The organism is Georgenia sp. G2120, from assembly GCF_055326485.1.
The window spans coordinates 1-112,751 of record NZ_JBUZNL010000009.1; the positions used below are offsets into that span (position 1 = coordinate 1).

Annotated in this window: 110 protein-coding genes, 1 other RNA gene and 2 pseudogenes (1 of these 113 running past the window's edge); 36 read left to right on the forward strand and 77 right to left on the reverse strand. The window is 71.3% G+C overall.

The annotated features are described in order from the left end of the window. Positions 1-25 precede the first annotated feature (25 nt). From ACZLMO_RS10760 to ACZLMO_RS10780, 5 genes are all read right to left on the reverse strand, one after another. The gene (locus ACZLMO_RS10760) at positions 26-1,093 is read right to left on the reverse strand and encodes an IS110 family RNA-guided transposase (RefSeq protein ID WP_463653755.1); all 1,068 of its coding nucleotides are present in this window, start codon (positions 1,091-1,093) and stop codon (positions 26-28) included. A 492-nt stretch (positions 1,094-1,585) separates the two neighbouring features. Beyond that, a complete protein-coding gene (locus ACZLMO_RS10765; RefSeq protein WP_425715525.1) occupies positions 1,586-1,792 on the reverse strand; it encodes a hypothetical protein in 207 nt (68 codons plus the stop codon). A 228-nt stretch (positions 1,793-2,020) separates the two neighbouring features. Further along, positions 2,021-3,859, reverse strand: a complete 1,839-nt coding sequence (locus ACZLMO_RS10770; protein WP_463653756.1) for a DEAD/DEAH box helicase — start codon at positions 3,857-3,859, stop codon at positions 2,021-2,023. Beyond that, a complete protein-coding gene (locus tag ACZLMO_RS10775; RefSeq protein WP_425715523.1) occupies positions 3,856-4,188 on the reverse strand; it encodes a DUF3039 domain-containing protein in 333 nt (110 codons plus the stop codon). Before ACZLMO_RS10775 ends, ACZLMO_RS10770 begins: the two co-directional genes overlap by 4 nt. Positions 4,189-4,421: 233 nt before the next feature. Then, on the reverse strand, positions 4,422-4,706 hold the full coding sequence (locus tag ACZLMO_RS10780) for an HU family DNA-binding protein (protein WP_425715522.1): 285 nt from the start codon (positions 4,704-4,706) through the stop codon (positions 4,422-4,424). Between the two features lie 319 nt (positions 4,707-5,025). Here ACZLMO_RS10780 and ACZLMO_RS10785 point away from each other — a divergent pair, with 319 nt between their 5' ends. Next, positions 5,026-5,454, forward strand: coding sequence for a VOC family protein (locus ACZLMO_RS10785; protein ID WP_425715521.1), 429 nt, complete (start codon positions 5,026-5,028; stop codon positions 5,452-5,454). Positions 5,455-5,529: 75 nt separating this feature from the next. Here the strand turns inward: ACZLMO_RS10785 and ACZLMO_RS10790 are convergent, their stop codons facing one another. The 5 genes from ACZLMO_RS10790 to ACZLMO_RS10810 all read right to left on the reverse strand — a co-directional run bounded on the left by ACZLMO_RS10790 (position 5,530) and on the right by ACZLMO_RS10810 (position 11,289). Then, on the reverse strand, positions 5,530-6,696 hold the full coding sequence (locus tag ACZLMO_RS10790; protein ID WP_463653757.1) for a mandelate racemase/muconate lactonizing enzyme family protein: 1,167 nt from the start codon (positions 6,694-6,696) through the stop codon (positions 5,530-5,532). A 221-nt stretch (positions 6,697-6,917) separates the two neighbouring features. Beyond that, on the reverse strand, positions 6,918-7,388 hold the full coding sequence (locus ACZLMO_RS10795; protein WP_425715519.1) for a tripartite tricarboxylate transporter TctB family protein: 471 nt from the start codon (positions 7,386-7,388) through the stop codon (positions 6,918-6,920). 1 nt (position 7,389) lies between these two features. Next, the gene (locus tag ACZLMO_RS10800; RefSeq protein ID WP_463653758.1) at positions 7,390-9,063 is read right to left on the reverse strand and encodes a tripartite tricarboxylate transporter permease; all 1,674 of its coding nucleotides are present in this window, start codon (positions 9,061-9,063) and stop codon (positions 7,390-7,392) included. Positions 9,064-9,098: 35 nt separating this feature from the next. Then, a complete protein-coding gene (locus ACZLMO_RS10805; RefSeq protein ID WP_425715517.1) occupies positions 9,099-10,064 on the reverse strand; it encodes a tripartite tricarboxylate transporter substrate binding protein in 966 nt (321 codons plus the stop codon). A gap of 106 nt (positions 10,065-10,170) precedes the next feature. Then, positions 10,171-11,289: a tartrate dehydrogenase gene (locus tag ACZLMO_RS10810; protein ID WP_425715516.1), complete on the reverse strand. Its 1,119-nt coding sequence runs from the start codon at positions 11,287-11,289 to the stop codon at positions 10,171-10,173. Between the two features lie 201 nt (positions 11,290-11,490). Between ACZLMO_RS10810 and ACZLMO_RS10815 the strand changes: the two genes are divergently transcribed. Further along, on the forward strand, positions 11,491-12,375 hold the full coding sequence (locus ACZLMO_RS10815; RefSeq protein WP_425715515.1) for a LysR family transcriptional regulator: 885 nt from the start codon (positions 11,491-11,493) through the stop codon (positions 12,373-12,375). Between the two features lie 107 nt (positions 12,376-12,482). Here the strand turns inward: ACZLMO_RS10815 and ACZLMO_RS10820 are convergent, their stop codons facing one another. From ACZLMO_RS10820 to ACZLMO_RS10840, 5 genes are read right to left on the reverse strand one after another with little or no spacing between them, the layout of a single operon-like run. Further along, positions 12,483-13,928, reverse strand: a complete 1,446-nt coding sequence (locus tag ACZLMO_RS10820; protein ID WP_463653759.1) for a TRAP transporter large permease — start codon at positions 13,926-13,928, stop codon at positions 12,483-12,485. After that, positions 13,925-14,632 (reverse strand): TRAP transporter small permease subunit, encoded by a 708-nt coding sequence (locus tag ACZLMO_RS10825; protein ID WP_463653760.1) that lies wholly within the window; start codon positions 14,630-14,632, stop codon positions 13,925-13,927. The genes ACZLMO_RS10820 and ACZLMO_RS10825 overlap by 4 nt, the downstream gene beginning before the upstream one ends. Next, positions 14,629-15,735 (reverse strand): C4-dicarboxylate TRAP transporter substrate-binding protein, encoded by a 1,107-nt coding sequence (locus ACZLMO_RS10830; protein ID WP_463653761.1) that lies wholly within the window; start codon positions 15,733-15,735, stop codon positions 14,629-14,631. Before ACZLMO_RS10830 ends, ACZLMO_RS10825 begins: the two co-directional genes overlap by 4 nt. Then, entirely contained in the window at positions 15,732-16,535 is an 804-nt protein-coding gene (locus ACZLMO_RS10835; protein ID WP_463653762.1) for a carbon-nitrogen hydrolase family protein, read from the reverse strand. The genes ACZLMO_RS10830 and ACZLMO_RS10835 overlap by 4 nt, the downstream gene beginning before the upstream one ends. 1 nt (position 16,536) lies before the next feature. Beyond that, on the reverse strand, positions 16,537-17,295 hold the full coding sequence (locus ACZLMO_RS10840; RefSeq protein WP_463653763.1) for an HpcH/HpaI aldolase family protein: 759 nt from the start codon (positions 17,293-17,295) through the stop codon (positions 16,537-16,539). Between the two features lie 107 nt (positions 17,296-17,402). Here ACZLMO_RS10840 and ACZLMO_RS10845 point away from each other — a divergent pair, with 107 nt between their 5' ends. Further along, complete coding sequence (locus ACZLMO_RS10845; protein ID WP_463653764.1) at positions 17,403-18,077, forward strand: GntR family transcriptional regulator; 675 nt, start codon at positions 17,403-17,405, stop codon at positions 18,075-18,077. Positions 18,078-18,107: 30 nt separating this feature from the next. Here ACZLMO_RS10845 and ACZLMO_RS10850 read toward each other — a convergent pair whose 3' ends face one another. The 10 genes from ACZLMO_RS10850 to ACZLMO_RS10895 form a co-directional block, all read right to left on the reverse strand. Further along, complete coding sequence (locus tag ACZLMO_RS10850) at positions 18,108-18,476, reverse strand: type II toxin-antitoxin system death-on-curing family toxin (RefSeq protein WP_463653765.1); 369 nt, start codon at positions 18,474-18,476, stop codon at positions 18,108-18,110. Beyond that, complete coding sequence (locus ACZLMO_RS10855; RefSeq protein WP_463653766.1) at positions 18,473-18,676, reverse strand: CopG family transcriptional regulator; 204 nt, start codon at positions 18,674-18,676, stop codon at positions 18,473-18,475. Before ACZLMO_RS10855 ends, ACZLMO_RS10850 begins: the two co-directional genes overlap by 4 nt. A gap of 162 nt (positions 18,677-18,838) precedes the next feature. After that, positions 18,839-19,207, reverse strand: a transfer-messenger RNA (tmRNA) gene (gene ssrA, locus ACZLMO_RS10860). Between the two features lie 199 nt (positions 19,208-19,406). Then, complete coding sequence (smpB, locus tag ACZLMO_RS10865; RefSeq protein ID WP_463653767.1) at positions 19,407-19,925, reverse strand: SsrA-binding protein SmpB; 519 nt, start codon at positions 19,923-19,925, stop codon at positions 19,407-19,409. A gap of 191 nt (positions 19,926-20,116) precedes the next feature. Further along, complete coding sequence (locus ACZLMO_RS10870; RefSeq protein WP_463653768.1) at positions 20,117-21,613, reverse strand: peptidoglycan DD-metalloendopeptidase family protein; 1,497 nt, start codon at positions 21,611-21,613, stop codon at positions 20,117-20,119. A gap of 7 nt (positions 21,614-21,620) precedes the next feature. Beyond that, positions 21,621-22,535, reverse strand: coding sequence for a permease-like cell division protein FtsX (gene ftsX / locus ACZLMO_RS10875; protein WP_425715504.1), 915 nt, complete (start codon positions 22,533-22,535; stop codon positions 21,621-21,623). Then, entirely contained in the window at positions 22,532-23,275 is a 744-nt protein-coding gene (gene ftsE, locus ACZLMO_RS10880) for a cell division ATP-binding protein FtsE (RefSeq protein ID WP_425715503.1), read from the reverse strand. The genes ftsX and ftsE overlap by 4 nt, the downstream gene beginning before the upstream one ends. Before the next feature lie 149 nt (positions 23,276-23,424). After that, on the reverse strand, positions 23,425-24,531 hold the full coding sequence (gene prfB, locus ACZLMO_RS10885) for a peptide chain release factor 2 (RefSeq protein WP_463653769.1): 1,107 nt from the start codon (positions 24,529-24,531) through the stop codon (positions 23,425-23,427). 14 nt (positions 24,532-24,545) lie between these two features. Beyond that, positions 24,546-26,303 carry a septum formation family protein gene (locus ACZLMO_RS10890; RefSeq protein WP_463653770.1) on the reverse strand — a complete coding sequence of 586 codons (1,758 nt, stop codon included), beginning with the start codon at positions 26,301-26,303 and terminating at the stop codon, positions 24,546-24,548. Between the two features lie 118 nt (positions 26,304-26,421). Continuing rightward, on the reverse strand, positions 26,422-27,288 hold the full coding sequence (locus ACZLMO_RS10895; protein WP_463653771.1) for a septum formation family protein: 867 nt from the start codon (positions 27,286-27,288) through the stop codon (positions 26,422-26,424). A 113-nt stretch (positions 27,289-27,401) separates the two neighbouring features. On the opposite strand from ACZLMO_RS10895, the gene ACZLMO_RS10900 reads away from it, so the two are divergent. Then, entirely contained in the window at positions 27,402-27,797 is a 396-nt protein-coding gene (locus tag ACZLMO_RS10900) for a Fur family transcriptional regulator (protein WP_463653772.1), read from the forward strand. A 72-nt stretch (positions 27,798-27,869) separates the two neighbouring features. On the opposite strand, the gene ACZLMO_RS10905 is transcribed toward ACZLMO_RS10900, so the two are convergent. Both ACZLMO_RS10905 and aztD read right to left on the reverse strand, forming a co-directional pair. After that, positions 27,870-28,772, reverse strand: coding sequence for a metal ABC transporter substrate-binding protein (locus ACZLMO_RS10905; protein WP_463653773.1), 903 nt, complete (start codon positions 28,770-28,772; stop codon positions 27,870-27,872). Positions 28,773-28,834: 62 nt separating this feature from the next. Beyond that, on the reverse strand, positions 28,835-30,340 hold the full coding sequence (aztD, locus tag ACZLMO_RS10910) for a zinc metallochaperone AztD (RefSeq protein ID WP_463653774.1): 1,506 nt from the start codon (positions 30,338-30,340) through the stop codon (positions 28,835-28,837). A 225-nt stretch (positions 30,341-30,565) separates the two neighbouring features. Here aztD and ACZLMO_RS10915 point away from each other — a divergent pair, with 225 nt between their 5' ends. Together ACZLMO_RS10915 and ACZLMO_RS10920 are read left to right on the forward strand one after the other, a co-directional pair. Further along, positions 30,566-31,489, forward strand: coding sequence for a GTP pyrophosphokinase (locus tag ACZLMO_RS10915; protein WP_463653775.1), 924 nt, complete (start codon positions 30,566-30,568; stop codon positions 31,487-31,489). 17 nt (positions 31,490-31,506) lie between these two features. Next, entirely contained in the window at positions 31,507-32,064 is a 558-nt protein-coding gene (locus ACZLMO_RS10920) for a hypothetical protein (RefSeq protein WP_463653776.1), read from the forward strand. Here ACZLMO_RS10920 and ACZLMO_RS10925 read toward each other — a convergent pair. The 8 genes and pseudogenes from ACZLMO_RS10925 to ACZLMO_RS10960 all read right to left on the reverse strand — a co-directional run. Continuing rightward, positions 32,033-32,734: an NUDIX hydrolase gene (locus tag ACZLMO_RS10925; protein WP_463653777.1), complete on the reverse strand. Its 702-nt coding sequence runs from the start codon at positions 32,732-32,734 to the stop codon at positions 32,033-32,035. The two genes, ACZLMO_RS10920 and ACZLMO_RS10925, sit on opposite strands and share 32 nt — an antisense overlap. A gap of 83 nt (positions 32,735-32,817) precedes the next feature. Continuing rightward, the gene (locus ACZLMO_RS10930; RefSeq protein ID WP_463653778.1) at positions 32,818-33,345 is read right to left on the reverse strand and encodes a pilus assembly protein TadG-related protein; all 528 of its coding nucleotides are present in this window, start codon (positions 33,343-33,345) and stop codon (positions 32,818-32,820) included. Beyond that, complete coding sequence (locus ACZLMO_RS10935; RefSeq protein WP_463653779.1) at positions 33,342-33,797, reverse strand: pilus assembly protein; 456 nt, start codon at positions 33,795-33,797, stop codon at positions 33,342-33,344. The genes ACZLMO_RS10930 and ACZLMO_RS10935 overlap by 4 nt, the downstream gene beginning before the upstream one ends. Beyond that, positions 33,794-34,261 carry a TadE/TadG family type IV pilus assembly protein gene (locus ACZLMO_RS10940; RefSeq protein ID WP_463653818.1) on the reverse strand — a complete coding sequence of 156 codons (468 nt, stop codon included), beginning with the start codon at positions 34,259-34,261 and terminating at the stop codon, positions 33,794-33,796. Before ACZLMO_RS10940 ends, ACZLMO_RS10935 begins: the two co-directional genes overlap by 4 nt. Beyond that, on the reverse strand, positions 34,186-34,386 hold the full coding sequence (locus tag ACZLMO_RS10945) for a hypothetical protein (protein ID WP_425715490.1): 201 nt from the start codon (positions 34,384-34,386) through the stop codon (positions 34,186-34,188). The genes ACZLMO_RS10940 and ACZLMO_RS10945 overlap by 76 nt, the downstream gene beginning before the upstream one ends. 54 nt (positions 34,387-34,440) lie before the next feature. Then, complete coding sequence (locus ACZLMO_RS10950) at positions 34,441-35,373, reverse strand: type II secretion system F family protein (RefSeq protein ID WP_425715489.1); 933 nt, start codon at positions 35,371-35,373, stop codon at positions 34,441-34,443. Then, positions 35,370-36,227, reverse strand: a complete 858-nt coding sequence (locus ACZLMO_RS10955; protein ID WP_463653780.1) for a type II secretion system F family protein — start codon at positions 36,225-36,227, stop codon at positions 35,370-35,372. The genes ACZLMO_RS10950 and ACZLMO_RS10955 overlap by 4 nt, the downstream gene beginning before the upstream one ends. A 229-nt stretch (positions 36,228-36,456) precedes the next feature. Next, a pseudogene (locus tag ACZLMO_RS10960) lies at positions 36,457-37,071 on the reverse strand (ATPase, T2SS/T4P/T4SS family); the annotation flags it as partial. A 36-nt stretch (positions 37,072-37,107) separates the two neighbouring features. Between ACZLMO_RS10960 and ACZLMO_RS10965 the strand changes: the two are divergent. After that, positions 37,108-38,610 carry a recombinase family protein gene (locus ACZLMO_RS10965; protein ID WP_463653781.1) on the forward strand — a complete coding sequence of 501 codons (1,503 nt, stop codon included), beginning with the start codon at positions 37,108-37,110 and terminating at the stop codon, positions 38,608-38,610. A 32-nt stretch (positions 38,611-38,642) separates the two neighbouring features. On the opposite strand, the gene ACZLMO_RS10970 is transcribed toward ACZLMO_RS10965, so the two are convergent. The 5 genes from ACZLMO_RS10970 to ACZLMO_RS10990 form a co-directional block, all read right to left on the reverse strand. Continuing rightward, a complete protein-coding gene (locus ACZLMO_RS10970; RefSeq protein ID WP_157544355.1) occupies positions 38,643-38,843 on the reverse strand; it encodes a hypothetical protein in 201 nt (66 codons plus the stop codon). Next, on the reverse strand, positions 38,840-39,463 hold the full coding sequence (locus ACZLMO_RS10975) for a hypothetical protein (RefSeq protein ID WP_197426459.1): 624 nt from the start codon (positions 39,461-39,463) through the stop codon (positions 38,840-38,842). The genes ACZLMO_RS10970 and ACZLMO_RS10975 overlap by 4 nt, the downstream gene beginning before the upstream one ends. 7 nt (positions 39,464-39,470) lie before the next feature. Continuing rightward, positions 39,471-39,923, reverse strand: a complete 453-nt coding sequence (locus tag ACZLMO_RS10980; RefSeq protein ID WP_157544357.1) for a single-stranded DNA-binding protein — start codon at positions 39,921-39,923, stop codon at positions 39,471-39,473. Between the two features lie 72 nt (positions 39,924-39,995). Continuing rightward, a complete protein-coding gene (locus tag ACZLMO_RS10985; RefSeq protein ID WP_175985603.1) occupies positions 39,996-41,771 on the reverse strand; it encodes a type IV secretory system conjugative DNA transfer family protein in 1,776 nt (591 codons plus the stop codon). Then, on the reverse strand, positions 41,768-42,319 hold the full coding sequence (locus ACZLMO_RS10990) for a hypothetical protein (protein ID WP_231729488.1): 552 nt from the start codon (positions 42,317-42,319) through the stop codon (positions 41,768-41,770). The genes ACZLMO_RS10985 and ACZLMO_RS10990 overlap by 4 nt, the downstream gene beginning before the upstream one ends. A 700-nt stretch (positions 42,320-43,019) precedes the next feature. Between ACZLMO_RS10990 and ACZLMO_RS10995 the strand changes: the two genes are divergently transcribed. The 3 genes from ACZLMO_RS10995 to nhaA all read left to right on the forward strand — a co-directional run bounded on the left by ACZLMO_RS10995 (position 43,020) and on the right by nhaA (position 46,146). Beyond that, entirely contained in the window at positions 43,020-44,231 is a 1,212-nt protein-coding gene (locus ACZLMO_RS10995; protein ID WP_082758510.1) for a glycosyltransferase, read from the forward strand. A gap of 89 nt (positions 44,232-44,320) precedes the next feature. Next, positions 44,321-44,710, forward strand: a complete 390-nt coding sequence (locus ACZLMO_RS11000; protein WP_062764846.1) for a hypothetical protein — start codon at positions 44,321-44,323, stop codon at positions 44,708-44,710. Between the two features lie 107 nt (positions 44,711-44,817). Next, positions 44,818-46,146 (forward strand): Na+/H+ antiporter NhaA, encoded by a 1,329-nt coding sequence (gene nhaA / locus ACZLMO_RS11005; protein ID WP_463653782.1) that lies wholly within the window; start codon positions 44,818-44,820, stop codon positions 46,144-46,146. Positions 46,147-46,332: 186 nt separating this feature from the next. Here nhaA and ACZLMO_RS11010 read toward each other — a convergent pair whose 3' ends face one another. From ACZLMO_RS11010 to ACZLMO_RS11030, 5 genes are read right to left on the reverse strand one after another with little or no spacing between them, the layout of a single operon-like run. Beyond that, complete coding sequence (locus ACZLMO_RS11010) at positions 46,333-47,862, reverse strand: VirB4 family type IV secretion system protein (RefSeq protein WP_175985599.1); 1,530 nt, start codon at positions 47,860-47,862, stop codon at positions 46,333-46,335. Beyond that, positions 47,859-49,019: a hypothetical protein gene (locus ACZLMO_RS11015; protein WP_293784564.1), complete on the reverse strand. Its 1,161-nt coding sequence runs from the start codon at positions 49,017-49,019 to the stop codon at positions 47,859-47,861. The genes ACZLMO_RS11010 and ACZLMO_RS11015 overlap by 4 nt, the downstream gene beginning before the upstream one ends. Before the next feature lie 42 nt (positions 49,020-49,061). Further along, positions 49,062-50,522: an SCO6880 family protein gene (locus ACZLMO_RS11020; protein WP_062764857.1), complete on the reverse strand. Its 1,461-nt coding sequence runs from the start codon at positions 50,520-50,522 to the stop codon at positions 49,062-49,064. A 6-nt stretch (positions 50,523-50,528) separates the two neighbouring features. Then, on the reverse strand, positions 50,529-51,968 hold the full coding sequence (locus ACZLMO_RS11025; protein WP_463653783.1) for a TrbL/VirB6 family protein: 1,440 nt from the start codon (positions 51,966-51,968) through the stop codon (positions 50,529-50,531). A 40-nt stretch (positions 51,969-52,008) separates the two neighbouring features. After that, on the reverse strand, positions 52,009-52,278 hold the full coding sequence (locus ACZLMO_RS11030) for a DUF6112 family protein (RefSeq protein WP_062764860.1): 270 nt from the start codon (positions 52,276-52,278) through the stop codon (positions 52,009-52,011). Positions 52,279-52,386: 108 nt separating this feature from the next. Between ACZLMO_RS11030 and ACZLMO_RS11035 the strand changes: the two genes are divergently transcribed. Then, complete coding sequence (locus ACZLMO_RS11035; protein WP_082758355.1) at positions 52,387-53,001, forward strand: class I SAM-dependent methyltransferase; 615 nt, start codon at positions 52,387-52,389, stop codon at positions 52,999-53,001. Between the two features lie 15 nt (positions 53,002-53,016). On the opposite strand, the gene ACZLMO_RS11040 is transcribed toward ACZLMO_RS11035, so the two are convergent. From ACZLMO_RS11040 to ACZLMO_RS11125, 18 genes are all read right to left on the reverse strand, one after another. Further along, positions 53,017-53,283 carry a DUF6112 family protein gene (locus ACZLMO_RS11040; protein WP_062764863.1) on the reverse strand — a complete coding sequence of 89 codons (267 nt, stop codon included), beginning with the start codon at positions 53,281-53,283 and terminating at the stop codon, positions 53,017-53,019. Continuing rightward, entirely contained in the window at positions 53,283-54,392 is a 1,110-nt protein-coding gene (locus tag ACZLMO_RS11045) for a M23 family metallopeptidase (protein ID WP_463653784.1), read from the reverse strand. The genes ACZLMO_RS11040 and ACZLMO_RS11045 overlap by 1 nt, the downstream gene beginning before the upstream one ends. 71 nt (positions 54,393-54,463) lie before the next feature. After that, the gene (locus ACZLMO_RS11050; protein ID WP_175985598.1) at positions 54,464-55,165 is read right to left on the reverse strand and encodes a hypothetical protein; all 702 of its coding nucleotides are present in this window, start codon (positions 55,163-55,165) and stop codon (positions 54,464-54,466) included. Between the two features lie 98 nt (positions 55,166-55,263). Beyond that, entirely contained in the window at positions 55,264-56,343 is a 1,080-nt protein-coding gene (locus tag ACZLMO_RS11055) for a ParB/RepB/Spo0J family partition protein (RefSeq protein WP_062764872.1), read from the reverse strand. After that, positions 56,340-57,200, reverse strand: a complete 861-nt coding sequence (locus ACZLMO_RS11060; protein WP_062764876.1) for a hypothetical protein — start codon at positions 57,198-57,200, stop codon at positions 56,340-56,342. Before ACZLMO_RS11060 ends, ACZLMO_RS11055 begins: the two co-directional genes overlap by 4 nt. A gap of 84 nt (positions 57,201-57,284) precedes the next feature. Next, positions 57,285-57,746, reverse strand: a complete 462-nt coding sequence (locus ACZLMO_RS11065; RefSeq protein WP_062764879.1) for a hypothetical protein — start codon at positions 57,744-57,746, stop codon at positions 57,285-57,287. Beyond that, entirely contained in the window at positions 57,743-58,405 is a 663-nt protein-coding gene (locus tag ACZLMO_RS11070) for a DUF2637 domain-containing protein (RefSeq protein WP_062764883.1), read from the reverse strand. The genes ACZLMO_RS11065 and ACZLMO_RS11070 overlap by 4 nt, the downstream gene beginning before the upstream one ends. Then, entirely contained in the window at positions 58,405-59,337 is a 933-nt protein-coding gene (locus tag ACZLMO_RS11075; protein ID WP_062764886.1) for a bifunctional DNA primase/polymerase, read from the reverse strand. Before ACZLMO_RS11075 ends, ACZLMO_RS11070 begins: the two co-directional genes overlap by 1 nt. Continuing rightward, a complete protein-coding gene (locus tag ACZLMO_RS11080; RefSeq protein ID WP_062764889.1) occupies positions 59,337-60,425 on the reverse strand; it encodes an ArdC-like ssDNA-binding domain-containing protein in 1,089 nt (362 codons plus the stop codon). Before ACZLMO_RS11080 ends, ACZLMO_RS11075 begins: the two co-directional genes overlap by 1 nt. Positions 60,426-60,649: 224 nt before the next feature. Continuing rightward, positions 60,650-61,564 (reverse strand): helix-turn-helix transcriptional regulator, encoded by a 915-nt coding sequence (locus ACZLMO_RS11085; RefSeq protein ID WP_463653785.1) that lies wholly within the window; start codon positions 61,562-61,564, stop codon positions 60,650-60,652. A 188-nt stretch (positions 61,565-61,752) separates the two neighbouring features. After that, positions 61,753-62,148 (reverse strand): hypothetical protein, encoded by a 396-nt coding sequence (locus tag ACZLMO_RS11090; protein ID WP_062764895.1) that lies wholly within the window; start codon positions 62,146-62,148, stop codon positions 61,753-61,755. Between the two features lie 20 nt (positions 62,149-62,168). Further along, positions 62,169-62,861 (reverse strand): response regulator, encoded by a 693-nt coding sequence (locus ACZLMO_RS11095; RefSeq protein WP_062764898.1) that lies wholly within the window; start codon positions 62,859-62,861, stop codon positions 62,169-62,171. Continuing rightward, positions 62,858-65,353 (reverse strand): ATP-binding protein, encoded by a 2,496-nt coding sequence (locus tag ACZLMO_RS11100; RefSeq protein WP_062764902.1) that lies wholly within the window; start codon positions 65,351-65,353, stop codon positions 62,858-62,860. Before ACZLMO_RS11100 ends, ACZLMO_RS11095 begins: the two co-directional genes overlap by 4 nt. A 2-nt stretch (positions 65,354-65,355) precedes the next feature. Continuing rightward, positions 65,356-65,970, reverse strand: a complete 615-nt coding sequence (gene kdpC, locus ACZLMO_RS11105; RefSeq protein WP_062764905.1) for a potassium-transporting ATPase subunit KdpC — start codon at positions 65,968-65,970, stop codon at positions 65,356-65,358. A gap of 22 nt (positions 65,971-65,992) precedes the next feature. After that, positions 65,993-68,149 carry a potassium-transporting ATPase subunit KdpB gene (gene kdpB, locus ACZLMO_RS11110; protein ID WP_062764909.1) on the reverse strand — a complete coding sequence of 719 codons (2,157 nt, stop codon included), beginning with the start codon at positions 68,147-68,149 and terminating at the stop codon, positions 65,993-65,995. A gap of 3 nt (positions 68,150-68,152) precedes the next feature. Beyond that, positions 68,153-69,823 carry a potassium-transporting ATPase subunit KdpA gene (kdpA, locus tag ACZLMO_RS11115; RefSeq protein ID WP_062764912.1) on the reverse strand — a complete coding sequence of 557 codons (1,671 nt, stop codon included), beginning with the start codon at positions 69,821-69,823 and terminating at the stop codon, positions 68,153-68,155. Then, a complete protein-coding gene (locus ACZLMO_RS11120; protein WP_035731468.1) occupies positions 69,823-69,912 on the reverse strand; it encodes a potassium-transporting ATPase subunit F in 90 nt (29 codons plus the stop codon). The genes kdpA and ACZLMO_RS11120 overlap by 1 nt, the downstream gene beginning before the upstream one ends. Beyond that, positions 69,909-70,076: a hypothetical protein gene (locus ACZLMO_RS11125; protein ID WP_156198513.1), complete on the reverse strand. Its 168-nt coding sequence runs from the start codon at positions 70,074-70,076 to the stop codon at positions 69,909-69,911. The genes ACZLMO_RS11120 and ACZLMO_RS11125 overlap by 4 nt, the downstream gene beginning before the upstream one ends. A 219-nt stretch (positions 70,077-70,295) precedes the next feature. Here ACZLMO_RS11125 and ACZLMO_RS11130 point away from each other — a divergent pair, with 219 nt between their 5' ends. The 3 genes from ACZLMO_RS11130 to ACZLMO_RS11140 all read left to right on the forward strand — a co-directional run bounded on the left by ACZLMO_RS11130 (position 70,296) and on the right by ACZLMO_RS11140 (position 71,970). After that, the gene (locus tag ACZLMO_RS11130) at positions 70,296-70,862 is read left to right on the forward strand and encodes a hypothetical protein (protein ID WP_062764915.1); all 567 of its coding nucleotides are present in this window, start codon (positions 70,296-70,298) and stop codon (positions 70,860-70,862) included. Then, positions 70,859-71,407 carry a hypothetical protein gene (locus ACZLMO_RS11135; RefSeq protein ID WP_062764918.1) on the forward strand — a complete coding sequence of 183 codons (549 nt, stop codon included), beginning with the start codon at positions 70,859-70,861 and terminating at the stop codon, positions 71,405-71,407. The genes ACZLMO_RS11130 and ACZLMO_RS11135 overlap by 4 nt, the downstream gene beginning before the upstream one ends. Positions 71,408-71,583: 176 nt before the next feature. Beyond that, a complete protein-coding gene (locus tag ACZLMO_RS11140) occupies positions 71,584-71,970 on the forward strand; it encodes a hypothetical protein (RefSeq protein WP_175985594.1) in 387 nt (128 codons plus the stop codon). Positions 71,971-72,041: 71 nt separating this feature from the next. Here ACZLMO_RS11140 and ACZLMO_RS11145 read toward each other — a convergent pair whose 3' ends face one another. Then, positions 72,042-72,587: a DUF6611 family protein gene (locus ACZLMO_RS11145; protein ID WP_335339179.1), complete on the reverse strand. Its 546-nt coding sequence runs from the start codon at positions 72,585-72,587 to the stop codon at positions 72,042-72,044. Between the two features lie 264 nt (positions 72,588-72,851). Next, positions 72,852-74,036 carry a DNA cytosine methyltransferase gene (locus tag ACZLMO_RS11150; protein ID WP_250646060.1) on the reverse strand — a complete coding sequence of 395 codons (1,185 nt, stop codon included), beginning with the start codon at positions 74,034-74,036 and terminating at the stop codon, positions 72,852-72,854. Positions 74,037-74,217: 181 nt separating this feature from the next. Here ACZLMO_RS11150 and mobF point away from each other — a divergent pair, with 181 nt between their 5' ends. Both mobF and ACZLMO_RS11160 read left to right on the forward strand, forming a co-directional pair. Continuing rightward, entirely contained in the window at positions 74,218-77,775 is a 3,558-nt protein-coding gene (mobF, locus tag ACZLMO_RS11155) for a MobF family relaxase (RefSeq protein WP_463653786.1), read from the forward strand. Between the two features lie 178 nt (positions 77,776-77,953). Next, positions 77,954-78,325 carry a hypothetical protein gene (locus ACZLMO_RS11160; protein WP_062764936.1) on the forward strand — a complete coding sequence of 124 codons (372 nt, stop codon included), beginning with the start codon at positions 77,954-77,956 and terminating at the stop codon, positions 78,323-78,325. Between the two features lie 215 nt (positions 78,326-78,540). Here the strand turns inward: ACZLMO_RS11160 and ACZLMO_RS11165 are convergent, their stop codons facing one another. Next, positions 78,541-79,422 (reverse strand): hypothetical protein, encoded by an 882-nt coding sequence (locus ACZLMO_RS11165; RefSeq protein WP_157544363.1) that lies wholly within the window; start codon positions 79,420-79,422, stop codon positions 78,541-78,543. A gap of 208 nt (positions 79,423-79,630) precedes the next feature. Here ACZLMO_RS11165 and ACZLMO_RS11170 point away from each other — a divergent pair, with 208 nt between their 5' ends. Beyond that, positions 79,631-80,116 (forward strand): TIR domain-containing protein, encoded by a 486-nt coding sequence (locus ACZLMO_RS11170; RefSeq protein ID WP_062764939.1) that lies wholly within the window; start codon positions 79,631-79,633, stop codon positions 80,114-80,116. Further along, positions 80,113-80,598: an HIT family protein gene (locus ACZLMO_RS11175; RefSeq protein ID WP_082758361.1), complete on the forward strand. Its 486-nt coding sequence runs from the start codon at positions 80,113-80,115 to the stop codon at positions 80,596-80,598. The genes ACZLMO_RS11170 and ACZLMO_RS11175 overlap by 4 nt, the downstream gene beginning before the upstream one ends. Here ACZLMO_RS11175 and ACZLMO_RS11180 read toward each other — a convergent pair. Next, positions 80,549-80,977, reverse strand: coding sequence for a hypothetical protein (locus ACZLMO_RS11180; RefSeq protein ID WP_062764942.1), 429 nt, complete (start codon positions 80,975-80,977; stop codon positions 80,549-80,551). The two genes, ACZLMO_RS11175 and ACZLMO_RS11180, sit on opposite strands and share 50 nt — an antisense overlap. Before the next feature lie 189 nt (positions 80,978-81,166). Between ACZLMO_RS11180 and ACZLMO_RS11185 the strand changes: the two genes are divergently transcribed. After that, complete coding sequence (locus ACZLMO_RS11185; protein WP_157544365.1) at positions 81,167-83,977, forward strand: NACHT domain-containing protein; 2,811 nt, start codon at positions 81,167-81,169, stop codon at positions 83,975-83,977. 71 nt (positions 83,978-84,048) lie between these two features. Here the strand turns inward: ACZLMO_RS11185 and ACZLMO_RS11190 are convergent. Continuing rightward, positions 84,049-84,678: pseudogene (locus ACZLMO_RS11190) on the reverse strand (CpaF family protein); the annotation flags it as partial. A 164-nt stretch (positions 84,679-84,842) separates the two neighbouring features. Here ACZLMO_RS11190 and ACZLMO_RS11195 point away from each other — a divergent pair. Next, entirely contained in the window at positions 84,843-85,088 is a 246-nt protein-coding gene (locus ACZLMO_RS11195; RefSeq protein ID WP_425715486.1) for a ribbon-helix-helix domain-containing protein, read from the forward strand. Continuing rightward, positions 85,085-85,429 (forward strand): type II toxin-antitoxin system PemK/MazF family toxin, encoded by a 345-nt coding sequence (locus ACZLMO_RS11200; RefSeq protein WP_425715485.1) that lies wholly within the window; start codon positions 85,085-85,087, stop codon positions 85,427-85,429. The genes ACZLMO_RS11195 and ACZLMO_RS11200 overlap by 4 nt, the downstream gene beginning before the upstream one ends. On the opposite strand, the gene ACZLMO_RS11205 is transcribed toward ACZLMO_RS11200, so the two are convergent. Further along, positions 85,416-85,715, reverse strand: coding sequence for a VOC family protein (locus ACZLMO_RS11205; RefSeq protein WP_463653787.1), 300 nt, complete (start codon positions 85,713-85,715; stop codon positions 85,416-85,418). The genes ACZLMO_RS11200 and ACZLMO_RS11205 overlap by 14 nt on opposite strands. Positions 85,716-85,959: 244 nt before the next feature. Between ACZLMO_RS11205 and ACZLMO_RS11210 the strand changes: the two genes are divergently transcribed. The 9 genes from ACZLMO_RS11210 (at position 85,960) to ACZLMO_RS11250 (ending at position 93,386) form a co-directional block, all read left to right on the forward strand. Further along, positions 85,960-86,469 (forward strand): PH domain-containing protein, encoded by a 510-nt coding sequence (locus tag ACZLMO_RS11210; protein ID WP_463653788.1) that lies wholly within the window; start codon positions 85,960-85,962, stop codon positions 86,467-86,469. Continuing rightward, entirely contained in the window at positions 86,466-88,121 is a 1,656-nt protein-coding gene (locus tag ACZLMO_RS11215; RefSeq protein ID WP_463653789.1) for a PH domain-containing protein, read from the forward strand. The genes ACZLMO_RS11210 and ACZLMO_RS11215 overlap by 4 nt, the downstream gene beginning before the upstream one ends. Positions 88,122-88,125: 4 nt before the next feature. Then, complete coding sequence (locus ACZLMO_RS11220; RefSeq protein WP_463653790.1) at positions 88,126-88,731, forward strand: TetR/AcrR family transcriptional regulator; 606 nt, start codon at positions 88,126-88,128, stop codon at positions 88,729-88,731. Between the two features lie 38 nt (positions 88,732-88,769). Continuing rightward, entirely contained in the window at positions 88,770-89,360 is a 591-nt protein-coding gene (locus ACZLMO_RS11225) for a TetR/AcrR family transcriptional regulator (RefSeq protein WP_463653791.1), read from the forward strand. Then, entirely contained in the window at positions 89,357-90,454 is a 1,098-nt protein-coding gene (locus tag ACZLMO_RS11230) for an alpha/beta hydrolase (RefSeq protein ID WP_463653792.1), read from the forward strand. Before ACZLMO_RS11225 ends, ACZLMO_RS11230 begins: the two co-directional genes overlap by 4 nt. Further along, positions 90,451-90,843 carry a hypothetical protein gene (locus ACZLMO_RS11235; RefSeq protein ID WP_463653793.1) on the forward strand — a complete coding sequence of 131 codons (393 nt, stop codon included), beginning with the start codon at positions 90,451-90,453 and terminating at the stop codon, positions 90,841-90,843. The genes ACZLMO_RS11230 and ACZLMO_RS11235 overlap by 4 nt, the downstream gene beginning before the upstream one ends. An 88-nt stretch (positions 90,844-90,931) precedes the next feature. Next, positions 90,932-91,879: an aldo/keto reductase gene (locus tag ACZLMO_RS11240; RefSeq protein ID WP_463653794.1), complete on the forward strand. Its 948-nt coding sequence runs from the start codon at positions 90,932-90,934 to the stop codon at positions 91,877-91,879. A 179-nt stretch (positions 91,880-92,058) separates the two neighbouring features. Continuing rightward, on the forward strand, positions 92,059-92,721 hold the full coding sequence (locus ACZLMO_RS11245) for a hypothetical protein (protein ID WP_463653795.1): 663 nt from the start codon (positions 92,059-92,061) through the stop codon (positions 92,719-92,721). Positions 92,722-92,990: 269 nt separating this feature from the next. Further along, the gene (locus ACZLMO_RS11250; protein WP_463653796.1) at positions 92,991-93,386 is read left to right on the forward strand and encodes a hypothetical protein; all 396 of its coding nucleotides are present in this window, start codon (positions 92,991-92,993) and stop codon (positions 93,384-93,386) included. 82 nt (positions 93,387-93,468) lie between these two features. Here the strand turns inward: ACZLMO_RS11250 and ACZLMO_RS11255 are convergent, their stop codons facing one another. After that, positions 93,469-95,442: a heavy metal translocating P-type ATPase gene (locus ACZLMO_RS11255; RefSeq protein ID WP_463653797.1), complete on the reverse strand. Its 1,974-nt coding sequence runs from the start codon at positions 95,440-95,442 to the stop codon at positions 93,469-93,471. A 9-nt stretch (positions 95,443-95,451) separates the two neighbouring features. On the opposite strand from ACZLMO_RS11255, the gene ACZLMO_RS11260 reads away from it, so the two are divergent. Next, the gene (locus tag ACZLMO_RS11260; RefSeq protein ID WP_463653798.1) at positions 95,452-95,622 is read left to right on the forward strand and encodes a hypothetical protein; all 171 of its coding nucleotides are present in this window, start codon (positions 95,452-95,454) and stop codon (positions 95,620-95,622) included. Positions 95,623-95,680: 58 nt separating this feature from the next. Here the strand turns inward: ACZLMO_RS11260 and ACZLMO_RS11265 are convergent, their stop codons facing one another. Beyond that, entirely contained in the window at positions 95,681-96,274 is a 594-nt protein-coding gene (locus tag ACZLMO_RS11265; RefSeq protein WP_463653799.1) for a dihydrofolate reductase family protein, read from the reverse strand. Between the two features lie 161 nt (positions 96,275-96,435). Then, complete coding sequence (locus ACZLMO_RS11270; RefSeq protein WP_463653800.1) at positions 96,436-97,482, reverse strand: zinc-binding dehydrogenase; 1,047 nt, start codon at positions 97,480-97,482, stop codon at positions 96,436-96,438. A 64-nt stretch (positions 97,483-97,546) separates the two neighbouring features. On the opposite strand from ACZLMO_RS11270, the gene ACZLMO_RS11275 reads away from it, so the two are divergent. Both ACZLMO_RS11275 and ACZLMO_RS11280 read left to right on the forward strand, forming a co-directional pair. Then, on the forward strand, positions 97,547-98,143 hold the full coding sequence (locus ACZLMO_RS11275; RefSeq protein ID WP_463653801.1) for a TetR/AcrR family transcriptional regulator: 597 nt from the start codon (positions 97,547-97,549) through the stop codon (positions 98,141-98,143). Positions 98,144-98,195: 52 nt separating this feature from the next. Further along, entirely contained in the window at positions 98,196-99,596 is a 1,401-nt protein-coding gene (locus tag ACZLMO_RS11280) for a phosphotransferase (RefSeq protein ID WP_463653802.1), read from the forward strand. 3 nt (positions 99,597-99,599) lie between these two features. Here the strand turns inward: ACZLMO_RS11280 and ACZLMO_RS11285 are convergent, their stop codons facing one another. The 3 genes from ACZLMO_RS11285 to ACZLMO_RS11295 all read right to left on the reverse strand — a co-directional run bounded on the left by ACZLMO_RS11285 (position 99,600) and on the right by ACZLMO_RS11295 (position 107,841). Beyond that, positions 99,600-103,271 carry a UvrD-helicase domain-containing protein gene (locus ACZLMO_RS11285; RefSeq protein WP_463653803.1) on the reverse strand — a complete coding sequence of 1,224 codons (3,672 nt, stop codon included), beginning with the start codon at positions 103,269-103,271 and terminating at the stop codon, positions 99,600-99,602. After that, positions 103,268-106,741, reverse strand: a complete 3,474-nt coding sequence (locus ACZLMO_RS11290; protein WP_425715468.1) for a PD-(D/E)XK nuclease family protein — start codon at positions 106,739-106,741, stop codon at positions 103,268-103,270. The genes ACZLMO_RS11285 and ACZLMO_RS11290 overlap by 4 nt, the downstream gene beginning before the upstream one ends. Before the next feature lie 182 nt (positions 106,742-106,923). After that, entirely contained in the window at positions 106,924-107,841 is a 918-nt protein-coding gene (locus ACZLMO_RS11295) for a DUF3152 domain-containing protein (RefSeq protein WP_425715467.1), read from the reverse strand. A gap of 126 nt (positions 107,842-107,967) precedes the next feature. On the opposite strand from ACZLMO_RS11295, the gene ACZLMO_RS11300 reads away from it, so the two are divergent. After that, positions 107,968-108,192 carry a DUF3107 domain-containing protein gene (locus ACZLMO_RS11300; RefSeq protein WP_425715466.1) on the forward strand — a complete coding sequence of 75 codons (225 nt, stop codon included), beginning with the start codon at positions 107,968-107,970 and terminating at the stop codon, positions 108,190-108,192. A gap of 175 nt (positions 108,193-108,367) precedes the next feature. Continuing rightward, entirely contained in the window at positions 108,368-110,014 is a 1,647-nt protein-coding gene (locus tag ACZLMO_RS11305; protein ID WP_425715465.1) for a DEAD/DEAH box helicase, read from the forward strand. A gap of 85 nt (positions 110,015-110,099) precedes the next feature. Here the strand turns inward: ACZLMO_RS11305 and ACZLMO_RS11310 are convergent, their stop codons facing one another. Next, positions 110,100-110,726: a MarC family protein gene (locus ACZLMO_RS11310; RefSeq protein WP_425715464.1), complete on the reverse strand. Its 627-nt coding sequence runs from the start codon at positions 110,724-110,726 to the stop codon at positions 110,100-110,102. Continuing rightward, positions 110,723-111,589 carry a PHP domain-containing protein gene (locus tag ACZLMO_RS11315; protein WP_425715463.1) on the reverse strand — a complete coding sequence of 289 codons (867 nt, stop codon included), beginning with the start codon at positions 111,587-111,589 and terminating at the stop codon, positions 110,723-110,725. The genes ACZLMO_RS11310 and ACZLMO_RS11315 overlap by 4 nt, the downstream gene beginning before the upstream one ends. Before the next feature lie 132 nt (positions 111,590-111,721). Here ACZLMO_RS11315 and ACZLMO_RS11320 point away from each other — a divergent pair, with 132 nt between their 5' ends. Continuing rightward, on the forward strand, positions 111,722-112,751 hold the 5' portion of the coding sequence (locus ACZLMO_RS11320) for an aminopeptidase P family protein (RefSeq protein ID WP_425715462.1). Its footprint extends 533 nt past the window's final position; the window shows 1,030 of its 1,563 coding nt (coding positions 1-1,030); its start codon is at positions 111,722-111,724; its stop codon lies off the right edge, out of view.

Below are 112,751 nucleotides of genomic sequence, written 5' to 3' on the forward strand. Positions count from 1 at the left end.
TCGAGATTGATCCTTCTATGTTTCGTCAAGCGGCCATGGTGGGTTCGGGGGTGCTGTTGAGGGTGCGGAAGATGCGGCGGGCGAGGTAGCGCTTGAGGCAGCGGCGGATCTCGGCCTTGGTGCGGTGCTCGCCGGCGCGGCGTTCGACGTAGGCGCGGGTCTCGGGGTCGTGACTCATCCGGGTCACGACCGCGGTATGCAGGACCCTGTTCAGTTGCCGGTCGCCCCCGCGGTTGAGGCGGTGTCGCACGGTGTTGCCCGAGGAGGCCGGGATCGGACTGACCCCGGCCAGGGCCGCGAACGCGGCCTCGGAACGCAACCGGCCCGGGTGGGAGAACACGGTCAGTGACACGGCCGCGGTGATCGGCCCGACACCATGCATCTCGAGCAGCGGCGCGGCCAGGCTGGACTTGACCAGAACGGTGATGCGCTTCTTGTTCGTGGCGAGCTCGACGTCCAGGGCCAGGATCTGGGCGGCCAGGCGGACGGCCTCGCTGCGGGCGGTCGCGGTCGCGATGTCCTCATCGCGCTCGCGCCACCGGCTGATCATGGCGATCACCTTCTTGCCCGGGGCCCGGCGCGCATCGATACCCAGGTCGCTGACGCGCAGCAGCGCGGTCAGCGCGTTCGTGGCCGCGGTACGTTCGCTGTTCATCTGCTCGCGGGCGGTGAGCAGGACCCGCAGCGCGGCCCGTACCCCACTAGCGGCGCGGAGGTGACGCAGCCGGCTGACCTGAAGCGGGAGGACGGCGGCCGCGATGCGGTAGGCATCCAGGGCATCGGACTTACCCACGCCCCGGTTCCCGCGCGGGTTCATCCGCGCGGCCTCCACGACCTGATAGCCGGCGTCCTGGACAACGCCGGCCAGGGTCGCGCCGTAGGACGCGGCGCCCTCGATGACCCACAACGCGGCCATATCGGCCCCGGTGCGGCGAGCGGCCCAGGCGATCGCGCGGGCCATGCCCGCAGGCGTGGTCGGGAACTGGGCAGAATCGATCAGCTCGCCGCGGGCGGCCAGCACCGCCAACGAATGGGTCTGGGCGTGGGTGTCGACCCCGATGACGAACGGATGGGAGTGCGCGACGATAGCCATAGCGGCCTGGTGTCCTTCCTACCAATGAGTGGATGGTCTGGTCGCTGGTGGCCGGTGCCGTTCTGGGTAGGAGTCACCTCGGGACAACACTGTGACGAGTCACGCCACACCAGTGGCGGACAACCTTCTGATCAGGTCTCCGAGATGGGCCAGGACGGTGCCGGCCACCCCACCCATGGGCGGACAGATCAATCTCCAGACACCCCCAACAAGGGGTCTGCGGTTCGCCGAGTCACACCCACGAGCGGAACGACCAGCCACCACCCTGCCAGCCAGTCCCAGACCAGCCACCCCCACACTCACAGCGGTTGGTGCTCGTCGAGATTGCGGTTCGTCGTCGTCGAGATTGCGGTTGGGAGCCGCACGAACGGTCGAGAGTGCGGCTCAGCGCCGGCCCCATCGAGACTGCGGTTGGTGCACGTCGAGATTGCGGTTCGTCGAGGTTGACGGCGAGGTTGGTGATCGGCAGCCGCGACTCGCCGCCGGCCGGGATCAGCCGAAGTACGGCGTCGACGTCCCACGCAGGTCGGATGGGCGGCCCGGCTTCTGCCGCGTGCCGCCGGGGCGGACGATTCCCACGGCCAGTCCGACGACGACGAGGCCCACGCCGATCCATTGGAGCCAGCCGATCTCGTGCTCGACGACGCCGATCGTGATCGCGAGCGCGCCGAGCAGCATCGGGGTCAGCCACCAGCCCACGGGATCCTCCTGAGGTTCGACGTCGGGTCCAGGTTCTCACGCGAGCGGCCCCATGGGCCGGCGGCCGCCGGGACGAGCTCCCCACCGCAGCGTCCGCAGCGTCCGGGGTGACCGACGAACCGCAATCTCGATGAAGGCCTCACGGTTCTCACCCGCACTCTCGACCCGTCGTACAGCTCCCAACCGCAATCTCGACGACGACGAACCGCAATCTCGATGAAGCTTGGGTCAGCGGCCGCCGACGAACCACTTCCGCACGAGCGCGATCCGGGCCTCGATCTCCTCGGTGGACGCCGTAGCGATCTCGGGCCCGCCGCACGTCGAGCGCAGCTGGGTGTGGATGACGCCGTGCGGTGTTCCCGCCCGCCGCGACCACGCGGACACCAGGGAGGACAGCTCCTTGCGCGCACGGGCCCGCTTCTTGTGCTCGTCGACCCCGGCGTTCGCCGCCCGCTTGCGCGCGGCCGCCGCCTGGTCCTTCTGCGCCGCGGCCTGCTTGGCCTGCCGCTCGCGCAGCAGGGTCGTCACCTGCTCCGGCTCGAGCAGCCCGGGGATGCCGAGGTACTCCTGCTCCTCGGGCGAGCCGACGTCGGCCTCGGTCCCCCAGTGCCCGCCGTCGAACAGGACCCGGTCGAACGTGGCCTGCGAGCCCAGCGCGGCGAACCCGGGCAGGGCGAGCTCGTCGGAGGCCTTCTCCTCGCGGTTGGCCTCGGCCATGAGCTGGTCCTCGGGGACGACGAACTCGCCCTCGCGCACCGGCCGGTCGAGGGCGTGGTCGCGCTCGGCCTCGAGCTCGCCGGCCAGCTCGAGCAGCGGCCCGACCGAGGGGAGGAACAGCGACGCCGTCTCGCCGCGCCGCCTCGCGCGCACGAACCGCCCCACGGCCTGCGCGAAGTACAGGGGCGTCGCCGTCGTCGTCGCGTAGACGCCGACGGACAGCCGGGGCACGTCGACGCCCTCGGAGACCATGCGGACGGCGACCATCCAGCGCTGCTCGCCGCGCGCGAACTCCTCGATGCGGTCGGACGACCCGGCGTCGTCGGAGAGGACGACGACCGGCTCCTCGCCGCTGATCGCCGCGAGCACCCGCGCGTAGGCCCGGGCGGCCGCCTGGTCGGTGGCGATGACGAGCCCGCCGGCGTCGGGGACGGTGCGGCGCACCTCGGTGAGCCGGGCGTCGGCCGCGGTGAGGACGGAGGGCACCCACTCACCGTCGGGATCCAGGGCGGTGCGCAGCGCCTGCGCAGTCTGGTCCTTCGTCAGCGGCTCGCCGAGCGAGGCCGCGATCTCGTCCCCCGTGCGCGTACGCCACCGCATGAGCCCGGAGTAGGCGAGGAAGATGACGGGCCGGACCACGCCGTCGGCGAGCGCCTGACCGTAGTTGTAGCTGACGTCGGCGCGCGAGCGTCGGATGCCGTCGGCGTCCGCCACGTAGTCGACGAACGGGATCGCCGCCGTATCGGACCGGAACGGGGTACCGGTCAGCGCGAGGCGCCGGCGGGCGGGCTCGAAGGCCTCACGAACGGCGTCGCCCCAGGACAGGGCGTCGCCGCCGTGGTGGATCTCGTCGAGGATGACGAGCGTCGGCTCGGCCTCGGTGCGGGCGCGGTGCAGGACCGGGTTGGCGGCGACCTGGGCGTACGTCAGCGCGACCCCGTCGAAGTGCGCGGCGTGGCGGCCCTGGGCGTTCGCGAACGCGGGGTCGAGCGCGATCCCCACCCGCTCGGCGGCCGCGGCCCACTGGGACTTGAGGTGCTCGGTCGGGCAGACCACGCTCACGCGCCGCACCTGGCCGCTCGCGAGGAGCTCGGTGGCCACGCGCAGGGCGAAGGTCGTCTTGCCGGCCCCGGGGGTCGCGACGGCCAGGAAGTCCCGCGAGTCGCGCTCCCGGAAGCGATCGAGCGCCTCGGCCTGCCACGCGCGCAGCGGCGCCGCCGTGCCCCACGCGGCGCGCTGCGGGAACGCGGGCGAGAGCTGCTCGGCGGCCGCCGTCGACGGCGCCTGGGGCGCGGTCGGTCCGGCGTGCGAGGTGGTCGGCTCTGACCGGGAGTGGGGTCCGGCGGTCACTCCCCGCGGCCCCGGCCGAACGGCCAGCCGCGGCGTCCGCCACCATCACCCTCGCCCCCGCCGGAGAGACCCTCGTAGATCTCCTTGCAGGTGGGGCAGACGGGAAACTTCTTCGGGTCCCGGCCGGGCGTCCAGACCTTGCCGCACAGCGCGACGACGGGGCGGCCGGCCTCGACCTTGTCCTTGCGGACGTAGTGGGCGAACCGCTCGGCGTCGCCGGAGTCGAGCCGCTCCTCGTGCTCGGTCTCCGTGCGCTCGAGGACGTCCGTGGACGTCGCCGGGCCCGCCGGGGCGGAGTGCGGCTGGTTCTCGTCCGGGATCGAGGTCATGGCCGTCAGTCTAGGACGCCGGTCCGACGCCGGGCAGTCCCGATCGGGGTCGGGAACGCCACGGGGGTGTGTCGCCGTCGTACCCGGGTGTGCCTCCACGTCCATGCCCGACGACGAGCGCCGACCCTCGTCGCCGAGGGCCGTGACCGGGCGCGGTGCGGGGGTTGCCTGCCGGAACGACGACGGGCGCGGTGCGGCCGGAGCCGCACCGCGCCCGTCAGGGCTCCCGAAGGTCACTTCGAGGAGACGGCGTCCTTGAGCTTGGAGCCGGCCGAGACCTTGACGCCGTAGCCGGCGGGGATCTCGATGGCCTCGCCGGTGCGCGGGTTGCGACCCGTGCGGGCGGCGCGCTCGACGCGCTCGACCGAGAGCAGACCCGTGACCTTGACGGGGTCGCCGGCCTTGAGCGACTCGATGAGGACGTCCTGGAACGCGGCCAGGGCGGAGTCGGCCTGGGCCTTCGTCAGGGAGGCGCGCTCAGCGATGGCGGCCACGAGCTCGGTGCGGTTGACGGACATGTAATCCCTCTCGTCGTACGTGGTGAGCGCCCGGTGGGGCGCAGTGCGACGAGACTACGCACAGATGGGCCCCGATGCGTGGCGCGGCGGGCGGATTTTGGCGGTGTGGCGCCGTTCTGGGGGTGCGGGGCGTCACGCGGACCCCACGAGTCACATCCGTATCAGTGGCGCGGGGCGGCGGTGCCGGGGTTCCGCGGTGTCGGCGGCCCGCACTAGCGTGTGCGGCGTCGGGCGCCCGGTGCCCGGTGGGTGCCCGCGACGACGCGGGGACCGGACAACGAGTCGCCCGGCCGGGCGGCGTCGCACGGGAGGAACCCGTATGACCGTCACACTCGTCCCCTACCTCAACTTCCAGGGCACCGCCGCGGAGGCGATGGAGCACTACCGGTCCGTCCTCGGCGGCGAGCTCGAGGTCGACACCCACGCCTCGTTCGCCGAGTCCACCGGCGGCGAGGTCATGGTGCCGCCCGAGGACGCCGACCTCGTCATGCATGCCCAGCTGACCACGCCGTTCGGCTTCCAGGTCATGGCCGCGGACGTCCCCTCGGGGATGCCCCACCAGCCGGGCTCGAGCGTCCAGATCTCGCTCGTCGGCGACGCCGACGACAAGGAGGCCCTCACCGCCGCCTTCCACGGGCTGGCCGAGGGCGGACAGGCCACCCAGCCCCTCGAGGAGGCCCCCTGGGGCGCCTCGTTCGGCATGCTGACCGACCGCTACGGCATCGGCTGGATGTTCAACATCGGCTGACGCCCCTGCGACGCCCGACGGCGTCCGCCCGGCCCACCCGGACGGACGCCGTCGCGCTGCTCCTGCGCCGCCGGATCAGCCGGCGAGCTCCGCCATGAGCGCGTACAGGTCGGTCTTGCCCTCGAACCCGATGCCCGGCAGCTCGGGCAGGGTGACTACCCCATCCACCACGCTCGCACCGTCCGGGAACCCGCCGAACGGCTGGAACAGGTCGGGGTAGGACTCGTTGCCGCCGAGGCCGAGCCCGGCGGCGATGCTCAGCGACATCTGGTGGCCGCCGTGCGGGATGCAGCGGGTCGGCGACCAGTCGTGCTCGCGCAGCATGTCGAGGATGCGCAGGTACTCGACCAGCCCGTAGCTGAGGGCGCAGTCGAACTGCAGCCAGTCCCGGTCCCGGCGCATCCCGCCGTACCGGATGAGGTTGCGGGCGTCCTGGACGGAGAACAGGTTCTCCCCCGTGGCCATCGGCCCGGCGTAGGACTGGGAGAGCTGCGCCTGGAGCTCGAAGTCGAGCGGGTCGCCGGCCTCCTCGTACCAGAACAGGTCATAGCTGCTCAGCGCCTCCACGTACTCGAGCGCCGTCGGGAGGTCGAAGCGCCCGTTGGCGTCGACGGCGAGCGTGGCGCGGCCGTCGATGACCTCGTGGATGGCGTCGATGCGCCTGAGGTCGGTCGCGAGGTCGGCCCCGCCGATCTTCTTCTTCACCACCGTGTAGCCGCGGTCGAGGTAGCCGCGCATCTCGTCCTGCAGGGCCGCCAGGTCCTGCCCGGGGTAGTAGTAGCCGCCGGCGGCGTAGACGAAGACCTCCCGGTTCGGCCTCCCGTCGCCGTACCGGTCGGCGAGGAGCTGGTAGAGCGGGACCCCGGCGATCTTCGCGACCGCGTCCCACACGGCCATGTCGATGGTCCCGACGGCGACGGAGCGTTCCCCGTGCCCACCCGGCTTCTCGTTGCTCATCATCGCGTCCCATACGGCCGCCGGGTCGAGGTTGTCGCCCGTCTCGTCGAGCAGGGAGGCCGGGTCGGCCTCGAGGACGCGCGGGATGAACCGCTCACGCATCATCGAGCCCTGCCCGTAGCGGCCGTTGGAGTTGAACCCGAACCCGACGACGGGGCGGCCGTCCCGCACGACGTCGGTGACGACGGCGACGAGGCTGAGCGTCATCTTGCTGAAGTCGATGTACGCGTTGCGGATGGGCGAGCTGATGGGGAACGTGCGCTCGCGGATCTCGACGATTCTCAACGGGACTCCTCACAGGGATCGGGCGCCGGTCGGCGGCGCCCGGGTTCGGGCATGGGTGGGTCGTTCGGACGGTCAGGGCGCTGGTGCCGGCGGGCCGTGGGTGGGCCGGCCGCCCCCCGCCCGGGCACGACGACGGACACCCACGAGGGGTGCGTCGTCGTGCCCGGGGTCTCCGGCTCAGGGACGGTCGGCCGGACTCGGACCGGCCACCCGGGCCGGGCTCACAGGCCCAGCTCGGGCAGGCGGATGTAGAGGTACTCGCTGAACACGTAGTTGAACGCGAGGAGGAGGACCACCGCGACGGCGACGTCGAGCAGGACGCCCTTCCACGAGGGTCGCTCCTTGCGCATGAGCAGCGCGGTGAGGACGAAGAAGATGATCCCCCCGACCACGTACCCGAGGTAGGGCAGCGTGAGCACCCACGCGGCCAGCACGGCGACGGCGATCGCCAGCCGCATGATCGGCAGCCGCTCGAGGTCCTGGTCGTCGCCCCCGCTGATGTCGCGGCCGATCAGCCCGAGGATCACCAGCACGATCCCGAGCGCACCGAGAACGAGGATGACCGGGTCGGCGAACGTGCCGCCGTGCTCGGTCGTGTAGCTGCGCTGGGACCAGAACAACCCGGCGAGGGCGACGACGACGATCCCGACGAGGACGTTGACCTTCGTGGTGGCGGACAGTACGCGTGCCATGTCAGTCCTTCCCCTCGTGACCCTGCGGTCGGTCGGACCGTGAGGGTGGCGCGTCTGGTCGGGCGTCGCCGGTGTGCGCCGTCGTGCCCGCGTCCGACGTGGACACGGCGGTCGACCCGCCGACGGTGGCCGCGGCCCTGTCGGCCTCGTTGGCATCGATCATCTCGGCCTCGAGGTCGCCGCCCGTGCCCCGGCGGCGGCGCACGCCCTGGACGATCGGCCACAGGAGCGCGAGCACGGTCATCGCGATGAGGACGATGCAGATCGGTCGGGTGAAGAACGACATCCACGGGTGGGCGTCGCCCTGGGAGGTGAGCAGGCCCTGGACCAGCCCGGTCTCGGCGATCGTCCCGAGGATGAGGCCGAGGACGATCGGCGCGGAGCTGATGCCGACGAGCCCGAGGAAGTACGCGGCGACGCCGACCACGAGCATGATGACGACGTCGACGACCGACGAGCGCACGGCGAACGCACCGACGATCGTGAGCACCATGATTCCCGGCGCGAGGTAGCGCGCGGGCAGCGCGATGACGCCGCGCTGCAGGCCGCGACCCGCGATGAGGCCGACCGGCACCATCATGATCGCGGAGACCGCGAGGGCCACGATGAGCGTGCCGACGAGGTCGCCCGACGTCTCGAAGAGCTCCGCGCCGGGCCGCAGCCCGTGCAGGAGGAGCACGCCGAGGATGATCGCGTCGGGCGGCGTGCCGGGCACACCGATCGTCAGGGTGGGGATGAGCCCCGCGCCGACGGTGGCGTTGTTGGCGGACTCCGCCGCGACGACGCCCTCGACCTCGCCCTTGCCGTAGTTCTCCTTGACCTTCGACGCGCGCTTGGCCTCGCTGTAGGCCACGAGGTTGGCCACGCTGCCGCCGGCGCCGGGCAGGATGCCGACGACCGTGCCGATGACCGCGGAACGGATGGCGTTGAACGGCTTGCCGACGGTCTGACCGATCATCTGCCACACGCTGTCCCGCTCGCGAGGGGCCTGCTCCATCTCCGCCTCACGACCCTTGCGGGCGATGAGCTTGATGACCTCGGGGATGGTGAACAGACCGACCATCGCCGGCACCAGCGGGACACCACCCTGGAGCATGGGCTCGCCGAAGGTGAAGCGGACCTCGCCGCCGACCGGGGCGATCCCGATGGTGGCCAGCAGCAGGCCGATCGTGCCGCCGATGAGGCCCTTGAGGATCGAGCCGGTCGACATGCTGACGATGATCGTCAGACCGAAGATCGCCACCCAGAAGTACTCCTGCGGGCCGAACCGCAGCGAGAAGTCCGCGAGCGGTGGCGCGAGGAAGATGAGGGCGATGACACCGATGATGCCGCCGACGAGCGAACCCATCGTGGCGGCGACGATGGCCAGCTCGCTCTTGCCCTTCTTCGTCATCTTGTAGCCCTCGAAGGCGGTCGCCACGGAGGACGGCGTGCCGGGGGCGTTGACGAGGATGGCGGTGAAGGACCCGCCGTAGATGGCGCCCATGTAGAAGGCCCCGAGCAGGACCATCGCGCTGGTGGGTTCCATCGTGAAGGTGAAGGGGACGAGCAGGGCCAGGCCCATGGTGGCGCTCAGCCCCGGCATGGCGCCGATGGCCATGCCGCCCGCCGTGCCCACGAGCACGAGGAGCAGCATGGACGGCGCGAGGTTCGCCAGGAATCCCTGGCTCAGCATCTCGAGCATGGTGTCTCGCTATCGGTCGAGGACGGTCAGATCAGGCCGAGCCGCTCGAAGAGGTCGGTGTAGACCTCCCGACGCTCGTCGATGAGCTCCTGCGCCTCCTCCGGACCGATGTTCTCCAGCACGAAGCCCTGCTGCTCGAACTGCTCGACGAGCTCGGGGTCCTGATTGACCTCCTCGAAGGCGGTGACCAGCTGGTCGATGATCTCCTGGGGCGTCTCGGGCGGGACGGCGACGCCGCGGTAGGCGCCGTCGGCGAGCTCGACACCGCTCTCGATGAAGGTCGGGTACTCCTCCCACTGCGGGAGGCGCTCCTCGGTCGCGACGGCGAGGACCCGGACCTGGTCGCCGAGCTGGTCGATCATCGGCGTGTAGGTCATGAGCGCGTCGACGTGCCCGCCGAGCAGGGCCGGGGTCGCGGCGCCGGTGCCCGAGAACGGGGTGTAGGTCGTCTCGATGCCGGCCTCGTCGTTGAGCAGCAGCGTGGCCACGTGGTTGGCGCTGTAGTCGCCGGAGCCGCCGACGGACAGGGAGCCGGGGTTCTCCTCGGCCGCGGCGATGAAGTCCTCGATCGTCTCGTACTCGCTGTCGGCGCTGACCATGAGGACGTTCGGCGTGCTCTGGAAGAAGTAGACGTGCTCGAGGTCGTCGGTCTCGTACCCGGCGTCGTCGCGCATCATCGGCTGGAGGATGATGTGCGGGATGTTGTGGCCCATGACGGTGTAGCCGTCGGGCTCGGTGCGGGTGAGCTCGGACCAGGCGAGCGCGCCGCCGCCGCCGGGCTGGTTGGACACGGTGATGTCGACCCCGAGGGCCTCGGCGAGCGGCTCCTGCTGGAGCCGGGCGGTGATGTCGGACTCGCCGCCGGCGTCGAACGCCACGACGTAGTCGATGGGGCGGTCGGGGTAGTCGGCGGCGTCGTCGCCACCGCCGCAGGCGGCCAGGAGCAGGGCGGCCCCGGCGAGGGGGGCGGCAATCTTCGTCAGGCGGTTCATCTCTCGTCCTCCGTTGGATCGTGTGGTGGAACCGGGTCGTGCGGGTGCGAGGGCAGCAGCGGTGCCGCTCCCGCACCGGTTCGGCGGGCGGTGGGCGCCCGCCGGACTACTGGGAGACGACTGCCGCGTCGTCGGCGGGCCGGGAGCCGGCGGCGGCGCGCAGCTCGGCGATGAGCGCCGACGTGATGTCGGCGGTGCCGGAGGTGCCCCCGACGTCGGGCGTGAGGACGCCGGCACCGGTGACGGCGTCGACGGCGGCGCGCACCGCATCGGCGGCCGCGGTCTCGCCGAGGTGGTCGAGCATGAGGGCTCCGCTGAGCACGGCGCCGATCGGGTTGGCCACGCCCTTGCCCGCGATGTCCGGCGCCGAGCCGTGCACAGGCTCGAACATCGACGGGAACCGGCGCTCGGGGTTGAGGTTGGCGCTGCTGGCGAGGCCGAGGCTGCCGGCGAGCGCGCTGCCGAGGTCGGAGAGGATGTCGGCGTTGAGGTTGGAGGCGACGACGACGGACAGGTCCTCGGGCCGCAGCACGAACTTCGCGGCCATCGCGTCGACGAGGACGCTCTCGGTCTCGACGTCCGGGTAGTCGGCGGCGACCCGCCTGAAGACGTCGTCCCACAGGACCATGCCGTACTGCTGCGCGTTGGACTTGGTCACGCTCGTGACCTTCTTCCGGTCGCGCGTGCGGGCGAGGTCGAAGGCGAAGCGCATGATCCGCTCGCAGCCGGCCTCGGTGAACAGCGAGCTCTGGACGGCGACCTCGCCGGACTCCCGTCCGGAGAAGTTGCGGCCGCCCACGCCCGCGTACTCGCCCTCGCTGTTCTCACGGACGACGACCCAGTCGAGCGGGGTGGTGTCGGCCTTGCGCAGCGGGCTGGTGATGCCGGGGTGGAAGGTGACGGGGCGGACGTTGGCCCACTGGTCGAAGCCCTGGCAGATCGCGAGGCGCAGGCCCCACAGGCTGACGTGGTCGGGCACGCCCGGCCAGCCCACGGCGCCGAAGTAGATGGCGTCGTGCCCCTTGAGCTGCTCGAGACCGTCCTCGGCCATCATCACGCCGTGCTCGGCGTAGTAGTCCGAGCCCCAGGGGAACTCCGTCCACTCGAAGGTGGCATCGCCTCCGGCGACCGCGAGTGCCTCCTCGAGCACCTGGCGGCCGACCTCGACGACCTCGCGGCCCACGCCGTCGGCCGGGATGGTGGCAATCCTGTACGCGTTCGTCACGTCTCGCTCCTGTGCGGGTCTCGTGCGCGCCGCGTCGTCGCGGCGTCCTCCACCAGTAGAGCCGGACACCGGGTGTGACGTCCAAGACCAACATCGGATCGCTCCGATAGGTCACGCCTATCTGATGACGCGCCGACCCGCGCGGTGTTCGTCGTATCGTCCGCTTCGCCGATAGGTTTCGGCCACGGTAACGTGCAGCCGGTGGACGCCCGCCAGCTCGAGTACTTCCTCGCCGTCGTCGACGAGGGCGGTGTCCGCGCCGCGGCGGAGAAGCTCTACGTCGCCCAACCCTCCGTCTCCCAGTCCATCCGCACCCTCGAGCGCAGCCTGGGCACCGACCTGTTCTCGCGCGCGGGGCGGTCGTTGCGGCTGACGGCCGCGGGCGAGGCGCTCGTGGCACCGGCGCGCGAGGTCCTGCACTGGCTCGACCTGTCCCGCGCGAACGTCGAGGCCGTCTCCGGCCTCCGGCGCGGCCGGCTCGTCATCACGACGATGCCGTCCCAGGCCGTCGACCCCCTGCCCGGCGTGCTCGACGTGTTCTCCCGCCAGTATCCGCACGTCGAGGTCGTCATCCGCGCCGCCGGCACCCCGGCCGTCGTCAGCGCGCTCGTGCTGTCCGGCGCGGTCGAGGTCGGGATCGCCGCGACCACCACGCCGCTCTCCGCGGGCAGCCTCACGCTCGTCCCGGTGGCGCAGCAGGGGTTCATCGTCGTCGCGCCGCGGGACAGCCGGCTGCCCGCCGGACGCACGCTGAGCTACGCCGACCTCGAGGGGATCCGCCTCATCGCCGGCCAGGACGGGACGGGCATGCGCAAGGTGGCCGACGAGGTGGTGGCCGCCAACCGGTCGACGGCGATCGTCATCGAGTCCGAGCACCGCGAGGCGATCCTGCCGATGGTGCTCGCCGGGACGGGCACCGCGATCATGGCGGAAGGGTGGCGCTCGCTCGCCCGGCACGCGGGCCTCCAGGTCAACGACCTGCGGACCGACGTCGGACTCACCCTCGTGGCCATGCACCGCAGCACCGAGCTCAGCCCCGCCGCGTCGGCGTTCCTCGACGTCTTCCGGTCGGCCGGGAGCCTCTGAGCCACGTCCACGAGCACACCCGGACACACGCTCACGACGACGAGCCCCGGACCGCGAGGGGTCCGGGGCTCGTCGGGGGCGGGCCGCACGCTCGCGACCCACCGATGTCAGGCGTTACCCATGTCCGGCAGGAACGTGACGATGTCGGGCACGAGGATGAGGATCGCGACCACCACGATGTCCGCGACGATGAACGGCACGATCCCGCGGAAGACCCGGCCGAGGCCCGCCTCGGGCACCGAGCCCGAGTAGACGAACGCGTTCATGCCGACCGGCGGGGTGATGAGCGCCATCTCGGCCACCTTGACCACGAGGATGCCCAGCCAGATGCCGTCGAACCCGTACTCGGTGAGGATCGGGTGCAGCAGCGGGGCCGCGACGAGGATCATCGACACGCCGTCGAGGAACATCCCCAGCGGCAGGAGGATGAGCAGGCACAGCACGAGGACGAGGTAGGGCGGGAGCTCCGCCGAGACCACCGCGTCGACGAGCGCGCTGCTCGCCCCGGACAGGGCGAGGAAGTACGTGAACACCCCGGCCCCGGCCATGAGCAGGAACGTCATGGCCGTGAGCCCGACGGCCTCCGTCACCGACTCCTTGAGCACGACCATCCACCGCGGCGGCCGCGTCCGGATGAGCAGGATGATCAGCGCGGTCATCGCACCGAACGAGGCGGCCTCGGTGGGCGTGGCCACGCCGGCGTAGATCGTGCCGATGGAGACGAGGAAGATCACCGCGAGGTAGGCGACGCCGGCCCGGTCGGGCCTGTTCGTCGTCGTCGGGGCGTTCCCCTCACCCTCGGGAGCACGGTCGGAGGCCCCGACGCCGGACACGCCCGCGTCGTTCGCCCGCCCCTCGCCGGTCGCGTCGGCCGAGGTCCCGGCCGCACCGGCACCCACCGTCGCGGGCACCCGGGCCTCGATCGCCGCCGAGCGCCGCCGCTCGCGCACGACCAGCAGGACGATCGTCACGGCGTAGACGAGGATCGTCAGCAGGCCCGGGCCGATGCCGGCGAGCAGCAGCCGGCCGATGCTCTCCTCGGTGACCACGCCGTAGAGGACGAGGACGATCGACGGCGGGATGAGGACGCCGAGCGTGCCGCCCGCGCTGACCACACCCGCGGCGAGCTTGATGCCGTGGCCGGCCTTGACGATGGCATCGGTCGAGACGCGCGCCATCGTGGCGACGGTGGCCACGCTCGACCCCGTGACGGCGGCGAACATGCCCGAGCCCGCCAGGGAGGCGAGCGCCGTGCCGCCGGGGAACCGGCCGAGCATCCGGGACGCGCCGTCGAACCCGGCGGCCGCGAGGCGGCCGTGCACCGCGAACACGCCCATGAGCATGAACAGCGGGATGATCGTCAGCGAGTAGTCGGCCGAGGCCGAGAACGGCTGGCTGGCCACGGTGCTGACGGCGGCGTCGGTCGTGCGGAGCATGATGACGCCGACCATCCCGGCGAGCATGAGCGACAGGCCCACGTGGAACCGGATCGCCAGCAGTGCGAGGAAGACGACGAGCACGGTGGCCAGGGCGAACAGGTTCTCGGCGCTCATCGCGCACCCCCCTCGGTGTCGGTGGTCCCGCCCGGGGCGGTGTCGGTGGTCCCGCCCGGGGCGGTATCGGTCGTGCCGCCTGCGGCGGTGTCGGTCGTGCCGCCCGCGGCGGCACCGGTGCCGCCCGCGGCGGCACCGGTGCTGCCCGCCGGCGTGACGAGCAGGCGCTCGTCCGCGGCCTGGTCGGCCCAGGACGGCGCGAGGTCCTCGCCCCGCCGCAGCACCCGGACGTCGTGGACGGTCGACCAGATCGCCGTGACGAAGAAGAGCAGGTAGGAGACGACCAGGGCGAGCTTCGCGGGCCAGGTGGGCAGCCGCAGGATGTCGTTCGTCGTCTCGCCCCGGTCGTAGGCACTGATGAGCTGCTCGGTCAGGCCCCAGACGAGGACCGCGCCGAGGAGCACGAGGAGCACGCAGCGCACGATCGCGAACGCGACGCGTACGCCCTGCGGGAGACGCGCCTCGACGAGGTCGACGTCGACGTGCCGGCCGTCGACCTGCGCCGCGGCAAGACCGAGGAACGCGACGCCCACGAGCAGCATCGTCGAGATGTCGACCGTGCCGACGATCGAGCGGTCGAACAGCGACCGTCCGGCGACGTCGGCGACCGTGAGAACGGCGAGGACGAGCAGGAGGACGCCGGCGAGGATGCTGAGCGCACCGGCGAGGCCCGTGAGGGCGCGGGGCAGGCGGGGCGCGGTCATGACGCCTCCGCCATGCACTGCTGCAGCGGGTCGACGTAGCTGGACGACTCGGTCTCCTCCGCGATGATGCTGCGGTATCTCTCGAGAACGGAGGCCGCGTCGTAGCCGCGCTCGGAGTAGCGGGCCACCCAGTCGTCGTCGGCGCCGGCGAGCTCGCGCCACTCCGCCACGTCCTCGTCGGACAGGGAGCTGAACTCGGTGTCGTTCGCGACAAGATCCGCGCACGCCTCGTCGCCGAGCACCCCCATCTCCTCCAGACCGTTGTCGACGGCGTTGCCCGACGCGGCGAGGAGAGCGTCCTGGTACTCGGCGGGCATGGAGTCGAAGAGCTCCTCGTTGACGACGACGATCGACGACGCGTAGGCCCCGATCCCCGGGTCGAGGATGTGCGGGGTGACGTCGGACAGGCCGAAGGTGGGCAGGCTCGCGAGCGCGAGCGAGGTGTAGCCGCCGATGACGCCGCGCTCCAACGACTCGTAGACGTCGGTGGCGGTCATCGCGACCGGGTTCGCTCCGGCCGCGAGCATGACCTCGGCGGTGAGCCCGCCGGCCCGGATGCTGCGGTCGGCGAGGTCGTCGAGCGAGTCCACCGGCTCGGTGGCACCGACGACGGCGCTGGCGAGCGGCAGCGGGAAGAGCTGCCGGACTCCCTGGCGGTCGAAGTCCTCCCGGTAGGTCGGGTCCTCCTCGAACATCCGCGCGAGGGCGCGCATGTGGGCCTCCGGGTTCTCCGTCTCGAAGGGCAGCTCGGAGACCGTGTACATCGACAGGTCGGACGCGGCGTAGAGCGACCCGACCTGGGCGATGTCGGCCCGTCCGTCGAGGGTGGCCTGCACCGACTCGTCGGCGCCGACCAGGCTCTCCGAGTAGTGGAACTCCACCCGGACCCCGCCGTCGGTCAGCTCCTCGACCTCCTCGGCCCACCGCTGGACGGTGCGGCTCTGGTCCGACGTGGCGTTCGAGTAGGTCGTGTAGTGCAGGACGTACTCCTCCTCGCCGTCCGCGCCCGTCGACCCGCCGCAGGCGGCGAGTCCGAGGCTCGCCGCCACGCCGGCGAGGGCGATCACGGAGACCGGACGACGGCGCGACGCGCGCGCCGTCATCGCCGCTCCCGCGGGCTGACCGCGTAGCGACGCAGCTCCAGGGCCGGGTTGACGGTGCGCACGTGGTCGAGCCGGGCGCGGTCGAGCTCGGCGACGGCGATGCCGGCCGCCTCCCCCACCCCGGCCAGGGCGATGCCCATGGGGTCGAGGACCACGCTGTTCCCGGCGCCGGTGGGCGCGCACTGGTCGGCGGCGAGCACGTATGTCGTGTTCTCGATCGCCCGGGCGCGCAGGAGCGTGTTCCAGTGGTACTCCTTGAGAGGCCCGGGGACCCACTCGGCCGGGAGCGCGAGGACGTCGGCCCCGGCGTCGACCAGGGTGCGGCTCGTCTCCGGGAAGCGCAGGTCGTAGCAGGTCTGCATACCGACGGTGAAGCCGTCGACCTCGAGGAGCTGGGGCGCGGACGGGTCGGCGGCGTCGACCCTGTCGGACTCCTTGTAGCCGAAGGCGTCGTAGAGGTGGACCTTGCGGTAGACCGCCCGGACCTCGCCGCCCTGGAGGCCGACGAGGGTGTTGTGGATGCGTCCCTCGCCGGCGGGCTCGTTGACGCCGGCGACGATCGTCAGGTCGAGCTCGGCGCCCAGCTCCGCGAGGCGGGTCACGGTCGGCCCGTCCAGCGGCTCGGCGCTCTCGACGAACCGGTCGTCCATCGCGGGCACGGTGAACACCGCGTACTCGGGGAGCACGGCGAGGCGGGCGCCGCGGGCGGCGGCCGCGCGGAGGTGCCCCTCGATGGTGGCGAGGTTCGCCTGCTTGTCCTTGCCCGGTGCCAGCTGCACCACGGCTGCGGTGAGTGTCATGTCAGTCGTCCTTCCCACGCTTCTCGATCTCGAGCAGCGCCTCCCTCGTCGCGGTGAAGCCGCCGAGCATGGCGCCGTACTGCATGACGGCCACGATCGTGTCCGCACCCTCGTCGACCGCGAGCTCCTGCTCGGCGCGGCTCCAGGCGGGCAGGACCCACGGCTTGCCGGCGGCCTGCGCCGCGCGGGCGACCGTACGGATGTCCGCGAGGTCGTCGGGCCCCACGGAGTACGCCCCACGGTCCCGGCGCAGCGAGAGGTCGGACGGGCCGACGAACACGCCGTCGACGACGGGGAGGGCGAGGATGCCCTCGATGTCGTCGAACGCGGAACCGTCCTCGATCATCGGGTAGCAGGCGGTCCCGTTGTCCTGGTCGGTCACCCACTGGTCGGTGAACCCCCGGTAGGCCGAGGTGCGGCCGCCCGCGAAGGAGCGGTCACCGAGCGGCGGGAACTTCGCGTAGCCGCAGATCTGCGCGGCGTGCTCGGCGGACTCGATGTGCGGGATCGCCACCGCGTTCGCCCCGAAGTCGAGCGCCTGCTGGATCGGGCCGCGCTCCGGGCCGAGGACCTTGGCGATGACGCGCATGCCGGTGGCCCGGATGAACGGGATGAGCGAGTCGAGGGCGGCGAGGTCGAAGAGGCCGTGCTCGATGTCGAGGACGACCGTGTCGTACCCGGCGATGCGTGCCATCTCGACGGCGGCCGTCGACGGCTCGGTGAGCCAGACCGCGTGCCGTGCGTTCGTGGGGGTGTTCATCTTCCTCCTTCGTCGGAGGTGCCCGGAGAGCGGCGGTGGCCACCGGGAACCATGTGCACGCCATGTATACACGGCGCATATTCCGGGTGCAACGATATGCTCGCCCCATGAGCCGGACCGCGAAGGAGCCCCGCAGGCGCTCCCCGCGCACCCCTCCGGCCGGCGCCCGCGCCTACGAGTGGGTCGTCGAGGCCATCCTCACCGGCAAGCTCGCCGAGGGGGAGTTCGTCGAGGAGGTCGCGCTCGCCGAGCGGGTGGGCACCTCCCGCACGCCTGTGCGCGAGGCCCTGCAGCGGCTCCAGGCCGAGCGGTACGTCGACCTCGTCCCCCGCCGGGGCGCGCAGGTCCGGACGGTCAACTCGCGCGAGATGGGCGAGATCTACCAGGCGCGGTTCGTCGTCGAGTCCCACGTGGTGGCCCGGATCTGCGAGCGACGCCTCGGCGCGCCACCGGACCTCGCGACCATCGCGGACGAGATGGACGCGGCGGCCGCCGAGCTGCGCTGGAACGACTCGGCCAGGCTCGACCAGCGCTTCCACGAGCGGCTCGTGCAGTGGAACGGCAACGACGTCCTCACGCAGATGTACGAGTCGCTGCGCTCACGGCAGATCCGCCTGGCGCTGCGGACGATCACCACCGCGCCGCAGCGCTACGAGACGATCGCCCGCGAGCACCGGGAGATCGTCGCCGCCCTCGAGGAGCACGACGCCGAGCGCGCCGCCCGCACCGTGGCCACGCACCTGCGCGAGGTGCCCGAGCTCGTGCAGGCCTTCGGCAGCTGATCCTGCAGCCCGCACGTCACGGCGGCTCCGTCAGGGCTGCGCCCATCCCTGCAGGGCGTGAGCGATCTGCTCGATCGTCGCGGACCTGTCGGCGACGGCGATCACCAGGTCGTAGGCCTCGTCGTCGGGCGCCTCGATCCGGATTCCGTTCACGTCGAGAAAGACGATCGTCGCCAGCCACCCGAGCCGCTTGTTGCCGTCGAGAAGGGCGTGGTTGTTGACCAGCGAGTCGTGCAGCGCGGCGGCCTTGAGGACGACGGTCGGGTAGACATCCGTGCCCCACAGCACGGTCGTCGGCCGGTGGGCGGCCGACTCCAGCAACCCCAGGTCCCTGACCGGCCCGACGCCGAGGTCGTCGACCAGGGCGAGCAGATCCTCGGTGGTCAGGTAGACGGTCAACGCCCCAGCCGCTCGAGCACCTCTGCGTAGCGGCTCCGCGCGCGCGCCGACGCCTCGGACACCGCCTGCACGTGCCCGCGGCGCTCCGCCACCTCGTGGATCGCACGGATGGTCGCCTCCTGCTTGCTCACCCCGTCGGCCTCGGCCAGAGCAGCGAGCGCCCGCTCGTCGTCCTCGTTCAGTCGCAACGTCATCGCCATGACCGAACGATACCAGCGTGGTATCACGCAGAAGCGGCCGGCCGTGCGCCCCGGGCGGGCAGACCTGATACGGACCTAGCTCCGCGCACGAACCGCCACGCGCACCGACGACGAGAGGCCCCGGACCGTTGCGGGTCCGGGGCCTCTCGGCCTCACAGAGATGAGTGGAGATGGCGGGAATCGAACCCGCGTCCGACGGCGTGAGAACAGGACTTCTCCGGGTGCAGTCCGCTGGTAGATTTTCTCGGCCCCAGCAGTCACGCGAACAAGCTGCTGACGGGCCCAGTCAACTGAGTGTTCCCGCAGCCCCGCTGACGAGGGCTACGAGCAGTGGCTCTCTAGATGACGCCAGGATCCGGGACGAGAGCAGGCCCGGGCTGACGGACTTCGAGGCTCGCTCAGGCGGCGAGGGCGAAGTCGGTGCGCTTGGAATCGGCACCTATTGGTTTGCAGAGGGCGTTAAAGAGATAACTCTGCATCCTCTACCCGCTTCTCCTGGAAGCACGACCATCGTCGAAACCGATCATCCCCTGTTGAGTTGTTCCGCCCCGCGGTCCGGACGAGCCGGGTTGCCGCGGTGCGACTGTCCATCATACGTGCCCAACGTAGCGGCGGGCGAGGACATTCCCGGCGACCCACGCCACCGCGCGGTCGCTGAGCCGCACCCTCGACCGGTCGGGGGCCGGACCACGCGCCCCTGACCCGCACCCTCGACCAGATGTGGTGGGTGTCAGCCGTGGTTGCGCAGGCTCATCATCCGCCGCGCCTCCATGTCGTCCTGCCGCTCGCGCAGGGTCTGGCGCTTGTCGTACTCCTGCTTGCCGCGGGCGAGCGCGATGGAGACCTTCGCCCGGCCGCCGATGAAGTACAGCTCGAGCGGGATGACGGTGTGCCCCTTCTCGCGCGAGGCCACGACCCACTTGGCGATCTGCTCCTTGTGCAGGAGCAGCTTGCGCTTCCGCCGCGGGGCGTGGTTGGTCCACGTGCCCTGCGCGTACTCGGGGATGTGGACGTCCCGCAGCCAGGCCTCGCCGCGGTCGAACTCGACCCAGCCGTCCACGAGGGACGCGCGGCCGGCGCGCATCGCCTTGACCTCGGTCCCCCACAGGGAGATGCCGGCCTCGAGGATCTCGTCGAGGTGGTAGTCGTGGCGCGCCTTCTTGTTGCGGGCGACGATCTTCTTGGCGTCCGCCTCCGCCTTGGCCTTCTCCGCGGCGGTCGGCTTGGCCGCCCTGCTCATCCTGCTCATGACCGACCTCCGTCCGTCCGATGGTTCCGAGACCGCGCCGGGTGCGCGGTCGTTCGCCCGCGCCCCGTGCAGGGGCGACCTCTGGGCCGAGGATCGAGTCTACCGAGCCGTGTCCAGCCCATTCCACCGGATGCCCGACGACGCCGGACGCACCGGCCCCTCCCCCGCACGAGCCCCGCGGGAGCCGAGGGTCAGAGGACGTTCATCGGGTCGGTCATCTGGCCGTCGAGCCACAGCTCGAGGTGCACGTGGCAGCCGGTGACCATGCCGGTCTGGCCGGTGGAGCCGATGGACTGGCCCTGCGAGACCGTCTGGCCGGGCGAGACGGCGAACGACGAGAGGTGGTTGTAGATCGACACCGTGGAGCGGCCGTCGATGATCCCGTGGTTGATGATCACCTGGTTGCCGCTCGTCCCGGTGGTGCCCGACGGGTTGGTCGCGGAGACCGTCCCGGAGGCGATCGCCCCCTGGGTGTTGCCGCAGGCGCTGCGGAAGTCGACACCCGGGTGGATCGACCAGGCCCCGGTGATCGGGTAGATCCGCGGCCCGTACGGCGAGGTGATGATGAGCGGCCGCGGGACGGGCGGGACGAAGGTCGCGCTCGGCGCCGGTGCGGGGTCGGGCGCGGGTGCGGGCTCAGGCTCGGGCGCGGGCGCCGGGGCGGGCGGGGGCGGCGCGGCCGGGGCGGCCTCCCGCTCGGCCTGCTCGCGTCGGAGCCGCTCGGCGCGCTCCTGGGCGGCCCGCTCCTGCTCGGCCTGCTCGCGGGCCTCCCGCTCGCGCTGCTCCCGCTCGAGACGCTCGCGCTCGAGGCGGCGGTTCTCCTCGTCGATCGCGGCGATCTGCTCCTGCGTGGAGAGGCTGGACAGGCCGATCGCGTTGATGTCGGAGTTGAGCTCCTCCTCGCGGTCCTCGAGGTCCGCGACGAGCTCCTCCTGCAGCGCCTCGAGGTCCTCGACCTCGGCGAGCGCCTCCTCCTGCCGGACGCGCAGCTCGTCCGCGGTCTCCACGGCCTCGACGGCCTCGTCGTTGAGGTCGTCGACCCGCTGGGTGAGGGTGTCCTGGCGCAGCCGCTGGTTGCGGTTGGTCGCGTTCTCCTCGGCCACCCGGTCGAGCAGCCCGGTCTGCGTGCGCACGGCGGTGCTCACCACCGAGTAGGAGCCGATGAAGTCGTCGGCCGAGGAGGACTCGGTGATGAGGGCGAGGGTCGAGGGCGCGGTGTCGCCGCGGTAGGTCGACCGAGCGAGCTCCCCGAGCGCGTCCTGGGTCTCCTCGGAGGCCTCCTCGCCCTCGGCGATCTCGTCCTCGAGGGCCGCGAGGTCGGCCTCGGCCACCCCGAGGCGCCCCTCGACCTGCTCCTGGTGCCGCTCGGCGGCCGCCAGGTCGTCCTCGGCGACCTGCAGCGCCTCCTGGGCCACCGGGATCTGCTCGCGCGTGAGCTGGAGGTCGACCAGCGAGCTCGCGAGGTCGGCGGAGACGCCCTCGAGGTCGTGCTCGAGCTCCTCGCGCCGCTCGGCGTTGTCCGCGAGCCGCTCGACGAGCTCCTCCCGGGTGGGTTCGTCGTCGTCGGCCACGGCTCCCGGCCCGACCAGGGTCGCGGCGAGCGCGAGGGTCGCCGCGAGAGCGGCCCGCTCGCGCAGACGGACGAGCCACGTGCGCGCGGGCGCGGGGTGGGAGGAGGACGTCGACATCAGTGACCTAGACCTTCGTGTAACGGGCGAGCGAGACGACCGAGGACACGCCTGCCACCAGGACGGCGGCGAGGACGAGAAGTGGGGCCACCCGCCACACGTCCGCGGTCGTCACGAAGGCGACCCAGGGTGCGGAGGGCGCGAGCCACCCTTCGACTCCGTACCGTACCGCCGCGAGCAGCCCCGCGACGGACAGGACGGACCCGAGCAGCGCGGCGATCGCGCCCTCGAGCATGAAGGGGGCCTGGATGACCCAGTTCGAGGCGCCGACGAGGCGCATGATGCCCGTCTCCCGCCTGCGCGAGAGCGCGGATAGCCGGATCGTCGTCGTGATGAGGAGGACGGCGGCGACGGCCATGACGCCGGCGAGCCCGAGCGCGACGGCGGTGGAGCGGTTGAGGATGACGAACAGGGGCTCGAGCTGCTCGCGCTGGTCGACGACCACGTCGACGCCGGCGCGGCCCTCGAGCTCGTCGGCGACGATCCGGAACTGCTCGGGGTCCTCGAGCCGGATCCGGTAGGAGACCTGCATCTGGTCCGCCGTGACCTGCCGGGACCAGGCGGAGTCCTCGAGCCGCTCCCGGAAGTTCTCGTAGGCCTCCTCCTTGGTCTCGAGGAAGACCTCCGCGACGTAAGGCTCGAGGTCGGAGGACTGAAGGAGGTTCCCGACGGCGTCGATCTCCTGCTCGGTCGCCTCCCCCGCCGCGCACGCCGGGTTCTCCGACGCCGTGGGGCACATGAAGACGGCGACCTCGACGCGGTCGTACCAGTCGTCCTTGAGCCGGTCGACCTGGGTCTGCAGGAGCAGGCCGGCGCCGACGAAGACGAGGGACACGAACGTCACGAGCACGACGGCGACGGTCATGGCGACGTTGCGGCGGATCCCCTGGGAGACCTGGCCGAGGATGAACCGGAGCCTCACCGCGCGACCTCCGCGGCCTCGTCGCGGCCGCCTGCCGCCCGGCGCGCGGCCGCGACCACGGCGAGGTAGGAGCCGCCGGCCTCGTCGCGCACCACGCGGCCGTCGACGAGCTCGACCACGCGGCGGCGTGCGCGGTCGACGAGGTCGTCGTCGTGCGTCGCCATGACCACCGTGGTCCCGGTGGAGTTGATGCGGGTGAGGAGCTCCATGATCCCCTCGGACGTGTCCGGGTCGAGGTTGCCCGTGGGCTCGTCCGCGAGGAGGACCTGGGGGCGGTTGACCATGGCGCGGGCGATCGTCACGCGCTGCTGCTCGCCGCCGGAGAGCTCGTGCGGGAGCCGCTTCTCCTTGCCGGTGAGCCCGACGAGCTCGAGGGTCTGCGGCACCACGGTGAGGATCTGGTGCCGCGGGCGGCCCGTGACCTGCATGGTGATGGCCACGTTGTCGAACACCGACTTGCCCGGCAGGAGCCGGTAGTCCTGGAAGACCATCCCGATCTGCCGGCGGTGGCGCGGCATGCGGAAGCGCGAGAGGCGCGCGAGGTCGTGGCCGAGCCCGAACACGGTGCCGGAGGTGGCGCGCTCCTCGCGCAGCACGAGCCGGAGGAAGGTCGACTTGCCGGATCCGGAGGCGCCGACGAGGAAGACGAACTCGCCCCGCTCGATCTCGAGGGTCACCTCGTCCAGCGCGGGCCTGGCGCCCCGCTTGTAGACCTTGGAGACGTTGTCGAATCGGATCACAGCAGCGGCGGCCAGTCTCGGGGGCGGGGAAGGTGGAACCTGGCCGGTTGGATGCTACGTCCCGGCACGCCGCCGGTCCCGGACGCCACGCCGCCCCGACACCGGACCGTTGCCGTCCTCGTCACGCGACCGTGACCGGCGGGGGCGGGTCAGTCCTCGGAGTCGCCCGAGCGGCGCCAGCGGATGCCGGCGTCGATGAACTCGTCGATCTCGCCGTCGAACACGCCGGACGGGTTGCCGGACTCGTGCTCGGTGCGCAGGTCCTTGACCATCTGGTACGGCTGGAGGACGTAGGAGCGCATCTGGTCGCCCCAGCTCGCCTTGACGTCCCCGGACAGGGCCTTCTTCTCGGCGGCCTCCTCCTCCTGGCGCTGGAGCAGCAGCCGGGACTGGAGCACGCGCAGGGCGGCCGCACGGTTCTGGATCTGGGACTTCTCGTTCTGCATCGACACGACGATGCCGGTGGGGATGTGCGTCATCCGTACGGCCGAGTCGGTCGTGTTGACGGACTGCCCGCCCGGGCCGGAGGACCGGAAGACGTCCACCTTGATCTCGGACTCGGGGATCTCCACGTGGTCGGTCTGCTCGATGAGCGGGATGACCTCGACGGCGGCGAAGGAGGTCTGGCGCCGCCCCTGGTTGTCGAACGGGGAGATCCGCACGAGCCGGTGGGTGCCGGCCTCGACGGAGAGCGTGCCGAAGGCGTACGGCGCGTTGACCTCGAAGGTCGCCGACTTCAGCCCCGCCTCCTCGGCGTAGGAGGTGTCCATCACCGACGTCGGGTAGCCGTGGCGCTCGGCCCAGCGCAGGTACATGCGCATGAGCATCTCGGCGAAGTCCGCGGCGTCGACGCCGCCGGCGCCGGCGCGGATCGTCACGACGGCGGCGCGCTGGTCGTACTCGCCCGAGAGCAGCGTGCGGACCTCGAGGTCGGCGAGGACCTTGCGGACGGCCGCGAGCTCGGACTGCACCTCGGCGTCGAGGTCGTCGTCCTCCTCCTCGGAGAGCTCGACGAGCGCCTCGAGGTCGTCGATCTTCTCCCCCACGCGCTCGAGCCGCTCGAGGTCGTGCTGCGCGTGCGAGAGCTTCGTCGTCACCACCTGGGCCGCCTCGGGGTCGTCCCACAGGTCCGGCGCGGCCGACTCCTCTGTGAGCTCGGCGATCCGCGCACGCAGGGCGTCCGGGTCGGTCACGGCCGAGATGGTCGCGTAGGTGCTGCGCAGGTCCGCGATCTCGGAGGAGAAGTCTGTAGCCACGAGGGCCGACTCTACTAGCCGCCCGCCCCGGGGTCCGAGGAGGGGCCGCTGCCCGCGTCCGCGGCGGGATCCTCGTCGAGGAGCGAGCCGTCGAACCACTCGGTGTCGCTGGTCGTCGTCACGGCGCAGAGGATCGTGCGGTCGCCGTCCGCGAAGGTCTCGGCCGTCGGCGGAAGCGCCACCACGTCGACCTCACCGACGTCAGCGAGCCCCGGAGGCGCCTCGGAGTCGACGATCCGGGAGCACGTCTCGGCCGACTGCCGCAGGATCGCGGTCTCGCCCGGCCAGGTGTCGCCCGCGAGGGTCGTCTCGCCGACGACCTGCACCTGGAAGGGCTCGTCGCACGGGACCACCACGGTCATCCCGGACCGGTCGGCGAGCGCCGCGGCCGTCAGACAGTCGCCGACCTCGAGGTCGCCGGAACTCCCGAGCCGCTCGGGCCTGCTCTCGGGGCGCAGCTCCATGCCGCCGCCGCGCCGGATGCCCGGCGGGGCGTACGGATCTCCCGGCGCCCGGGTGGGCTCGTCCTCGGTCCCGCCGTCGGCATCCGCATCGCTGTCCACACCGCTGTCGGCGTCGCTGTCCGCGCCGCCGAGCTCCGTCTCCTCCTCGGCATCCTCCTCCGACTCCTCCTCGGCCGGGGCGGGAGCCGCGCCGTCCGGCTCGGAGTCGGCGGCGCCGGGGGCCTCGGGGGCCGCCGGGGCCTCGGTGGCCTCGGGGGCCGCCGGCGCCTGCCCGAGGTTGCTCGAGAGGTCGTCGCCGCTGCCGAGGGAGGCGAAGGTCGTCCACCCCACGGCGGCCACGACGACGAAGGCGGCGGCGGCCGCGAGCAGGCGCGTCGTCCGGCGCCGCCGGCCCGGCGAGCCCGGACGGGCGCGGCTCGACGGCGGCGCCCCCGGAGGCGGGGTCTCCCGCCAGGCGTGCGCGCCGCCGGTGGCGGTCCGCGCCGGGGCGTCGTCGGACATGCGGGGCAGACCCACGGCCGCGCCCGCCCCGCCGCGCGCGTCGTCCGCGCGGGCCGCGCTCTCGCCGGGACCGTCGATCTCGACGGAGGTGGGCACCGCGCTGGGGCTGGCCTGGTCGGGACGCGCGCGCGAGGTGCGGGGCTGGAGCCCGTGGAAGACGGTGCGCGGGAGCGCTCGGCGCGCGGTCGGTCCGGTGTGGGTCGACTGCGGGTCCTCGTCCGGCGCCGCGGGGCGGTCGGAGAGGTCGGAGAGGCTGCGCAGCTCGTCCGCGGCGGACGGGGTGCGGGCGCCGCGCGGGGCCGGGCGCGCGGTCCCGGGCAGGGGCGCCGGGCGGGCGCCGGAGCCTCGACGCGCGGCGACGCCCGGCGGCGCCGACGGCGGGGAGTCCGCCGTGGGCGCGAACCGGGAACGGGCGGACGAGTCGCCCGGTGCGTCATCGGTGGCTGCGGCGGCCGACGCGCGATCGGCCTCCGGCCGGTGCGCGTCCTCGTCGCCTCCCGCGGGGGTCGTGCGGAGGGCCGGCCAGCCGGCGCCCGGCGGCAGGGGCACCTGGGCGCGCTCGACGGGCAGGTCGTCGTCGGGCGGGTTCTCGTCCGTCGAGCCGCCGTCCGCGACGGTGCCGACCGTCGCCGATCCGCCCCGGATCGGCTCGTCCGGCGCCGACGCGTGGGGGCTCGCCTCGTCCGGCGTCTGCGCGTCGCCCGGACGGCCCTCGCCGCGCGGGGCGGGATCGGGGTGCGCGTCGGCCCGGCCGGTCCGCGCGGGCGCGGTCCGACCGTCGCGGAGGCGCGCGGAGCCGGGAGTCACGGAGCGACGATAGATAACGCGGCGAACGATCGGCAGCGCGGGTGATGGGTTGCGCTCCCCATGCCTGCCGCCACCGCCGGCACGACGGGTGGCGCACTGCCGCCCGCGCGCGGCGCGCTCACGAGGTGAGGACGGCCGAACCGTCCTGGAAGTTGCCCTGGAGCGAGTCGGTCTCGTCGACGGTCCGGGCCACGCACAGCACCTCGCGGTCGCCGTTGTCCCAGGTCCTCTGGGACGGGGCGAGGGTCGACAGCTCGACGCGGGCGAGGTCGAGCGAGGGCTCCGGCAGGGCGTCCCACGCGACCCGGCACCCCTCCTGCGCCTCGGCGTGGATGCCGTCCACGCCCGGGAACTCCTCCCGGTCCGGGACGTCGAACACGTGGTAGAACTCCATGAAGTGGGGCTCCGCGCACGGCGTGAGGACGAGGTCGTTCGAGAGTGCGGTGTAGTCGGAGTAGAGGGCGCAGTTGCCGACGTCGATGTCGAACACGGTCGTCGCCCCCGACTCCTCGACCCCGGGCGGTGCGGTCGGTGCCGGCGGCTCGGTCGTCTGCGGGGGTTCCGTCGTCGTCGTCCCCCCGCCGGGGCCGGGTGCCGGGCCGGGCGAGGTGGTCTCGGTCGGGGTCCCCGCGGTGGACGTGAAGCTGCGGTGGACGAACAGCCCGACCACGACGAGCACGACGACGAGCACCGCCGCGATCGCGAGCACGACGTAGATGGCGCGGTTCCCGTCGTCGGGTCCGCCCCCGCCCCAGGGACCGCCGCCCGACCCCTGCGGCGACTGGTAGGCGCCGGCCGGCACGGCGGAGTAGGGCGCCGGGGCGGCACCGTACGGCTCGTTCGGCGTGGTCCCGTACGGCACGCCCTGCGTGGCGTCGCCGCCGGGCCACCCGCCCTGGGCGTAGCCGCCGCCCTGCGGGACCTGTCCGGTCCCCCAGCCGCCCGGCGCACCGCTGCCGGGACTCTGCGCGCTCCACTGGTTCACGCGCTCACCGTAGCCAGTCGGCCGCGCCACCCGTCCGACCGACCAGGGGTACCCCTGTCCGGGTGGTGGCGCCGCCCACTGACGCGAGCGCCGTGATCGGCGATGATGGGCCGATGACCCCCCAGCGCCGCACCTGGCAGCAGACCGCCGTGGAGGAGGCCATCGGGGCCGACTCCACGTTCGTCAGCGCCCAGGAGCTGCACCGCCGGATGCAGGGCTCCGAGCGTCAGGTCGGGCTCGCCACCGTGTACCGGGTCCTCAAGCGCCTCGTGTCGCTCGGGCAGGTCGACGCGCTGCAGACCACGGACGGCGAGACCCTGTACCGGGCGTGCGAGGTGGGGCACCACCACCACCTCGTGTGCGAGTCGTGCGGGGCGACGGTCGACGTCGAGCCGCCGGACGAGTCGTGGATGGACGAGGTCGCCCGGCAGCACGGCTTCGAGAAGGTGCGCCACGTGGTGGACATCTACGGCCGGTGCGCGCGCTGCCGGGAGCGCGCCGGCGACTGACGCCGCGGCCCGCGAGCGGGAGCTGAGCCCGTGGGCGGCGGTCGGCGCGTCGCACGCGCACCGCTCCCCTGCTCAGCCCTCGCAGACGAGCCCCTGCTCGAGCGCGGCGAGGTTCGACCGCATGACGTCGACGTAGTCGGCCTCCGGATCGGTCCGGCCCTCGATCGGGTCGAGGACGTCGGTGGCGACGTCGACCTCGCCGGAAAGCGCCTCGACGACGTCGGGGCCTGCGATCACCTCGAAGTACACGGTCTGCACCCCCTCGGCACGGACGGTTGCGCCGACCTCGCGGATGCGGGCGGGTGACGGTTCGATCTCCGGGTCGACCCCGGTGATCCCGACCTGGTCGAGCCCGTACCGGTCGGCGAGGTAGCCGAACGCCTCGTGGGAGGTCACCAGGGTGGCGCCGGCGCAGTCGGCCAGACCCTCGGCGTAGGCGTCGTCGAGCTCGGTCAGCTCGGCGACGAGGTCGGTGGCCCTGTCCTCGAAGTCCGCCGCGTGCTCGGGGTCGAGCTCGGCAAGCGTGGCCGCGACCTCCTCGACGAGCGGGACCACGAGCGTGGGGTCGAGCCAGAAGTGGGGGTCGCGGGCGAGGTCGTCGTCGGCGACCCCGGCGGCGTCCGCCGCGTCGAGCACGGCGGAAGGCGACGTCGCCCCGATGGCGTCGTCGGTGGCGGCCTGGAGTCCGGGGACGTAGGCGACGAGGTCGACCTGCTCGAGCTCGGCCACCTGGGCGGGCGAGAGCTCGAGGCTGTGCGGGTCGGCGCCGGGCGGGGTGAGGGACTCGACCGAGACCTGCTCCCCGCCCACGGTCTCGAGCACGAACTGCAGCGGGTAGAAGGCGGCCATCACCTCGATCGTGTCGCTGTCCGCGTCGGGGTCCGCGGAGCCGGTGCCGGAGCAGGCGGCGAGGAGAGTCGCGGCGGCGAGCGCCGCGGCGGCGGTCCGGCTCGTCCGGTGGTGGCGATGGTGCACGGAGGTCCTTCCAGGACGGCGCGGGGCCGGGTCGGTGAGACCCGGCCCCGCGCCGTGACGCATCAGTGGTCGTGGTCGTCGTGGTCGTGCTCGTGGTCGTGCTCGTCGCCCGACGCGGCCTCGTCATCGTGGTCGTGCCCGTCGCCCGACGCGGCCTCGTCGTCGTGGTCGTGCCCGTCCTCGCTGCCGCCGTACTCCGACGAGCCGGCCTCGACATTGCCGGAGATCCCGTTGACCTCGTTCGGCTCGACCTCGAGCTCGGTGGTGTTCCACACCTCGCCGGTGAGGATGTCGACGGCGTGGATCGAGCTCGTCGCGGGCTCGGTCACGTACGCGGTGCCGTCGTGCACCCAGAGCGCGGGCCGGGGCTCCTGCCACTCGACCGGCTCCTCCCAGGACTCGACCACGGGGTGCGACGCGGTGATCTCCCCGGTCTCGGGGTCGATCACGTGCAGGTTGCCGTCGGTGCCGAGCACGAGCGCCTCGCCGTCGTCGCCGCGGGCCAGCGAGCGGAAGCTGTAGCTCGACGGGAGGTCGACGAGGGTGAGCTCGTTCGTCGTCGTGTCGATGAGGGAGACGCGCTCGGGCCGCTCGAGCTCGGCGTCCGGGTCGGTCTTGTAGTCACCGAGCACGATCGGGGAGGCGTCGCTCCCGGCCTGGTTGCCGATGCGGCCGTAGTCGTCGGGGCTGTCGACGTGGGTGATCTCGCCGTCGGCGTAGACGAGCGCGCCGTCCTCGCAGCCGATGACGACGACCTCGTCCGCCGCCGTCGCCTCGCCGTGAACGCCGGGGCACTCGTCCGAGGCGGCGATCTCCTCGCCCGACTCGTCGAGGACGCGGATGCCGGTGCGGGCGTCCTCGGTGCCCTCGGAGATCACGAGGGAGCCGTCGGTCAGCTCGATCGCCACGCCGTGGTGGGGAGTGGGGGTCGTGTGGTCGCGCGTCTCGGCGTCGGGGTCGTCGACCGCGGAGGAGTCAAGGACGACGACCTGGCCGGTGGCGTCGTCGAAGAGGGCGGTGCGGCCCTCGTGGGGCACGACGTGACCGGGCATGTCGGCCTCGACCAGCGTCTCGGTCAGCGCCGGCGGCGCCGTGTAGTAGTGCGAGTGGTCGCCGTGCGGCTCGGCCCAGGCACCGGCGTCGAGCAGCTGGAAGCCGCCGGTGGTCGAGACGTAGAGGTGGCGGCCGTCGCCCGCGGGGTTGAGGCGGTTGAAGCCGGGCAGCTCGATGTCCTCGACCACCTCGAGGGTGGTGGCGTCGAGAACCTGGATCCCGCCGTCGTAGGTGAGGGCGATCCGGGGCGTCGCCGCGGCGGCCTCGGTGGCGGCCCCGGCCTCCTCCTCGCCGTGGTCGTGGCCGTCGTCGGCAGGGGTCTCGTCGTCGGAGGAGGTCTCCCCGTCCGTGGCGGCCGTGTCCCCGGAGGTGGATTCCTCTCCGGCCTGATCGGTGTCGGGCGCGTCGTCCTCCCCCGGCTCGGCGGCGCCGGAGCAGCCCGCGATCAGGGCGAGCGGGAGGACGGCGAGCGCGGTGAACGCGCGCAGGCGTCGGGGGGCGGTGGTGGTGTTCATGGGTGGTGGGGCACCGCGGTGGCGGGCCCGGCTCCTTCCGGACGGTGACGCTGACCGGGTGACACTAACACTACTGAGAATCATTATCGTTCTCTGTCCGGTGGTCGCTTCGGGCACCCACCGCGAAGCCCCGCCGGTACCGGACCGACCGCCCCGCGCGATCTCCGTGGGATCCGCCGCGCGACTACCCTCGAACGACCGCCCCGCTCCCCCGACGAAGGACCCATGCGCACCGATCGATCGCTCGTCCTCGGATCGTCCGACGAGTCCGTCCCCGGCACCGCCGACCAGCTGCGTGCCCTCGTGGCCACGCGCCGCGGCGAGCAGCTCGCCCAGGGGCTCGACCCGGAGGACCTGGCCGAGCAGCTGCGCGAGGCGCTCGACGGTTTCGCGGCGCTGCGGATGCACTACCAGGCGGGGATCGAGGAGGTCCGCACCAAGGTCGACATCCTGCGCCAGGAGTTCGAGCAGATCCACGACTACAGCCCGATCGAGCACGTGCGGACGCGCCTGAAGTCGACCGAGAGCCTGCTGACCAAGGCGCTGCGGACCTGCGACGAGCTCTCGCTGCCCGCGATCCGCCGGCAGATCCTCGACATCGCCGGGATCCGGATCACGTGCAGCTTCGTGTCCGACGTCTACTGGATCGCGCAGATGCTCGAGCGGCAGCCCGACCTCACGGTGCTCCAGGTCAAGGACTACATCGCGGAGCCGAAGGCGAACGGCTACCGGTCGCTCCACCTCATCGTCCAGGTGCCGGTGTTCCTGTCGACGCACACCGAGCACGTGCCCGTCGAGCTGCAGATCCGCACGATCGCCATGGACTTCTGGGCGAGCGTCGAGCACAAGCTGAAGTACAAGTACGACGCCGAGATCCCGGAGCACCTCCTCGGTGAGCTCGACGACGCCGCGCGCCTCGCCACCGAGCTCGACGAGCGGATGGGGCGCCTGCGCGAGGAGATCCGGCCGATGCCGGACGGGGCGGAGGACGAGGGGCGCGACGACGGGCGGGGCACCGGTCCGGTCGACGTCGACGGCGCTGTTGACGTCGACGGCGACGAGCACGGTGTCTCGAGCGAGGACGGTGGCGCGAGCAAGCCAGGTGGGGCGACCGCGTCGGGCGGCGCCGAGTCGCTCCGGTTCATCTGACGAGAGACGTGGCTGCCGTGACCGATCGGACCGCCGGGGCACTCCTTGCCACGCACGCCACCCGCCGCTCGATGGTGGCCGCGGTCGCGGCGCTGGCCCTCGGCGCCGGCCTCGGCGCGTGCGGGCCGAGGGAGGGCGGGGATCCGACGGGTGAGAACGGCACCGAGGAGTCGAGCACCGGGGATCCTGGAACGACCTCACCCTCCGACGGCCGCGAGGCCGCGCGCGCCGAGGAGCCGATCGTCGAGGCGATGGTGCGCGAGGTCGCGGCGGAGCTGGAGCCGGTGGACGCGGGCTCGGTCGCGGCCGCCGGCTGGGTGGACGGGGCGACCACGGCGTGCTCGGGGCGCTCCGGCGGTCCGGTGTCGTGGACCGGGCGGGGACAGATGGACGCGGCGGACCCGGAGGAGCAGGTTCTCGGGCTCGCCGACCGTCTCGGCGACGACTGGGAGCCGGTCGAGACGAACGCGACGACGGCGCGCACCTTCCAGGACGCCGACGACTACCTGCTCACGCTGGCCTGGAGCGTCGACCCCGACACCGTCACGGTGTCGGTCGAGTCGCCCTGCCACTGACCACGATGCCGCTGGTCGGACCGTCGCCGATCGCGGGGTCGCCGAGCCCGGGCACGTGGGGCGGGTCCGGGCTGTCCGGGTCGACCTCGGCGAGGATCCAGTCGAGCACCCGTGCCGTGAATCCCCAGATGTAGGTGCCCTCGAACCGGAACGCCCGGCCCGCGGGCCGGCCGCGGTACGAGACGGTGGTGCGGTTCTCCGGGTCGAGGAGGTGGCGTCGCGAGACCCAGTGGGCGGAGTGGATCTCGTCGTCGTGCGCGAAGCTCGGCACGTGCCCGTCGGGCCCGAGGCGAGCGAGCACGGGGGTGACGACGTTGCCGCTGGCCCACAGGTAGAGCGGCGGAAGCGTCCCGATCACCAGGGACCGGTCGACGAGCACCCCGGTCTCCTCGCCGCACTCGCGGATCGCCGCGTCCACCGGGGTCTCCCCCGGGTCGATCCCGCCGCCGGGGAACGCGAACTCGCCCGCGTGGTGGCGCAGGCGGGTGGAGCGGCGCACGAGAAGGTAGGCGAGGTCGTCGCCGACAGGCCTGGTGAGCACGACGACGGCGCTGGCGCGGGCGGTGCGGTGGTGCTCGTCCGTGGCGCGCGGCAGACCGATCCATCCCCAGGCGCGGTCGTCGGGCGTGCGCGGGAGCGGACCGACGTCGCGCAGCGCCTCGCTCGTCACGACTCTCCTTCCGATCGGTCCCGTCATCGTCACCCGGGACAGGCCCGCCGTCACCCGATTTCGACGTGGCCCGTCGGGTCCGGCTACCCGTTCTCGACGTCGATCGCGCGTGCGCGTCCGGTGACGGTGATCTCGACCGGGCCGACGACGCCGGAGACGAGCGCCGGCGCGAAGGGCGGGTCGATGACGGCGACGAGCGTGACGACGGCGGTCTCCCCGTCGACCGTGCCCGTTGGCTCGCCGAGCACGACGCTGCGCAGTCCGCCGGACGAGGTGGGATCGACCCTTTCGAGGTAGTCGGCCGCCTCGGCCCGGACGAGCTCGTCGGTGAGCATCGACTCCCGGTCCTCGCCGTAGAAGGCGGCCTCCGCGACGGCGTCGGCGGCCGCTGCGGCTGCGGCGTCCGCGACCCCGAGGGCCCGCTTGCGGTCGAGGTGGATCGCCGAGACGGAGGCGATGACGAGGATGAGCGCCACGAGCACGACGACGAAGCCGATGCCCATCACCATGATCCGGCCGGACTCTGGGTCCTCGGTCGCTTCCGGAGGCGGTCGCCCGGCACGGCTGCAGGCGCGGCTGCCGACGCGGCTGCCGACGCGGGGCGCGGTCATCCGGTCCCCCGGTGGTCCTCGACGAGAACGAGATGCCGGGCCTCGACCGACATCGAGGTCGGGATCCCGGCGATCGAGGTCGGCAGCAGTGGCAGTGCCACGACGGTCGTGACCTCGACGTCGATGCGGGCGCCCGGTGTGTGGCACGGGTCGGCCTCGCACGTGATCGCAAGAGCACCCGCGCCGTCGACGTCGAATCCCTGGTCGGCGAAGGCGAGCTCGACCGCGAACGCCGCCGGGCCCGCCGCCGAGGCCTCGTCGTCCGCCTGGGCGACGATCCGTCCGGCCTCCCGGGCGGCCCCCTCGGCCGCGTAGGAGGCGGCCTGGATCCGGCTGATCGCCACGACCAGGTAGATGAGCGGGAGCAGGAGCAGGAGTGCGACCCCGAGGTACTCGACGATCGCGCTGCCGGCCTCCGGGTTGCGATCGGGCGATGCCGCACGGCGACTCACGGCGCGACCTCGAGAGCGGCGTGGCCGACGACCTCGAGCCCGTCGCCCGGGCCGAACAGACCGACGACAGGCATCGGCGCCCGCACCGTCACCTGGACGAGCGAGACCCCGTCCGCCGTGACGACCTGCGCCGAGACATCGTCGGCGTACGAGTCGGCGAGGCCCGCACGGATGAGCTCCGCGGCGCGAGCGGCACCGTCGGCGGGGTCGGAGCCGAGGAGCGCGCCGTGCCGCGCCCCCTCCGAGGCGGAGTCGATGAGCGTGTTGCGGACGTGCAGCAGGAGCGCGAGCTGGAGGACGGCCGCGACCAGCAGGAGGAGGAGTGCCGAGACGAGGACGAAGTCGACGATCGCCGAGCCGGACTCGGCGTCGCGTCGGCCGGGTCGAGCTAGCTGCCGCCACCGAGGACGCGGTCGATCGCGGTCTGGAACAGCTCGCCGAGCTGCGTCTCCGCGATCGCCCAGATGATGATGACGAGACCGGCGGTCATCAGGGTCACCATCACCCACCCGGGGACGTCGCCCCGCTCCGGGTCGTCGTCCCGGAGTCGGTCGCCCAACCAGGTGAGCAGGAACAGGATCGGATGCATGGCGGTCGCCTCTCGGGGTGGTGGACGGGGTCGGGTCGACGGGATCGGTGGCGGTCACAGGCCCATCCGGAGTGCAGCGAGCCCGGGGAACAGGGCGAACATGACCGTGGTGGGGAGGATGAAGAAGACGACGGGCACCATCATGGCGACCTCCTTCTTGCCGGCAAGCTCCATGAGCTCGCGCCGGGTGGTCTCCCGCGCGTCCTGGGCCTGCGCGCGGAGCACCTCGGCGAGCGGCGTGCCGCGCTCGACCGCTCCGGCCACGGCGTCGGCGAACCTGCTGAGCGCGGGCGAGCCGGTGCGGCCGGCGAGGTTCTCGAGGGCGACGACCATGGGCGCACCGGCACGGGTCTCTGCGAGCGTGCGCCGCAGCTCGTCGGCCACCGCGCCGTGCGCGACCTTCTGGACGCGCTCGAGCGCAGGGACAAGCCCCTCGCCCGCACCGACCGAGAGAGCGATGAGCTCCGCGATGTCCGGGAGCTCGGCGGCCAGGCGCTCGCGACGCCTGGTGACCTGGGCGGTGAGATGGGTGTCGCGCATGACGGCGCCGCCCACACCGAAGATCACCACGCCGAGCAGCAGGAGGAGGGCCGGGGCATCACGCACCGCACCGACCGTGAGCGCCACGACGAGACCGGCCGCAAGCCCGATCGCCCCCCAGACCATCTGCTCGGTGCGGAACTGGGCCACCGTCGTCGTCGACCCCGCCTCCGCGAGGCGTCGTCGCACGGTCGTGGTCGTCGACCCCAGCTTCTCCAGCATCGGCACGACGTCGTCGATCACGGGGGCCACCAGCCGCTCGACGACGGCGAACGGCGAGCGCGCCGGCGTCTCGGCGAGCAGCCGCGAGGACGTCGGGCGCTCGACGAGGTAGGGCGCAAGGCGATCGGCGAGCCGCGGCCGACGGGCACCCAGCCGGGCCACGACGACCCACACGCCCACGGCGAGCAGGAGGCCGGCGAGTCCGCCGTAGGTGGCCGGGCTCATCGGAGCACCCGGGCCTCGGCGGGGAGCCGGCTGAGGCGGAGCATGAGCCAGTAGGCGAGCGCCGATGTACCGGCGCCGATACCGAGGACGACGGCGCCGGTGGTCGTCCCGTAGGCCGCGGCCGCCTCGGGTCGGCCGGCGAGGACGGCGAGCACGGCCCACGGGGCGGCGACGGCGAGCCGGGCGCCGTTGACGGTCCAGCTCTGCCGAGCCTCGAGCTCGCCGCGCGTGCGCTGGTCCTCACGCAGCATGTGGGCGAGCGCGCGCAGGAGACGGGTGAGGTCGGAGCCGCCGACCTCCCGGGTGAGCTTGAGCGCCTCGACGATCCGGTCGGCGACCGGGTCTGCCAGGCGGGCCTTGAGCCGGTCGAGGGAGACGACGAGGTTCCCGGTGGCGCGGTGGTCGGCGACGAACCGGCGGAACTCGGGCCGGACCGACTCGGGCCCGCGCTCGGCGAGCGTGCCGACCGCCTCGGGCAGCGACCGTCCGGCACGGACGGCGGACACGAGCCCGTCGATGACGTCGGGCCAGACCTCGCGCAGCCGGGTCGTCCGGGTGCGTGCGCGCGAGGTGACGACGAGCCACGGCACGACCGCCGCGATGAGGCCGAACGCGACCGCGACCGGGGCCGCTGCGGTGAGGGCGAGGACGACGACGAGGACCGCGAGCCCGAGCACCGTCGAGACCGCGAGGAACGAGGCCGGGCTCACCGACGGCGAGCCCGATCGCGTGAGTGCGTCCTGGATGTGGTCGGTCCACCGCGCGTCCCGCGACGTCCGCTCGGCCGGCTCGAAGAACGAGAACCAGACGAGGCACAGCCCCGCTCCCAGGAGGAGTCCTGCGACCACTCCCATGTCAGCCGCCCGCCCGCTGGTGCTTGGCGTCGCGCGGGGGTGCGTCGGCGCGCAACACGGCGCGCAACGCCCTGGCCCGATCGTCGGCCATCCCTGCCCCCTGGGTGTGGTCCTGGTGTCCGGAGACACATTCGTGAGCGTAGTTCGGCCCATCTCGCCGCGGGCCGTTTTCCACAACCCTGTTCGCGGACTGGACGAGAGAACCTGGCGAGCGCGCCGGACGCTGTGCTCAGGCGGCGGCCAGAAGGGCGGTGACGTCGAGCCCGGCCCGCTTGAACCTGGGGTCCTGCCCCATGTGGCCCTCGGCCCGGACGAGCCGTCCGTCCCGGCGCTCGAAGAGCCTCGACGTCTCGACGACCCCGCCCTCGACCCGGCCGGTGACGTGGACGATCTCGCGGACCGTGCGCCGCCCGTCGTGGTCGAGATCGAGGTGGACGACGAGGTCGACCGACGTCGCGACGGTCGGCACCGTGAAGTCCGACGTGACGTTCTCACCTGCGAGCAGCGGAAGCGTGCACAGCTTCGACACGGCCTCCCGGGCAGAGTTCGCATGCAGGGTGGCCGCACCGGGCAGGCCGGCGTTGAGCGCCACGAGCAGGTCGAACGCCTCGGCCTCCCGGACCTCGCCGACGATGATCCGGTCCGGTCGCATGCGCAGCGACTCCTTGACGAGCCGGCGCAGCGGGATCTCGCCCGTCCCCTCGAGGTTGGGTTGGCGGGTCTGCATGGCCACGACGTCGCGGCGCGCGAGGTTGAGCTCGAAGACCTCCTCGACCGTCACCACGCGCTGGGTCGCCGGGATCGAACCGCACAGCGCGGCGAGCATCGTCGTCTTCTCCACTTGGTGCGAATGACGCACCTATCGAGTGGAGGTGTCGAGATGGCGATGAGTGCGTTGGAGAGGCCGCGGACGGGCGAAGTTGCTGGTGTCGCGGAGCAAGTGCTGGTGTATCTGCGGATCAGCGAGGACCGGACGGGCGAGGAGGCCGGCGTGGAGCGGCAACGCGATGACTGCTTGGCGCTGTGCAGTCGCCTTGGCCTGGATGTGGCCGCCGGGGACGTGTTCATGGATAACGACACGTCGGCGTATCTGAACAAGAAGCGTCCCGAGTTCGAGAAGATGCTGGCCCGGGTGCGGCAGGATCCTTCGCGGGTCGTGGTGTGGCATGTGGATCGCCTCTACCGCCGTCCGCGCGAGTTGGAAGACCTGATCGACTTGGTGGAGTCGCACCCGATCCGCATCGAGGCGGTGATGGGTGGCGCTTTCGATCTCAACACGCACGAGGGCCGGTTGATGGCCCGCCAGCTCGTCGCGATGGCCGCGTACGAGTCCGGGCACAAGGCCGACCGGATCAGGCGCGCGAACCGGCAGAAGGCCGAGCGGGGCGACTGGCACGGCGCGGCGAAGTTCGGGTACGGCACCGGCGGGGTCCTGATCCCGGAACAAGCGGCGGTGATCCGTGAAATGGCCGACAGGTTCCTGGCCGGCCAGTCGCTGCGGTCGATCACCGCGTGGCTGAACGAGGAGTCAGGGTTCCCTTCCCCGCAGGCGCACACGGGCAAGACACTCGGGGTGTGGCACGCGACGACGGTGAAGTCAATCCTTGTGTCCGCGCGTATCTCGGGGCAGCGCGCCTATGAGCCGGCCCGCAAGTCTGGGGATGCTCCGGCGGGGCGGGAGATTCTGGGGCCGGGGAACTGGGAGGCGATCATCACCCCGGAGGAGACGACCCGTATCCGGGCGATGCTCTCCCACCCGGACCGCAGGGTCGGTGCCTCCTCGATCAACCTGCTGTCGGCGATCGCGACGTGCGGGAAGTGCGGCTCCGGGCTGGTGTCGGGCAAGAACCGCCGCGGCCCCTCGGATGCGAAGCGCCGCTACTACCGGTGCATGCCCGTCCCCGGCCACCCGGAACGCGGCGGCCTGTCGGTGACGGCGACCGGGTTGGAGACGGTGGTGTCTGAGGCGGTGATCGCCAGGCTCGCGGCGACGACCCTGCCCGCCGATGACGGCAAGACAGGCGGCGCGGTCGCGGAGGCGATGGGGCGGATCATGGCGGCACGGCACCGGATGGAAGACCTCGCCCGCGACTACGGCGCGGGACTGCTGGCCCGCAGCGAGTACCACGCGGGCCGTGTCGCAGCGCAGAACGCCGTAAGAGACGCCGAAACCACCCTCGGCACCCTGAACCGCGGCGACGCCCTCAAAGGGCTCCCCATCGGCGACGAGGCCGCTCTGCGGCACGCCTGGTACGAGGAATGGACGGTCTGTCAGAAGCGGGCGATCCTGAACGCGCTGATCGACACGCTCGTCGTCCTCCCGGACCCGAACTGCGGCTCCCGGTTCCGGCCCGAACGGGTCCAGCTCACCTTCAAAGCCTGACCCGCAGCCGCCCGCACAGGGGCGGGCGGGCATCATCCGGGGTGGGCAACGAGCGCGCGGAGCCGGTCGAGTGCCACCGGATCGGTGACCGCGAAGGACACCCCGGATGCCTCGCACGCCTGCCGCGTCCACTCCCGGACATCGAAGTCCCCGAGCAGCGCCTGCTTGTGCGGCGCTGCACCAGCCTCCGGCACAGTGTCCGGGCGGCGTTCGGGCCGTGGTGTGGTGGTCATGGCAGTTCTCCGGTGTCCGGGTTGAGGCCGGCGTAGAACTCGTCCTCGGCCTGACGGCGGGCGGCGACATCTTCTCCCGTGAACTCTGCGAAGTCCGTATCGCGGTTCGCGATGACGATGTCCTCGACGGACGGGGCGGGCTTCTCGCCGGGCCAAGCGGTCTGCCGGGTGGGACGGTCGCGGTCCAAGCGGGTACCTGACGCCGCGACCCACTCCCGCAGTCGTCCTCGGGCCTCAGCGAAGTCGCGGTGCCAGCCCAGCGGCGCGGACCCGTTCTCCTCCGGGTCATACGCGCACAGCCAGTGCAGATGCAACGCGCTCAGCTCCCACACCAACTCGGGGTGCCGGTGCCAGAACGGCGGGAGGACGCTGGCGGGAAGCCCGTAGGTGCGACGCAACCAGTTCACCCACTTGTTCAGCTCCCGCCACTCGACCTTGGCCTCGTCGGCGGTGAGCAGGTTCCAGTTGACCGGATGCGGCGGCTCCGGCAGCCCCTCGCCCTCGCCGCTCACGCCCGAATCCTCCTCGGCGTCCTCGGTTTCGGTGTCGATGTCGATGTCGGTGGGAGGCTCTGGGGCGGCGGCGTCGGGTGCGGGCGCGGCGGCGGTGTGCTCGGTCATCACATCCTCACAGTGCCGGGGCAGGCGTGGACGGGCGGGTGCTGCGCGGTGCGGTGAACTGCGCCGACAGGTCCCGGTGCCGGGCGGGCTGGTTGGTCGGGGCGTCGTGGACGGCGGCGGCCTGCTCGGTGGCGGTGGGGCGGCGTCCGACCTTCCACATCTCGAACTCCTGCCCGATGACCGTGGCTGGGTCGGTGCGGTCCCGGACCGGGCGGAACCGCCCCTCGGCGACGAACCCGGCCCCCTTGGACAGCAGCGCGGCGGCTTCCTCGGCGGCGTCACCATAGGCGACGATGGGGACGTACTCGGTGGGCAGCTTCGTGTAGGTGCCGTCCGGTTCGCGGCGGCCCTGCCGCTGACCGGCGCGGGCATAGAAGCGGAGCGTGCCGTCACGGGTCGGGTCCGTGGACGGCTCCGTGGCGACATACCCCGACAAGGACTGGTGAGTGCGAACAGCCATCAGAGTTCCTCCTGACATCAACGACCCCGCAAATCCGGAGCCTCCATGCCAGGCAGGTGCGCTCACCCGTCCCTACGGTTGCTGTTGCAGCAACGCCTCGACCTCTGACCGGTCCGCGCGCAGCCTGGCCGCGTCGGGCCGCTGGGTCCAGGTGCGGAGCCTGGTGACGATGGGCGGGGCGGATCGGAGTAGGACGAGGGCGGTGCCGAACGGGAGGGTGCGGATCGCGTCGGGTGGCATGATCGGCACCCGCCGGATGGAGCGTTGCGCGGTGCGGGAGCCGTGGTCGCCGACGGTGGTGGAGTCGGTCACCTCGTCCCGCTCGCCGATGAGGGTGGTGAGGTCGTGGAGGTCTTTCGAGTTCGATGCGCCGCCGAGGATGATCTTCACGATGCTGGCGTCCCAGATGGCGCCGGCGGCGTTCTCGGACCACTTCTCGCGAGCTTGGGCGAGGCTTTGGAGGACGGGCATGGTGGTGATCCCGGTGCCGCCGCCCTCGGCCATCAGGGTCGGCAGCGACGGCAGCGGGGCGAGGTTGCCGACCTCATCCAGCGCGAGCAGCAGCGGCGGGTCCAAGCGCGCGCCGGGGCTGGTCGCGGCGATCCGGCGTCCGGCCTCGACCACGTCTTCCACGAACGCCGCGACGAGTGCGGCGGAGTTGTTCGCCCCTGCGCCGGTCGCGAGGAGGTAGAGGGTGCCTTTGGCGCGGAGGAACGCTTCGGGGTCGAAGTCTTCCCCTTCCCGCGGGGATACGGCGTCGAGGACGCGGGGGTCTGCGAGGGCGGCGAGGGCGAGGGAGACGCCTTGCCAGATGGAGTCGCGGGTTCTCGGGTCGGAGTCGATCATCGCTTGCAAGCCCTCCGCCCACCCGACAGCGGCGTTCGGGTTCGCGGTCAGGATCGCCACCGCGTCCGCCGCCGCGGAGGGGTCCAGCGTCCACCGGAACAGCTCGCCCGGCGGACGGTGGTCGAGAGCGGCAGCGTGGAGGAGGGCTTGGAGGGCGGTGCGGGTTTTGCCTTCCCAGAATCCGCCGCCTTCGACACCGCCGGCGGACAGGCCGGTGCCTGCGGCGAGTCCGGTGGCGCGGATCATCGCGGTCAGCGGGTCCTCGCATCCGCGGATGGGTGACCAGCGCAGCCCGGCGGGGACGCCTTCGGCGAGGTGCTGAGGGTCGAACACCGCCACCGGCCCGCCAGTGCGTTGGCGGGCGCGGAGGGTCGCGGTGAGATTGTCCGGGCGGGTGCTGGTGGTCACCACCGCGCCCGGCGCGTCCAGCAGCATGTTGATAACCACCCCTGCGCCTTTCCCGGAACGCGGCGGCCCGAGGAGCAGGATCGAGTCCTCCACCGAGGCCCATACCCCATGCCCGCGGGACGCCCCGATCCGGTACCCCACGTCCGCGGGATGGGGCGCGTCCAGGGAGGGACGCATGTGCCCGGCACGGCGCAACAGCGCCTTCTCGGACGCAGCGCGTGCGACCTCGGTGCGGGTGGCGATCCCGGCGATCCGGTACGGGTCGGTCTTCACCTGCCGGCCGTGATCGCGCAGCAGTCGCCACACCCACCATCCGGCCGACCCGGTGGCAAGGATGAGGACGCTCGCGGTGATCCAGTACGCGACCGCGCCGAGCCCTGGGGCGTCGAGTGCGGTGGCCGGGTCGCCGGGGTTCAGCAGCACGCCCAAGCCGGCCTCGACACCGCCGGCAGGTTGGGTGGTGCCGGTGATCCAGGCGGCGACGGACCCGGCGCCGCGGAGGATGGCGGAGAGGATCGCGGCTGAGATGAGGATGCCGATGCCGAGGTTGCTGAGCTCGTCCCCGAGCGCCCCGGAAGGCCTGGGGGTGCTCATCCGGGGTGCCCGATCGTGAGGGTGCCGGAGACGCGGCCGAGCAGGATCACCTCGCGGGTCGGACTCGCGCCAGCCTGCTCGCCGGTGAGCAGGGCGCGCATGGTGCCGTCCGGGGCAGCATCGCCGTGCGCGATCACCACCGCTATGGCGACATCCTCACCGGGCACGAACCCCTCCCCGCGCAGGACGACCAGTTCCGGCATCACCCGCGGTGCGGGGCGATCCGAGGCGGGGTCGGGTGCGGGCCGGCGGCGGCTGCCGGGGGTGATGATGTCGGTGAACACGGTCCCGTCCGCCTCACGGACCTCGACCCGCACCGCCGAACGGTGCGCCTCGGTGAGCTGGTCGAGCACGCGGGCGAAGTCCTCCCGCCGCCACGCTGGCGCGAACGGCTCCGGCGCAACCTGCTCCCCGTCCACGGTGACCGTCATGGTCCCGGTAGGCGCAACGGTGATGACCACCTGCGGCAGCACGACCGGGACCGGCGGTGTCTCGCTCCCGCGGCCGGGGTCGGGGGTGGTGCGCTTGTAGCGGGGGCGGGCCATCATGCCTCACCATCCGTCGCTGGAACCGTCGGTGAGGGTGACTGTTCGTCAGCCTCACCGACCTTTCGCGGTTCTGTCTCCACGGCTACGAATTCTTCCGGCGTCCTCATGTGGGGTAGGTGCGCCGTGCCACCAGGCTGATGGGTTCGTGAGGCTGGGAAGATCGAGTGTCGATGCTTCGCGTCCTTAACAACGCGCAGACCCGCGCGTTCCAGGACACCGCGCGCCGCCTCGCCGCCCCGGCCATTCCTTCCCTTGGAGGAAAGCTGGCCTGAACCCGCAGTCCCTGCGCGCCGACCGCATCCTTGCGGAGAGCCACGCCACCGGCGGCGACGGCCGCCGCATCTGCGATCTGTTCGGCGTTGGCATCGAAACTGCGATGCGCTACACCGCCACCCTCGGCCGACCCGCGTTCTGCGACGAGATACCGGTCCGTCGTGCCCTCGGGCTCGACTCGCCGTGAAGACGGCTTCCGAATCTGGGGTGCTGTTGGCGTAGGCTGGCGGCGGCGCGTCGGGAAGTCTGGTCGACATCGACGCCGGCCTGTCGGGTCGGCGGTACTTCCAGAGGAGAACCATGACGTGCAAGACCGCTGTAGAACCGCATTGTCTTCGCTCCTCCTCCGGAGGATGGACGAAGCGCGTGGCAGCTCGGTGCCTCAGAGAGAACTGCGATGGCTGAGGCGCTGGTAGAGGGACGGTCAATGCGCGTTCTCCTGGCGACGGCCGGCAGTCGTGGTGATGTGGAGCCCTTCTTCTCGCTGGCGTCGGCGTTGCGTGAAGCCGGGCACGTTGTGCGGGTCGCCGCGCCCGAGGACCCGGACGCGGGGCGCGATGTTGACGTGGTGAGTCTCGGGGTGAGCTTCGCTGAACTCGGGCGGGCTGTTGCCGATATCGGCGGGATGCGGGCGTTTCGGGAGCACATCCGTCCGGCGATGCGCACGATGCTGGGGCGCGTGGTGGATGAGGCTGTCAACTGGCAGCCGGATGTGATTGTCGCCCACCCAAAGCTCCTCACGGTGCCCGTCGTGGCCGAGCATTTGGGAGTCCCGTATCTCACGGTTGAGCTGACCCCTGTGTTGACTCCGACGAGTGAGTTCCCTGCCGCCGGGGTTCTGAACCGCTCCTTCGGACCGGCGATCAACCGGCTCAGCTACCGGGCCGCCGCGGTGGGCGAGCGCATGTTCAGGGCGGACATCCGCGCGGCGCGGCAGCGCCTTGGCCTCTCCGGCACGCAGAACCTCGCTCCGCCTTCGGGGTCGCTGGTCGCGGTGAGCCCGACGCTCCTGCCGCGTCCGGCGGACTGGCCGGCCACGGCCCATCTCACGGGCGACTGGTCACGCCAGCCGTCGCCCGAGGGCAACCTGGATACGGCGGTACGGGACTTCGCCGCCGGTGAGGCCCCGTACCTGTATGCCGGGTTCGGGTCGATGCGGGGCGGGGACGCTGCGACACGCGCCGAAGCGATCGTCGACGGCGGACGGCGGGCAGGGCTGAGGGTTCTGCTGGCGACGGGCTGGGGTGGCTTGGAGCCTCCGCAGCGGTGTCTGGGGGGCGACGTGCTGGTCGTGTCGTCGGTACCGCATGACGTGGTGCTTCCTCGGGCGGCGGTCGCGATCCACCACGGTGGAGCCGGCACCGTCCACGCTGCCGCCCGCGCCGGCACACCCTCGGTTCTGGTCCCGTTTCTCGCGGACCAGCCGTTCTGGGCTCGGCTCCTGCACCGATCCGGGCTCACTGGTCCACCACTTGATCGAGATCGCCTCACCGCGGACCGGGTGCACGCGGCGATCGCCGATGCGGCCGATCGTCGACCAGCGGTCGACCGTGTCGCCGAGCGGATGCGCGCCGAGAACGGCCCAGCCACAGCCGCCGCCGTCATTGCCCGGATCACGGCTAGTACGGGTGGGTCGTGACGGGCGCCGTTCTGTTTCTGGGTGATTCGTTCCTCCCACCGCCCGTCGTCAAACCTTCGCGTTCGGAGCCGGCCCGAACGATCGTGTGGGTGAGCGATCTCCGCGACACGGCCGGCAGACGTGCCGCACGGGCGGCGTTGAAGACCGCAGCCCACGTGGCGTTCGATGCCTGCCGGGGCCGACCGGGCATCCGCCACCTGCTTCTGGCGTACCGGGCCGAGCCGGCCATGAGCCTGGCCTTGCAGCGTCTTGCGCGGGCGGTCGCGATACGGCTGCACACGAAGATCGAGCTACGGGTGGGACGTGATGTCGATGTCGTTCTTCTCGACATCTCTGATCTCGACGACCAGGAACTTCTGCGGGAACGTCTGGAGGAGATGTCGCGGCAACCGGCTGGGCTCGCCGGAGCGGCCGCTCTGGGCTGGAACGACATCCGCAACGAGAGCATTCGCAACGCGGCGAGCAGCGAGTACATCTGAGTGGCCGCCCAAGGTGCGGTGGACCACAGCACGGTAGGCTGGGTGTGGCGCGTCGGGAAGTCTGGTCGACACATTCTGTCTCTTGTCGACCCTGATCGGACCTGCCTATGACTTCTCGTCGACCTGCCCGCCGCACGCCGCAGCGTGCCACATTCCCCGCCCGCGGAACCTACACTGAGGCTCGGCGCATCGCGTCCTTGCTGCGCAAGGAGACCGTTGGCGGTGGGCTGCTCGTGCTCATGGCCGTGATCGGTATCGTCTGGGCGGACGGGTACTTCGCGCTGCGCGACCTGGAGATCGGGTACGAGCCCTGGCACCTGCAGCTCAGCCTAGGCGCGTGGGCGGCGGACGGGCTGCTCGCGATCTTCTTCTTCCTCGTCGGCCTCGAACTCAAACGAGAGTTCGTCGCCGGCGACCTGCGCCGCTTCTCCACCGCGATCGTCCCCGTCGCGGCCGCGGCCGGCGGGGTGGCCGTGCCGGCGCTGTTCTACCTCGCGGTCGTCGGGCAGGACCCGGCGCTGATGCGTGGATGGGCGATTCCCACGGCGACGGACATCGCGTTCGCCGTCGCGGTGCTCGCGCTGATCGGCTCGCACCTGCCGAGCTCGTTGCGGATCTTTCTGCTCACTCTCGCCGTCGTGGATGACCTGATCGCGATCACGATCATCGCCGTCTTCTACACCGACACGATCGAGATCGTCCCGATACTGTTGGGCCTTCTCACGGTCGCGGTGTACGCGGTGCTCGCCCAGCGGTATCGGCAGTTCTTCCGCCTCAAGCCCGCCGCGGCGTGGCTGATCCTGCTGCCGCTCGGTGGTGTCGCCTGGGCGTTCGTCCACGCCTCGGGCATCCACGCGACCATCGCCGGGGTTCTGCTCGGCTTCACGATCCCCGTCCTGCACCGCCGCCGCGACGGTGTCGCCGACACCGAGCCGGGACTGGCCGAGGTGTTCGAGCACCGGTTCCGGCCGCTGTCGGCCGGGTTCGCGGTCCCGGTGTTCGCGTTCTTCTCCGCCGGCGTCGCCCTCGGCGGCCTCGAGGGGTTCCTGTCGGCACTGACTGACCCGGTCACGATCGGCATCGTTCTCGCGCTGGTCGTTGGGAAGCCGGTCGGCATTGTGGCGGTCACCTGGCTGACCACCCGCATCCGGGGCATCCGCCTCGACCCGGCCCTGCGATGGATCGACCTGGTCGGCGTGGGTCTGCTCGCAGGTATCGGCTTCACGGTGTCGCTGCTGGTCACCGAGCTCAGCTTCACCGCGGCCGATCCACACCACGATCACGCCAAGGTCGCGATCCTGCTCGCCTCCGTGCTTGCCGCCGCGATCGCGTCGATCCTGCTCACCAGCCGGAATCGCCGCTACCGCCGGATCGCGCAGGCCGAAGTCGTTGACGAGGACGGAGACGGTATTCCCGACGTGTATCAGCGCTCATAGACCACGCGTGGTTTACGTGCATCAGCGGCCGACCCGGGGCCGCGACCAACTGACGCACACCAGCCCTGCGAGCGCGAGCGCCACGAAGCCCGGGGAAGGCGGGCTGCGACGTCTTCGCAGCCCACGAGGAAGCCTAGGTTCCGTGAACCCGCACGCTCCACCAGCTTGAATAGCGGCCGAGAGCACTCAGGTTCCCGAGATTTCCGACCGAGTTCCGCGGAACCCGTTACTTTCCCCGGTCATGCGTCCGGTGGTGTCGAACGCGGCGAGTTCGGCGGGGTGGAGCTGGTGCTGGACGACGAACGACCTGTCCTTGATCCGCCACAGGCCCTGCCCGGTGCCGAGCCCGGGGAGCAGCTTCTGCTCGGTGCCGGTCAGTCCGAGGGCGTGGGCGGTTGCGCCGAGTTGGTCGGGCTCTTGCCGGTAGATGATCCTGGTCTCGGCGTTCGCCAACAGGGACGAGGCGAGGGCGCGCATGGCGGAACCTTGGTCGCCGACGTTGTCGAGGTCGGTGAGTTTGTGGAAGATCAGCATGTTCGCGATCCCGAAATGCCGGGCGAGCCGCCATTGCGCGTCCATGCGGCGCAGCAGGGCGGGGTATTGCATGAGTCGCCAGGCTTCGTCGTAGATCACCCACCGTTGGCCGCCGTCCGGGTCCGACAGCGCCGATTCCATCCACGCCGAGGAGCAGGTCATCAGCACGGAGATGAGCGTGGCGTTCTCCGCCACTCTCGACAGGTCAAGGGACACCATCGGTAGGGACGGGTCGAACCGGACCGTCGAGGGGCCGTCGAAGAGTCCTTGGAGGTCTCCGGCGACGAGGCGGCGCAGAGCGTGCCCGGCGAGGCGGCCGTCTTCGGCGAGGCGGCCGTCTTTGTCGTCTGCGGGGCCCGGGGCCAGGATGCGGTCGACGACCATTGGCAGGATCGGCACCTCCGCCGACCTCACAGCGTCCCTCAGGGCGAGGTCGATGGCGGTGTGCTCCAGCGGCGACAGAGGCCGGTCCAGCACCGTCTCCGCGAGCGCGCCGATCAGGTCGCGACGGCGGGAGGCGACCTGCATCGCCCACTCCGCATCCGACACCGAGGACGGCCGATGCCCCTCATCGAGCGGGTTGAGCCGGTTCGACAGGCCGTGGCCGAGCACGATCGCGCGTCCGCCGACGGCTTCGGCAACCGGCGTGTGCTCGCCTTTCGGATCGCCGGGGACGTACACGCGGCGCCCGAACGGGAGGGAGCGGGTGTAGAGGGACTTCGCCAGTGACGACTTCCCCGACCCGACGATCCCGGCCAGCACGACATTCGGCGCGGTAATGAGGCCCCGCTGGTACAGCACCCACGGGTCGTACACGAACGACCCGCCACTGTAGAGGTCCTGGCCGACGAACACGCCCTGGCTGCCGAGGCCGCCTTCGGCGAGGAACGGGTACTGGCCGGCGAGGGTCGCGGAGGTGTCCTGATGCTTGGGGAGCCGGAACCTGCCCGGCGTCCGCAGCGCCGCAGGTCCCGGCTCACCCGCGGCGGGCAGGTACCTCGTCGCGCGTTTCTCGGCCTGCTCGGCCTGCCAGCGGGCTTTCGCCTGCGCCTTCCGCCTCTCGCGGGCGGTGGTCTCGATCCGGGTCGCGGCCCGCCTGCGGGCCTTACGGTGCTGGCGGCGTTCGCCTTCCGGTCCGACCAGCACCGCCGTATGCAGCCGGCCCTCCTCCTGCCCGCTCACAGCGCCAGCCCCCGCCCCTGCGACACGGACGCACCCGGCCGGCGAGCGAACCAGTCCTTCCCCTCGGATCGCCGCGCACGCTCCGCCGTCCCCGCGGCCGACGCCGACGCCGAGGCGGGGGCCGGTGTGTGGATCGCGCGCAGCTCCGGGTCTGGGGCAGCGTGGTGGGCACGCAGCAGGGAGACGTGGCTGAGGAAGGGACTGTAGGTGAGGGTGTAGGAGCCGTGGGTCGCGGTGCGGTCCAGGGTCCCGACAGGGGGCGTGTCGTAGACGTACCCGTTCTCGAGCGCGGCCTGGGTCGTCTCCTCCCCGAAGTCGTGCCCGGTGAGGTGGTCGATCGCGGCGTCCGTGCCGTCTCGGTCGATGATGTCGAGCACCCGGTCCGCGTCCTCCCCTTGGAGGAACACGACACTCACCCATCGCCGGTCGGGCGTGTGGGGCAGGTCGGGGTCGTGGTCGATCAGCTCGGCCAGGCTGTCGGGGTCGCGGCGGGCGGCGTCGGCCACCCATTCGGGGAACGCCCCGTCGTGGTCGGTGTGGTCGCCGGGGTGGTCGAGGGCGTACTGTCGGGACTCGCCGGCGGCGGACAGGAACACCGCGAGCTCTCGCAGCGCCCGAGCTGGGGACACCGGGGCCCCGGTCCCGGTGAACAGGTCCCGCCCTTCGATGCTCTGCCCGGTGGCGGGGTGCTCGATCAGGTACGCGTACCGCTGATGCTCACCCAAGGGGGCATCCGGCCACACCGTCAACGTCAGCTTCCCGGCCTGCACCGTGGCCCGCACAGCACCGGAGGTGTCGAGCGGTTCGGGTGCGGGGCGCCAGGCGATCCGCCCGGATTGCGACATCGCGGCGTTCACCCGGTCGTGTACCGCGTCCAGCAGGGTGCCGGCCTGGTGCAGCTCGTCGGCCGCCGCCAGCGCCGCGGTCGCGCCGGCCGTCTGGTTGCCGGCGTCGTCGTGCGCGCGGGACCGACCTCCGATGTGGGCGGCGGCGAGCTGGTCGAGCACCTGCCGCAGCGACCGCACCCCCGCCAGCAGATCACCGAGCACCGAGTAGGTGTCGGCCGGGTCGGTGAACGTGCGGGTCGCGTGGGCAAGGCCCCGCAGCGCCTGGGATGCTTCGGCGGCGTCGTCTACGGGATGGGTGAAGGTCGGCATGATCGGAATCTCCTCGCAAGTGCGGGCGGATGGTGGGTGTGGTCAGACGTTTCGGCACAGCGGCAGCGCGGCGGCGGTGAACGCCTGGGCTTGCTGGCCGACAAGTCGGCGGGTCTCGCAGGACGCTTGGATCGCGGACTGCTCGACCGCGGCGACCGCGGCGTCGAGCTCATCGACGGTGGGTGCAGAGATGCTGATGAGGCCGGTGACACGCAGGACGCCATGTCCGGCGGTCAGGTCGGCCTCCTGCTGGAGCACGTCGTCCAACTCGGCGGACGCGCCCGCGTCTTCGATCTGCCCGATCTTGCGACGCTGGGCGGCATCGCTGATGAGTTCGGTCTTCTTCTTCCGCAGGTCCCGGGCGGCCTGATCGGCGCGGACCGGGGTGTAGTGCAGGGAGAGGGTGCGCAGGATGCCGCCGGTGAGCACGAGCGGGGCCAGGAAACCCGGATAGACCTGGGAGCGGGGCCACTCGGTGATCCACAGCACCGCATGGTGGGCGCTGTCCGACCGCAGCCGCTCCCACGTCTCGGTGACCGCGACCGGGCCGGCCGTGGCGAGGTCACGACCCAGAGTGCCGTGGCGTTCCAGGGCGGGAGCGGCGGCGGGGTCGTACGCGGAGCGGAGGATGACAGCGACCTCGCCCGGGGTGAGCCACCCCGTGCTGGACAGCTCCGCGGCCCGCAGTGCCGTGGTCAGCGTGGTCATCTCCTGCCGCAGCACCGCGGCGGCTCCGCGTATCCCGCCGCCGGCGGTCCTGATCTGCCGGGCAGCCGCTTTCATGTCCAGGGCGAGGCTGATGGTGGTGGCGTGGCGTTCCCCGGCGGGACCGGCCCGGTCGATGAGCTCGGCGTAGGTGGTCGCAGCCCACGACCCGTCGTCGGTGCCGTGCGTGGCCCACCACTCCGCCAGCCCCGTCCCGGAGTCGGGCAGGGTCCGTTCGGACACCTGAATCCGCGCGATCCGCCCCGACCGACACGCGGCGGCCAGCACGCGCCCCCACCCGGCAACGCGGTGCTGCTGCTCTCCGGGGTCCAGGAGCACGAACGCGGGATGGGAGACGCCGAGGATCACCGTCAATGTCTGGGCGTGGGGGTCGTGGATCATGCCCGCCCCGGTCTCCGGGTCCTCCCACTCCCGCAGGGACGCGGCATCTCCGGGCAGGGCGAGGGTTCCGGCTGGGCGCGGGGCGATGACTCGGCGGCGGTGGATGAGTTGTCCGAGATAGGTCCGCGCCGCCCAGCGGGCAAGGATGGGCACCCACTCGATCACCTTCCGCCCGCCGGCGGGGATGACCGCGAGAAGCGCAGCGCCGGCCCAGACCGGGGAGGTCCAGGCCATACCCATACCGCCTGCCGCGTAGAGAGAGGCAACGACGGTGAGAATCGCGATGCCGAGGACGATCAGTTGCGGCAACGACAGTCCCAGCAAGATTCCGCGGCGAGCGAGACGAGAGAACTGCACCGGAGCGAGCGGGTAATCAGCATGCGTCGTGGTGACCATCAGGGGTCACTCCTTCCCAGAAGCGGCAGGCTTGGTCGACGGCGGCGGGGCCGGCTGGGAACGGCGCGGCACCGACCCCGACGAGGGGACTGCCGCCGGGACGGTCGGGGCGGGGTTCGCGGTGGCGGGAGGGACCGGCGGAGGGGCGGCCTGCTCCGCTGCTGCCTCGGCGTGGCCCTCGGCGGCTCCGCCGACGGCGGTCCCGGCCTTCGGCCCGGCGGTCGCGGCGCCCTTGACAACCGCGCCCCCGACGACCACGGCCGCACCGACCGGACCGGCCGCCGCCCCAGCCCCCGCAGCACCCGCACCCGCAGTGCCGGCGCCCGCGCCGGCTCCGGCACTTGCTCCGCCCGATGCGGCGGTTGTGCCTGCGGCGGTCCCGGTCGTTCCCGCGCCGGCCGTGGTCCCGGCGGCACCCTTCGGGGCCGCTCCGCCTCCACCTCCACCGGCACCGCTGGCGCTGGTGCCGGTGTTGCCGCCGTCGAGGACTTTCTTGGCGGTGTCGCCCTGCGGGGCGGATGGGACGGGGACGGGCCGGTTCAGCGCCGACTTCGCCTCCTGCTCGCTGGACATGGCGTGGTACATGTCGAAGCCGACGAACGAGAGGAACTTGTAGGTGATGTACGGGGCGAACGCGGCGATGAACATCAGCACCACCCCCGCGATCGGATCACTGATCGAGGCGAGGTCTGCCTCGATCGGGGCGGACACCTGGCCGATGGCGACGAGGAAGATGACGACCAGCACCAGCTTGCTGAAGATGAGGGCGATCACGAAGGCCGCCCACTTGGCGAACCATCCCTTGGTCGCATCCCAGGTCGCCCCGGCGAGGGCGATGGGTCCGAACACGATCGCGACCAGCAGGAGGGCTTTGCGGATCAGCAGGGAGAACCACACGATCGCGGCTGCGCTGATGGCGAGACCGGCGAGGAAGATGGTCAGGATCGCGCCGACGCCGGGGGCGGCGATGTTGATCCCGGCGAGCCCGGTGGCGAGGAGCCCGATCTGGGTTCCCATTCCTTCCATCGTGTTCCCGGTGGCCTGAACGATCCCGACCGCGAGCTGGTCGGTGATTTCCAGCAGTAGCGCGGTCAGCGTGATGACCAGGAACGACCCGAGCACGCTCTTGGCGAGGCCCAGCGCGGCACGGGACAGGGCGGTCGGGTCGCGGTGGATGAGGCCGGTGATGAGCTGGAGGCAGAAGAACACGAGCATCACGAAGATCGCGACGCCGAACAGCACGTTATAGACACCGATGTACTCCGGGCTGGTGACATCGACGAGCGTGGTGGTGTCGAACACCCACCACACCGCCTCGAACAGCCACGCCGCAGCACCGGCCATCGCCTGCCCGAGCCAGTCGAACGGCGCCGCGATCAGCGACGCGGTGCCCTCACCGACCGCGTCGCACACGGAGGAGATGACCGGGACATCGCAGATACTCACCGCACCCACCCCCACAGGCGGCGCGTTGTCGGAGTGGTCATCAGACGGCCTGCCCGACGCCCCAGAAGAAGTTGATGAGGGTCACCGCGGCACCGCATATGATCGCCGCCCCACACGACACGAGCACACCGACCTTGCCCCGGCTGGCGAGGTGCGGGTTAGAGGAGTTGGCGCCGAAGCCCCACACGATCGCCGAGACGATCAGCGCGAGGACGGAGAGGATCAGGCCCACGGTCATCACCGCACCGACGATGATGCGCAGTTGCTCGATACCGGGGAGACCTGAGCTGTTGGGGTCGATGTCGATCACGAGGATGCTCCTGACTGTTCACGGGGACGTGTTCTCGACGGTCAGGTGCGCCCGATCACCCCGTGGCGGCATCCGTGCAGCGCGGCCGGTGGCTCGTATCGTGGAGAGGTGGTGGTGAGTCGAGTGGTGGCCGCGTATGCGAAGCGTGCGGGCGAGTACATCGACGCCCTGGGGTTCATCGAGGCCACGGCCGAGCAGGACCGGAAACTAATCGGCGCATGGGCGGAGGACGTCCCCGGCCTGATCCTCGATGTCGGGTGCGGGCCGGGACACTGGACGGCCTGGCTGCACCAACGAGGTCACGACATCGAGGGCGTCGACCCGGTGCCGGCGTTCATCGACCACGCCACGGCGACCTATCCGGGTGTCCCGTTCCGTGTCGGACAGGCCGAGCATCTGCACGTCGCGGACGCCGGTCTCGGCGGCATCCTGGCCTGGTACTCACTCATCCACACCGACCCCGCCCGTGTCCCGGCCGTGCTCGGCGGGTTCGCCCGCGCCCTCACCCTGGACGGATCGCTCACGCTCGGATTCTTCGACGGCCCGGTGGTCGCGACGTTCGATCACACGGTGACCACCGCGTACGTCTGGCCCGTCGACGCGCTCGCAGAAAGGGTCGAGGAGGCCGGGTTCACAGTGACCGCGCGGCACACGCGCACGGACCCCGGCGCCCGGCCGCACGGGGCGATCATCGCCCGCCGAACCCGGCCCGCCTCGGACTGATCGGCCGCATCGCGGTCAGAGCTGTTCGCCGACGCCGAGGAGGAAGTTGACCCACGCAACCCCGGCACCGGCCAGGGCAGCGGCGCCGAGGGAGACGAACAGGCCGGTGCGGGCTTTGGTGGCGGCCTGGTAGTTGCCACTGCTGGATGCGATCGCCCACACGATGGCGCAGACGATCAGCATCAGCACCGCAACGATCAGCACGAACATCAACAGGGCGCCCACGATGGCGCGCAGGTCTGAGGCGCCACCGACGCCGCCGAAATCGGGGAACACATCCATCACGCACCCCCTGTCGTGGTGCAGCCGGCGAGGGCGGTGTCCCCGCCGGTGACGCCTTCTGCGCCGTGCTCGGCGAGCCAGGCGGTGGCGTCCACCGGGTCGGAACCGCGCCCGCCGGGGTGCATTTCCAGGTGCAGGTGGGGTCCGGTGGAGCGGCCGGAGGAGCCGACATCGCCGATGTGCTGTCCCGCGGTCACGCTCTGCCCTTCGGCGACGTGGATGCCGGTCTCCCACATGTGCGCGTAGTACGACGCGACCCGCTCACCTCGCACGGTGTGCTCGATGATGACCAGCCCGCCGAACCCGCCACTGAACCCTGCGTGCACGACCACCCCGTCGGCGATGGCGAGGATCGGGGTGCCGTCTGCGGCGGCGAGGTCGGAGCCTGCGTGGAAGGCGCGTTCCCCGGTGAACGGGTCGGTGCGCCACCCGAAACTGCCGGTGTCCACCCACGTCCCTTCGGGCAGTGAAAACACGATGCGGGTGGTCTCCGGCACCACCGGATCACCGCCGGCCCCGGTGGGTGCGGGGCGGGTGAGTGCGGCGAGGATCGCTTCGGCGACCGGCTGATAGTTCTGATACCTGTCCGGGTACGCGGAGACCTCGACGGCCTGCGCGGCCTCACCGGGGTCGAGTTGCTGCCAGCCGGGGATGTCGAGCAGCCCTCTGGGGCTCGGGTAGTTGGGGCCGGTGGGTCCGCCATAGAAAGCGCGCGCCTGATAGGTCGGGTCCATGAGGTCGGCGACGGTGCCCCAGCCGGATTGCGGGCGCATCTGGAACAGACCCAGGCTGTCGTGGTCACTGCCGTTGCCGTCGTTCGGGTAGTCCGCCGATTCGGGGTAGGTGCCGGTATTGGCGAGCATCCGCAGGTGCGATTCGGTAAGCGCGGCCATCAGCGCGATCACCACGCCGGGCCGGCCCACCCCGGCGGTCTGGGAGCCTGTGGCGATGATCGTCGCCGCGTGAGTGAGCTGCGTCTTGTTCAGGGTGACGGTCTCCCCGTTGCGGGTGGTGGCGGTCAGGGAGTCCGGGATCGGGCCGACGATCAGCGATCCCGGCGCGCAGGCGGTCATCGCCGGGTTGACCACCGCGGCGACCCCGACGAGCACGACCGAGGGGGCCAGGAACAGCAGGGCCACCGCGGCGGCGGCGAGTTTCTTCCACATCAGGACACCGCCGTCTATCGCAGGGGGTTGTCGAGCTGGGACAGCCGCAGCAGCTCACAGTGCGTGCCGGTGATCCCTCGGTTGGCGACGACCGGGGTACAGACGATGAACACCGTGAAGACGACCGGGCGGGAGGCCTCGACGGGTTCGGTGCCCCAGGTGCCGTCCCGGTGCCGGGTCCCCTCGATGGTGTATGCAACGGCGCCTTCGGGAATCTGGCCGGGTGCTGCCTGCGAGGTCGCGGTCACCCACGCCTCCGGGATCGTGGCGGTGTCGATGGTCAGCCACTGGCGGGTCTGGTGCTGCCGGAGCTGCGCCCACGCCTCCGCGCCGGGCAGGTAGGCGCGGACATCGCCGGCCAGCGCGTCCGCCTCCTCGCCGGCGGCGACATCCACGATGACCTGGGCGTAGTCGGCCGGCCCGTACCCGCTGGTGGTGTCCCAGCCGAACAGTGCCTGGGCGACCTGCCGGGCGAACGCCTCCGGCCCGCCGAGCTGTGACACGGGCGCTGGCCCGGCCGGGGAGGTTCCGGTTGGCGGGGCCGTGATGGTCGGGGCCTGTGTGCCGGTGGGGGCGGGTTCGGTGCGGGGTGCGGGGCCGCGCAGCAGCCCGTAGATGCCGACACCGACCAGCAGGGCGAGGACGAGCCCTGCGGCGATCAGGGCGATCAGCACACGGCGGCGGCGACGATCATCGGCAGGGGCGGTGGGGTCCATGCGGGCTCCTCCCAGAAGGCGACAGAAGTGGTCGCCAGGAAGGTGCACCCCGCCACCCCGAAGGCCGATCACATCGGCGCCGGCCAGGTCGGCGACGGTTAGGCGATGTGTTCGCTGCGGCGCTCGGCCTGCCGGGACGCGCGTGCGGCGTCGGCGAACGCGACGGTCCCGGCGATGGTGTCCTCGAACCGCGACCATTGCTCGTCGGTGAGCGCCGGGCCGACCTCGGCGGGGTCGTGGTGCGCCCACCAGTTCGCGAGGTCGTCCCAGATCGCGAGGAAGACGGTCAGCGGGTATGGCACCGCCTCGCCCGGTTCGACCGCCGTCAGTCGGGGGCGGGGTTTGCGGCCGGTCTTCTTCGCCGCTTGCACGCGGGCGAGCGCGTCTTTGGCGAGGTGCTCCAGCTCCACGGCGCGAGCGTCCCGTTCCGCTGCCCGGACGCCGGCGGCCTCCGCCCGTGCCTGCTCGCGCAGCTCGGACGGCTGGGTGGGGTCGGCGGCGAGCTGGTCGAGCTCGGCGAGGGACAGTTCCGCGTTCATGCGCAGGTGGGCGGGGTAGACCTTCCCGCCGGCTCTGATCCGCTCCACTTCCTCCGCCGCACGCTGCCGGACAGCGTCGGGCTGGGCGGGGTCGGCGGCGAGGTCTTCGAGGCGCACGATGCGTTCCATCGTGGTGTGGGAGTCGCGGCCGGTGACCATCTGCGCGGCTTGCACCGCCGCCTCCCCGGAACCCTCCCACGGTGCCGTTAAGTTAACGGCACCGTCCTCCCCGCCTGCGTCGGCGGCCTGGAACCGGGTGGCCTCCTGTCGCAGCGTGGCCCCTTCGGTCAGGAGGACTTTGAGCTCCCGGTAGAGGGCGGCGGCTTCGAGCTGGGTGAGCGGTTTGTGCAGCAGGTTGTCGTCCTGCTCGGCCAGAAGCTGCCCGAGCCGGTCGGACACCCCGGACCGGACCCACACGTTGACGGTCTTCCACCCGAGCTGCCGGATCGCCGCCAGGCGGCGGGCACCGCAGATCAGGTGCCCGCCGAGGGTGATCGTGATCGGTTGCAGCAGCCCATTGCGGCGGATCGACTCGACCAGCGGTGCCAGGTCGCCGTAGTCCTGCCGGTGCCGGGACCCGACGCCGATGGAATCCACGGCCCGTTCCAGCTCGATGTGGCCGCCCGGCGGGGTGCTCATGGCAGATCGCCCCCGGTGTCGGGGGCGGCAAGCCCTGCGGTGAGCACGAGGTCGTCGTCGCGCAGCAGCGCGCGGAGGGGTTCGCCGTTCAGCAGCCGCAGCAACAGGCCGCGCCCGGTGTTGGTGCCGGACAGGGCAGGGTCGGGGTGGCCGAGCACGATCCGCAGCAGCGTCGTCCACGACGAGCCGGGAATATCCAGCAGGGCGCGGGCCTGCCGGTCACGGCGCAGCGTCTCGAACGCCGACGCCCGCGAGACAGACTCCGCAAGCCGGCCGGTGATGTACTCCACCGCCGCCCGCGCCGTCACCGGCTCCCAGCCCACCCAGGAAAGCAGCGCGATGGTGTCCTCCACCGCGACGGTGACGTTCACCGTACGCTCCGGTACCACCTCATCGCCGTCCTGCTCCTCGTCGGTGTCGGCGAAGGGGGCGATATGGAAGGCGGGGTGGTAGTCGGGCAGCGGGTTCTCCCGATCACTGAACCTCTCCGCGTCGTGGAACACCGAATAGCGGGGGCGGCGTGCCTGGTGCACCGAGCACAGCAGCCCGTTGCCGCGTTCCTCGCCGATGCAGGTCACCTGCACCGCGCGGGTGACCACCGCCCACGGGTCATCCGCCCGGCGGGTCGCCGCTCCCCGCATGGCCTCGAACGCGGCCGAGGCAGCCTCCCACGGGTCCAGGCCGTGCTTCTTCGCGAGCGCGGCGTACTTGTCGGCGGCATGCCGCATCAGCAAGGCGGCCTCCGGGTCGTGCCGCCACGCGCCCGTGCCCGCCTCGTGCAGCCGGTTCAAGAGCGCGCGCAGCGCCTCCGAGTCCTCGAATCTCGCCCGCTGTTCGCGGGTGCTTTCCGGTGTCATCACAGCACCTCCTGCACAGCAGGTGCACCGGGACTCCCACCCGTGATCGGGTACCTCGGTTTTCGGGATTTGTGCATCGCCGGCTCACCCCAACCCGATTCCGGACCGCGACACCCACGAGTGCCGGGCGCTCCCGCCGCGACCGAACGCGGTCACCGGCGGCAGGCGACGCGCCCGCTCGCTGACCGCCCGTGCCCCGGAGCGGGCGACGGTGCGCACACCCCGGTAGGCCTGTCCGGGTGCTTGGCGGGTGCGGCGGGCGAGCTCGGCATGGAAGTCGATGCCCTGCCCGGCCACTCTGCCCGTCCGCGCAGCCAGCAGATCAGTGGGCCGCACCCACTCCACCCCCGACCGTCGCCTCCCCGCCTCCACGTCGGCCTTCGGCTTCGTCACGGACGGGTCGCCGTGCCGGGCCAGCTCCGACACCTCCCCGTCCCCTCCTCGACGCGGCTCCTCGGTCGCCGCCGCAGACTCATCCCGGTGACCGTCGCGGAAGAGCGCAGGGGGCTGATCGTGCGTGGCGAGGTTCTGGTTGTCGTCGTTCATGTCTCCTCCTCCGAGTCGGGGCCGGTCAGCGCCGGCCGGGCGAACCACCGGCCCACCGTGGACGGGTGCACGCCCAAGTGCCGGGCGATCTGCTTGTTCGACCACCCCTCCGCCTCCCGCAGCAGCACCGCCGCCTCACGCCCCGCACCCCGCGAGACCGCCACCGTCGCCACAGGGACGGACGCCACCACCGCCTGGCCCGAGTCGGCCACAGGCGCTGTCGGCCGCTCGGTAGACAGATCGGATACAGGCGTCCGGGTGGGGCGGGTGAGGATGACGGTGAGGTGGGTGATCGCCAGCAGCACCAGCGGGGGCACCGCCGCGACGGACGCGGCGAGCACGGCCGGCACGTCGGCGTCGGCGGCGACGACGGCATGGATCGCGTTCGCTGTCACCGACACCACCGCGCCGGCGGCCAGCAGCCCCCACGGGTACCAGGCCTGCCGGTGCCCGGCCAGGGCGACCACGGCGACGGTTGCGACGACGATGATGCCGTCCACGATCAGTGGCCACGCCCACGCCTGCCCCGCCTCGATCCCGGAACGCCGGGCCAGGTCCGCCAGAGCGGTGAACGACAGCCAGAACGCTCCCGCGGCGATGAACACCGTCCCGCCCGCCGCGGTCACCACCGCCCACCGCCTCCCTGCCTGCGTCGCCATCACAACCCCCTCCCCGGCACGGCCGGGCGAGCCGGCCCAGGCCGGCGGTCGAACCAGCCGGCCCCTGCCGGTAACGCGCCCTGCGTCGCGGAGGCCGTCGCGCGCCGGGAGGGGTCGGGGTGGACGGCGCGGTAGGCGGAGCGCACGGTCGCGGTGATCTCCCGCGGCCCGAAGTCCGATTTCGCGGCGGTCAGTACCGCATCGAGCGCATCAGCGAGGGGGACGCCGCCCTCGGCCAACCGGCAGGAGGCCCAGAACAGTTTGAGATTGCGGTCGGTGTCCTGCCGGTCCAGCCACCGCGCCAACCGCTCCGCATCCTCCCGACCCACCCGCTGCCCGCCGAACGGACGAGGGCGGATCGGAGGGCGGGGGTCGAGGAAGTCCCGCAACTTGCCCGCGTCCAGCTCGCGTCCGGGCTCAGGGGCCGCCTGGACGATGCGGTATCCGGTCGTGGCGCCGCCGATGGGTCGGGTCGAGGGCGGGACGATGATGTAGCCGCCGTCACCACGGAAATCGACTCCCGCGCGCCCAGCCTGCCAGGATCGTTGTGCGGCGCCCGGTGTCGCCGGGTAGTAGGCGTGCATGCCACCCGTGGGGGTGCGCACCAGCAACTCCCACCCCTCAACCAGTCCGGCGTCGCGGGCACGGCGGAAGCTCGCCCGCCCGTCGACCGGGCCGTGCACGTCCACATCCACCACCACCAGCCCAGACGGTGCACCCGTCGGGACGGCGATGCTCGCGCCCGGCCAGCGTCGCCACCACGCCGACACCTGGGCGGGATCGGTGCTCGCGTCGTGGAACCCGTGCCCGGTCAGGGGGCGCTTGCCGTCCGGCACGCACGGGAACACCGGCACCCCAGCGTCCGCGAACCGTGCCGCGGCCGCAAGCAACGGCAGGCCCGCGGCCTCGGTGAACAGCGACGCGGCCCGCATCACAAGCCCCTCACCGCGGTATCCGCCGCCCGAGACGCCCGCGCCGGCTCCACCCGCGCCGCCGTCGCAGGCCGCTCCGCCCGCGCAGGGCGTTCGGTACGCGGGGCGTCGCGGTTCAGGCCGGGCGGGTCGCCTCCGCCGAGCTGCACGGTCGGGAGGGCATCGAGGATCGCCCCGGCGGTCTTGCGGACCCGCTCGCCTGTGGCCTGCACCACCTCGGCGGGGTCCTTGTCCTTCACCGTCCCGGCCCACCCCGACACATACGGGATCGTGTACGAGCTGGTGTCCATGCCGTGCGCGGCGCCGATCATCAATGCCACCGACTCCGCCTCCACCTCCCCGATCCCGCGATGCCGTGTCGCATCCGGGTTGTCGGGGCCGTGCAGGCGCACATGCGCGAGCTCGTGCGCGAGGGTCTTCACCTGCGCGGCATCGTCCATGTCCATCCGCACCGAGACCGTGCGATTCGTGTAGTCGGTCAGGCCGTTCGCGCCGTGGATCAGCCCGGCGTGCTCGACCCGCAGCACCGCGAATCCTTCCGCTTCCACCAGGCCGGCCAAGCCCTCCCATAGCCCTTCGGGCGCGGCGCCTTCCAGCAGCACCGGCGCAGCGCGCTCAGGGATCGGATCACCCGTCGTCTGCGACACGTCCCAGACATAGGCCGGCTTCGCGCCGACCATCCGGGAGCGCACCGCCTCGCCCGGCTTCGGCTTCTCGAACCGCCCCAGCCGGCGCCACGACAACGAGTCCTGCGGGGTCGAGGACGCGAACCGGCCCGTCACCGGGGCGAAGATCATGTACCCCGGCTGGCCCTTCTCCACCTGACGGCCGAGTGTCTGCCACTGCTTGTACCCGGCGACATACGACGGCTCCGGCGCCGACACCCGCCCCTGCTCGAAAGCGTCGAGATGCTGAGCCCAGATCAGCAGCGTGTTCCCAAACGACCGCGACCGGAACCGGGCTGCGAACTCGAGCGCGCGACGCCAGTCGTCCCCGGAGGAAAGCTGACCGACCGCAGCCGCCAGCCGTTCATGCAGCGCGTCGAGCTTCGCATCCCGCGCGGCCCGCTGATCTTCGGTCGCGGCCATCGGTGTCCTCCTCCCGGCGTGTCACACCGCACACGGCGGATGACTCCTGCGACCAGAAGGTGCGCCAAGAGGAACAGCGAAGGTCGAGACGGACGACGGGCAAAGTTGGCGACCGCCAGGCGCAGCGCTGAACCCGACGTGGTCAAACTCGGTCTACATCATCCGCTGGCGCCCTGGCGATCTGAGCACCAAAACATGAGCGTTTCGCCTGGGCATACGCGCGTTCAGTCAGGGTTTGAGCGTGCCGGAGCACCACTGCTGATTCTCCGATACTCCGACGGGGACACGCCGATGCTCCTGCGGAACTGACGTGCAGCGAAGTCAGGATCGTTCCAACCCACCCTGGCGGCGATGTCCGAGATAGGTGCATCCTCCACGCGCAGGAGGTGGGCCATTCGTTCGGCACGGAGCATCGTCAGGTACGAGATCGGTGACTTCCCAAACGCGTCGACGAAAACTCGACGCAGCTGAGACACCGACAAATGCGCTCGCGCCGCGAGCTCGGTCACCGTCCAGTGGCGATCCAACTCCACACGCAAGGACTTTGCAATATCCAGCACCTCAGGACGTACAGGGCGGAAGAGGCGATGACGTGGCACGGTGGGAACCGACGCGTTTCGCCGCGCGACAGCGGTTCCCTCATTGGCGACCACGAGAAACGGAACCAAGACATCGAATACGGCAGAGACGAGCGATTGCGCCCGATAGAAACGATCAGGAGGAACACCCTCAACACTCAAGGCAGCCAACTCGTCAAGCCACGGCATCATCAGCCCCGCCCGGTGCTTACCGATGCGCAGAACCTGGGTGGGTTCCGCATAATGCGTATCGAGGAACTGGCTCGCGTCGAGCCGCTCCTGGAACCGTGAAGCATACTGCCAAAACACTTGATCAATGACATAGTCTCGGTCGAGATAGAGCGTCGTGGTCGCTACCCACCCATCGGGCTCAGCACCACAGAGAGTGTTCGCCGCCAGAACAACAACATCACCGACGCTGACAAAGTGCGCGCCAAACTCGCTGAAGAGTCGAGCCCGACCCGCCCGTATGACAATGAACTTGACGCAATCGAAAGCGATCGGCTCAACCGGCGCGTGCGCGACTTGCGTTCGGGCGAGCAACGGCGAGAACGCGGCCACCGGCGCCACCGGCACACCAGCAGACTCCGTAGGCCCCTCCCACCGAACATCGCCAGTCATAGTTGGCAATCGAAGGGCACTCGCGTCTGAGAATCGAGTACCCCTAACGGTACTCATATGACGCTTGCCAGAACCCTAACGGCTACCTCACGTTGAACAGTTTGCGTGCAGTTTGCGCCGAGGTAAGGTCACCAGACCATCGGGAGGAGAGATGCGAGGAATCCTACTGCTGCGGTGCAGAGCATGGTGATTGCGAGGGTGCGGCAGAGACGTTCCGGGTGGGAGCGTTTGTGCAGGTGGAGTCGGTCGGGCCGGCGTTCGGGAACGTATCCGGTGACGGTGGTCGAATCGTGGTCGCGAAGATCATCGCGGGGTGTGAGGGGGCGCGTATAGGTGCGTTCCTTCGCGCTCCATATCGCGATCTGCTGCTGTTCGAGGTCCTCGACGATGGTGACGTTCGTTGGGGTGCGCGGACCGTCGATGGCGGCGATGATGAGCGCTGCGATCAGGAAGGGGATGCCGATGATTGCACCGATCCAGGACAGCATTTCGCCGACGATTCCGATGATGTCGGTGATGCTCATCGCTGCGGGGTGGGTTGAAGCTAGGTGGTCATGCCGTCGAGCCGGTAGCCCATGCCGGGTTCGGTGAGCAGGTGGGCGGGGTTGCTGGGGTCTTCTTCGAGTTTGCGGCGGAGCTGGGAGATGTAGAGGCGAAGATAGCCGGTGTCTTCGGCGTGTTCGGTGCCCCAGATGGTGGTGAGGATGGTTTGGCGGGTGACGAGTTTCCCGGCGTTGCGGATGAGGATGTCGATGAACTGCCACTCGGTGGGGGTGAGTCGGATCTGTTTCCGCCCATCGGAGGTGTCGCGAGTGACGCTGTGGGCGGCGAGATCGATGGTGACGTTGCCGAGGTGCACCACGGGCGTGGCATCGTCTTGGGGAACACGCCGTGTAAGGGCGCGGATGCGAGCGAGGAGTTCTTCGACGGCGAAGGGTTTGGTGATGTAGTCGTCGGCGCCGGCATCGAGGGCTTCGACCTTGTCGCCGGCGCCGGCGCGGCCGGACACGACAAGGATGGGGGCCTGGGACCACCCGCGGATGCCGTGGATGACTTCGATGCCGTCGAGTTCAGGCATGCCGAGGTCGATGAGGAAGATGTCCGGGTGATGGTCGATGGCTGCCGTAATCGCTTGGGCGCCGTCGGCGGCGGTGAAGATCTCGTACCCCTTGGCGGTGAGAGTGATGCGCAGGGCGCGGAGGATCTGGGGGTCATCGTCGGCGATGAGGATCTTCATGACGGCTCCTGGCTCGTGGAAATGGTGGGGAGGGAGATGACCATGGTGAGTCCGCCACCGGGGGTGTCTTCGGGGTTGAGGGTGCCGTGCATGGCTTCGATGAATCCGCGAGATAGGGCAAGGCCGAGGCCCAGGCCGGTGGTGTTGTCGGTGTCGCCGAGGCGTTGGAACGGCAGGAAGATATCGTCCAGTTTCTCGGGTGGGATGCCGGGTCCGCGGTCGACGATGCGGATTTCGAGACGGTCTCCGAAGGTGCTGGTGCTGACGTGGATGGGGGTGCCGGCCGCGCTGTAGCGGTGCGCATTGGTGAGGAGGTTGACGAGCACACGTTGGAGGAGGACCGGGTCGGCGTGCGCCACCGCGTCACCGTGATTCAGCGCGAGAGTCACGTCGGTGGGGCCGAGGTGGAGTTCGTCGAGGGCGGGCGCGATGGTCTCGGCGGGATCGGTCGGGACCTCCGCGATAGTGAGAACGCCCGCCTGCAGCCTGCTGACGTCGAGGAGATCGGTGACCAGGGTCGCGAGTGCACCCAGGCTCTCCTCGGCGGTGTCGAGCAGTTCCCTCTTCTGCGCGGACGCCAGGTCGGGTCCCGCCGCTTTCAGCCCACCGACCGCGGCGGATGCAGCCGCGAGCGGGCGACGCAGATCATGACTGAGCGCGGACAGGAGCGCACCGCGCACCCGGTCCGATGCCGCGATCGGTTCGATCTGTTTCGCTGTCTCGGTGAGGTGCTCGTGTTCGAGGGTTGCGGCGAGTTGTGCGGTGACGACGGCAAGGAGGCGTTGCTCGGATGCGGCGAGGTCGGGGCCGTGCAGTTCCAGGGTGGTGTCGTCGGTGATCCGGAGGCTGGCGTGATGGTTGTCGGGCAGCGGTTCCCCGGACCGGGCGAGGACGTCTTCGCCGCGCATTAGCCGCACGCCGGGGAGTTGGAAGGCTTCGCGGGTGCGGTCGATGAGTGCTTGGATCGCGTTGTCTCCGCGCAGGACGCTGCCGGCGATGGTCTGGATGAGTTCGGATTCGGCGGCGGAGCGTCGGGCAGCTCGGGTGTAACGGGCGGCCCGGTCGACGACGAAGCTCACCAGGCTCGCGATGAGGACGTACAGGATCAGGGACAGCAGATGATGCGGCTGGTGGATGTGGATCGTGTACAGCGGTTCGATGAATAGGAAGTCGAGTGTGATGCCCGACAGGACGGCGGCGAACAGGGCTGGCCAGATGCCGCCGACGAGCGCGACGATGACGACGAGGAGCTGGTAGCTGAGGACGTCGGTGGTGATCGAGTCTTCGCTGCGGAACAGGCTTAGCAGTGCGGTAAGCGCGGGCCCGCCCAGGAGCGCGACGACGAAGCCGAGGATGCGTCGTTTGCGGGTGAGCGCTCCGGTCAGAGGGGGCAGGGTGAAGCGTTTGCCGGCGGCGGCGTGGTTGACCATGTGCACGTCGATGTCGCCGGATTCGCGGACGACGGTGGCGCCGATTCCGGGTCCGGTGAACGCGGCGGTGACGCGTCCGCGGCGGCTGGCGCCGAGGACGAGCTGGGTGGCGTTGACGGAGCGGGCGAACTCGACCAGGGCGGTGGGGATGTCTTCCCCGATGACCTGATGGTAGGTGCCGTTGAGTTTTTCGACGAGCGCACGCTGTTCGGCAAGGGTCGCCGGGTTCCCGGTGCGGAGCCCGTCTTGGCTGGTGATGTGCACGGCGATGAGCTCGCCGCCGGCGGAGCGGGCCGCGATCCGCGCGCCGCGGCGCAGCAGCGTCTCGCCTTCGGGGCCGCCGGTGAGGGCGACGACGACGCGTTCGCGGGCTTCCCAGGTGCTGTCGATGCCGTGGTCTTTGCGGTATCCCTTCAGCGCCTGGTCGACCTCGTCCGCGAGCCAAATGAGGGCGAGCTCGCGTAGCGCGGTGAGGTTCCCGAGGCGGAAGTAGTTCGACAGGGCCGCGTCGATGCGTTCGGCCGGGTACACGAATCCGCCGCTGAGCCGGTCGCGGAGCGCTTGCGGGGCGAGGTCGACGACCTCGATCTGTTCCGCACCGCGGAGGAAGCTGTCGGGGACGGTCTCTCGTTGCGGGACGCCGGTGATCTGTTCGACGACGTCGTTGAGGGATTCGATGTGCTGGATGTTGAGGGTGGAGATGACGTCGATGCCTGCGGCGAGGAGTTCTTCGACGTCTTGCCAGCGTTTGTCGTTCTTCGAGCCGGGCGCGTTGGTGTGCGCGAGCTCGTCGACGAGCGCGATCTCGGGGCCACGGTCCAGCACCGCCTGCAGGTCCATCTCCTCGAGGGCAACCCCGCGATGTTCGATGCGTGTGCGCGGTACGGCCGGGATTCCCGCGGTCATCGCCGCTGTTGCTGCGCGGCCGTGGGTTTCCACGATCCCGACGACGACATCTTTCCCGTTCCCGAGGAGGCGTCGCCCTTCTTCCAGCATGGTGAAGGTCTTGCCGACGCCGGGGGCAGCGCCGAGCAACACCCGAAGCTGCCCCCGTTTCGGCATGATCAGTCCTCCAACTCGTCCAGGGCGAGGTTCAGTTCCAGAACGTTCACCCTCGATTCTCCCAAATACCCGGCGTCGGGGCCCTGGGTGTGTGCCGCGACGAGTTCCCGCACCTGCTCGGCGGGGATCCCGCGCACGTCGGCGACCCGGTCGATCTGGATCTGCGCGTAGGCGGGGCTGATGTGCGGGTCCAGTCCCGACGACGACGCGGTCACCGCGTCCGCGGGCACGTCGGCCTCGGTGACGCCGTTGAACTCCGCGATCTGAGCCTTACGCTCGGTGATCGCCGCGATCAGGTCTTCGTTCTCCGGGCCCCAGTTCGTTCCCGACGAGGAGCGCCCGTCGTAGCCGTCTCCGGCAGCGGAGGGCCTGCTCTGGAAGTACTCCGGCAACGGGTTGCCGTCGGAGTCGGTGAAGGACTGGCCGATGAGCGAAGACCCGACGACGTCGCCCTCATTGTTCGTGAGGGATGATCCGTTGGCCTGGGCGGGGAAGGCGAGTTGTCCGATCCCGGTGATCAGCAGGGTGTAGCCGATGCCGAGGACGACGGTGAACATCAGCAGCGCACGGGTAGCGACCCACAGGGTCCGTCCGCTGCTGCGTGTTGCAGTGTTCATGGGGTGTGTTCCTTTTCGCAGGTCAGAATCCGGGGATCAGGCGCACGAGGAGATCGATGAGCCAGATGCCGATGAAGGGGGTGATGATGCCGCCCAGGCCGTAGACGGCGAGGTTGCGGCCGAGGATCTTCGACGCGTTCATCGGCCGGTACTTCACGCCGCGCAGGGCGAGGGGCACGAGGAACACGATCACGATCGCGTTGAAGATCACCGCCGACAGCACCGCCGATGCGGGCGAGTGCAACCCCATGACGTTCAGCACCGACAGGCCCGGGAACACGCCCATGAAGATCGCCGGGATGATCGCGAAGTACTTCGCGATATCGTTCGCAATCGAGAACGTGGTCAGCGCGCCGCGGGTGATCAGCAACTGCTTGCCGATCGCGACGATGTCGATGAGCTTGGTCGGGTCGGAGTCCAGGTCGACCATGTTTCCGGCCTCTTTCGCCGCCGACGTGCCGGTGTTCATCGCGACGCCCACGTCGGCCTGCGCGAGCGCGGGCGCGTCGTTGGTGCCGTCACCGGTCATCGCGACCAGGCTGCCGCCCTCCTGCTCCTTGCGGATGTAGGCGAGCTTCTGCTCGGGGGTGGCCTCGGCGAGGAAGTCGTCCACGCCGGCCTCCTTCGCGATCGCCGCTGCGGTGAGCGGGTTGTCGCCGGTGACCATCACGGTGCGGATGCCCATGGCGCGCAGTTCCGCGAACCGCGCGGTCAGGCCCTCCTTGACGATGTCTTTGAGGTGGACCACTCCAAGCACCCGTCGCTGTCCTGTCCCGGTCTTGACCGCCACCACCAGCGGGGTGCCGCCGGAGGAGGAGATGTGCTCGACGTGCTCATCCAACTCGGCGAGCACACTGCTGGGAAGGCGCGTGCCGTCCTCTTCCAGCCAGGCGGTGATCGCCGAGCCGGCGCCCTTTCGGATCTGAGACCCGTCGGGCATGTCCAGCCCGGACATGCGGGTCTGCGCGGTGAACGGCACGATCTCCCCGTTCCCTGCGGCTTCCGCGTCGACTCCCTCTACGTGGGCAAGATCGACGATCGACTTGCCCTCCGGGGTCGGGTCGGCCAGGGACGAGAGTGCGGCGGCCTCGATGAGCTCCCGCTCGCGGACGCCGTCCAACCGGACGAACGCGGTCGCGCGGCGGTTGCCGTAGGTGATGGTACCGGTCTTGTCCAGCAGCAGCGTGGTCACATCTCCGGCCGCTTCCACCGCCCGCCCGGACATGGCCAGGACGTTGCGTTGCACGAGACGGTCCATGCCCGCGATGCCGATCGCGGACAGCAACGCTCCGATCGTGGTGGGGATGAGGCAGACCAGCAGCGCCACCAGAACGGTGATACTCGCCGGGCTCGCCGGGTAGGAGGCGATCGGGTTCAGCGTCAGCGCGACGACGACGAACACGATCGACAGCGACGCGAGGAGGATGTTCAGCGCGATCTCGTTCGGGGTGCGCTGGCGGGCCGCGCCTTCCACGAGCGCGATCATCCGGTCCACGAACGTCTCGCCCGGCTTGGACGTGATCCGCACGACGATCCGGTCCGAGAGCACCCGGGTGCCGCCGGTGACGGCGGACCGGTCACCGCCGGACTCACGCACCACAGGGGCCGACTCACCGGTGATCGCGGACTCGTCCACGCTCGCAATGCCCCATACGATGTCCCCATCGCCGGGGATGAGCTCCCCGGCGGACACCACGACGATGTCGCCCAGCCGCAGATCCGCCGAGGACACGTCCGCCGCCGGGGTCTGCTCCGCTGCCGGATCGGTGCCGGGGTGGTAGCTGACCACCCGGTGCGCGGTGGTGCTGGTGCGGGTCTTACGCAGCGTGTCGGCTTGCGCCTTGCCGCGGCCTTCGGCGATCGACTCGGCGAGGTTCGCGAACAGCACCGTCAACCACAGCCAAACGGCGATGATCCAGGTGAATGACCAGGGCACGCTCGTGCCACCCGACTCCGCGGGGCCGCCGAGGAAGGGCTCGACGACGGCGAGCAGCGTGGTGAGCGCGGCGCCGACCCACACGATGAACATCACCGGGTTGCGCCACTGGGCGCGAGGGTCGAGCTTGCGGAGCGCACCGGGGAGCGCGGCCTGGATCTGCGCCCAGGTCAGGGTCTTGCGCCGTGCGGGCGCCGACGATTTCGGCGCCTCGGGAACAGGGGTGTGTGTGAGAGTTGACATGGTTTACAGCAGCCCTTCCGCCAGGGGACCCAGCGTGAGAACGGGGAAGAAAACGAGTGCGGTCACCAGGACTGCGGTGCCGACAGTGAGCCCGACGAACAGCGGCCGGTGCGTGGGCAAGGTTCCTGCGGTCGCGGGGATCTTGTCCTGCGCGGCGAGGGAGCCTGCCAGGGCGAGGACCAGCGCGATCGGGATGAACCGGCCGAACAACATCGCGACACCGATCGCGGCCGTCAGCCACGGGGTACTGGCGGTCAGTCCCGCGAACGCGGACCCGTTGTTGTTCGCGCCCGACGCGAACGCGTAGATCACCTCGGACAGGCCGTGCGATCCGGTGTTCGTGAGCGACTCGTTGACGATACTGTCTCGCAGCGCGGGGATCGCGAAGCTGAGCGCGACACCACCGAGGACGAGCAGCGGCATCACCAGGATGTACAGGCTCGCCAGCTTCATCTCCCGCGGGCCGATCTTCTTGCCCAGGTACTCGGGAGTGCGTCCCACGAGCAGTCCCGCGACGAACACGGCGATTACCGCGATGATCAGCATCCCGTACAGACCCGCACCGACACCACCTGGAGCGATCTCGCCCAACAGCATGTTGACCATGGGCATCATCCCGCCCAGAGCCGTGTACGAGTCGTGCATGGAATTCACCGACCCGGTGGAGGTGAGGGTGGTCGTGCCGGCGTAGATCACGGACTGCGCGAGCCCGAAACGGGCCTCCTTGCCTTCCATGGCGGCGCCCGCCAACTGCGGGGCGGTGCCGTCGCCGGCGAACTCGAACGCCGCAAGCGCCGCGACCGAGGCCAGGTAAAGCGTGCCCATCGCAGCGAGGATGGCGTACCCCTGCCGGTTATCGCCGACCATCTTGCCGAAGGTACGTGGCAGCGAGAACGGAATCAGCAGGATCAAGAAGCACTGGAAGAGGCTGATCCACCCGGTCGGGTTCTCAAACGGGTGTGACGCGTTCGCGTTGTAGAAGCCACCGCCGTTCGTGCCGAGCTCCTTGATGACTTCCTGGGACGCTACCGGCCCACCCGGAATCGTCTGCGTGCCCCCGGTGATGGTGGTGACATCGACGTAGCCGTTGAAGTTCTGCACGACGCCGCCGGCGATCAGGACGATCGCCCCGACGATCGAGAGCGGAAGAAGAATACGGAACGTGCCACGGACCAGGTCGACCCAGAAGTTGCCGATGGTGCCCGAGCGGCGGTACGCAAACCCGCGCACCAGTGCCACGGCCACGGCGATACCCGTCGCCGCAGAGACGAAGTTCTGCACCGCCAGGCCGGCGAACTGCACGGTGTACGACAGGTCCTCACCGGAGTACGCCTGCCAGTTGGTGTTGGTGACGAACGAGATAGCCGTGTTGAAAGCCACCCCCGAGTCGATGTTCTCGTTCCCCAGGGAATACGGCAACCACTGCTGCGTGCGCTGCAACAGGAACAGCAGCAGCACGCCGACGACCGAGAAGTACAGCACCGACCGCAGATAGACCTGCCAGGACTGCTCCTTCGACGGGTCAACGCCGATGACCTTATAGATCCCGCGTTCGACCTTCCAGTTCTTCCGGGTCGTGAACACCCAGGCCATGTAATCGCCGACGGGCCGGTACAGCAGACCCAGGGCGAGGGCGAGCGTTGCGACGCTCGCGATCAGCATCCACCACTCCATCAGAAACGCTCCGGCTTCACGAGAGCGAACACGAGATACACGATCGCCGCGACCCCGAGACCGGCGGCGAGAAGTTCAAAAACGATCACAGCTTCTCCACCGCCTTCCCCAGCAGCCCGACGACGACGAACAAGGCGATCACGCCGAGCACGTAGACGATGTCAAGCACAACAAGCTCCATTCGGATAACAAGCGACAGCAGGACCACTAGCCGCGCAACCCGAAACAGCGGGCGCAACTCACGATCAAACACCCACCCACACCACCGAAACAGGCGTCCTAACAGAACCCATACGAGGATCGGGCGGACTCTGACGCGCCGCTAACACGACGGGCCCGCAAAGCGCGCCGCGGGCACGGACGCGGGTCGCTACCCTCCTCTGCGTGGTGCTGTTAGCGGCAGGCCGGGAAGGCGCATGAGTTCCGTGAGGGGCTGTTCCCTGCCCGGTGGTTGCCGCGTAGAAGTGGAGGCATGACCCTCACCGCCATTCTCCCCACCCTCAGACGCAGCATCCCCGACCCTCTCCAACCCCGGCATTGGCCCGAGCACACCGTCCCCACGGTCTCGGATGTCGTGATCGGCGGAGTGTCCCTGAGGCGACTGGTGGAGATCAGCGGCACGCCGGCGCTCCTCACCGGGGACCTGCCGCACCCGAAACCGGCCCAGGCGCGCGCCCAGGGGATCGGCAACGATGTCACCGTCCTCGTCTTCCAGGTCACCCTCCGCATCGACACTGACAGCGATAAACGCGTTGCCCTCACCGACTGCGGATTTGACCGGGTAACACCGTACTGGGACGAGTGCCGACTCATCGGCCGCACCTCGACGGCGAAGAACACCACCATAGAACTCATCCCGGGCGAAACCGGGTCTGCGCCCTGGCCGTACCCGATCGTCACCCTTCCCGCAGACATCCACCAAGGCGACCTTCTCACCGTCCCCTGCGCCGGAGCGGTCACACTCAGCGATGTGCGCCCGCGTCCGCAGGAAGCCTTCGTACCCGCAGAACAGGCACGGGAACTCGCGGTGGCCAGATGAGCATCATGCACACCTTGATCTCTTCCCGTGCGATGGCGCTTGCTGCCCTGTACGAGGACTGCCCACCCTGGCCCGCAGACACGACGTTCGCCGACCGCGACATCAGCATCGGCGCGCAATCACTCTCCACCCTCGCCGCACAACGCGGCACCCCCTGCCTCCTGATCGCGCCCAGCAACGCGTCGGCGCGAGGAGAGGATTACCGCAGCGTCGTCATTACGGCAATCCTCGCCCGCACACCGCGCCGCGGGCTCCGACACCCCATGGAACTGACGGTCGACTGCGACCTGTCCGCCCTCGATTCCCGCGTCCTTGACGTCCTGCCCGTGCAGTGCCCGAACGCGCGGCGCCGTAAGACGACCCTGCTGCGCTCCCCGCACACGCAGACCGCCATCAGGGTGCTGCTTCCGCAGACCTGCGCCCCCGGTGACCTCCTCGCCCTCACCTGCGATGGCACGATCACACTCGGGCAGATCACCAGCCACCCCACCCGTATCCACCCCGGCAGTGACGGCGAGCAGTGGCAAGGCAGGTGCCTCAAATAATGGACACCACCCGACACACCATCCGCTCGTCTCCGGTAGGCCCGCAGCCTGGGCAGGCTCGTTTGCTCCTTTACGGCGACTCGCTCGACAGCCTCGCGTATCTTGCCGCGGCCGCTCCTCACAATCACGGCGCACTCGACGATCGGAGGGCGCGAACCATGATTGTGGGAGTCCGCGTGCCCGACACGAACCACCCTCGGCAAGCGCTCCGGAGTCAGCTCCGGGCAGCGCATGACATCCTCGCGAAACCGCTGCGCACGCACCCCCTGGTGCGGCACATCTTCTACATCGTCGAAGTCCCGTCTGACTCACCGACCCCTGACCGCGCCGTCAACGCATTGTCCGCAGCAATCTGCGCACACCACGCCGAGATCGAAATGCGCCACGGTCGAGACATCTGCATCACCGGAATCGTCACCACCTGCCGCACCGACCCCGCAGCACTCACCGAACGCGTACACCAGAGGGTTACCACCACACCTCTCGAGAGCCACTACGCGACCTCCTGGGATCAGATCGCACACAGATCCATTGCCGCCGCCGCCGCAGAAGCACTTCTTTAGCGTCGTGGAAGCCCCTACCCGTGGAGCCATCGATGGTCACGGGTGGGGGCTCCCAGCGCGAATCCGGGTGCTTACTTATCTCGCCCGGGAGACAGTGCATGCGTCTCCTCGTAGACGGCCATCCACACATGGTCGTACACGCTTCGCGTGATTCTCCCGTGGCGAAGATCCTGTGTTGCGCGCTCCATCAGCAACGACAGCGTGGTGATCATCTCTTCACGATCCTCATCATCACGATGAGGCCAGAGCACGAACCGGCTCGACCACGCCGTTGCCACGCGTCCACGAAGGGGACGTGCCTTCCACCACAGGAACGCTCCGGTCGACACCCCCACCAGCACGATCCCGACCGCCGACGCCTCAGGAGACGCGCCAATCGCGACAAGCAGAAGCCACAGCAGCAGACCCACGCTCAGGGACATCGGCGCGAAAGCACTCGCCGACCGTGCCCAGAACCGTTCATGCTCCGACGACACCGGCGAATAAACGATGAGCCGGGACGTTCCTACCCCGTGACGCGCAACAGCGTGATATATGGAGCCCCAGCGCACGGGTCGTGGCAGCCGAGAGCCGCTGGGCTGTGGCGCCCGGCCGGGTGTGGAACTTACAAGAGACATGCACTGATGCTCACCCGATCACGAGGCCACCGCGAGAGCGCCATACGGAGCTCATGCAGCAAGCCCGCAGATCGTCGCGGGTTCCTAACGCATTCCCAACACCAAAGCCCGAGCACCGCGCCGCCGGAGGCAGCAGGAGCCACTACTTGTTTCCATCCATTGACTGTCGCGTCTCGATCGAATGCGGCACCGGGAGCAGCTTAGCCGCGCTCAGCCTTGGTGAGCATGCGGGCAACGAGCGGGTCCTTGCAGTGCTGGAGTCTGTCAGGAATTGAGCATCTCCCAGGCCGTTCTCAAAGCCGCGACAGCTTGCCTCGGGAGAACACCATTCCCGAGCGAAGCAAGTTGTTGGTTGGTGGTCAGCGCATGACACGCATCGGTCACCCATCCGGACGGTAGCCCCATAAGCCATTCGACGAATAGGGGTGCTGGACGCGGGCCGGTCTCGTCGCTCAGAATCGCCGGTGACGGAGCAGCGCGGCGACTGATCTGCTCCCAGCGGGTCACAGCTTCGGCGTATCGTCCCCAGCGTCGAAGAGCTGCCCGATCAACGACCACAGGCTCTCGGACTCTTCCGGGCGCGGGTAGCCGTTCGGCCCGTGGAGGGCGAGGTCGATGATCTGATGGCTCAGTGCAATCGTGCCACGGCGCGCTTTCACCTGCTGCAAGCTCTCCCCGCCGCGTGAAGCGTCCGACGCCAGTGGGGTTCGGAAGAGTGCGGTGGGCGAGGATGAAGACCCGGTATCGGGGATGGGGTGCGCCGACGTGGGAAGCGGGTAGACCGATCCATTGCGCGTCATACCGGAGGTCGGCCAGGTCTCCCAGAACTGCTCCTGCTGCCCGAAGAGGTCGAGCTGCGGTTTCTCCCAAATGCCACGAGTCGGATTCCACACCGCGAGGGGTTGCGCCGCTGGGAGTTGCACCTCTGGGGTTGCGTTGCTCATCGTTGTCTCCTTCGGGGATCGTGCGGATCGCGGGTGCAGATAGCAGCCCGCGGACGTTCTCGATCACGACCCACTCCGGTTGCAGAGCATCGATTGCTGCGGCCATGTGAGACCAGAGTCCGGAGCGAGTGCCGGGCTTGAGGCCGGCCATCTTCCCGACCGTCGACACGTCCTGGCAAGGAAAGCCGCCGCAGAGGATGTCCACCGGCGGGACGGTATTCCAGTTGATGGTGGTGATGTCGCCGAGATTGGGGGCGTCGGGCCAGTGGTGGGAGAAGACGCGGGCGATGGGCTGGTTGATTTCGGAGAACCAGATGGTGCGGGCGTCGAAGATTTCCTCGACGGCGAGGTCGAGCCCGCCGTAGCCGGAGAACAGCGACCCTACCCGTAGGCGACCGTCGTTGGTGTTCTCGACTTCTGACATACGGACTCCGCCGATCGGGTGATCCTGGCGATCTTCTGCACACGAGTTCAACGCCGGGCTGGTCATCTGCCAGGTGCTCACCGCGCTCCCCGGACCCCGTCACCCCGCCTGCCGTCTAATCCCGGCGCCGTCGCTTACGTCTCCGCTTCTGAGCTGCCACGCGTCTTGCAGATCAAGGGCGTCGCGCGATTCGCCGCGTCAAATCTGATGCGACAGACCGCCTCCGCCCACCTCCTCATCGAGCGGGAGGGAGGCGGCCTGAGTGACGGTCTCGATGCGTGTGATGTCGGCGGGTGACGGCTATAAGTACCTGCTGCGCACCGTCGCGGCGGGCGACGGGGACAGGTCGCTCTCGACGCCGTTGACGCGCTACTACGCCGAGGAGGGAAGCCCGCCCGGTTTCTGGCTCGGTTCCGGCGTGGGGACTCTCGGTGGCGGGCAGATCGCCCAGGGCGATCAGGTCTCCGAAGCCCAGCTCCAGCTCTTGGTCGGCATGGGCCGTGACCCGATCACCGGGGCACCGTTGGGTCGCGCCTACCCCGAGTACCGGCCGGTGGCCGAGCGCGTCGCGGAGCGTGTCTCGGCCCTCGATCCGACGATCGGGCCGGCCACCCGGACCGAGGCGGTCGCAGCGATCCAGGCCGAGGAGGCGGCGCGCGGGACGCGCCGCGCGGTCGCGGGATACGACTTCACGTTCTCAGTGCCGAAGTCCGCCTCCGTGTTGTGGGCGGTTGCCGACGCCGGGACGCAAGCGCTGATCGCGGACGCGCACCATGCGGCGGTTGCAGAGGTGGTTGCGTTCATGGAGCGGGAGGTTGCAGCCACCCGCTCCGGTGCAACCGGCCGCGACGGCGCGGTTGCGCAGGTCGATGTCCACGGGCTGATCGCCACCGCGTTCGACCACTACGACTCCCGAGCCGGTGACCCGCACCTGCACACGCACGTCGTCATCTCGAACAAGGTGCAGACCGTCCTCGACGGCAAATGGCGCTCTCTCGACGGGCGTCCAATGCACGCCGCCACCGTCGCGCTCTCCGAGCTGCACGAGGCGGTGTTCGCCGACCACCTGACCCGGACGTTTGGTGTGGAGTGGGAGGCGCGGGAGATGGGTCGCGACCGCAACCCGGCCTGGGCGGTCGCCTCGGTGCCGGAGGAGCTGGTCGCGGAGTTCTCGTCCCGGTCCCGGCACATCGAGGTCGAGAAGGATCGGCTGATCGCCGAGTATGTCGCCCGGCATGGTCGGCAGCCGTCTGCGGCGACGATCATCAAACTGCGCGCGCAGGCCACGCTCAGCACCCGCCCGGAGAAGCAGGTCCGCTCCCTCGCGGACCTGACTGCCGAGTGGCGGGAGCGGGCGGGGCACATCCTCGGGCAGAACGCAACTTCTTGGGCGCGCATCGTGACGGCGAACGACGCGCCTCTGCTGCTGCGCGCGGATGACGTGCCGTTGGACGTGATCGGCACGCTCGGGCAGTCGGTCGTGGATGTCGTCGGTGAGAAGCGGTCGACGTGGCGGCGGTGGAACCTTACGGCCGAGGCGGCCCGGCAGACGATGCGCTACAGGTTCGCGTCCACCACGGATCGGGAAGCGATCGTCGGCATGGTCGTGGACGCCGCCGAAGCCGCCTCCCTGCGGCTGACCCCGCCCGAGCTCGCATCGAGCCCGGCCGTGTTCCGCCGGCCGGACGGGACCAGCGTGTTCCGGCCGAAGCACTCGGCAGTGTTCTCCTCCGATTCGTTGCTGGCCGCCGAAGACCGCCTCCTCGAGCGTGCCCACACGACCACCGGCCCGACCGTTCCGCTTTCCACCGTCGAGAAGATCGCGGCGCGGCCGGACCAGAAGGGCCACACCCTCGGTGACGACCAAGCCGCCGCGCTGGCAAAGGTCGCCGTCTCCGGCCGACTCGTCGATGTCCTCGTCGGCCCCGCCGGCGCGGGCAAGACCACGGCCATGTCCGCGCTGCGGCGTGCGTGGGAACACGAGCACGGACGAGGGGCCGTGGTCGGGCTCGCGCCGTCCGCGGTCGCCGCGCAGGTCCTCGCCGACGACCTCGGCATCCAGACCGAGAACACCGCAAAGTGGTGGCAGAACCACCTCATGTACGGCGACACGTTCGGTATGGGGCAGCTCGTCATCGTGGACGAAGCCTCCCTCGCCGGCACCCTCTCCCTCGACCGCATCACCAGCCTTGCCGCCGGCGCGGGGGCGAAGGTGTTGCTGGCCGGCGACCATGCACAGCTCCAGTCCGTCGATGCCGGCGGTGCGTTCTCGCTGCTCGTCCACGACCGCGAGGATGCCCCCGAGCTGGTCGACGTGCACAGGTTCGTCAACGAGTGGGAGAAGACCGCTTCCCTGGGCCTGCGGCATGGCCGCACCGAAGTCATCGACACCTATCTCGACCACGACCGCATCCAGGGCGGGGAGACTGAGGCGATGGTCGATGCCGCCTACGCCGCCTGGCGGGCTGACCGGCAAGCGGGCCGGGCGACAGTGCTGGTCTCTGACTCGAACGAATCCGTCCTCGCCCTCAACCAGCGCGCCCGCACCGATCTGATCCTCGACGGCACCGTGAACCCCCGCCGCGAAGTCGAGCTCCACGACAGCACCCGCGCCGCAGTCGGCGATTCCGTCATCACCCGCAGCAACGACCGCCGCCTGCGCGCGGGACGCGGGTGGGTGCGCAACGGGGACAGGTGGACGGTCACCGAGGTCCGCGACGACGGGTCGCTCACGCTGCGCCGCGCCACGGCCCGCTGGGGCGGATCGGTCGTCCTCCCCGCCGACTATGTGGCCGAGGACCTGGACCTGGGCTACGCGGTGACCTCTCACCGGGCGCAGGGCATCACCGTCGACGCCGCGCACGTGCTGGTCGACGGGAGCATGACCAGGGAGAACCTGTATGTCGCGCTCACCCGAGGACGGCAGACGAATGTTGCCTACGTCGCCATCGACAAGCCCGATGACTCCCACGACGGCCCGCACCCCGGCGACAACACCGAAGCGACCGCCCGAAGCGTGCTGTTCGGAGTGCTCTCACACGTCGGTGCCGAGCTCTCCGCCCACGAGACCATCACCGCCGAGCAGGACGCCTGGGCGAACATCGGCCAGCTCGCCGCCGAGTACGAGACGATCGCCGCCGCCGCGCAACGTGACCGCTGGGTCACGCTCGTCTCCTCCTCCGGGCTCACCGACGAGGAGACAGAGGCCGCGATCCATTCCCCGGCGTTCGGGGCGCTCACCGCAGAGCTGCGCCGTGCCGAGGCGAACCATCACGACATCGAAAGCCTGGTGCCGCGCCTGGTGCGAGCGCGCGGGTTCCGGGACGCCGACGACATCGCCGCCGTCCTCCACTACCGTCTCGCCCACGCCGCGCAGCGGCCGGCGGGATCGGGGCGAGTCAGGAAGACACCGCGGCTGATCGCCGGGCTGATCCCCGAGGCCACCGGCACCATGAGCGCCGAGTTCCACCACGCGCTCACCGAGCGCCGCGACCTCATCGAGGCCCGAACCGACGCACTCCTGGACGCGGCGCTCACCGAACACGACGGCTGGACCAAGACTCTCGGCGCTCCACCGAAGCAGCCCCGCACCGCGGCCGCGTGGCGGCAGGCCGCCCGCACCGTCACCGCGTACCGCGACCGCTACGGCATCACGGATGCCTCACCGTTGGGCGCGCCGGCCGAGGACGACGCGCAGAAGATCGACGCCGCCCGCGCCCGGGCGGCACTCGACCGGGCCCTCGCGCTGGCCGGCACCGGCCGAACCGAACGCGAACAGCCTCGACGCACCGCGACGCGACCGCTCGGGCCGAGACTGTAGCGCCCTGCCATCGGACGGAACCCGCGACTGCCCTTACGAATGTCGCCGGGAAGTCGTACCCTGGAAGGGAGGCAGCGTTTCACATCTCTGCGGGTCCTTCGGGACAGTCCCTTCGGGGCCACTCATCACAGTTCCTGCCTCCTCGACGGAGAAACACGTCCTGATGAGAGGCCCGACCATGTTCCGACTGCTCTGGGCGGCCAGCGTCCGCACCCGCTACTTCCTGCGCCGCTACATGCCCACCAACATCCTGCTCGACCGCATCCGCACCCGCCGCGGCCTCAAATGGGGCCTGCCCGCGATGCTCCTCGCCGCCCCCTACCTGCTCGCCGCGAACATCTGCACCAACCTCATCGCAGACGGCGGACCCGGCTGGCTCAACCTCCTCGTGATCCTGTTCATCTGGAACGCACTCAAGTTCATCCTCATCGGGCCCGTCAGCCTCACCCACCTGATCCGCGCCCGCATCCACGAAGCCGCCGAACGCCGCCGTGTCCGCCGGCAAAGCGACGCGATGAAGTCCGCACGCTACGCAACTATCGGGGCATAGAAGCCCGCATGAGAAGGCCCGTCTTCGGGCGGGTCAGTACGCTCGAAGCGTGTTCATCCCCGATGGAGACGACTACCGCATCTGCCCTCAATGCGGGCTCGACTGCGAGCCCGCACCATTCGACAGCGCCGGTGCTGGCATCCGGGTCTCATTCATCTGTCCCGCCCACGGAGTCCACACCGTCGTGGACCCGTTCGCCGACACTCGGTGAATCGTCATGTCGGAAGCGACGGCGGGGCCTTCGTCGGCGGGCGAACATACTCAGCAAGCAAGTCCATCGGATCACGGCCCTCATTCCGAGCCACGATGTTCGGAGGGTCTTCGGAAGGGATCACAGGCGCCTCGTTCAGCAACAGCGGCCGCGCCTGGGTTACACGGGCGGCGAATACTCGATCAAGTTCCCCAGATCGAGCAAGGGGGACAACAATCGGCCGACCAGGCGCGTGCGGCCATACTTCGCGAAGAACCCCCTTGCTTGTACGACGGATCGCGGCGGCAGTCTGCCCGGCCATCACCAGGTCGCCGTCCTTCGGAAACACCACGATCGTGTAAAGACGTTCAAGGCCCCACGCCACGATGTGAACGCCTCCGACGACATCTGGATCGACAGGCCAGACCGCGTGATGCCCGGCCGCGTGTAGGAAGATCCAGTCGGAGAAACCCATGAACACATGGGTTCCGGGCGGCGGCAGGCGAGTCCGATAGAACTCCTCCGCTGAGGCCTCCGGATGACCACCGATCCGCCGCTTGCCCCACGCCGTGACCAGCGCCGCACGCACGACGGACCGCATCACCGTCAAGACCTCAGACGATGGAATCTCCGTCGTCTTCGCCCACGCCAGATTGACCAGACGGACCATTGCAGCCTCATCAATCTCACGCATCCACCCGTTGTTGCAGGCTTCGCAGATACCTCCGTACTGGAAGTCGAGTTGAGTGCGACTACTTGAACGCGGAGGTTGCACCTCGCCCGCAATCGACGTGCTGTGGACGACCTCGGACACGAGGTGAAAGTAAGGCTTCCACGACTCCGGGATGCGATGCTCCTTGGACTTGCGGCCCAGCGAACCGCAGAAGGGGCACGGAGCGATCGTCATGAACACGACGCTACCGACTCACGCTGCATCTATCTGCGGCGTAGGCATGGACAGGGGCAGGGGCAGGGGCAGGACATCGCTGGTCACGCACCGTTCTGCGCGCATCAGAGTTCGACGGCCAGCCACCGACGACGCATTGCCCCCTTCGCATGTCACTTCCCGCCGGTAGCCTGGAAGGGCGCCAACGAGGTCGCATAGAGAGGACGAAATGGCCAAGTCAGTGTTCTACAGCTTCCACTACGACAACGATGCGTGGCGGGTTCAGCAGATCATCAACATGGGTGTTGTCGAGGGTCAGCCGCTGCTGAACTCCCAGGAATGGGAGGAGGTGAAGAAGAAGGGCAAGGCCGCGATTGAGAAGTGGATAGACGACCAGATGGCCTACAAGAAGGCCGTGGTCGTGTTGATCGGGTCAGAGACGGCCGACCGCCCGTGGGTGGACTACGAGATTCGTAAGGCGTGGAATGCGAAGAAGCCGCTCATTGGCATCCGCATCAATGGCCTCGCCGATTCGTCTGGCAACACCGCCACCGCAGGCGTGAACCCCTTCGAGAAGGTTTCGTTGAAGGATGGAACCAAGATTTCCGACTATGTGAAGGTCATCACTCCCGGCGGTTCGACCAGCAAAGAGGTTCACGCAAGCATCAAAGCAAATCTGTCCAGCTGGGTCGACCAGGCGTACGCCCGCTCATGAGCACGGCCGGCGGGGAGGAAGAGTGCCCGTTCTGCGAGATTGTTGACCGTGACGATCCGGACGCCCGCGAGGTTTACCGGGATGAGCACACGGTCGCCTTCTTCCCCACCGAGCCAGCCGTACTAGGCCACATTATGGTCATCCCCCGTGCACATGTTCCCGACATCTGGCATCTCACAGACGTCCAGGCCCAGCAGCTCAGCGTGACCGCACTGCGGATCGCGACCGCGATCCGCGACAGCCTGCACCCGGACGGGTTGAACGTCATCCAGTCAAACGGTGAGGCGGCCAGCCAGAGTGTTCTGCACGTGCATGTGCACCTGGTGCCGCGCACCGAGGGTGATCGCATCGGACGGATTTGGCCCCCGGAGAGTAACTACAGCGAGGCGCAGAAAGACGATGCCTGGGAGGTGTTGCGGGCGGCTTGTCGGGCTATCGGCAGTGAAGCCACACCAAGACAGCCAGGCCCACCAGCAGGATGATGCCGTAGTAGTCACGCACGGACCATGACCACACCACCTTGCCCCATCCGATCGACTCGCATTGGGCGCGAGTGAGGGTTCCGCAGTACCGGGTCGCGTTCATCTCGTAGACGTCAACGGCCTCATCTCGGGCCGCGTCGAACAGCAACCGATACTTGCGTTCCTCGCGAAGATAACGGGCGTCAACGGCGGCGAACAGCAGCACCGCGAACATACCCAACAACGCCACCACAGCCGATGAGTTCGTGCCGGCGTAGCCGTATGCAGCGGTCGCGATTGTCAGCGCCCATCCCTTGGCAACGGCCGATGCGGAGGACATCCGCCCAATCGCCGTCTGAATGAAGGCCAGATGTTGGCGGCGGTCCTCGGAGAACTGCACCGGAGCTTGATCCGTCACTCTGCCCCCTCACGTCGTCGTGGTATCAGCATATCGACGCACTCCGCTTGCGAATGGCTCACGCCGGGCAGGCAGCCGGACACTCCAGATCGAGGCCACGCGGGCGGCCTCTGCGTCGATGCCCGCGCCCGATGGGATTATGTAGAAGGACTACTCACGGGAGGCGGCTCGATGGCGCAGGACTACCCGTTGGAAGAACTCAGTCCGCGTGCGTTCGAACAACTCACGGTCGCGTTGGCTCTTAAGGTACTCGGGCATGGAGTCGAGGCCTTCGGGTCGGGTCCGGATGGCGGCCGCGAAGCGACGTACACGGGCCCAGTGAATTGGTCCGCGACAACGGGGTTCGGTGCCGACTCGTGGGACGGGTATGTCGTCCTTCAAGCGAAGCAGAAGGAAACCCTCGGCACTCCGGCGCAGAACGCCTCTTGGCTGCTGAAGCAGGTTTCCGAAGAGTTCGACTCCTGGTTGGCCAATGACAGCAAGCGAGGCCGGCTTCCTCAATACATAGTCTTCGTGACGAACGCGAGGCTAAGCAGCGTCGCGGACGCTGGAGGAATCGACCAGATCAATGCCAGCATCCGGCAGCGAATCAGCGCGCCAGTGCCGGGCTCAGACGGTAAAGACTCGCTCGCAGCCCGCGGCCTTCGCGCCGCAAAGGTCTGGCATCGTGACCAACTCAACGGCCTGCTGACTGTGAACGACGGAATCCGAAACGCGTTCAAGGGAATGCTGACGGTCGGAGATATCCTCACTCGACTCGGTGCGCTTGGCGGGTTACTTGAGCCTTCTCAGTTCGAGCCTGTACTGAAGGCTCACGCAATGAGAACTCTGGGTGTGGAACGATGGGTGAACTTCAGCGATGCGGGCGGAACAACTCGACAGTCCGTTGACGAGGTCATCATCGATCTCAAGGCTGATGGCACTCGTGCCGAGAACATGACGCTGATGCACGAGGTGATTGATCGCGGCGACTCAGTATTGAAGCCATCTTTCCATCCCACGCCACCCCATCTCGTCCTAACAGGACAGCCGGGCAGCGGCAAGAGCACAACGACGTCGTTCTTGACCCAGATGTATCGGTCCGGATTCGCTGCCGACGAATCGCTGACCCCAACGACGTCCGCCATCGTCGATGGGACCGCGGCCGCTCTGAAACGCATCAACGTACGACCACCAAAGAACCATCGCTGGCCGATTCGGGTGAACCTCGCGCATTATGCCGACGAGCTTGGTCCAAGTGGCGACAAGAGCCTTTTGAGATGGCTTAGCGAACGCGTGACCGCGCGCGCCGAGTTAGATATCAAGCCGCACACGTTGAAGAGGTGGATTCAACACTGGCCCTGCCTTGTAGTCTTTGATGGGCTCGATGAAGTCACCGCGCCAGAAGTACGCCCCCGCGTCCTGGACGAGATCAGAACGTTCGTCGAGGAAGCGCACCAGGACGATGCAGACCTTCTCGTGGTCGTCACTACGCGGCCTATGGGCTACACGGAACAGATCATGCCCGAGCTCTTCACCCAGCTCGATTTGAAGTACCTGGATGCTCCGACCGCAATCAGCTACGGGCGCCACATCACGTCTCGCCGCCTGTCCGATGACCTGGATCGGCGGGATCAGGTGATTAGCCGCTTCGAGAAGCAGGCCTCCGACGCGACCATGCTGCGACTCATGAAGACGCCTCTACAAGTCCTCATCATGACCCTGATTCTTGAACAGTTCGGCGTCCTCCCCGCCGACCGATATCAACTCTTCTGGCGCTACTTCGAAACCATTTATCAGCGAGAGTCAGCAAAGCCCACAAACCTCGCACCATTCCTCACGGAACATCGACCAGCGATCACAGACTTGCACGAATCCGTCGGGCTCTCGCTACAGATCCATGCCGAAACCTCGACCGATGCGCGCTCGATCCTTACCAAAGCTGAACTCCGCCAACTTGCCGTCCAACGTCTCGTTCAGGTCGGTCACCAGCTCGGCCCAGAGGTGGACAGGATCGCCGATCGGATTGTGCAGGCAACTACCGAACGTCTGGTGCTGTTGGTGCCCGCAGAAGACGACGGCGTCTCGTTTGAAATACGCAGCCTTCAGGAACTAATGGCTGCCCGCGCGTTGAGCAACGTCACCGACGAGCAACTACACGCCCACCTCTCAACAACCGCTCCTAGCCCACACTGGCGCAATACATGGGTGTTCGTGGCGGGACGGACATTCGCCGAAGGCCCTGACCATCGCCGGAACCTCGTCACCGAAGTCGTGGAGAACGTGGACAAGAGCGCTAACTGGCCAGGCTGGCTATGCGCAATCGGACCGGAACTGGCGGCTTACCTCCTCGACGATGGCCTAGCGGCGCGAACTCCCCGATGGCAGCGACGGCTCATCGACGTCGCGCTAAGAGCGCTCTCAGGTCCGGTCCCCCAAGACAATCGCGCCGTCGCAATAGGCCTCTCAAATGCCAGCGTGGGGAATGACCTGATGTACATCCGAAACGCGCTCAAAACTGCGTTCGCGGGAACCCCCATCGCGCGCACGATCGCGCACTCCATCTTGACCATAGGCCAGTTCGGCGCACCCATACCGGAGGCACAAACCTCCCGCGAGAAGCAGTCCGGCGTCAAGACCACCGGGTCGAACGCCCTGTTGGCCGACCTCATTGAGCCCCAGCTATCCGAGCTCGGACTGTCGGGCACCGCTCGCCAATCGCTGGACAGCATCGTCAACGAGCTTCGCGATACGGCTCTCACGGCCGCTTGGGACGCCGGACGACAGCGACTACTCGCAACACTGCCAGCAGCGCTGCCTCTCACGACCGCAGGGCTACGAGACGGCGAGGTCGGGACCGCCCTCGAAATCTCGCTAGGGGCGCTCGGACCGGAGAACTGGAGCGCCACGGCGGCATTGGGACAAGCAGTGTGGCCCTCGCTAGCTCGGGCACCAATCGGGCAAGAGCTTAGATCGCAGATGCAGGTGGACCCTACTTCGTAGTCGCTCTCATGAGCGTTCGCCCGCCGTACGCTTCGCGCTGCGCGTACTCAGTAGTGGCGTCAGAGATTCCATGTGGTATTGCCGGCCTGGGTCGCTCCGGACACAAGGACGTTGAGGCCCGCGCGCACCGAGGCGTCGAGCACGCGGGCGGCGTGCGGGGTGAGTGATCCGCGCTCGACGAGGTCGTCGAGCGACCGGGCCCGCACGAGGTACTTGCGGATGTTGACCGCCCAGTGCTCCCGGGTGATCTCCGGGATGACGACGTGCAGCCGCTCCCCACCCGGCAGGGCGGCATCGACGAATGGCGAGGAGAGGTCGATCCGCCGTCCGCTCGACCGGAGCATCCGCTCGACGAGGTCGCGCACCTGCTGCGTGTCGAGCAGGACCGTCGTCAGCTCGGCACGGCCGTGGCGGGCGGCGAACACCTTCCCCGGCTCGTTGATCCACAGCTCCTCGACCTCCGGGTCGTCGAGCAGCGACTGGAGCGGGCCGAAGCCGACCACCGCGTCCATCACGTGCTTGATCGCCGCGTCGATGTCGGCCAGGGGTGGGACGAGGCCGCGCGTGGACCGCTCCTCGTACTCGGCCGCCGCGGCGACGACGAGCGCCCGGGTCGCCTCCGACTCGCGGGCGGGGTCGATGCCTCGCCTGCGGACGAGCTCGCGCACCTCGGACTCGAGCATCGACAACGGATCGATCATCCTGTTCTCCCCCATGAGGATGTGCTGGCACGGCCCGCAGTGCCCGGGTTGCGTGACGTCGAAAGGATCGTGCATGTCACCCCAGTCTCGCCCAGATGACCGAGCTCGCGAGCGTGCGCCCACAGGCCAACGCAGGCGCGGTATTACGAGTTATACTCACTTCCATGAAGACTGCCATCTCGATTCCCGACCGCGATTTCGAGCGCTTCGAGCGCGTGGCTGCGCGACACGGAATGAACAGGTCGCAGTTCTTTCGACGGGCCGCACAGCGTCTGGTCGAGGAGCTCGAGGGCGAAGCCGAACTCACAGCCCTGGCGGACTCCGTGATCGAGCGGGCCGGGCAGCCTGGCGCCGACAGCCCGTTCCTGCACGAGTCGGAGCGCACGATGCTCCGGAGCACCGACTGGTGATCTCGCACGGCGACATCGTCTGGGTCGACTTCGGGTCACCTCGCGGGTCTGAACCTGCCAAGCGGCGCCCTGCCGTCGTCATGCAGGAGGACTGGCTTCTCGCCACACAGATCTCGACCGTCCTCGTCACGCCGCTGACGTCGAACACCTCCCTCGAGGCATTCCCCGGGAATGTGCTGCTCCCTGCGGTCGCCGCCGGGCTCGACAAGGACTCCGTCGCCGTCGTGTCGCAGGTCGGACCCGTCAGTCGCGAGTTCGTCGAACCACACCCGGTCGGACGAACACCGTCCTACCTCCTCACGAGAATCGCCGACGGCATCCGCCTCGTCATGGGTATCTGAACGCACGTCCAGTACGCACACGGGTCGGCACCGTGAAGTCCAGGTGCAGCTGCATGGGGACGTCGTGGTCGGGCCAGGTCGTCGGCTCGAGCCGCTCGACCTCCTGGAACGCGAGCCGCGCCGTTCCGGAGTCGTCGGTCAGCACCAGCCAGTCGGGGTGTTCGGTGCCGCCGGGCTCGTCGCCCGGCCGGTACGAGTAGCCGAACAGCTCGCGGTAGAACTCGGCAAGACCCCGGACGTCGGTCGTGTCGATGACGGTGTGGAGCAGCCGTGGGTACTCGGTCATGTGTGCCTCCCGGGCATCATCCTTCGCCGACCAGCCCACGCACACAAGGGCCGACCGATGAGGCACACCGACCCCGCGCCCTCGCGTGGGAACGGAAGTCCGCTCGCTCGTCGGGCCGAAGTCCGCTCACTCGTCAGAAAAGCCCCTCACTCGTCGAGATGAGGGGTATCGGGCCTGCGGCTCGGAATGGTCTTGACCGATCGGTTTAGACTTGGACCGATCGGTCAAAACCTGCGGAGGCCCCATGAGCACCACCGACGTCGTCGAGCACCTGCACGTCCGCCGCCCGGCTCTCCCTGTCGAGCGGCGGGCCATGGCGCTCTGGGCCCTGCGGGCGCTCCTCGTCTGGGGCGCAGCGCTCGCCGCGCTCGTCGTCGTCGCCGTGATCTGGGAGTCCGCCCGGCCCTGGCTGCTCGCCCCGACGGTCGCGGTCGGCGTCGTCCTCCTGGTGCGACTCGCCGTCGAGCCCTGGTGGCGCTTCCGGGTGCACCGCTGGGAGCTGACCGAGCACGCCGTCTACGCCACCGCCGGCTGGCTCGTGCAGGAGTGGCGGGTCTCCCCCACCTCCCGCATCCAGACCGTCGACGCCGTCCGCGGCCCCCTCGAGCAGCTCCTCGGGCTCTCCACCCTGCGCGTGACCACGGCGTCGTCCTACGGCGCCGTCAAGGTCCAGGGTCTCGACCGCGCCGTCGCCGAGGAGGCCTCGACGCGGCTGGCGAAGGACGCCGAGCTCACCGAGGGGGACGCCACATGAGCGGCGACCTCGCCGACGACACCGTGGAGACCGACGCCGTGGAGACCGAGACCGGGGAGACCGGCGCCGAAGCCTCGTCCGAGCCGTGGCTGCGCCTGAGCTACCGGGTGATCTGGGTGGACCTCACCCGCAGCCTGGTGTCCACGCTCCCCGTGCCGATCGCCCTCGCGTTCGGCATCCGGCCCGAGCTGGGCTCGTTGTGGCCGTTCGTGCTCATCGCGGCGGTCGGCATCCTCGGCGCGGTCGCCGACCTCGTCCGGTGGGCGTTCACCCGCTACCGGATCACGCCGACCCACGTCGAGCGCCGCACCGGGGTGCTCGTGCGCTCCCACCGCACGATCCGGCGCGAACGCATCCGCAGCGTCGACACCGAGGCCAGGCTCCACCACCGGTTCGGCGGGCTCCGGGTCGTCGCCATCGGCGCCGGGCAGCAGGCGGCCGCGGGCGAGTCGGCGCTGCGGCTCGACGCGCTCGCGCGCGCGGACGCCGAGCGGCTGCGCGAGGAGCTCCTGCGCACGCCGGGGCGACAGGCACCACGGGCGGCCGACTCCCCGGCAACCACCGAGGAACTGACATCCACGGAGGAGCCGGCGACCGCCGACGACCCCGCACTCGCCGACGCCCCGTCACCCGACGACGACCACGCGACGGTGTTCGCGACCTTCCGCGCCTGGTGGGCCGTCTATTACCTGTTCAGCATCTGGTCCTTCGCAATGGCGGCGGGGCTCATCTGGGGCGGGTACTGGTTCGCGCTGACGTTCGGGGTCGACCTCCTGCAGATCTCCGGCCGCGTCGTCGACTGGGGCTCGCTCGACACCCTCGGGAGGGTCGCCGTCATCCTTGCCGGCGGCGCGGTCGTCGGCGCCGTCGGGATGGGCGTCAACTTCCTCGTCTCCTGGTGGTACTTCGAGCTCGCCCGCGTCTCCGCGGAAGGCACGACCTTCCTCCGCACGCGACGCGGGCTGCTCAGCACGCGCGAGGTCAACCGGGACGAGGCCCGCACCCGGGGCCTGTCGATCAGCGAGCCGCTGCTCGGGCGGCTCATCGGCATGGCGGACACCGAGATCGTGACCACCGGCCTCAGCGTGTGGGACCCCTCCGAGCCGACAGCGATCCTCCCGCGCGGACCGGTCCGGGTGGCCCGCCGGGTCGCGGGCCTGGTGCTCGGCGCCCCGTCACCGTTCGACGCGCCCCTGCGCCGCCACCCGGGCGCCGCCCTGGTCCGACGCGCCGTGTGGGCGGCCGGGCTCGCCGCCGCCACCGCGGCCGCCGTGGCAGCTCCCGTGCTCACCGGAACGGTCCCGGCGTGGGTCGGGTGGACGCCGCTGGTGGTCTGGCTGCTCGGGCTGCTCGGCGCGGTGATCGCCTACCGCGCGCTCGGGCACGCGATCGCGGGCGAGCACCTCGTCGTGCGCTCCGGGCTGGCGGCCCGGACCACCACCGCGCTGCACCGGGACGCCGTGAGCACGATCGCCGTCCGGAGCTCGCTGCTGCAGCGCCGGCTCGGGCTGCGCTCCGTCTCCGCGATGACCGCCGGCGGGTGGGGCGCGTACGAAGCCCTCGACGTCGCCGCCCGCGAGTCGGTCGGCCTCGCGGCCGGGTTCGCCCCCGGCCTGATCGACGAGATCACCGTCCCCGAGCGGGCACGATGACACCGTGACCGCCTCCCCCACGTCCTTCACGGCCGCGGCCCGGCGCCGGCAGATCGTCGCCGCGGCCATCACCACCGTCAACGAGGTCGGCTATCCACGCACCTCGCTCGCCGAGGTCGCGCGCCGCGCCCGCGTCGCGAAGAGCGCGGTCGTCTACTACTTCGGCACGCGGGACGCCCTGCTGCTGCACGTCCTCGAGCACGTGTGGGGCGATCTCGGGGTGGCGCTCGCCGCCGCGGCCGGCCGGGACGAGGAGCCGAAGGCGCGGCTGCGCGCCTACGTCGAGGCCTACCTCACCCACCTCGACTCGCACCGGGCCGAGATCGCGGCGGGGGCCGAGATCGCCATCTCGCACCGGGACGCGGACGGCACGCCCGTCTATCTCACGGTCGACACCGACGACACCGCGCTGCTGCGGGACATCCTCAGCCGGGGAATGGCCGCGGGCGTGGTGCGGCGGATGCCGCTCGACGTGGCCGTCGACCTCGTGGAGCACGTCATCGACATCCCCACCACGGTGCTGCAGCGCGACCTCGACGCCGACCTCGGCGCCCTGCTGCCGGAGGTCACCACGACGATCCTGCGCGGCCTCGAACCCGATCGCGCATAATCTTTACGCCGGCAACTTACCGGTGGTAACTTCCTGGCATGCCAGCGAGCTACCACCACGGCGACCTCCGCCGCGCCGTCCTCGACGAGGCCCTGCGCGTCGTCGCCGCCACCGGCCCCGAGAGCCTGTCGCTGCGCGCGATCGCCGCCGCGATCGGGGTCTCGCACACCGCCCCGCGCCACCACTTCGGCTCCCGGGACGGGCTGCTCACCGCGATCGCCACCGAGGGCTTCGACGGCCTCGCCGACGCACTCGTCGCCACCCGCGAGTCCGGCGGCTCCTTCCTCGACGTCGGGGTCGCGTACGTCGAGTACGGCACGAGCCACCCGGCCCACTTCGCCGTGATGTTCGCGCCCGACCTCCTGCTCGACGACCCGGAGCTGGCACGCGCCAGCGGTCGCGCCTTCGCCGAGCTGCGCGGCGGGGTCGAGGCGATGAGCGCGAACGGCCGCGTCGAGGACGCGCACGCCGCCGTCGTCGCGGGGTGGTCGCTCGTCCACGGACTCACCACGCTCGCCCTCACCGGCAACCTCGAGCGCGCGGACCTCACCTCCGGCCGGCTCCCCGACCCGGACGTCACCGACCTCGCCCGGCGCGCCGCGGGCATGCTCTTCGGGTCACCGACATGACACCGCGCACCGCCCGCCGCGCCGCGCGCGCCGCCGGCCTGGGCACCCTCGCGTTCGCCGGTACGAGCGCCCTGCTCCTGCTCGGCGCCTCCCTGGCGGTACCGGGCTGGAGCCGCGCCCCCGAGCTCGACCCGCCGCCCACGGCTCCGGTCGCCGACCTCGGGCTCGCCACGGCGCCGACGGGCGGCTTCACCGTCACCGCCGACGTCGTCGAAGCCACCGGGGCGCCCGCCTTGCTGGCAATGCCCGACGCCGGCGCGGACGTCGCCGTCGTCCTCCAGCCCGGCGCGGGCGGCGCCGACCGGGACCGGATGCGGGACACGGCCACCCACCTCGCCTCGCTCGGGGTGGCGGCCCTGTCCTACGACAAGCGCGACACCGGCGCCTCCCCCTTCACCCGCGACTACCCGGGCCTGACCGAGGACCTCGCCGCGGCCGTCGAGCACGTGCGCGCGGAGACCGGCGCCGGGCGGGTCGGCGTCCTCGCGGTCTCCGAGGGCGGCTGGATCGCGCCGGCGGCGGTCCGGTCGGGCGACGCCGACTTCCTCGTGCTCGCGAGCACGCTCGCCGTCACGCCGCTCGAGCAGGTCGCCTGGATCGCGGACTCCCGCCTCACGTGGGCGCCGGACCTCGTGCGGCGCATGCCGGCGACGGCCCTCGCGTCCGGGAGCGACTGGTTCGACTACACCGATGCCGACCCGGTGCCCGACCTCGCGGCGATCGAGACCCCCGTGCTCGGCCTGTGGGGCGCCGAGGACCCGGTCGTTCCCGTGGCCGAGACCGTGCGGCGCACGAGCGGAGCCGTCGACCACCTGACGGCTGTCGTCCTTCCGGGGGCCGGGCACGACGTCCCGTCCGAGGCGCTCGATCTCGCGGCCGCCTGGATCCACGCCGGCACCCCGGACGCGGAGGCCGACGTCGTGCACGGTGTCCCACCCACGGACCTGACCGGGGTCGGCGAGCTGCCCGACGCCCGCTGGTACATGCACCCGCTCCTCCACCTCGCCGTCTCGGCGCTCGTCACGACGCTCGTCGTGCGGCGCGCGCTCGGCCACCACGCACTCCCGCTCCCCCTCCGAAGGGCCCGATCATGACCGACCTCAACGCCGGGATCGTCCTGCTGACCGTGGTCGCCATCGCGTTCGGCGGGAGCTTCCTGCTCCGCGTCGTCGGCGGCGGCGTGCCGGCCAACGAGCTCCAGCGCACCTACTTTCGGGCCGGCCACGCGCACGCCGGCGTGCTCGTCATCCTCGGCCTCGTCGTCGGGCTCTACCTGCGGGGCGCCGACGTCCCCGCGTGGGCGGAGGCGATGTCCGGCGGGGTGCTGCTCGGCGCGATCCTCATGCCGCTCGGGTTCTTCCTGTCCGTCATCGGCCGGGACCCGCAGCGACCGAACGCGATGCGCTGGTGCATCGTGGCCGGCGGGATCTCGGTGGTGGTCGGCGTGATCGGGGCGGGCGTCGGGCTCATCGTTGCCGGGTGAGCGGCCCCACAGGAATGCGTGCCTCCGGGTCGTCGTTGTCGCTCCCGGTGCCCCGCGCACCGCAACCGCACCCGATGAAAGGTGGCACATGCCTGTCCTGCCCCGGACCGACCTCGACGTCTTCCCGCTCACCCTCGGCACCAACACGTTCGGCTGGACCTCGGACCGCGAGGTCTCCTTCGCCGTGCTTGACGCGTTCGTCGCCGCCGGCGGCACCCTCGTCGACACCGCCGACCTGTACTCGGTGTGGGTCGACGGCACGGGCGGCGTGTCCGAGCAGGTCATCGGCGACTGGATGGCCGCGCGCGGCAACCGCGCCGACGTCGTGCTCGCCACGAAGGTCGGCGGCCTGCCGACCCGCCCGGGCCTGTCGAAGGAGAACGTCACCGCCGCGCTGGAGGACTCCCTGCGCCGCCTGCAGACCGACTACGTCGACCTCTACTACTTCCACTACGACGACGAGAAGGTCTCGATCGCCGACCAGGCCCGCACCGCGCACGAGCTCGTCGAGTCCGGCAAGGTGCGCCACATCGCCCTGTCCAACCACTCCCCCGAGCGCATGCGCGAGTTCTTCGAGACGGCGACGCGCGAGGGGCTGACCGTGCCGGTGGCCATCCAGCCGCAGTACAGCCTCCTCCACCGCGCCGACGTCGAGAACGGCTACGGCGCGATCGCTCAGGAGTTCGACGTCGCCGTCCTGTCGTACTTCTCCCTCGCCTCGGGCCTGCTGACGGGCAAGTACCGCACGGCCGAGGACCTCGAGGGCGCCGCGCGCAAGGACATGGCCTCCGGGTACCTGGGCGAGCACACCTTCGGCGTCGTCGACGCGGTCGTCGAGGTCGCCGAGGCGCACGGCGTGGAGCCCGCGACCGTGGCGCTCGCCTGGCTGCTCGCCAAGGGCGTCACCGCCCCGATCGCCTCGGCCAGCACGGTCGAGCAGCTGCCCGCCCTCATGGCGGCGCCGTCGCTCACCCTGACCGCGGACGAGATCGCCCGGCTCGACGCCGCGTCGCAGCCCTACGCCCGGGCGGCCTGACCCACCCCATGGGTCTGGCCCACGCGTCGGCCTCACCCATCGCCGGTCAGTGCCTCCGCACGATGACCGGCCGCACGGCCCCGGACGAGCCCCCGCTCGTCCGGGGCCGTCGCCGTCTCCGACGGCGGCCCGCCGGAGCGATCTGCGGTCCCGGACCCGCACCCCGTACGGTGGAAGCCGTGGCCTCGGACCGGAAGCGACGACGCGCGGCCCGCCGCATCAAGGCCGGCGACGGCAGCGAGCTCAAGCGCTTCCGCTGGTGGCAGCTGTTCTTCCGCTCGCTGTTCCACGCGCGCATCCCGGACGCCGCGGGCGAGGCACCCATCTGGTCCGTCGACGTGCGCCACGGTGGTGACTCGAACGGCGAGGTCTGGGCCGTGCTCTACCGCGCGGGGAAGCAGCACGCGCGGTCGAAGCCCCCGGCGCTGTTCCCGGTGCCCGGCGGGACCATCGAGGTCGCGACGAGCGGGTACGGGCTCCGGCGCTGCCACTTCGTCGCCCACGACGGGACGGAGTACCAGCTCTCCCCGGACCCGCGCTCGGCCGAGGGGCGCCGCGCGCGGCTCGAGCACAACCACCCGGGAGCGAGCCGCCTCATCGGGGCCGTCTCGTGGACGATCCTCGCGGTCGCGCTCGTGCTCGGGGTGCCCCAGCTGGTCCAGGAGATCTCGCAGATCCCGCCGGTGGCCGAGCGGTTGGGCACCTTCACGTCCCCGTTCCAGCTGCCCGCCTGGTTCAACATCTCGCTCGTGGTGGCCTCGCTCCTGGCCAGCACCGAGCGTGCGCTCCGACTGCGCCACCACTGGCTTCTCGACGGCGGGCTCTTCGACGGCGAGAGCTAGCGGCTCACGCTCCCCGCAGGTGCACGCCCAGGTCGTGACGACCGGCCGCGCGCGGTCCGATGTCCGTGGTGGGTGCGAGGGTCGGACCCGGCGGCGCGGCGTCCCCCAGCTTCCGCGCCACCACACCCCACCGGCACCCGCTGCGGGAACCGGACCGCCCCCTGCCCTGGAGCCCCCATGACACGTCCGCACCCCAGCTGCGGACCCGGGGCGGGCGTGTCCCGACCTGGACCGCGGTCCTCACGGGTGCCGGTGGCCTTGCTCTCGGCGTGGGTGCCACCCTCGCGGTCGTCGCCCTGACCGGTACGAGTTCAGCGGAGGCCGGGTCGACGGACGCGCCGGCGGGACCGTCGGTCGCCGAGCTGGCCATGACCGCGGCCGCCACCGAGTGCGCGGCGGCCGAGACCGAGGGCCTCGCGGCGGTCGACGACGGCCGGACGATCACGTTCGACAACCGTGGCGGCGAGGACGTCTTCGGTGCCGACTACGCATCCATCAGGTGCGTGCTCGACGCGCTCGACATTCCCGCGAGCATCGATACCCACATCGGGCAGACGACCTCGCTCGACGGCCGCCAGACCGCGGAATGGAACGGCCTGCAGATCCAGTGGTCCTACCACCCGGACCGCGGGCTCGACGGCCTCGTGACGATCGTCGACGGCTGAGCCCCTCGGCCGGGGAGGGCCGACACCCACCGCACCGTCCGTCCCCCTCGTCCACGCATCCGACACATCCGGGGCCCGGACCTCACGCGTGCTCGAGCACGCTGCGCGCGCTCGCCTCGGGAGACAGGTCGAGGCGGCGGAGCGTCTGCGCGTTGAGCGCCACGACGATCGTCGAGAGCGACATGAGGATCGCCCCGACCGACATCGGCAGCACGAACCCGATCGGCGCGAGGATGCCGGCAGCCAGCGGCACCGCGAGGAGGTTGTAGCCCGCGGCCCACCACAGGTTCTGTCGCATCTTGCTGTAGCTCGCCCGGGACAGCTCGATGACGGAGAGCACCGAGCGCGGGTCGGAGCTCGCGAGGACCACCCCGGCCGAGCCGATCGCCACGTCCGTCCCGGCACCGATGGCGATGCCGACGTCGGCCCGCGCGAGCGCGGGGGCGTCGTTGACGCCGTCGCCGACCATCGCCACCGTGCGGCCCTCGCCCTGCAGCGAGGCGACCTTCGCCTCCTTGTCCTCCGGCCGCACACCGGCGAAGACCCGGTCGATCCCCAGCTCGGCGGCGACCGCCTCGGCGACGGGCCGCGCGTCCCCGGTGACCATGGCGACCTCGACGCCCAGCGAGTGCAGGGCGTCGACGGCCTCGCGGGACTCGGGTCGGACGTCGTCCGCGAGGCGCAGCGCGCCGACGACCTCGTCGCCGATCAGGACGTGGAGCACCGTCGAGCCGTCGGCGCCCCAGTGCTCCGCCACCGGCATCGGCTCGGCGCCGCGCTCGGCGAGCAGGTGCGGGCCGCCCACGGACACGCGTGCGCCGTCGACGTCGGCGCTGACGCCGACCGCCGGCGAGGCGGTGAACCCGGTGGCCGCCGGGACGTCGAGGCGCCGCTCGGCGGCGGCTCCGACGATGGCGCGTGCCAGCGGGTGCTCGCTGTCCGCCTCGGCGGCCGCGGCCAGGCGCAGGACGCCCTCCTCGGAGCGGTCGGCGGCGGGATCGACCGCGGTGACGACGGGCTCGCCGCGCGTGAGCGTGCCCGTCTTGTCGAACAGGACGACGTCGACCGTGCGCATCAGCTCGAGCGCGAGCCGGTCGGTGACGAGCACACCGCCACGCGCAGCGCGCTCGGTGGCGATCGAGACGACGAGCGGGATGGCGAGGCCGAGCGCGTGGGGGCAGGCGATGACGAGGACGGTGATGACCCGGACGACGGCGGCGTCCGGCCTGCCGAGCGCGAACCACGCGATCGCGGTGAGCGCCGCGGCCCCGAGGGCGAACCAGAACAGCCATCCCGCGGCGCGGTCGGCCAGGCGCTGGGCCCGCGAGGTCGAGCTCTGCGCCTGCTCGACGAGGGAACGGATACCGGCGAGCGTCGTCTCGTCGCCGGTCGCCGTGACCTCGACGCGCAGCCCGGAGTCGGTGGCGACGGTGCCCGCGACCACCTGGTCGCCGGTCTCTCGCAGGACGGCGGCCGACTCGCCCGTGACGAGCGACTCGTCCATGCTGGCGGCGCCGTCGACGATGCGACCGTCGACGGGCACGGTGGCCCCGGGGCGCACGACGACGACGTCCCCGACGACGAGGTCGGCCGGCGACACGCGTACGACGTCGTCACCGTCGACCCGCTCGGCCTCGTCGGGCAGGAGGGCGGCGAGGGAGTCGAGGGCCGAGGAGGTGCTCGCGAGCGAGGCCATCTCCACCCAGTGGCCGAGCAGCATGATGACGACGAGGAGGGCGAGCTCCCACCAGAACGTCAGCTCGCCCCGCAGCAGTCCGAGGTGCGCGCCCCACGAGGCGAGGAGGGCGACCGTGATCGCCATGGCGATGAGCAGCATCATGCCGGGCGTGCGCGACCTCAGCTCGTCGACGCCGCCGGTGAGGAAGGGGCGGCCTCCCCACACGTACATGACCGTGCCGAGCACGGGGGCGACCCAGGTCAGCCAGGTCGCGTCCGGGAGCGAGTAGCCGACGAGGTCCGCGAACATCGGGTCCAGGACGGTCGTCGGGATCGCGAGCACGAGCATGATCCAGAACAGGCGCCGGAACTGGGCCACGTGGTCACCGTGACCCGCGTGCCCGCCGTGGCCGACGTGCTCGCCGTGGCCCCCGTGACCTTCATGGTCACCGTGACCCGCGTGCGCGTCATGCCCGGCGTGCGCGTGCCCGTGGCCTCCACCGCTGCTGTGCTCCTGCTCGACCGACATGCAGCCATCATATACCCCCCGAGGGTATAAAGCACGAGCGGGTCGGCGCACTCGACGGTCCCGCCCCCGGCCCGCCGGGAGGCCCGGGCTAGCGGTTCGCCGAATGCAGGATGGGGCGGTAGACGAGCACCGTGGTGCGGCCGTCGAGCGTCGAGCTCTCGAGCAGCTCGAGGTCGAGGTCCGGTGCGCCGGCGAGGATCGGGCTCGTCCCCGTCACGCCCGAGACGACCGGGAAGACCGTCACCTGCATGCGGTCGACGAGGCCCGCCGCAAGCAAGGACCGGTTGAGCGTCAGGCTGCCGTGCGAGCGGAGCGGGACGTCGGACGACTCCTTGAGGCGGGAGACGACCTCGACGCCGTCCCCGGCGACGATCGTCGCGTCCGGCCAGTTGACGGGGCCCGCCAGGGTGGCGGAGACGACCGTCGCCGGCGTGTCCCGCATGCGGGTCACCCACGGGTCGAGGGCCTCGGACCCCGATGGAGGGTCCGTGAGCATGTCGACGAACTCCGCAAAGGTCGTGGCACCGAACACCATGCGCTGGTCGCGGTCGAACGACGCTCGACGGTGCTCGAGGAGCTCGGGGCCCTGCTTGCCCCAGTAGCCGCCCCAGTCGCCTCCGGGCCCGTAGGAGCCGTAGCCGTCGAGGGTGGTGAAGAGGTCGATCGTGTAGGTCGCGCTCATGGCTTCCTCGCCCTTCGTTCCCGCGGACGCGCCGCGCCGGACCGGTCGACCCGCGACCCTGGCCGCCGCCACGTGTCACCCGCCCGACCGGGGCACCGGCGAGCGAGGATCACGAGCCGCACTCAACATAGCGCCCGCGCCGTTCCGCCGGACAGGAGAGGTCAGATCGAGTCGACCACCAGCTTGCCCACGTGACCGCGCGACGCGAGCTCCGCCTGCGCCTCGCGGATGTCCGCCAGCGGGTAGGTCGCCGCGATCACGGGCCGCACGCTCCCGGCCCGCGCGATCGCCACGAGGGCGCGGAAGTGCGCCGGGGTGTGCATGCTCGAACCGATGACGCTGCGGTTGTGCAGGTAGAGGCGGCGGACGTCGACCGCGAGCTCGTGGCCGGCGAGGGCGCCGGCGACGATCCACCGCCCGCCGTCGCGCAGCCTCTCGATCCCGTCGGCCACGCCCGCCCCGGCGACGACGTCGAGGACGGCATCCACGCCATCGGGCGCGACCGCGTCGACGCCCGGCCAGGTCCCGGCGCGCCGGTCCACGACGGCCCGCGCGCCCGCCTGCCGCAGGACGTCCTCGTTGCCGCTGCTCACGGCCACGACGTCCGCCCCGCGCGCCGCGGCGAGCTGGACGAGGGCGAGTCCCACGCCGCCGGACGCACCGGTGACGACCACGGTCTCGCCGTCCGTCACGCCGCCGCGCTCGAGCATGCCGAGGGCCGTCCCGTAGGCGGTGGGCAGGGCGGCGAGCTCCGGATCCGTCAGCGGCGAGTCGTCGACCGGGTGCGCGCGCACGGCCGGGACCGCGACGTACTCGGCGAACCCGCCGTCGCGCTCGCTCCCGAGAAGACCCACCGGATGCGCGTCGTCGCCGTCCCCGTCGTATATCCCCGGGTCGACGAGGACGCGCCGACCGTCGAGTCCCGCGTCGACACCGGCGCCGCGCGCGACCACCGTCCCCACCACGTCGGCGCCCTGGATGCGCGGGAAGCCGATCGGCCCGCGCCAGCCCGATCGGGCGTCCGGGTCGCCCGGCCTCCCGTACGCGCCCTCCCGCGTCCACAGGTCCGTGTTGTTGAGCGCCGCCGCACCCACGCGCACGAGCACCTCACCGGGCCCGGCCGCCGGCACCGGCACGCGCGCCGGCTCGACCGCCTCCGGACCGCCGTGCCGCCGCAGCACCGCCGCAGCCATCGTCGCCTCCGACATGGTCTCCTCCTCCCAGACTTCACCGATCGGTGAACTACACTTCGACACTATGGTTCACAGATCAGTGAGGTCAACCCCCCTCGACGTCGACACCCTCACCCCCGCCGCCCGCCGGATCCTCGAGGCCGCGGCGGAGCTGTTCTACGACCGCGGGATCACGGCCGTCGGCGTCGATCTCGTGGCCGAGCGGTCCGGCGTCACCAAGCGCACCCTCTACGACCGGTTCGGCTCGAAGGACGTCCTCGTGGCGACCTACCTCCGCGACCGCGACCGCCGGTGGCGCGCGCTGGTCGAGGAGGCCGTCGGCGCCGCCGGCACCCCGGTCGAGCGGGTGACCGCGCCCTTCGCCGCGCTCGTCACGTGGTCCGCCGCCAGCCCGCGCGGGTGCGCGTTCATCAACGCGCTCGCCGAGCTCCCGGACCCGGACCACCCCGCGCACGCCGTGGCCGCCGAGGAGAAGAGATGGCTGCTCGACCTGCTCGAACGCCTCGCATCCGAGGAAGGCCTCGCCGACCCGCGCGACCTCGCGCTCACGCTCGCCAGCCTGCACGAGGGCGCGCTCGCGCTGCTCGGGGCGCTGCCCGAGGTCGACCCCGTGGGCGGGGCCATGCGGAGCGCATCCGCCCTGGTGAGTGCTTCGGCACGTCCGGACATGGGCTGAGCGGCGGCGCGCCAGCCCCACCGCCCCCGGGGCCAGCGCCTAACGTGGGCGCGTGACTCGCTCGCCCATCGCTCTGGCTGCGCTCGCGACCCTGGCTGTGCCGGGGCTCGACGTGGTGGCCACCCGACCCCCGGTCCGCACCACCACCGACTTCCAGACCACGGGTGTCCTCGACGCCCGCGGTCGCCACTGGGTGGTCCGGATGCCGCGCACCGCGGCGGCGGGCGCGTCCCTCGAGGGCGAGGTCGCCCTGCTCGAGCGGCTCGGCGAGCGGGTCGACGCCGGGGAGCTGCCGTTCGACGTCGAGCGGCCCGCCGGCTTCACTGTCCTCCCGGAGGGCGGCCGCGCCATGGTCTCCCGCGAGCTGCCCGGCCGCGCGATCGACCCCCGCGACGTCGAGGAGAGCCCGGCGCTCGCCGAGCACCTCGGCCGCGCCCTCGCCGCGCTGCACTCCCTCGACACCGACCTCGTCGGCAGCGCCGGCCTGCCCGTCTACGACATGGCGGCCTACCGTGCGCGCCGGCTCACCGAGGTGGACGAGGCCTCCCGCACCCGCCACTTGCCCGCCGAGCTCGTCCACCGCTGGGAGTCGGCCCTCGAGTCGGACGACCTGTGGCCCGCCGCCACGACGGTCGTCCACGGCGACCTCGACGCCGAGCTCGTGCGCGCGTCCGAGGACCGCGTGGTCGCGATGTCCCAGTTCGGGGACGCCCACGTGGGCGACCCGGCCGAGGACCTCGCCTGGCTCGTCACGTCCGTCGAGCCCGACAGCGTCGACGACGTCCTCGCGTCCTACGCCCGGCACACGGCGGCGCCGGAGGACCCGTTCCTCCTCGACCGCGCCCAGCTCGCGTCGGAGCTGCTGCTCACCCGGTGGCTGATGTTCGGGCTGCGCACGAAGGACGACGCGGTGGTCGGCGACGCCCGGGAGATGCTCGGCGAGCTCGCGCGCGACGTCGCCGACGCCCCGTCCATCGGCGCCGAGATGCGCGAGCACCTCGGCCGCTCGGCCTCCTCGGGCTCGGCCTCCTCCGGCTCGTCCCTGGCGGGCGCCGCCGCGGCCGGGGGGCCCGGGAACGGGGTCGGGTCCGACGCGCACGGTGACGATCCCACGCAGCACGGCCACGACGGCGGGACCGACGACGACCCGTGGGGGCACGGCCGGGTCGACGACGACGCGGCGGCCGACGCCGGGGAGTCGTTCTGGCCCGAGCCCGGTGAGGACGGGGCCGGCCACGGCACGGGCCCCGACGACGACGCGCACCGGGGAGGCGACGCGCCCGCTCCCCGCGACGACGGCTCGGAGGCGCGGCTCGACACCGAGGCGTGGCCCGCGTTCGACGTCCACCCGGGCGAGCCCACGGAGACGCCCGGCGTGCCGGAGCCGACGGCCGCGACGGCCGATCTCACCGAGGAGTACGAGCAGTGGCGGCGCGAGGGCCGCGAGATCTGACTCCTACCCGCCGATCCGCACCCCGTTCTCGATCGCTGACCTGATCCGTGCCTCGACCTCGGCCTCGCCGTCGGTCCGCGCCGGGATCGTCTCGGCGTGCAGCACGTAGTACAGGTGTGCGCGCACGTCCTCGATCGGGACGTTCTTCGCGCGCGACCAGGCGAGCCGGTTGACGTCGAGCTGCAGGAGCTTCGCCGCCCGATCCTTCACCCCGGGCACGCGCCCCGTCTTCCAGTCGACGATCTCGACCGTGCCGTCGTCGTTCGCGTAGACGGCGTCGATCCGGCACCGGAGCACGACCGGGCCGACCCGGACCTCGACGGGCTCCTCCACCGCGGTGGGCCGGCGGCTCCCCCACGCGGAGGACTCGAATGCCTCCTGGAGCCGGCGGAGCTCGCGCTCGTCGTCCGGCGCCGCTGAGGTCGCCACCGGGTCCTCGCCGTCCGCCCCGGCGCTGCCGCCCGCCCGGGCACCGTCCGCCGATCCGGTCGACCCGGCGAGACCCCCGAGCAGCGAGTCCGCGTCCCCGACGTCCGGGTCGAGGCCGAGTGCGCCGCGCTCGGCGTCGTCGAGGTACGGGACGAGCCCGGTGAGGACCTCCGCCTCGAACCGGTGCTCGACCCACTCGTGGAAGCGGGTGCCGAGGTCGGCCTCGCGGCGCGGCGCCCGGGGGATCGGCCGGAGGATCTGGCGCGCGAACCACTCCGGGTCGCTCGCGAGCGAGACCAGGCCGGTCGCGGCGAGGTGCTCGCCGAGCGGCACCTCGCCCCGGCGCGCGCGCAGCTCGTCGCGCTCGGCGAGCAGCAGCGCGGCCGCCCGGTCCCAGCGCGAGGCGTCCGCGCCGTCGTCGAGGTCGGTCGGCCCCGCGGCGGCCGCCTCCACAGCGTGGGCGGCGGCCCGGCTGCGGCGCGCCGCGGCTCCCTGCTGCTCGGGCGGGAGCGGCCAGGTGCCCGCGCGGACACGGCCGATCTGCGCGTTCTCGGTGGGGGCGTCCTCGGGCCGGTCGAGGACGTGGTCCTCGAGCGCCACCACCGCGCCGGTGTCGACCGCCTCGTCGAGGAACGGCGAGCGGAACCGCTCCGTCGTCGTCTCCTTGGTGAAGCTCGCCCAGGTGAGCAGCAGCTCGCTGCGCGCGCGGGTGACGGCGACGTAGGCGAGGCGGCGCTCCTCGGTCAGGGCGTGCTGCCCGGCCGCCCGCTTGAACTCCTCGATCGCGTCGTCCATCCCGTGCTGGTCGACGGCGCCCGTGAGCTCGAGCTGCGGCAGCCGGTCGGCGTCGCCGCGGACGCTCGCCGGGAGCTTGCCCTTGTCCGTGAGCCACGCGGACGCTGTCGGGACCCATGCCTCGGGCCCGTCCCTCGTCGACCCGTCGACCTTGGGGAACGACTTCAGCGAGAGGCTCGGGATCGCCACGACGTCCCACTCGAGTCCCTTCGACCGGTGCATCGTCAGCAGCTCGACGACGCCGCGCTGCGCGTCCTCGGCCTCCGTGCCGTCCGGCGCGTCCCCGAGGCCGTTCTCCTGCTCCTCCGCGCGGTCGAGGTAGCCGAGGAAGCCGGCCACCGATGCGCCGTCGACACCTGCGGCGTACGTCCGGGCGATGCGGACGAGCTCGTCGAGGCCCGCCCGGGCGGTCGCCGGGTCCTCGGTGGACGCCGCGACGACCTCGAGGTCGAGCCCGAGCGCCTCGACCGCCACGCCGACGGCGTCGTGGACGGGAAGTCGCACGGCGGACCGGATGCGCGCCAGCGCCCGCGACAGCTCGGTCAGCCGGCCCCGCGCCGCCTCGGTGAGCTCGTGCCCGGCCGAGGCGAACGCGTCGCGCGGCAGGTGGTCGATCGCCTCGGCGAGCGACTGCTCCTGGCGCGGGTCGATGGCGGACTCGTCGCGGTCGGCGCCTGCGTCGCTCGCGTCCGCACCGGAACCCGGCCCGACCCCGGCGGCCCCACCGGGACCGTCGACCGGCACCGCGCCCGCCGCGGCACCGTCGGAACCCGAGCCGTCGGCACCGGCCTCCGCGCCCTGCCGCAGCCCGAGCCGGGCGATGTGCCCGGCCCACGCCCACAGGGTCCGCAGGTCGGCCAGCCCCAGCCCGAGCCCGGTGACGAGCCGGACGAGCTGGTCGCCGCGCGTGGGGTCGACCGCGACGGCGAGTGCCGCCCGCACGTCGAGGATCTCGGGGCGCGTGACCAGGCCGCCGACGCCGACGATCCGGCACGGCACGCCCTCGAGCCGCAGCGCGTCCTCGAGCAGGGCGAGCTGGGCGTTCGTCCGGGTGAGGACCGCCGCCGTCGGGCCCGTGCCCGGCTCTGCGGCCTCGGCGGCGAGGAACGGCTCGTACCAGCGCTGCCGGAGCGCGTGCGCGAGCCCCTCCGCCTCGTCGACGTCGGTCGGGAACCAGGCGCCGAGGACGGTGCCTACGCCCGCACCGGGCCGCGCGCCGAGCGTGGGCAGGTCCCGGCCGGCGCCGGACCGCAGGGGCGCGGCCACGGCGTTGGCGACGTCGAGGATCGCGTGGTCGTTGCGCCAGGACACCGCGAGGCTCCGCACGGTGGCGGGCTCGGCGCCGCCGAACCGCTCGGGGAACTCGTCGAGGGCCGCCGCCGAGGCGCCGCGCCAGCCGTAGATCGACTGGTGCGGGTCGCCCACCGCCGTCACGGGCCACCCGCCGCCGAACGCCGCAGCGAGGAGGTCCGTCTGGGCCACGGAGGTGTCCTGGTACTCGTCGAGCAGGACGAGCCGGTACCGCGCGCGCAGCTCGTCGCGCACCTCGGGGATCTCCGTGACGATCCGGCGGGCGGCGTCGGCGATGTCGGCGAACGTGGCCACGCCGGTCGCCCGCCGCTCCGCCCGCAGCGCCTCGACCATCTCGAGGAGCTCGACCCGGGCGAGGTGGCTCGTGGCGACGTCCTTCACCTCCTTGCTCGGGCCCTTCTTGCGGCCGGACACGGGGGCCTCGAGCAGGGTCGACGCGGTGGCCTCGAGCTCCTCCCGGAGCAGCCGGGGGGTGAGGTCCGAGGCGAGCAGCGAGGTCATCTCCGCGTCGAGGGAGAGCACCGCCTTGACGAGGGTGGACAGCGCGGCGTCGGCGCCGTGCACGAGCGGGCCCGTCCACCCCGCGACGACCCGGTGCGCGAGCTCGTAGGTCTCGGCCGCGGTGATGAGCCGCGCGGTGGGGTCCAGGCCGAGGCGCAGGGCGTGGTCCTTGTAGATCGCGCCGGCGAACGAGTCGTACGTGCTGACCTCGGGGCGCTCGGCCTCGAGGTCGTCGCGCGGCTCGGTCCGCCGCTGCCCGAGCGCCCGCCGCAGCGTGCCGAGCCGCTCGCGCAGGCGGACGTCGAGCTCACCGGCCGCCTTGCGGGTGAACGTGAGGCCGAGGACCTGGTCGGGACGCACGAGCCCGGCGTGGACGAGGTGGACGACGCGCAGCGACATCGTCTCGGTCTTCCCCGAGCCCGCGCCCGCCACCACAAGCTGTGGCTCCATCGGGTGCGCCATGACGGCCGCCTGCTCGGCGGTGGGCAGGTACCGGCTGCCGAGGAGCCGGGCGGTGTCCTCCGGCGTCACGGCGGTCTCCGACGTCGGGCTCGTCCCGGAGGCCGCACCCTCGCTCGACGCCGCACCCGCGCCCGACGCGTCGCCGGCCCCGTGCCCGTGCGCTCCGTGGGTGCTCATGTGCTCTCCTCCGTGGTCCCGTCCCCGCCGACGCGCCGGCCCGAGGTCTGCAACGGGCACGACGTCCTGACCTCGCAGAACCCGCAGTACTTGTTGGTCCGCACGTGGACGGCGGACCCCGACATCTCGGTGACCGCCTGCCCGATCAGCTCGTGCGCCCACGTGCCCTCCGGCGCGCCGAGGGCCTCCTGCTCCCGCTTGGCGACCGTAACGTTGCTCGTCCCCAGGTAGACGAGCCGGGCACCGGCGGGCTCGGGGCCCTCGCCCCTGCGGTGCTGCTCGAGCAGGGCCACCTGGTAGGCGCCGAGCTGCGCGTGCTGGTCCGCCTCGGCCTGGGAGATGTGGTTGCCGGTCTTGAGGTCGGCGACGACGACCCGGCCGTCCGACTGGGTCTCGAGCCGGTCGATCTGCCCTTTGATGCGGGCGTCGCCCACCACCACGTCGACGTCGACCTCGGTCCTGACCTCGGCGTCGGTCGCCGTGTACTGCGCGAGCTTCTCGATGAGCCGCTCGGCCTTGGCTCGCTCCTGGTCGGCCGCGAGCCCCTCTCCCAGCTCGAGCTCGTCCATGCGGGCGTCGAGGGCGGCGCGGAGCTCGTCGTGCGTCCCGTGCGGGTGCTGCTCGGCGATCTCGTGGACGAGCGTGCCGAGCGCCTGGCTGCCGGAGTCGGCGCCGCGCCCGCCGAACCGGGTGAGCGCCCACCTGAGTCCGCAGGTGGTGACGGACTCGATCGCGGACGGGCTGACGGTGACGGGCTCGTCCCCGGAACGCAGCGGCGCGTCGGTGGTCGGCTCGTGGGCCAGCGCCCAGCCCCGCGGGTCCGCGCCGGCCACGCCCTCGGCCCGCAGCCGGGCGAGGACCCGGGCGGCGTCGGCGTCGCCGGGGTCGGCGGTGAGTCGGTGGCGCAGCCGCGCGACGAGCTCGCGCAGGTCCCGGGCGACGAGCTGCTCACGGTCCGCCGGGCGGGGGCCGGAACCCGGGACGGCGCCCGACGACGAACGTCCCGCCTGGCCCGCCGTCGTCCGTCCCGGTGCAGCGGACGTGGACCCGCCGCTCCCGCCCGCTTCTCCGGGACGGCCGGCCGCGGCGTCCTCGACGGCGTCGGCTCCGCCGTGGTCATGCCCCTCCTCGCCGGGCCCGGCCGCGTCCTTCGCGAGCAGCTCGTGGAAGAGCGAGGGGCCCGAGTCGGGGCCGTCGACCGCGGTGACGAGGAGCCGGGTGGTGGCCCGCGAGGCCGCGAGGACGAGCTGGCGCAGCTCGTCGTCACGGACCTCCTTGCGCGCCTCGGTCCAGCGGTCGGCGCCGTCGCCGCGGCCGGTGACGACGTCGACGAGTGCCTGGCTGCCGAGGATCGTGTCGCGCCGGCGCAGGTCCGGCCAGACGTCCTCCTGCAGTCCGGCGACCACGACGAGGTCCCACTCCTGCCCCGCCGCCTGCGCGGGCGTGAGCACCTCGACGAGGTCGCGGCGACCGGACTGCGCCGCGAGCGTGTCCTCGGCGACCTTCCGGCTCTCGATCCGGTCGACGAACCCGAGCGCGCCGGCGCCCGCGCCGCGCAACTCGTACCGTTCGGCCGCGTAGAACAGGGCAAGGACGGCGTCGAGGTCGGCGTGCGCCTGCGCGGCGCCGGCACCGCCCTCGATGGCCCGGGACTGCCACGGCTCGGCCAGCCCGGACGCGTCCCAGGCGGCCCACAGCATCGGCGTCGGTCCCGCGCCGCCGGCCAGCGCCTCGCGGGTCCGGACGATCACGCGGGCGACCCGCTCGAGCGGGTCGGTCAAGGGCGCGGGCATCGATCCGGGCAGCGCCGCGACGCCGCCGGTCTCGACCGCCCGGGTGGCCTCGAGGAGCACGGTGTCGGAGTCGATCGCGCCGCCCCGGGCCTCGCTGGCCGCCCGCAGGGTGCGCATGAGCCGGCGCAGCGTGACCGGGTCGGCCCCGCCGACGGGCGAGAGCATGAGGTCGCGCAGGGCGGCGCCCGTCGGGCCCTCCGCGGCGGCGCGTACGGCGGCGAGCAGCGGGCGGACGGCCGGCTCGTCGCGCAGCGCACCAAGGCGGCCCGGCGAGACCGGGACTCGGCGGGCCCCGAGCAGGGACCGGATCGCGCTCGCCTGCCCGCTCGTCCGCACGATGACGGCGCACCGCGCGTAGGGCACGGCGTCGACGAGGTGCGCGTGCCGCACGGCGTCCGCGATCGCGTCGGCCTCGATCGCCGCGGAGCCCAGCGTGAGCACCTCGACCGGCGGGCCAAAGGCCGGCGCATCGTCTGCCGCCACACCTCCGGCCGCGGCGACCGGACGGCGACCGCGCGCGGCACCGGCCGCATCACGGTCCGCACCGGCGACGTGCGATCGGCGTCGGGCCACGCCCGGTCCCCCGGCGGGGAGCCGTTCAGCGAGCCGGGCTACGGCCGACCGGAGCGCGGGCGTGCCGCGGTGCACCTCGGGCAGGAGCCGGACCTCGGCCCCGAAGCCGCCGTCGGCGTACCCCGCCGTCGCCTCGCGCACGAGCGAGGGGCTGCCGCCGCGGAAGGTCTGCACGGCCACGTCCGGGTCGCCGAGCAGGACGAGCCGGGCGCCGTCCCGCACGAGGACGCGCAGGAGCCGGGCGGTCGAGCGCGTGGCGTCCTGGTAGTCGTCGACCACCACGAGGTCCCACCTCGGCGTCTGCGGCACGTCGGTCGCCGAGGCGCGCACGCCTATCGGCGGAAGGTGCCACGAGGCGAGGACGAGCGCCGCCTCGTCCACCAGGCGCGCGGAGTCGTACCGCCGGAAGCGACGCTCCGCCCCGCGGCCGCCAAGGGTCGGGGCGTCGTCCGGGTCGTCCTGGTGCCCGAGGGTCTCGCGATACTCCTCGAGGACCGCGGCCACGGCGGACCAGGCGGGGCGGTCGTGCCGCGCGGCGAGCAGGCGCAGGTCCTCCGGCTCGAGGGCGAGCTCGCCGGCCCGGGCGAGGATGTCGCGCAGCTCGTGGCGGAACGCGTCCAGGGCGAGGGCCTCCTGGGGGACGGAGTCCGACCAGCCCGGCCCGCGCACCTCGCCCGAGGCGTGGCCCTCGAGGAGCTCGGCGAGGATGCCGTCCTCGTCCGGCCCGGACAGGAGTGCGGGCTCGGCGCCGCCCCAGTAGGCGGCGTGCTGCCTGAGGAGGGCGAACGCGAAGGAGGTCGGCGTGACGACCTGCACCGCGTCGTCGTGCGCACCGGCGCGGCGGGCGACCTCGTCCCGCAGCCGGCCGGCGACCCGGCGCGACGGGCTGAGGAGCGCGACCCGCCGTCCGGCGCGGGCGGCCTCGACGACCGTCCGCACCGCCAGCGTGGTGCGCCCCGAGCCGGGGGCGCCGAGCACGAGGAGGTGCGGGCCGGCACCGGATGCGACCTCGTCCGCCACCGCGCGGGCCGCCGGTGCGAGCGGGACCTCGGCGGCCTCCGGGGCGGTGTCGAGGCGCAGCCGAGGACGGACCGGGGAGGGCATGCGGACATGCAACCACGCAGGTCCGACATCCGGGCGCGCCCGAGGGGCGGTCCGCGCACGGACGGTCAGGGAGCTCGAGGAGCCGTCCACGTCCGGGCCCACGCGGAGCCCAGGACGCCGTCCGCGATCAGGCCCGCGGGCGCACACCCGGTCCGGCCTCCCGGCCGGATCCGCGCGGGCGTCTACTCCTCGGCGGCCCAGGCGTTCGGCACGCAGCCCTGGAGACTGATCGACTGCTGGACCATGACGGGCGCGGGCTCCCCGGGGGCCGGGCAGTCGACGTGCTGGTGCCCGATGAGGTGGCCCACCTCGTGGTTGACGAGGTACTCCCGGTACTGCCGCAGCGTGCCCCCGGCCTCGAGGAACGGCTCGATCGACTCCCCGAACCGGTCGGCGTTGAGCACGGCGCGGCCGTTGCGGCCGCACGAGTAGATGCCGCCCACGTCGAGCGGCTCGCACAGCTCGATGCTCAGGGGGCCGTCCGCGAGCGTGACGCCGAAGTCCGCGTCCGCGTCGTCGACCCGCTCGAACGCGACCGAGCCGTCGTGGCCCCAGCCGCGGTCGTCGTTGAGCGTGGTCATCACGTAGTCCGCGAACGCCTCGCGGTCGATCGGGAGGCCGCGCTCGACCTCGACCCGCACCCGGTAGGTGTGCTCCGCCTCGCGGGGGGCCGGCTCGGCGCCCTCGACGACGCGCAGCGAGCCGGAGCCCTCCGCGCCCGCGAGGTCGCCCCGGATGCCGGCGGCGTAGGCGTCCTCGTCCACGCCCTCGGGGAGGTCGTCGGCGGCGGACCGCGCGGTCTCGGGGAGCCGGACGAGCTCGAAGAGGGTGGGATCGTCGTCGTCGTCGGGCAGGAGGGGGGAGAGCACGGGCGTGCCCGACGCGTCGGAGTCGTTCGCGACGGTGGTGTCCTGGGCTGTCGTGTCCCGGGCGCCCGCGCCTCGCGCGGGGGCGTGCGCGGTGACGGCGGCGGGGTCGGAGGCGTGTGCCCCGACGGCCGGCGCCGCGCCCGTCAGGGGCGAGGAGAGGACCGGAGCCGTCAGCAGCGCGGCGCACCCGAGGGCGCCGAGGAGCGTCGAACGTCGTCTGGAGGTGGACATCGTCGTCCATCCTGGCAGCCCGCCGCCACCGTTGTCAGTGAGCGTGCTTACGATGTCGGGGCACCGTCACGGTGCCACGCACGCACGCTCGAGGCCCGCCGCAGCGGGCCGGACGGAGGGACATCCATGCAGGTCACGATTGGTATGCGGGCGAGCATGCGCGACGTCGTCGTGGAGATCGACTCCGAGGAGGACGCGTTCGTCGCGTCGGTCCGCGAGGCGCTCGCCACGGACGCGCCGCTCGACGTCACAGACTCCAAGGGCAAGCGCTACCTCGTCCCCGCCGCCGCGATCGGCCACATCGAGATCGGCGCGGTCGAGGACCGCCGCGTGGGGTTCGGCCTCAGCTGAGTCCGGTGCCACTCCCCCGCGCCCGCCCCTCGGCGGCGCGGGGAGTATGGTCGGTCCCGTCCCGGCATGACCGGTCGCTGTCCTTGTGAATCCTCGGGCGCCTCTCTGCGCCCTGCCTCGTGTGCGATCGGCTGCCCGCGCCAACCGGCGCCCACCGATCGACCGAAGAAGGATCATGACCACCGCTGCCACCTCCGGCGTCGTCGACGTCTCCGGCGCCCACGCGCCCGTCGAGATCGACGCCGCCACCCCCGACATCACCGACGCCGGCACCGTGCCCGCCGCGGTCGAGCAGACCTTCGCCGACATCGGCGTGGCCGAGCCGATCGCCGGCGCCCTGCGCGACGTCGGGATCACGCACCCGTTCCCCATCCAGGCGCTCACGCTGCCGGTCGCGCTCAAGCGCGCGGACATCATCGGGCAGGCCAAGACCGGTACCGGCAAGACGCTCGGCTTCGGCATCCCGCTGCTCCAGCACACGGTCGCCCCCGGCGAGGACGGGTACGACGAGCTGCTCGACCCCGGCGCCCCGCAGGGCCTCGTCGTGGTCCCCACGCGCGAGCTCGCCAAGCAGGTCGCCGAGGACCTCGTCGCCGCCTCGCGCCGCCGGTCCGTGCGGATCGTCCAGGTCTACGGCGGCCGCGCCTACGAGCCGCAGATCGCCGCGCTCGAGGCCGGCGTCGAGGTCGTCGTCGGCACGCCGGGCCGCCTCATCGACCTGCTCAAGCAGAAGGTGCTGCGCCTGAGCTCGGTGTCCACGGTCGTCCTCGACGAGGCCGACGAGATGCTCGACCTCGGCTTCCTGCCCGACGTCGAGACCCTGCTCTCGCGGACCCCCGCGAACCGCCACACCATGCTGTTCTCGGCCACGATGCCGGGCGCCGTCGTCTCGCTGGCTCGGCGGTACATGACGCGGCCCACCCACATCCGTGCGCAGGACCCCGACGACACGGGTGCGACCGTCAAGGCCATCCGTCAGGTCGTCTACCGCGCGCACGCGATGAACAAGGTCGAGATGCTCGCGCGCATCCTCCAGGCCCGCGAGCGCGGCCTGACGATCGTCTTCACGCGCACCAAGCGCACCGCCGCCAAGGTGGCCGACGACCTCGCCGACCGCGGGTTCGCCTCCGCGTCCATCCACGGCGACCTCGGCCAGGGCGCCCGCGAGCAGGCGCTGCGCGCGTTCCGCACCGGCAAGGTCGACGTCCTCGTGGCCACCGACGTGGCGGCCCGCGGCATCGACGTCGACGACGTCACGCACGTCATCAACTACCAGTGCCCCGAGGACGAGAAGATCTACCTCCACCGCATCGGCCGCACCGGCCGCGCGGGCAACTCCGGCACCGCGGTGACGTTCGTCGACTGGGACGACATCCCCCGCTGGTCGGTCGTCAACAACGCGCTGGGCCTCGGCCTGGCCGAGCCGCCCGAGACGTACCACACCTCCGAGCACCTCTACGCGGACCTCGACATCCCCGAGGGCACCGGCGGCACCCTGCCCCGCTCCGCCCGCACCCGCGCGGGGCTCGACGCCGAGCAGGTCGAGGACCTCGGCGAGACCGGCAAGTCCGCCGGCTCGCGCCAGAGCGCCCGGTCCGGCGGCGGCCGTGGCCGCTCCGGTGGCGACCGCTCCGGCGGCCGGAACGGTGGCGGTCGCTCCGGCGGCGAGGGCCGGTCGCGCTCCGAGCGCTCCGGCGGCACCCGGTCCGAGGGCTCCGGCGAGGGCGGCTCGGGTCGTCCGCGGCGGCGCCGTCGTCGTCGCACCGGCGGTTCGGGCGGCGACGGGTCGGGCTCCGCAGCCCCCGCCTCGTCCAGCGACTGACGAAGGATCCCCACTCGGCGGTTCGCCGCCCCGACCACGCCCGCCCGGGACCACCGGGCGGGCGTCGTCGTCGTCGTGCCCGGTCCTACCGACCCAGGTACATGTCGACGAACGCGAACGTCGCCGTGGCCATGAGCTGGACAGCGATGGCGGCGAGCAGCATGCCGGACAGGCGGGTAACGAGCGTGGTCCCGGACGCCCCCAGCACGCGGTGGACGATGCTGGAGAACCGCAGGGACAGCCAGATGACGAGGTGGACGGCGACGATGCCGATCGCCACGCCGACCAGGGTGGGTGCCGTGTCCGCCTGCTGCACCGCGAGCATCGCCGCGACGATCGACCCGGGCCCGGCCATGAGCGGCGTGCCCATGGGGACGAGCGCGACGGCGGCACCGGACCCGGACGGCCCGGGTTCCTCGGCGGCGCCGGTGAGCAGCTGCATCGCGACGAGGAGCAGGAGCAGGCCGCCCGCGAGCTGGAGCGCCGGCACCGTGATGCCCAGGAACTCGAGGATGTAGGGCCCACCGACGGCGAACGCCCCGATCACCCCGAACGAGACCGAGGTGGCGAGGAACGCGGCACGCTGACGTTCCTTGACCGTCATCGTCGAGGTGAGGGAGAGGAAGATGGGCAGGTTGCCCACCGGGTCCATGATGACGAACAGCGTGACGAACGTGGACAGCAGGATCGTCCAGTCGACCACGCCGCTCATCCGGCGTTCCCCGGGACCACGAGCGGGAGCGTGCCGGCGGCGACGATGCGCGCAAGCTGGTCGGGCGCCGTGAGGTGGTCCCCGAGGCGGTTGGACTTGCCGGTGCCGTGGTAGTCGGAGCTGCCCGTGACGACGAGGTCGAGGCGCTCGGCGAGGGCGCGCAGGGCGGTGCGCGTGTCGTCGTCGTGGTCGAGGTGGTCGACCTCGAGGCCGAGCAGGCCGGCCTCGATCGCCCCGCGCATGCCTGCCTCCGGGAGCGCGCGACCGCGGACGGCCCCCGGGTGCGCCATCACCGGCACTCCCCCGGCGCCGCGGACGAGCTCGATCGCCTCACGGACGTCGGGGGCGTAGTGCGGGACGTAGTACCTCGTCCGGTTGGCGCAGGGGCCGCCGGGGGCGAAGGCGGCGTCGCGGTCGGGGACGTGCCCGGCGGCGACGAGGGCGTCGGCGATGTGCGGACGGCCGACGGTGGCGCCGTCCGTGACCTGCGCGAGGACGTCCTCCCAGGTGATGGGGAAGTCGACGGCGATGCGCTCGACCATCTCCCGGGCCCGCTCCACGCGCGAGCTGCGGGCCCGTTCGGTGCGCTCGAGGAGCGCGGGGTTCACCGGGTCGTGGAGGTAGGACAGCAGGTGGACCGAGCGCCCCTCGAACTGGGTGGAGATCTCCATGCCGCGTAGGAGCGCGACACCGTGGACCTGCGCGGCGGCGACGGCCTCCGACCAGCCGGCGGTCGTGTCGTGGTCGGTGAGGCCGAGGACGTCGATCCCCGCCCGCGCCGCCGCGGCCACCAGCTCGCCCGGGGTCTCGGTCCCGTCCGACACCGACGAGTGGGTGTGGGGGTCGATGCGCGTCGTCGTCACGGACGGAGTGTACGAGGCGCGCCGCGGCCGGTCCGACGCCGTCGCTCCTCACCGGGGGACGGCGGGGCCGGGGCCCGTCACCGGCGGCCGGCCCCGTTCCCGGCCACCTGACGGCGGTGGGACGATGAGCGCATGACGACCGCTGCCGATGAGCACCCGACGACCACGCCCACCGACGACCAGCCGGTCGAGGACCGGGGGTCGAACCGGTCGCAGCGGCCGAGCTCGGCGGCGTTCCGCGCCTTCATCGCGGACGGGTGGGAGGAGCGGGAGTCGCCGCTCCCGGAGCGGCTGGCCTCGGCGGCGACGGCGGCCACGGCCCGCGCGGCGCTCTCGCTCGACCTGCCCGGCGAGCGCCTCGTGCTGCCCGGCGGCGACCTGCGGGTGCGGAGCAACGACACCGACTACATCTTCCGGGCGCACTCGGCGTTCGCCCACCTCACGGGTTGGGGATCGGCGACCGAGCCGGACTCCGTGCTCGTGCTGCACCCGGCCGAGGCGGGCGAGGACGGCTCGACCGCCGGCCACGAGGCCGTCCTCTACTTCCGCCCACGCGCCGGCAAGGACACCGAGGAGTTCTACGCGGACGCCCGGTACGGCGAGCTGTGGGTCGGCGAGCGCCCCTCCCTCGAGGAGGTCGCGGCGGCCACCGGCCTGCGCACGGCCCACATCGACACCCTGCGCGACGACCTGGCGAAGGACGCCGGGGTCGGCCAGGTCCAGGTCCGGCTCGTGCGCGGGGCCGACCAGGCCGTCACCGAGCTCGTCGACCAGGTGCGCGCGCAGGCGGGGCTCACGGGGACCGAGACGGTCGACGCCGAGCTGACCGAGCGACTCTCGGAGCTCCGGCTCGTCAAGGTCTCCTGGGAGGTCGGCGAGCTGCGGGCGGCCGTCGCGGCCACCGCGCGGGGCTTCGAGGACGTCGTCCGGTCCTTTCCGCGCGCGTCCGGGCACGCGCGGGGCGAGCGCATCGTCGAGGGCGCGTTCGCCGCGCGGGCGCGGCTCGACGGCAACGGCATCGGGTACGACACGATCGCCGCCGCCGGCAACCACGCGAACACCCTGCACTGGATCCACAACGACGGTGAGGTGCGCGCGGGCGACCTCGTCCTGATCGACGCCGGGGTGGAGGTCGACTCGCTCTACACGGCCGACGTCACGC

Bases quoted from the DNA above. Each gene is read 5' to 3' on its own strand.
- ACZLMO_RS11080 (WP_062764889.1), bottom strand. From the start codon at position 60,425: ATGGCCGCGACCGAAGATCAGCGGGCCGCGCGGGATGCGAAGCTCGAC.
- ACZLMO_RS11095 (WP_062764898.1), bottom strand. From the start codon at position 62,861: ATGAAGATCCTCATCGCCGACGATGACCCCCAGATCCTCCGCGCCCTG.
- ACZLMO_RS11215 (WP_463653789.1), top strand. From the start codon at position 86,466: ATGAGCGGCGACCTCGCCGACGACACCGTGGAGACCGACGCCGTGGAG.
- ACZLMO_RS11040 (WP_062764863.1), bottom strand. From the start codon at position 53,283: ATGGATGTGTTCCCCGATTTCGGCGGCGTCGGTGGCGCCTCAGACCTG.
- kdpA (WP_062764912.1), bottom strand. From the start codon at position 69,823: ATGGAGTGGTGGATGCTGATCGCGAGCGTCGCAACGCTCGCCCTCGCC.
- ACZLMO_RS10805 (WP_425715517.1), bottom strand. From the start codon at position 10,064: ATGAACCGCCTGACGAAGATTGCCGCCCCCCTCGCCGGGGCCGCCCTG.
- ACZLMO_RS10980 (WP_157544357.1), bottom strand. From the start codon at position 39,923: ATGGCTGTTCGCACTCACCAGTCCTTGTCGGGGTATGTCGCCACGGAG.
- ACZLMO_RS11295 (WP_425715467.1), bottom strand. From the start codon at position 107,841: ATGTCCACCTCCAGACGACGTTCGACGCTCCTCGGCGCCCTCGGGTGC.
- ACZLMO_RS10975 (WP_197426459.1), bottom strand. From the start codon at position 39,463: ATGACCGAGCACACCGCCGCCGCGCCCGCACCCGACGCCGCCGCCCCA.
- ACZLMO_RS10760 (WP_463653755.1), bottom strand. From the start codon at position 1,093: ATGGCTATCGTCGCGCACTCCCATCCGTTCGTCATCGGGGTCGACACC.
- ACZLMO_RS11130 (WP_062764915.1), top strand. From the start codon at position 70,296: ATGACCCTCACCGCCATTCTCCCCACCCTCAGACGCAGCATCCCCGAC.
- ACZLMO_RS11270 (WP_463653800.1), bottom strand. From the start codon at position 97,482: ATGTCGGAGGCGACGATGGCTGCGGCGGTGCTGCGGCGGCACGGCGGT.
- ACZLMO_RS10950 (WP_425715489.1), bottom strand. From the start codon at position 35,373: ATGAGCCCGGCCACCTACGGCGGACTCGCCGGCCTCCTGCTCGCCGTG.
- smpB (WP_463653767.1), bottom strand. From the start codon at position 19,925: ATGAGCAGGATGAGCAGGGCGGCCAAGCCGACCGCCGCGGAGAAGGCC.
- nhaA (WP_463653782.1), top strand. From the start codon at position 44,818: ATGACTTCTCGTCGACCTGCCCGCCGCACGCCGCAGCGTGCCACATTC.
- ACZLMO_RS10795 (WP_425715519.1), bottom strand. From the start codon at position 7,388: ATGGCACGCGTACTGTCCGCCACCACGAAGGTCAACGTCCTCGTCGGG.
- ACZLMO_RS11300 (WP_425715466.1), top strand. From the start codon at position 107,968: ATGCAGGTCACGATTGGTATGCGGGCGAGCATGCGCGACGTCGTCGTG.
- ACZLMO_RS11100 (WP_062764902.1), bottom strand. From the start codon at position 65,353: ATGCCGAAACGGGGGCAGCTTCGGGTGTTGCTCGGCGCTGCCCCCGGC.
- ACZLMO_RS11145 (WP_335339179.1), bottom strand. From the start codon at position 72,587: ATGTCTCTTGTAAGTTCCACACCCGGCCGGGCGCCACAGCCCAGCGGC.
- ACZLMO_RS10830 (WP_463653761.1), bottom strand. From the start codon at position 15,735: ATGACGGCGCGCGCGTCGCGCCGTCGTCCGGTCTCCGTGATCGCCCTC.
- ACZLMO_RS11050 (WP_175985598.1), bottom strand. From the start codon at position 55,165: ATGGACCCCACCGCCCCTGCCGATGATCGTCGCCGCCGCCGTGTGCTG.
- ACZLMO_RS10840 (WP_463653763.1), bottom strand. From the start codon at position 17,295: ATGAACACCCCCACGAACGCACGGCACGCGGTCTGGCTCACCGAGCCG.
- ACZLMO_RS11175 (WP_082758361.1), top strand. From the start codon at position 80,113: ATGAGCACGGCCGGCGGGGAGGAAGAGTGCCCGTTCTGCGAGATTGTT.
- ACZLMO_RS10970 (WP_157544355.1), bottom strand. From the start codon at position 38,843: ATGACCACCACACCACGGCCCGAACGCCGCCCGGACACTGTGCCGGAG.
- ACZLMO_RS10845 (WP_463653764.1), top strand. From the start codon at position 17,403: ATGAGCCGGACCGCGAAGGAGCCCCGCAGGCGCTCCCCGCGCACCCCT.
- ACZLMO_RS10990 (WP_231729488.1), bottom strand. From the start codon at position 42,319: ATGATGGCCCGCCCCCGCTACAAGCGCACCACCCCCGACCCCGGCCGC.
- ACZLMO_RS11065 (WP_062764879.1), bottom strand. From the start codon at position 57,746: ATGAACGACGACAACCAGAACCTCGCCACGCACGATCAGCCCCCTGCG.
- ACZLMO_RS10800 (WP_463653758.1), bottom strand. From the start codon at position 9,063: ATGCTGAGCCAGGGATTCCTGGCGAACCTCGCGCCGTCCATGCTGCTC.
- ACZLMO_RS11060 (WP_062764876.1), bottom strand. From the start codon at position 57,200: ATGACACCGGAAAGCACCCGCGAACAGCGGGCGAGATTCGAGGACTCG.
- ACZLMO_RS11305 (WP_425715465.1), top strand. From the start codon at position 108,368: ATGACCACCGCTGCCACCTCCGGCGTCGTCGACGTCTCCGGCGCCCAC.
- ACZLMO_RS10930 (WP_463653778.1), bottom strand. From the start codon at position 33,345: ATGACCGCGCCCCGCGTCGGCAGCCGCGTCGGCAGCCGCGCCTGCAGC.
- ACZLMO_RS10785 (WP_425715521.1), top strand. From the start codon at position 5,026: ATGACCGTCACACTCGTCCCCTACCTCAACTTCCAGGGCACCGCCGCG.
- ACZLMO_RS11015 (WP_293784564.1), bottom strand. From the start codon at position 49,019: ATGCCGACCTTCACCCATCCCGTAGACGACGCCGCCGAAGCATCCCAG.
- ACZLMO_RS11195 (WP_425715486.1), top strand. From the start codon at position 84,843: ATGAAGACTGCCATCTCGATTCCCGACCGCGATTTCGAGCGCTTCGAG.
- ACZLMO_RS11310 (WP_425715464.1), bottom strand. From the start codon at position 110,726: ATGAGCGGCGTGGTCGACTGGACGATCCTGCTGTCCACGTTCGTCACG.
- kdpC (WP_062764905.1), bottom strand. From the start codon at position 65,970: ATGAACACTGCAACACGCAGCAGCGGACGGACCCTGTGGGTCGCTACC.
- ACZLMO_RS11210 (WP_463653788.1), top strand. From the start codon at position 85,960: ATGAGCACCACCGACGTCGTCGAGCACCTGCACGTCCGCCGCCCGGCT.
- ACZLMO_RS10820 (WP_463653759.1), bottom strand. From the start codon at position 13,928: ATGAGCGCCGAGAACCTGTTCGCCCTGGCCACCGTGCTCGTCGTCTTC.
- ACZLMO_RS10915 (WP_463653775.1), top strand. From the start codon at position 30,566: ATGCGCACCGATCGATCGCTCGTCCTCGGATCGTCCGACGAGTCCGTC.
- ACZLMO_RS11160 (WP_062764936.1), top strand. From the start codon at position 77,954: ATGTTCCGACTGCTCTGGGCGGCCAGCGTCCGCACCCGCTACTTCCTG.
- ACZLMO_RS11055 (WP_062764872.1), bottom strand. From the start codon at position 56,343: ATGAGCACCCCGCCGGGCGGCCACATCGAGCTGGAACGGGCCGTGGAT.
- ACZLMO_RS11170 (WP_062764939.1), top strand. From the start codon at position 79,631: ATGGCCAAGTCAGTGTTCTACAGCTTCCACTACGACAACGATGCGTGG.
- ACZLMO_RS11205 (WP_463653787.1), bottom strand. From the start codon at position 85,715: ATGACCGAGTACCCACGGCTGCTCCACACCGTCATCGACACGACCGAC.
- ACZLMO_RS11240 (WP_463653794.1), top strand. From the start codon at position 90,932: ATGCCTGTCCTGCCCCGGACCGACCTCGACGTCTTCCCGCTCACCCTC.
- ACZLMO_RS11165 (WP_157544363.1), bottom strand. From the start codon at position 79,422: ATGACGATCGCTCCGTGCCCCTTCTGCGGTTCGCTGGGCCGCAAGTCC.
- ACZLMO_RS11135 (WP_062764918.1), top strand. From the start codon at position 70,859: ATGAGCATCATGCACACCTTGATCTCTTCCCGTGCGATGGCGCTTGCT.
- ACZLMO_RS10775 (WP_425715523.1), bottom strand. From the start codon at position 4,188: ATGACCTCGATCCCGGACGAGAACCAGCCGCACTCCGCCCCGGCGGGC.
- ACZLMO_RS10855 (WP_463653766.1), bottom strand. From the start codon at position 18,676: ATGGCGATGACGTTGCGACTGAACGAGGACGACGAGCGGGCGCTCGCT.
- ACZLMO_RS11070 (WP_062764883.1), bottom strand. From the start codon at position 58,405: ATGGCGACGCAGGCAGGGAGGCGGTGGGCGGTGGTGACCGCGGCGGGC.
- ACZLMO_RS10870 (WP_463653768.1), bottom strand. From the start codon at position 21,613: ATGTCGACGTCCTCCTCCCACCCCGCGCCCGCGCGCACGTGGCTCGTC.
- aztD (WP_463653774.1), bottom strand. From the start codon at position 30,340: ATGAACACCACCACCGCCCCCCGACGCCTGCGCGCGTTCACCGCGCTC.
- ACZLMO_RS10995 (WP_082758510.1), top strand. From the start codon at position 43,020: ATGCGCGTTCTCCTGGCGACGGCCGGCAGTCGTGGTGATGTGGAGCCC.
- ACZLMO_RS11285 (WP_463653803.1), bottom strand. From the start codon at position 103,271: ATGAGCACCCACGGAGCGCACGGGCACGGGGCCGGCGACGCGTCGGGC.
- ACZLMO_RS11235 (WP_463653793.1), top strand. From the start codon at position 90,451: ATGACCGACCTCAACGCCGGGATCGTCCTGCTGACCGTGGTCGCCATC.
- ACZLMO_RS11090 (WP_062764895.1), bottom strand. From the start codon at position 62,148: ATGAGCATCACCGACATCATCGGAATCGTCGGCGAAATGCTGTCCTGG.
- ACZLMO_RS10945 (WP_425715490.1), bottom strand. From the start codon at position 34,386: ATGCATCCGATCCTGTTCCTGCTCACCTGGTTGGGCGACCGACTCCGG.
- ACZLMO_RS10965 (WP_463653781.1), top strand. From the start codon at position 37,108: ATGGCGATGAGTGCGTTGGAGAGGCCGCGGACGGGCGAAGTTGCTGGT.
- ACZLMO_RS11225 (WP_463653791.1), top strand. From the start codon at position 88,770: ATGCCAGCGAGCTACCACCACGGCGACCTCCGCCGCGCCGTCCTCGAC.
- ACZLMO_RS11185 (WP_157544365.1), top strand. From the start codon at position 81,167: ATGGCGCAGGACTACCCGTTGGAAGAACTCAGTCCGCGTGCGTTCGAA.
- kdpB (WP_062764909.1), bottom strand. From the start codon at position 68,149: ATGTCAACTCTCACACACACCCCTGTTCCCGAGGCGCCGAAATCGTCG.
- ACZLMO_RS10780 (WP_425715522.1), bottom strand. From the start codon at position 4,706: ATGTCCGTCAACCGCACCGAGCTCGTGGCCGCCATCGCTGAGCGCGCC.
- ACZLMO_RS11290 (WP_425715468.1), bottom strand. From the start codon at position 106,741: ATGCCCTCCCCGGTCCGTCCTCGGCTGCGCCTCGACACCGCCCCGGAG.
- ACZLMO_RS11020 (WP_062764857.1), bottom strand. From the start codon at position 50,522: ATGGTCACCACGACGCATGCTGATTACCCGCTCGCTCCGGTGCAGTTC.
- ACZLMO_RS11075 (WP_062764886.1), bottom strand. From the start codon at position 59,337: ATGCGGGCCGCGTCGCTGTTCACCGAGGCCGCGGGCCTGCCGTTGCTT.
- ACZLMO_RS10900 (WP_463653772.1), top strand. From the start codon at position 27,402: ATGACCCCCCAGCGCCGCACCTGGCAGCAGACCGCCGTGGAGGAGGCC.
- ACZLMO_RS10955 (WP_463653780.1), bottom strand. From the start codon at position 36,227: ATGGGAGTGGTCGCAGGACTCCTCCTGGGAGCGGGGCTGTGCCTCGTC.
- ACZLMO_RS10985 (WP_175985603.1), bottom strand. From the start codon at position 41,771: ATGAGCACCCCCAGGCCTTCCGGGGCGCTCGGGGACGAGCTCAGCAAC.
- ACZLMO_RS10835 (WP_463653762.1), bottom strand. From the start codon at position 16,535: ATGACACTCACCGCAGCCGTGGTGCAGCTGGCACCGGGCAAGGACAAG.
- ACZLMO_RS10825 (WP_463653760.1), bottom strand. From the start codon at position 14,632: ATGACCGCGCCCCGCCTGCCCCGCGCCCTCACGGGCCTCGCCGGTGCG.
- ACZLMO_RS11230 (WP_463653792.1), top strand. From the start codon at position 89,357: ATGACACCGCGCACCGCCCGCCGCGCCGCGCGCGCCGCCGGCCTGGGC.
- ACZLMO_RS11265 (WP_463653799.1), bottom strand. From the start codon at position 96,274: ATGAGCGCGACCTACACGATCGACCTCTTCACCACCCTCGACGGCTAC.